Source organism: Serratia sp. EC4, assembly GCF_059652115.1.
Map to the genome: position 1 here is coordinate 1 of NZ_JBNIDE010000003.1, position 113,471 is coordinate 113,471.

Genomic DNA, 113,471 nt, shown 5'->3' on the forward strand with positions numbered 1-113,471 from the left:
TATTAGCCAAACTCATCCTCACCGGCGAATCATGAATAACAATGTTATCAATCTGTTGTAAATTGACAGTCTGATGAAGAATATTCATTATCACCCCACTTCCCCTTTTCGCGAGACCGCCATGGCCTACCCACGCAACGCTGATATTCTGATGACACCTGCGTTGCTCGTTGGCGGTTTGGCGGCGGTTACATCGAAGAAACAGACGCTCATTTGACCGGGGCGCGCTGTCCCGTCAGATGAGCTGACTGGATGGCACGCAACGCCCCGCCTTCAATTTTCTCATCTGGCTTCTCTGTCGGTCACACAGAAGGAATATTTTATGGCCTCATTTTCGGGTATTTGGGTGGCGATGGTTACCCCTTTCAATCACGACGCCGTCGACCTGCCGGCGGTGCAACGCCTGGCGCGGCACCTGCTCGACGCCGGCATCGATGGTCTGGTGGTCTGCGGCTCCACCGGTGAAGCCGCCGCGCTGAGCAAAGAAGAACAGCTGGCGGTGCTCGACGCCGTATTGGAGGTGGCGCCTGCACGCCAGGTGGTGATGGGCCTTTCCGGCAATAACATGGCCGCCACGCTGCAAATGCAGCAGGCCATTCAGCTGCGCGACATCGCTGGCGTGCTGATCCCGGCGCCTTACTACATCCGCCCTTCGCAATGCGGCCTGATCGACTATTTTACCCAGTTGGCCGACGCCTCCGCCGTGCCGGTGATCCTGTACAACATTCCGCAGCGCACCGGCATCGCCATGGAGCTGGCCACGCTGCGCCGGCTCGCTCGCCATCCGCGCATCACCGCCATCAAAGACTGCGGCGGCAACCCTGACGCCACCATGGCGCTGATCGCCGATGGCGAAATCGATGTGATGACCGGGGAAGACAATCTGATCCTCACCACGCTGTGCCTCGGCGGCACCGGCGCCATCTCCGCCGCCGCGCATGTTCACCCGGAACGTTTCGTCCAGTTGGTGCAGCAGGTCGCCGCCGGCGATCTGGCCGCGGCGCGCAGCAACTTCTATGAGCTGCTGCCGATGATCCACCAGATGTTCAGCTTCCCGAATCCGGCGCCGGTCAAGACGGCGCTGGCCCAGCAGGGGCTGATCGCCAACGAATTGCGTTCGCCGATGCAGGTGGCGCCGCCGACGCTGCAGCAGCAGATCGCCGCGACGCTGGCGCAGCTGCAGCCCGCAGAGGCGATCGTCGGTTAAATTTGTTAGCTAAGCCGCTGTAATTTTGGCGCCACGGGACTACGATGAGAGGTTAAGCATGCCCGTCATTCGTCATCAACAAGGAGCTTCCGATGAAACTGTTCTATAAAGCCGGCGCCTGTTCGCTGTCCCCGCATATCGTGCTGCGTGAGGCAGGGCTGGATTTTACGGCGGAGAAGGTCGATCTGGCGCAGAAGAAAACCGAGAGCGGCGCCGATTACCTCGCCATCAACCCCAAGGGACAGGTCCCGGCGCTGCTGCTGGATGACGGCAGCCTGCTGACCGAAGGCGTGGCGATCGTGCAATATCTGGCGGACCGCGTGCCGGATCGCAACCTGATCCCGGCGGCGGGCACCCTGTCGCGCTACCACGCGATCGAATGGCTGAACTACATTGCCACCGAGCTGCACAAAGGATTCAGCCCGCTGTTCAACCCGAAAACGCCCGAGGAATACAAAACCATCGCGCGCGCCAAGCTGGAGCAGCAGTTCAGCTATCTGGATTCGGTGCTGGCGAAGCAGCACTTCCTGTTGGGGAGCCGTTTCAGTGTGGCTGACGCCTACCTGTTCACCGTGCTGCGCTGGGCATTCGCCCTGCAGTTTGACGTGCGCAAGCACGCCCATCTGGCGGCCTGGTTCGATCGCGTTGCGGCGCGCCCGGCGGTGGATGCGGCGCTGAACGCCGAAGGATTGAAGTAAACATTCGGCCCCGGTGGCTATCGCCGGGGCCCGTTGCACTTACAGTTTTACCGCTTTGAACTCGCTGCGCGGCTGCACGATCCGATCCTGCGCCGCCACTACCTGCAGCTCGTATTCCCCCATCTCCTGAGTCGTCAGCATCACCTCATACACGGCGGCGGTCACGTGCTCCAGCGCTTTATCCAGCGCCTCACCCTTCAGCAGATCCACCAGCAGCAGACCGCTGGTCAAATCGCCGACGCCGACCGGTTGACGCGCGCCGAAATCCACCAGCGGCCGGCTGATGTGCCAAGCCTCGTCCGCCGTCACCAGCAGCATTTCGAAGCAGTCGGCGTGATAGCCGGCGCGGGCCAGGTGCTTGACCAGCACCAGCCGCGGCCCTTTGGCGATCAGCGCGCGGGCGGCCTGCACCGCATCGGCCACGTTGGCGACGGCCATCTGGCTCAGCATCTCCAACTCCAGCAGGTTCGGCGCCATCATGTCGCTGCACGGCAACGCCTGGCGACAGTGAAACTCGGCCACGCCCGGCGCCACGATGCAGCCTTTTTCCGGATGTCCCATCACCGGATCGCAGAAATACCAGGCATTCGGGTTCGCCTGCTTAACCTGGCGCACGATCTCCAAAATATGGTCGCCCTGCTCCGGCGAACCGATATAGCCACTCAACACCGCATCACAGCGCTTCAGCTGATCGATATTGGCGATGCCCTGCGCGATCTCGGTCAGGTGATTGGCCGGCATGACGCAGCCGGTCCACTGGCCGTATTGCGTATGGTTGGAGAACTGTACCGTGTTCAGCGGCCAGACGTTGACGCCCATGCGGCGCATCGGAAATTCAGCCGCACTGTTGCCGGCGTGACCAAACACCACGTGCGACTGGATAGAAAGAATGTTTTTCATCGGAACAACTGACCTCGCCATGCCGTGTGCATCAGCCCGCGGCGAAATGATAATGGGTGCACAACGCGAAAACGTCATGCCGGCGCTGTTAAAAACAAGAAATGAGAGGAATTTTTATGCTTTCGACGGCGGCATATTGTAGCGAAAAGTCCGATCCAAAAAAAGCCGAGAACCGACCGACAAGGCAGTGACAGTTGGAAAAATCAGGCCATCCTCAGACTGGCCTAACATTGCATTTCGGCCCTTATGAACTGTAATTGTCTATTCATTCACTATCACTTCAGCGTATCCAGAGGATATATTTCATGAGCTTACTGAAACTTCAATGGGGAAAGAAGGCCGATGCCAACACCTTGACTTATTTAGCTAAACAGCTTGATAAAAGCGCTGATAGCCAAAGTGAGTCAGGTGCCTTCGCCGACGCGGCCGCTCTCGATACCTTTGGCCGTTCGCTCGCCAGCGGGACACCTTCCGTCGAGCAGTTTAAGCTGCTGGCCAGCGCCCGCCACTTCCTGCGGGCTGACAACAACGAAAAAATCTACGCTTCGCTGTATCACGAAAATCTGAGCCAGGACGTCTCCCTGGCCGTGCTACAGAACGCTGGCCACGATCGATACCAAACCAGCATCGCGTCATTCTACAAGGGGATGCTCCCACTCGACGGCGCTCGTGAGCCTCATTCGACGGGTGTCGCCGCCTATCAACTCAAGATCGCTCAACCGCTGAATTACACGCCTATCGCCGAATTGTCGCTCTCCGCCGACGGCATATTGAGCGGCTCAGTGAACACCGGCAGTCAGCATCCGTTGAGTCCTGAGGAATTGGCCGCTCTGACGCACGTCTTTCTTAATGTGAATGCCTCGGCCGCCGTTGATTTCAGCCATTCGCCCCAGTTGAAAGAGGTGACCTTGCAAGGGAGTGCGCCAACCGATACCACCGCCCTGAACTCGCTAAAAAATAAGGGATTCGCTTTGCGGCTTAATCTGGATGATAACCCTTACTTCAAAACGGTAGACAAGATTACATTTGGTACCGAACGGGATGTCGTGGTGATTTCCGATAAGTTCGATCTCGCCAATGCCAAAATGGAAATTCTTTTTGGCATCGGTGGTGCCAGTCTGTTTTGGAGTGGCAATGGCGTGAATCATAGCGCCAATATTGTCAGCACGACGTTCACCGCACAGAACTATTTTGATGCGGATGGCGTTATTTCCGCCAACCTGATCTTAAAGGATATCTATCTGACCACAACGGCAAGCGGCAGTATTGAAGGAATAATCAAAACCAATGTTAACCAGTTCCAATTCTTTCCTCAGATCGATTTGGCAGGTTATCGCGGTACCGGAAACATTTATCTGGATGGCAAATTGATCGCGACAGAAGGCGCCAACGTATTCGATTATGGCGTAATCAATCAAACGGCCAGTATTTATAACGACCATTATACAGACGTCACCCACTTACAGCAGGCGCCCCATGCTGTAAAAAGTGGTGACGGTTATTACTGGACGGGAAGTCAAGGGCTTACGCTTTCCGGTTTCGCCGATAATGTACATATCATCAATCTTCCCATCTTCGACACACTGCCTTTTCTCACCATCAACGGCGATGCCGGTGCGCAGAGCAAGCTTCACCTGGAACTGGCGCCGGTTACGCCTCCCTCGACGTTATTTGGCCCTTGGGGGGTAAGCATCGGAAATAGCGCCATCGAACGCCTGGACGCAGGAACGCTCAGTTTCGCCAGCCATTTCATTGGCGCACGGCCGCAAGAAGAGCTGCGGCTGTATGCCAATGGTTCGAAACTCGCCTCGGTGGCGCTGGAAGGCGCCGGCAACAATATTTCCAAGATCAACATCAGCGGCATAGGAAAGCTGGAAGTGACGGTAAAAGCTGACTTTAGCGACAGCTTGAAACATATTGTTATTGAACCCATTTTCGATCCCATGAATGAAGGGATCCCGCGCGTTGAAACCGATCTGAAGCTGGATAAGGCTGGGAGCGGCGGCGGCGAGTTTTATAAACTGCTATCCGCGCTGAACGACCCGAGCGCCTATGGCGGTATTATCGGCGCACTGACCGGCGAACAGATCAACATCCAGTACACCAATACTCAGACCCTGACTATCAAAGGTAATACCACGCTGAATAACCTGGCGATGGCCAATCAATACGCGCACCACAACAAAATCAACTTTGAACAAAGCACGATCGACAGCATGGTCACGATTAACACTCTCACGCCGACCGACACGCTTACCGTTGGTGTTCAGGGTCAACAGTGGCTGTTCGACAGCGAAAAATCCGGCAATATCGTGCCTTATGGCAGCCTGACGCAAATGGCCGACATCAATACCCTGTTTGATTCATTAACCGTCGCAGACGACAGCACGGCGCAAGATATATTTGCTCAGGCGCTATCAAAAATAACCCATGGCGGCAGTGAAAATAATCTGCAAAGCGTAGGCGTGTTCAAGTTGGCAACCAATGCATACATTATCATTGATAATAATCACAATAAGCAATTTGACGCTGAGGACATTGTATTCTCCTTGGGAGATAAAGATATTTATGAGATTGCAGCAAACCTTCATTATCGGGCGCCGACTATTGATCTTGCCGGCACTCCCACCCCATCCGTCACAGAGCTAAGTTTGGTCTAACTCTCTGCGGGTGCGGTCGTCTCAAACGGCGGCCGCATTCGCGAAAAATACAGAATTTCCTTAGGCTCAACCGCATTGCAATCATGTGGATTTGGACTGTACTTGTTGATGCTTATTTTTTGTCAACACAGGGGTTAACATGAGTTTATTATCGTCACAACAGGATGTAGCCATCCTTTTTTATGCCACACTCGGTAAAAAAGCCGATAGCGCCGCATTAAACTTCTTTGCCCGCCAGTTGGAATCGGGGCAGTACAGCAGAGATCAGCTGGCCGAAAAATTCATCCAGTCTCAGGATGGGCATCATCGCTATGACGGCCTGACAACGTCGCAAAAAATTCAATACATCTATAAAAATACGACAGGCGCCGATCCAGCACCCGATTTGCTGGCCACGCTGGTCGCGCAAGCCAATGCAGGAAAAACGCTGGGGCTGATTACCAAGGATCTTATCGCCGGCGTGAAGAGCTATATGGGTGATGCTGCGGCACCGGTCGCACAGCAACAGCATTTGTTTGATATTATTGATACAACCTTACACCCCGCTTTGTCCCCCTATCCCGCGAATGCTGAAGCGGCAGCCGATATTCAAGCCCTGTTTTACATCGTAGGCAGCCTCGCGGTGGCGGAAGGCGTCAATTATTGGAGCCAGGTGCTGGCGACAGGAAAAGCTGACGCCAGCTATATCGCCGGCCGTTTCGTCGATACGCGTAGCGCGTTGACCACGTTAAGTAATGAAGACTTCGTCAAAACCGTCTATAAAAATACTTTCGGCGTTGATGCTGGCGCAAGCGAGCTCGCCAATTATGTCACCGGGTTGAATAATCACACCGAAACGCGAGGCGACGTCATCATGCGTCTGATCGCCGATATTCGCAACGACACAGCACATGCCGCCGCCAAACAGGCTTTTCTTAATGCTACCCATGTCTACGCTGCGGGTGAGATGGCTGCGGCCAACTATCAGGAAAGCGTGGCGCTGCTCTTTCTGCAACTGGGGAAAAAAGCCACGCTGGAATCAACCGGACTGGACAGTTACAGCAAATTCCTCGCCGCGGGGAACTCCGAGCTCGATCTGCTGACCATTCTGGCTAAATCCTCCCCCTTCAAAGATGCCGCAGACTTCGCCAGGATTTATCACGAACTGTATTACGGCCCGGCGCTGAGCGAACTGCAAAAACAGGCAATTTTGCTCAAAGCCGGCAATAATCCGCTGCAGGCGACGCTGAATATTTTGCATGCGTTCCGCAACGGGGAAGCGCCGCTGGAGGGCGGAGTCAGCCCAAGTCACGAGCAACTCGTCAATCTCGAATACAAAATTGGCAGCGAGCTGGGATACCAGATCCGCGGCAACGTCACGATGTCGAATGCCGACGGCGCCCTCAACGGCAGCCTGAATACCGGTAAGCAACACGCGTTAAGCCATGCGGAAATCAGCCAGCTGCGCGAGATCACCCTTAACGCCGAGATCGGCTCCGCGGTCGATCTCAGCTTTGCCAAATCGTTGCAAAAAGTCACGCTGCAGGGCGACTTCGCCACCAGTGAAGCAATGCTTCAATCGCTGAGAAACCTGAATGTCACCCTTTTTCTTAGCGAGGGCAACCTGCTGAACGCCCCCGAAGGGATTAACTTTTCCAACGTGAAGAACAGCACCGTCGTCGCCGACCGGCTCGATATGACGACGGCAGCCGCGCAAATCAATCTGGCCGCCGGGAAGCATCAGCTTGTCTGGCAAGGCAATGCCACCGCCGACAGCGGCAATAGGGTCAGCCGTGATTTCAAAGCGACGGCGCTTAATAGCGATCCCGAGACATCTTACTATAGTGTCTCAGCCAATTTTTTCACCAAGGTCGTCCACCTGACGGCCAGCGCCGGCGGCGGCTATGACGCTGAAATTACAAATAACGTTAATCAGTTCCTATATTTCAACTATGTAGATTTGACCCACTATCGCGGTACCGGAGAGATTTATCTTAACGGGCAGCGGGTCGCTACCGAAGGCAACAAGGTATTTGACTTTGGGTTGTTCACGCAAGAAGCCACCGTCTCCCACCCGATTTACGGTAACATCAACTCGCTAAAACAAGGCGAAATGGCGCAACCCAATGCTTCGCAAAACGCTACGGGGTCGGCTGGAGGGGTAATTACGGCCTACTCCGGAGATTTAACGCTGCTCAACGTCAGCAGCGGACAGTTTACCCTCGGCGGCGACTTGACCCCGAAAAGCCGTATCCACATCAGCGATACGGCGCATAGCGACGACAGTTTTAAATTGTTCTTTACCGATACGGCTAGCCATACGGTAACCAACCTCAATATGGGTACTTTCAGCTTTACATCGAACCATAAAGAAACGCTCGAAATCCGTATGGGCAGCAATCTCGACATTGTGCAAAATCGCACGTTGACCCTGAGCGGCGGGGACAACTCGATTAGCACGTTGATGCTGAGCGGCTATATGTACACAGGCGATAAGCCGCTGGTGCTTAATCTGACCGTTGCCGCAGATTTTAGTGATAACCTGAAAACCATCATAGGCAGCGAATTTACCGATGAACGCCGTTATTACTCCGACATGAAGCTGTTCCTCGTCGCAGAAAAAGGCGGCACCGGCGGCGGCGCTTTCTACAACACGCTAAACACGCTGGCCAATAAAGACGATTTCGCCCATGTCATTGCCGAACTTGCCGGCGACCAGTTAACGGTCGACCGCACCGGGTTGACCGTCTATAAAGCCGACGTTAAGGGCAACACGACGTTGGATAGCGCCGGTACGTTACATTTTACCGATAGCAAAATAGACAATATGGTCACGCTCAATACCGGCTATGCCAACAGCGTCATCTCCGTGGGAGAAACCGACAACCCGTGGGTTTTCTCCAAGACAGGAGACAAGACCGCAACCTTGTACGGCAGCGTCACCACCCAAGCTGAGTTACAAAATGCGTTCAGTGGCCTGAATGCGACGGACAATGCCCAAGCGCTGTTCTCACAGGTACTGGCGAAAATAACGAACGGCGCCAGCACCAATAACCTGGCGGAAGTCGGATTGCTAAAGTTGGACAAATCGCTCTATGTCATCGTGGATAGCAATCATAATCACAGCTTTGACGCCGATGATGTGGTGTTCTCGATCGGCAATCAGGATCCCTATCTGGCTGCCGTCTCTCTGCACTACCACTCGCCCGCCGTCACCGTGAACGGTGTTGCGGCCGAAAACTCGCTGCCGGAGGCGTTTGCCTAATCGTCATCCGCGCCATGCGATAAAAAAAGCCCGGGGAGCTCCCCGGGCTTTTCATGTCATATAGACTGGCTGACGCTTACTGCCAATCCACCAGGCAGTAATGCTTTTTGCCGCGACGCAACAGCGTGTAGCGGCCGAACAGACGGTCTGAATCGCTGAAGCGGTATTCGGCATCGGACTGCTTCTCGCCGTTGATGGTTACCGCGTTGGAGCCGATCATGGTGCGCGCCTGGCCGCGTGACGGCACCAGTTCGGCATTCACCAGCGCCTGCTGCAGATCGGCGTCGCGGTCCAGTTTGATGGTCGGCATGCCGTCCTGCGCCAGTTGGGCGAAGTCCGCTTCGGTCATGTCGTGCAGCGCACCGGAGAACAGACTCTGGGTGATGCGCTTGGCGGCCGCCAGGCCTTCCGCACCGTGCACCATGCCGGTCACTTCTTCCGCCAGCACGTACTGGGCGCGAGGCGCCTTACCGCTGTTCTTATCTTCTTCTTCCAGCGCGTTGATGTCTTCCAGGCTCATGAAGGTGAAGAACTTCAGGAAGCGGTAGACGTCGGCGTCGGCGGTATTGATCCAGAACTGGTAGAACTTGTACGGGCTGGTTTTTTCCGGCGCCAGCCAGACCGCGCCGCCCTCGGTTTTACCGAACTTGGTGCCGTCGGCTTTGGTGATCAACGGCACGGTCAGGCCGAACACCTGCTTCTGGTGCTGACGGCGCGTCAGATCGATACCCGAGGTGATGTTGCCCCACTGATCGGAACCGCCGATCTGCAGCTCCACCTGGTGGCGGTTATACAGCTCGGAGAAATCGTAGCCCTGCAGCAGGTTATAAGAGAACTCGGTGAAGGAGATGCCGGAGTCGTCGCGATTCAGACGCTGCTTGACCGCTTCCTTGTTGATCATCTGGTTGACGGAGAAGTGCTTGCCGATGTCACGCAGGAAGGTCAGCACGTTCATGCCGCCGAACCAGTCGTAGTTATTGGCCGCGATAGCGCTGTTGCCGCCGCAGTCGAAATCGAGGAACGGGGAAACCTGTTTGCGGATCTTCTCGACCCACTCGTTCACCGTATCGGTGGTGTTCAGCTTGCGCTCCGCCGCTTTGAAGCTCGGATCGCCGATGAGGCCAGTGGCGCCGCCCACCAACGCTACCGGCTTGTGGCCGGCCAGTTGGAAGCGCTTCAGGCACAACAGAGGAACCAGATGGCCCAAATGCAAGCTGTCAGCGGTCGGATCGAAACCGCAATACAGTGCAATTGGCCCTTGCGCCAGTCGCTCCGCTAACGCTTCCTCATCCGTAACCTGGGCAACGAGGCCCCGCTCTTGCAGTTGTTTAATCAAGTTGCTGCTTGCCATCAATGACTCCATGTATAAACGAATGCACCTTTGCCGGTACACGGCCTTTCGCCCAGTGGCGAAATAAAAATTCAGGGTAGCGCATAGAATAAAGCGCCGGCGGCATCAGCACCAGCGCTTAGAGAGGATTTTCCGCCTTCAGGGTGCCAGTCGGTCAATTTTCCAGTCATTCCCGTCCCGCTGATACAGGAAACGGTCATGCAGGCGATGGGCGCCGCCTTGCCAGAACTCGACAGAGTCAAATTTCACGCGGAATCCGCCCCAGAAACTCGGCAACGGCACCTCGCCCTGCTGGAACTTCTGCTTCAGCTCGAGGAATTTGCTTTCCAGCACGCCGCGCGCGGAAATGCGCGACGATTGTTGCGAGACCCAGGCACCGATCTGGCTGTCCTTCGGCCGGCTGTTGAAATACTTCAGCACGTCGAGCGTCGACAGGCGCTCCGCCTGACCGAGGAAAATCACCTGGCGATCGAGCATGTGCCAGGGGAACAGCAGGCTGATATGCGGGTTGTGCGCCAGCTGTTGCGCCTTGCGGCTGCCGAGGTTGGTGTAGAACACCAGCCCCTGCTCATCGAAATGCTTCAGCAGCACGATGCGTTGATAAGGCTGGCCGTGTTCGTCGACGGTCGCGACGCACATGGCGGTGGGATCTGCCAGGCGCGCGTCGCAGGCCTGTTTCAACCAACGCTCGAACAGTTCGAGCGGGCTGGCGGTCAGATCGTTGCGGCGCAGGCCGCCCCGGGTGTATTCACGGCGCAGGTCCGCAACATCAAACTCATTCTTTTCAATCATCTGGGTTATCGACCAACTGAAAAAATCCGTCGTTACATTCTGCGCCTGCGGCGTCAGGAACTCAATCGCTCCGACGCCGCCGTCAACCCTCACTCCGTCAACACGCAGTCGCTCATGACTACCTTGCCGTTGCGCTCAAGATAGGCGTTACGGTCTTTCGACCAAAAAGTGTATTTACCGTCGCTGTATTTGGCGCCGGTCAGCGCCAGCACCTGCTTAAGATGCAGTTGCTCGCCATCCATCAGCAGGCTGACTTCACTCGCCTTGCCGTCGAGCGCCACCGTCAGCGGCGTAGTGCCACACTGATAGTGCATCGTCTGGCTGCTCTGCGGCAGGATGTAACTGCAACCGGACAGCGCCAGCGCGCCGGCGACGAAAAAGACTTTTTTCATGCTGTTGCTCCTTAGAAAAATCCTTCACAGGCTATCCTAACAGAGCTAACGGCCCCCCAATGGCAAAACCGGATAAATCCCACCCAGCACCGTTTCACGGCTGGCGCCGGTTACCGAAGGCAGATTGCCGGCCTGGCCGGACAGCGTACGGAAGGCCAGCCAGGCAAAGGCCAACGCCTCCATGTCGTCACCGCTGACGCCGAAATCGTCGGTCAGCCCAACTTCCGTGCCCGGCAGCAGCGCCGACAAACGCGTCATCAGCAGCGTGTTGCGCGCCCCGCCGCCGCACACCAACAGACGCTCGCACCCGCCGGCCAGCTGCACCTGTTCGCTGATGCTGACGGCGGTCAGTTCCGTGAGCGTGGCCTGTACGTCGACCGGCGCAATCGCCGGCAATCCGGCCAGCTGCCGTTCCAGCCAAGCGATATTGAAATACTCGCGGCCGGTGCTTTTCGGCGCCGGCTGCGCGAAGTACGGATCCGCCAGCATCTGCTGCAACAACGGCAAGCAGACCCGCCCCTGCATCGCCCAGCCGCCGTCCTGATCATAAGGCTGCGCGCGGTGGCGCCACACCCAGGCGTCCATCAGCATGTTGCCCGGCCCGGTATCGAAACCGCGCACCGCCGTACCGGGCAACAGCAGAGAAAGGTTGGCGATGCCGCCGACGTTTAGCACCATGCGCCGCTCGACGGGATGCCCCAGCAGCGCCTGATGAAATGCCGGCACCAGCGGGGCGCCCTGCCCACCGTACGCCATGTCACGCCGGCGGAAATCGCCGACGGTGGTGATATTGGTCAGCGCGGCGATGCGGTTGTTATCGCCGAGCTGCATCGAGAAACGCGCGTCGCCTTCCGGCTCGTGCCATACCGTCTGGCCGTGGCAACCGATGGCGGTGACCTGCTCCGCGTCGATGCCGGTTTGCTTCAGCAGGCCGAGCACCGCCTCGCCGAACAGCGAGCCCAACTGCGCGTCCAGCCGGCCGACGGCGGCCAACGTAGTTTGCTGCCCCTGGCACATCCCCAGGATCTCTTTTTTCAACGCCATCGGCATCGGATGGCTATAGCTGGCCTGCTGCGCCACCATGCGATCGTCGATCGCGGCCAATACCACATCGATTCCGTCCAGACTGGTGCCGGACATGACGCCTATATAGCGGCCTGACTTCATAGCAACATCCTCTAACCCGCGCGGTAAGCAAAATTTATCCTGACAAATAAACCAGAATTGCCGGATTAACGCCATGAATTATGATGCTTTTTTTACGCACCGTGAGCCAGATGCCCCCTGGCGCCGCTGTGGCACGGGCTATGTGTTAAACCGTGCCATAACAGGCGACGGAATGTCGCCAAGGCTGTCATAAAGGTAAACCGCGGTTTATTATTGGTTGAACAGAGAAAAGTTAAGCTGCATGCAGCGATGAAGCATGGCGGTGTGTCAACTTTCAGCCATACTTTGTCTATCATTTTCACTGAATCTTGCCTGGTGAGCATTGCCAGGTTATGGACTACTACCATCAGGAGTTTTATATGATCAAGCGTCTTCTCGTCGTTGCCGTCGCCGCCGTTACGCTGGCCGGCTGTGCCAATGAATCCATGTCCGGCGATGTCTACTCGTCCTCGCAGGCCAAGCAGGTACAGACCGTCACCTACGGGACGCTGGTTTCCGTGCGTCCGGTTAAAATTCAGGGCGGCGAAGGCTCCAACGCCATGGGGATGATCGGCGGCGCGGTGATTGGCGGGCTGTTGGGCAACACCGTTGGCGGCGGCACCGGTCGTACGCTGGCTACCGCGGCGGGCGCTATTGCCGGCGGCGCGGCGGGTAACAGCATCGGTGAAGTGGCCGGTCGGACCTCCGGCTACGAGCTGGAAATCAAGACCGACCAGAAAGAGAACATCGTGGTGGTACAGAAAGCGGGCGACACCAAGTTCAGCCCTGGCCAGCGTGTGCGCATGGCGCGCATGGGCGACACCATCACCGTTTCCCCGCTGTAAGTCAGTCGGCGACAAACGGCAAACCGGAGGCAATCGCCTCCGGTTTTATTTCTGATGCTGTGAAACTGTAATCGTAGAAAATAAGAATATTATTATTTGTTCTGCAGTTCGGTGATATTTTGTTCTAACTTGCCAATCAGCCCTACCAACAGATGCACTTCGTCGGCGGTAATGCCGCTTAAAATCTCACTGCGTGTAGACGTGATCACGCTGTCCACTTCCCTGATGATCGGATCGGCCGCTTCGGTCAGCTTGATGCGCTTCGCGCGGCGATCGTTGGCACAGGTGTGACGCGTGATCAGCCCCTTCTCCTCCAATTGGTCCAGCGTGCGAACCAGTGACGGTTGCTCGATACCGATCGCCTTGGCCAACTGGATTTGCGACTGCTCCGGCGGCAAACGATTGATATTGTGCAAAGTGACCCAGTGCGTTTGGGTCAGCTCCAACGGCTTGAGCCGATGATCGATGAGCGCGCGCCAAACACGAACTAATCGTGCTAAATCTGAACCTAATGTTGACTCCACTTCCCCCTCCTTATAATTAGCATGCTAACATTACCTCCCAGAGTTTAGACTATTTTGGGTAACTCACATTAAAAACACAAATGTATATAATGTATATTGTGGAAATAGCCACTATTTTTAGCCGTTATTGTTTAATCGTTATGCAAATATTCAACATATTCACCCTTAGGGATTGTTAATGTGAATACATCATGGTTACACACCTCATCCCCCTTACCCGATTTGGTCCTGGGGGCATCGCTTTATTTTCCGCCTATATTTAAAGCTTTTTTACTAGGACTGGTCTTATGGCTGCTGATTCATCAACTGCTGAGAGACTGGATGTATTCCGGTGAAATCTGGCATCCCATGTTGATGGACCTGTCCATTTTCGTTCTGACCGTCAGCGGTTCCTTATGGATTTTAGCGAGTTGGTAACCCATGCAGCATAAAACATTAAAATACTTCTCTACGGTGATCGTCTGCGCCATTGCCGTCTGCGCCGGTTGGTGGCTCTGGAATTATTATATGCAATCCCCATGGACCCGTGATGGAAAAGTGCGCGCCGAACTCGTCAATATCACCCCTGAAGTCTCTGGAAGATTAGAGAAAATAAGCGCGAATGACAATCAGTTCGTACCTGCGGGAAGTCTGATTTTTACCCTCGACCCGGTGCCCTACCAGATTGCGCTGGACAATGCCGAGGCCGCGGTGGCAAAAGCGCAATCCGATCTGGCCAAAGCGGACCACGAGGCTGCCCGTCGCCGCGGTTTGCCACGTAACGTTATTTCCGCTGAAGACTTGGACGAGTCCAATTTAGCCGCTCAGGCAATGAAGGCCGCCTATAAAGCCGCGCTGGCCAACCTGGAACAGGCCAAATGGAATTTGAGCAAAACCAAAATTTATGCGCCAACCGACGGTTATATCACCAACCTGCAGGCACGCGTCGGAAACTACGCCAACGCCGGCACGCCCCTGGTGGCGTTGGTGGATGTGCATTCGTTTTATGTGCTCGGTTATTTCGAAGAAACCAAGTTGAAGCATATAAAGGAAGGCAATAAAGCGGACATCGTTTTATATAACGGCAACACGCCGCTGCAGGGGGAAGTAGAGAGCATCGGACGCGCCATTTACGATCAGAGCGTCGACAGCAGCAATGATCTATTAATGGACGTCAAGCCTAATGTGCCTTGGGTGCGTTTGGCCCAGCGCGTGCCGGTGCGGATAAAATTGCTCAACGTGCCCGCCGATTTGACGCTGGTCGCCGGCACCACCTGCACCATCTCGATTCATCAGCGGAACTAAAGTGTGAATCTGCCTTTTCTGGAGTGGAGCCGGACCCCCTGGGGTAAGGCGACCGGCGGACAATGGCGCTATGCCCTGCGCAACTCGCTGGCGATGTGTCTGGCGCTGTGGGTGGCGTTCGTGCTCGAACTCGACGAACCCTATTGGGCACTCACCTCCGCCGCGGTGGTGAGCTTCCCCACCATCGGCGGCGTGATCAGCAAAAGCATCGGCCGCATCTTCGGCAGCCTGGTGGGCGCCGCAGCCTCGGTAGCGATCGCCGGCCACTGCCTGAACGATCCCTGGCTGTTTACACTGTTCATCGCCGCCTGGATCGGGCTGTGCACCTACGTCTCGAATCATTACCAAAACAACGTCTCTTACGCCTTCGCGCTGGCGGGCTATACCGCCGCCATCATCGCCTTCGGCACGGTCAACGTCACCGACACCCAGCAGATCTTCGACATCGCTCAGGCGCGAGTTTGCGAAGTGATCACCGGCATTCTGTGCGGCGGGTTGATGATGATGATCCTGCCCAGCACCTCCGACGGCGAAGCCCTGCTGACCTCGCTGCGGCGCATGCAGCTGCGCCTGCTGGAGCACGCCGCCATGCTGTGGCAGCCGGAGGTCACCGCGCAGATGCGCACCTCGCACGAAGGGGTCATCGGCCAGATCCTGACCATGAACCTGCTGCGCATTCAGGCATTCTGGAGCCACTACCGGCTGCGGCGGCAAAATAACCTGCTCAACTATCTGCTGCATCAACAGCTGCGCATTACCAGCGTCATCTCCAGCCTGCGCCGCATGCTGCTGAACTGGCCGGATCGCCCCGCCAATCTGATGCCGGTGCTGACGCAACTGCTGGACGAACTGCGCGATCCCGCCACCGATAAATATCGCTTGGCGCGTCTGCTCCAGCAGATCGCCCCGCAAGATGCGACGGACTACCGCCATCGCGCCTTCTGGCTGCGGTTGCGCGATTTCTGTTGGCTCTACCTGCGCTGCAACCGCTGGCTGCGGCGGTTGGAAAGCGCCACGGCGGTCAGCGATCTCCAGCCGCCGCGCGTCACCCCACTGGCGCGTCATACCGACAGCTACGAAGCCGCCTATAACGGCCTGCGCACCTTTTTATGCATCGTGATCGGCTGCGCCTACTGGATCAACACGCAATGGGACGCCGGCAGCGCGGCGCTGACGCTCACCGCCATCAGTTGCGTGCTCTACTCTTCCACGCCTTCGCCGATCAACAGCGTCAGCACCTTGCTCAAGGCGGTGCTGCTGCTCTCGGTCGCCTGCTTCGTGGTGAAATTCGGTTTGATGATCCAGATTGACGATTTCTGGGTGTTTTGCGCCTTCCTGTTCCCGATCCTGGTGACCATACAGATGCTCAAGCTGCAGAACCCGCCTTATGCCGCGCTTTGGGGGCAACTGATCGTCTTTATGGGCTCGTTTCTGACCGTCAGCAATCCGCCAAGCTATGACTACCAGTCCTTTATCAATGACAACATCGCTAAAGTCGTCGGTGTATTGCTAGCCGGGTTGGCGTTTCAGATCCTGCGCCCCAGCTCGGACAAACGCAAAAGCCGCCGCATTATCCGCGCGCTGCGGCGCGACTTTATCGATCAGTTGAGCAAACGGCCGCAGCAGAGCGAAAGTCAGTTCGAATCGCTGATCTACCATCGCATCAGCCAACTCAATCAAAGTCAGGATCAGGAAGCGCGCACCTGGCTGCTGCGTTGGGGCGTGGTGCTGCTCAACTGCAGCCATATCGTCTGGCAGCTGCGCGACTGGCAGACCCGTTCCGATCCACTGTCGGCGGTGCGCAACGTCTGTATCCACTGCCTGCGCGGCATCATGACGGAGAAAGGCGTGCAGCACAGTTCGCTGGACGCTACGCTGCAGGAGCTGCTGCGCATGAGCAACGCGTTGGCGCATCACCCGGAACAGGCGGCGCGCGATCTGGCCGGCCTGATCTGGCGGCTTTACTGCTCACTGCAGCAGCTGCAACAGGCGATGGGCCAGCCCGCCGCCGCACCGGCCGTTAGCGGCGGGTGATCACTTGATCACGCCGCAGGCGAAGCGTTCGCCGCCGCCGCCGAGCGGCTGTGGATGATCCGAATGGTTATCGCCGCCGGCGTGCACCATCAGCGCCTTGCCCTCAATTTCGCTGATTTTTTTCAGCCGCGGCGCCAACACCGGGTAATTCGCCATGCCGTCGGCGGTCACATAGATGGCCGGCAAATCACCCAGGTGCCCGTCGGCGTACGGCCCGAGGTGTTTCCCAGTTTTTTGCGGATCAAAATGCCCGCCGGCCGCCAGCGCCGCCACCGCTTTTCCGTCCTTCATGCCCGGCTCGCAGCTGCCTTTTTCATGCACGTGGAAACCGTGTACTCCGGCCGACAACGCTTTCAGGCTCGGCGTGAACAGTAAGCCGTACGGCGTTTCGCTGATGACCACGTTGCCGACGTCCTGACCGATACCCTGCCCGGTCACCAGATGCATCTCGACGTCGGTTGCCGCCGCCTGAGCCGCGCCACACGCCATCAGGCCGAGCGCCGCATACCAATAACGTTTCATCAATCAGTCTCCTTAATGACTATATCGAGCTATCAGTATAGGAGAGCCTGCGCCGGCACTGTTAACCAACGCACAATCTCGCCAATTTGATTCGCAGACCTAATATTTGGCACTAATAATAATTCTACCGATGTTGGTCCTCCGACCAGCTGTCGTTCGGCTAACGTTGTTTCCCTGTTTCCACCGCCGGCGCATGAGAGTTCGCTTCCAGGCCAGGCGGCATACTTCATAAGGAACTGATATGGGCATCTTTAGCTATAAGGATCTGGACGAAAACGCGTCGAAGGCGCTGTTTTCCGACGCCTTGGCCATCTCTACCTACGCTTACCACAATATCGATAACGGCTTCGATGAAGGCTATCACCAGACCGGTTTCGGGCTGGGTCTGCCGCTGACGCTGGTCACTGCGCTCATCGGCAGCACCCAGTCGCAGGGCGGCCTGCCGGGCCTCCCCTGGAATCCCGACTCCGAACAGGCCGCGCAGGAGGCGGTAAACAATGCCGGCTGGTCAGTGATCAGCGCCGCGCAGCTCGGTTACGCCGGCAAAACCGATGCGCGCGGCACCTACTACGGCGAGACCGCCGGTTACACCACCGCACAGGCCGAGGTGCTGGGCAAATATGACAGCGAAGGCAATCTCACCGCCATTGGCATCTCATTTCGCGGCACCAGCGGCCCGCGCGAGTCGTTGATCGGCGATACCATCGGCGATGTGATTAACGATCTGCTGGCCGGGTTCGGGCCGAAAGGCTACGCCGACGGCTACACGCTGAAGGCCTTCGGCAACTTGCTGGGCGACGTGGCGAAATTCGCGCAGGCCCACGGGCTGAGCGGCGAGGACGTGGTGGTCAGCGGCCACAGCCTCGGCGGGCTGGCAGTCAACAGCATGGCGGCGCAAAGCGACGCCAGTTGGAGCGGCTTCTACGCGCAGTCCAACTATGTCGCCTTCGCCTCGCCGACCCAGTACGAAACCGGCGGCAAGGTGCTCAACATCGGCTACGAGAACGATCCGGTGTTCCGCGCGCTCGACGGCACCACGCTGACCGGGGCGTCGTTGGGCGTTCACGATGCGCCCCATACCTCCGCCACCAACAATATCGTCAACTTCAACGATCACTACGCCTCGGACGCCTGGAACCTGCTGCCGTTCTCCATTCTCAACATTCCGACCTGGCTATCCCACCTGCCGTTCTTCTATCAGGATGGTCTGATGCGGGTGCTGAACTCCGAGTTTTATTCGCTGACCGACAAAGACTCGACCCTCATCGTCTCCAACCTGTCGAACGTCACGCGCGGCAGTACCTGGGTGGAAGATCTGAACCGCAACGCGGAAACGCACAGCGGGCCGACGTTTATCATCGGCAGCGACGGCAATGATTTGATCAAGGGCGGCAAAGGCAACGACTATCTCGAGGGCCGCGACGGCGACGATATCTTCCGCGACGCCGGCGGCTATAACCTGATCGCCGGCGGCAAAGGCCACAATATCTTCGATACCCAGCAGGCGTTGAAAAATACCGAAGTCGCCTACGACGGCAACACGCTTTACCTGCGCGACGCCAAGGGCGGCATTACGCTGGCGGACGACATCAGCACCCTGCGCAGCAAAGAAACCTCCTGGCTTATTTTCAACAAAGAAGTGGATCATCAGGTAACCGCCGCCGGATTGAAATCGGACTCAGGCCTCAAAGCCTATGCCGCCGCCGCCACCGGCGGTGACGGCGATGACGTCCTGCAGGCTCGCAGCCACGACGCCTGGCTGTTCGGCAACGCCGGCAACGACACGCTGATCGGCCACGCCGGCGGCAACCTGACCTTCGTCGGCGGCAGCGGCGATGACATCCTGAAGGGCGTCGGCAACGGCAACACCTTCCTGTTCAGCGGCGATTTCGGCCGCGATCAGCTGTATGGCTTCAACGCCAGCGATAAACTGGTGTTTATCGGCACCGAAGGCGCCAGCGGCAATATCCGCGATTACGCCACGCAGCAAAACGACGATCTGGTGCTGGCCTTCGGCCACAGCCAGGTCACGCTGATCGGCGTCTCGCTCGATCACTTCAGCACCGATCAGGTGGTGTTGGCCTAAGCATCGGCATAAAAAAAGCCGGGCGCTTTCGCCGCCCGGCTTTCCTCTTTCTGCCCGCCTTAAGGCACGTCATACCCCAGCGCCGCCTTGCGAATGCGGAACCACTGCTGGCGGCTCAGCACCAGTTTCTGCGCCTTGAGCGCCGAACGCACCCGCTCAATCTTGCCGGAGCCGATGATTGGCAACGGTGACGACGGCAGGCGCATCACCCAGGCGTACACCACCTGCTCGATGGTCTCCGCGCCGATCTCTTGCGCCACCCGCTGCAGCTCGTCGCGCAGCGGCTGGAACTCAGCATCGTTGAACAAGCGGCCGCCGCCCAGGCAGGACCAGGCCATCGGCTTGATGCGCAGTTGCTGGCACTGGTCAAGCGTGCCGTCGAGAATGGCCGGTTGGTGAATCGGCGAGATCTCCACCTGATTGGTGACCAGCGAGAACGGCAGGCGCGACTGCAGCAGTTGGAACTGCGCAGGCGTAAAGTTGGAGACGCCGAAATGGCGCACCTTGCCGCTTTTGTGCAACGCAACGAAGGCTTCGGCTACGTCGTCAGCGTCCATCAACGGATCCGGGCGGTGGATCAGCAGCAGATCGAGGTAATCGGTATGCAGATGGCGCAGCGACTGTTCCGCGCTCTGTACGATATGATCGCGGTCGGTGATGTAGTGGCCGATCGGGTTGCCGGGCTTGGCGGTGGTGGCGATGCCGCACTTGGTCACCAATTCCAGCGACTGACGCAGCGCCGGCTTCAGGCGCAGCGCGTCGCCGAACGCCTGTTCGCAGGCATAGCCGCCGTAGATATCGGCGTGATCGGCGGTGGTGACGCCCAGTTCGACATGCTGTTCGATGAACGTCAGCAGCTGCTGCGGCGACATGCCCCACTCCATCAACCGCCAGTAACCGCAAATCATGCGGGAAAATTCAGGCCCCTGCGGCGCGAGACGAATACGTTCTACCATTGCGAAAACCTCATGACATTAGTTGTCAGCCAGCATACACAAGCCGGTGAGGCACAGGGAAGCGGTAAGCCACACGAACGTGCGGCAGATCAGGAAAGGTTAAAACAGCGACGGCTGCTCCGGCAGCGGCTCGTCGGGCGCTTTATTGGCGCGCTGCAGCCGCAGGAAGCGTTGACGGCACAGGCGCAGCACCTCGCGCTTTTGCGCATCGCTCATGTTCATCCAGCCGAAACGCTCCTCGCGGCTGCGCAGGCAGCCACGGCAGAATCCACGATCGTCGGCCTGGCAAATGCCGCGACACGGGCTGGGGATGTCGAAAAACTCAAGCTGCTGCGCCACGAGGCTCCTCCTGCGTTCTCTTGCTAATTGAAGACGCCATCGCCGCCGCTGGCAAGTCCCTTTTCGCCATTGCGGCGAAAATAGTCGCGCAAATAGCGCAGCGCCTGGCGGCTTTTTTCCGGCACATTGCGCTCGAGCGTCAGCGCATGCAGCCGCAGCGCCGCCGGCCGCCACTCCGGCAACAGCAGCAACAGCTCGCCGCGCTGCAGTTCGTCGCCAATTTCATACAGCGGCTGAGCGGAAATGCCCAGCCCGGCGCGGGTAAAAGCGCGCATCACGTTCATGCTCTCGCTGACGATCTGTCCTTCCGCCAGCCGCAGCTTGACCTGCTGGCCGGACTGGTGCAGCAAATCCAGATGCGCCCCGCTGTAGCCGCTGGAAATCCAACGGTGCTGTACCAAATCCTGCGGTTTTTCCGGCACCCCATGCTGGCTGAGGTAGCGCGGTGCGGCGCACAGCACCATCGGCCACGCCGTCAGCGGATGCGCGATCATATTGGCGTCAGCCAGCTGACGGTTGGCCCGCAGCGCAATGTCGACCCGCTGTTCTATCATATCGACGATGCGATCGTCCGCCAGCACGCGCAGCGTGAGCTTGGGATGCGCCTGCAACAGCGGCGACAGCGCCTCCGCTAACGAGCGGCCGCCGATGCCCACCGGGGTGGCGATACGCAGCTCACCCACCAGCGTATCCCGCAGCTCAGCCAACCGCTGCTCCGCCTGCAGCGCCTGTTGCAGCATCGCCTCGCAGCCGGGATAGAACGCCGCTCCCGCCTCGGTCAGCGCCAGACGGCGGGTGGAACGATGCAGCAACGGCACCCCAAGCGCCTTCTCCAGCGAGCGCATGTGCTGGCTGACCGCCGACGGCGTCATGCCCAGACGCCGCGCCGCACCGGCCAGCGAGCCCTCCGCCACCACGGTGGCGAATACCGCCATTCGATTGAGTTTATCCACGATTATGAAGTTTTACTTAATCAAGAAAGCATGAATATGGCACTAATCACGGCTATTGTTAAGGACTAGAGTAGAAACCACGCGGCAGGCACATCGGCCTGCCTCACGATACTGAACCTATCCCCGAAGGAGCATACAGATGAAAGTAGCCATTATTGGAGCAACCGGTTTTGTTGGCCGCCGCGTGGTGGATGAAGCGCTGGCTCGCGGTATTCAGGTGACGGCAATCGCGCGCCAGAAAAAAGATTTGCCGGAGCACGCCAATCTGACCGTCGCACTGGGCGACGTCGCCGACACCGCCTGGCTGGCGGGACAATTGCGCGGCCAGGACGCGGTGATCAGCGCCTACAACCCAGGCTGGGGCGAAGACAACCTGTATGAGAAAACCACCCGCGGCGCCCAGCAGATCCTCACCGCGGTCGAGCAGGCCGGCGTCAAACGCCTGTTGGTGGTCGGCGGAGCCGGCAGCCTGGAAGTGGCGCCGGGCGTTGAACTGGTGGATACGCCGCAGTTCCCGGAAAATATCCGCCCCGGCGCGCAGGCGGTGCGCGATCTGCGCAACAAACTGCGTAACGAGTCGGCACTCGACTGGACCTATCTTTCGCCGGCCGCCCTGCTGGAGCCGGGCAAACGCACTGGCCAGTTCCGTCTCGGCACCACGCAACTGCTGATGAACGGCGACGCGCCGGCCAGCATTTCGGTGGAAGATCTGGCAGTCGCTATCGTTGATGAGATTGAAAAACCTCAGTTTATTCGCGCGCAATTCACCGCCGCCTACTAAACTGCCCTGCCGCCAGGCCACTCGGCCTGGCGGTTTTCACGTATTCTCCGTCGCCAGTATTCTGAATTTCTAAGGTTTTCTTAAGTTTCATCCGGTAGATTTCACGACATTATCTACTTTCAGGATCCCGACATTGGCAATGTGGTTACGTCAACGCTTACAGTGCAACAGCCTCGGTTTTACCCTCGCCGCCGCCCTGTTCTTCACTCTGTTTCAAAACGCGTTATTCCTGCATCGCGCCTGGTCGTATATCACCTTCGATAGCGTCCACAGCGTGATTTTCGCGGCCAGCATGCCGGTGGTGATCTTCTGTGCGCTGAATATTATCTTCAGCGTGTTGACCGTGCCCTACCTGCGCAAGCCGTTGATCATCTTTTTCTTGCTCGGCAGCGCCGCAGCCAACTATTTCATGTTCAGCTATGGTGTGGTGATCGATGGCAACATGATGCAAAACGCCTTCGAAACCAACCCCCAGGAGGCGACCGCGCTGCTGACGCCGCGCATGGGATTGTGGCTGGCTCTGCTCGGCATTCTGCCGGCGGTGGCGGTCTGCTTCACCCAAATTCGCCAGACTCGCCCCTGGTGGTACATGGTCGGGCTGCGCGCCGCCAACGTCATGCTGTCGTTGGTAGTGATCCTGATCGTCGCCGCGCTGTTCTACAAAGACTACGCTTCGCTGATCCGCAACAATAAAAGCGTGGTGAAGATGTTGACGCCTTCCAACTTCGTGGCCGGCACCATCAAGTTTACCGAACAGCGTTACTTCACCCGCAATCTGCCGCTGGTCAAGATCGGCGAAGATGCGCGTAAAGGGCCGCTGATCGCCAGGCAGACCAAGAAAACGCTGGTGATCCTGGTCGTGGGCGAAACCGCCCGCGCCGAAAACTTCTCCCTCGGCGGTTACGGGCGCGAAACCAACCCGCGCCTGAAGCAGGACGACGTGGTCTACTTCAAAAACGCCAGTTCCTGCGGCACCGAAACGGCGATCTCCGTGCCCTGCATGTTCTCCAACATGCCACGCAAGGAGTACGACGCGACTCAGGCGACGCACCAGGAAGGCATGCTCGACGTGCTGGCGCATGCCGGCGTCAATGTGCTGTGGCGCGATAACGACGGCGGCTGCAAAGGCGCCTGCGACCGGGTGCCGCACATCGACATGACCAAGCTGAAACTGCCGCAGGACTGTGACGGCGAGGTTTGCATGGACAACGTGCTGCTGTACAAGCTGAACGACTACATCAATAGCCTGAAAGACGATGGTGTGATCGTGCTGCACCAGATGGGCAGCCACGGCCCGGCTTACTATCGCCGCAGCACGCCAGAGTTCCAGGCGTTTTCACCGACCTGCAACAGTAATCAGATCCAGGATTGCAGCCATGAACAGTTGGTGAACACCTACGACAACTCAATCCTGTATACCGACGCGATGCTCGATGCCACCATCAAGCTGCTGCGGCAGTATGACGATCGGTTCAATACCGCGCTGGTCTATTTGTCCGATCACGGCGAATCGCTGGGGGAGAACGGCATGTATCTGCACGGCACGCCTTATGTCTTCGCGCCGAGCCAACAAACGCACGTGCCTTTCCTGATGTGGATGTCGGCCGACTATCAGCGCAATTTCGACATCGATCGCCAGTGTCTGAATACGTTGGCGGAAAAGGACGAGGTTTCACAGGACAACCTGTTCCACACCCTGTTGGGCATGCTGAACGTACAGACCCGCGAATATCAATCCCAGTTGGATATCCTGCAGCGTTGCCGCAACGCGGCGTAGCGCTTAACTTCCGCGTGCCGCTGGGGCACAATGTCGTGCAGACAAACCGGCGTTTTGTGCGCCGGTTTTTTTATTCCCATTGACCTAGACCAATCGGTCTATTATGCTCGGCACCATGATGACCAAATCAACGCATTGCAACGTGGATACACGTGAACATCTGCTCGCCACCGGCGAAACCCTCAGCCTGCGCCTGGGCTTTACCGGCATGGGGCTGAGCGAACTGCTGGCCACCGCGGGCGTGCCGAAAGGCTCGTTCTACCACTATTTTCGCTCGAAGGAAGCCTTCGGCGAAGCGATGCTGCAGCGCTATTTCGCGCATTATGATGCAGAAATGCAGGCGCTGTTTGCCGACAGACGCGGCGATGCCCGCCACCAGCTGCTCGGCTATTACGCCCAGGCTATCAGCTACCACTGCCGCAGCGAATGCCACAACGCCTGCCTGGCGGTGAAACTTTCCGCCGAGGTGAGCGATCTGTCGGAACCGATGCGCCATGCGCTGGAAACGGGCACCGCTCGCGTGATCGGCCATCTGCAGGAGGCCATCGAGCGCGGTATCACCGAGGGCTCGCTGTCGGTGGCCATGAGCCCGGCGGCGACCGCGGAAACGCTGTATTCACTGTGGCTCGGTGCCTCGCTGCGCGCCAAGATCCGTCATTCGCTGGCGCCGTTAACCAGCGCGCTGGAAAGCATCGAGTTGCTGCTGCGCCCGCCGCAACGGTAACGACAACCGTCTTTTTTCGTGAAAAATGCAGTTCGTGTTTTTTTATCGCCCATCACTAGACGACCGGTCTATTAAATACAGGATGCACTATGAAGACTGAAAAATTGCTCTCTCCGCTGAAGGTTGGCGCCGTCACCCTGCCCAACCGCGTGTTTATGGCTCCGCTGACGCGTCTGCGCAGCATCGAACCGGGCGATATTCCTACGCCACTGATGGCGGAATACTATGCGCAGCGCGCCGGCGCCGGCCTGATCGTGACCGAAGCGACGCAGATCTCCTTCCAGGCGAAAGGCTACGCCGGCGCGCCGGGCCTGCATACCCCGGAACAGATCGCCGCGTGGAAACACATCACGCAGGCGGTACACGACAAAAACGGCCACATCGCCGTACAGCTGTGGCATGTAGGCCGCATCTCCCACGCCAGCCTGCAGCCGGGCGGACAAGCGCCGGTCGCGCCTTCGGCAATCAACGCCGAAACCCGCACCACCGTGCGAGATGAAACCGGCGCCTGGGTGCGCGTACCGACCTCCACACCGCGCGCGCTGGAAACCAGCGAGATCCCGGGCATCATCAACGATTTCCGCCAGGCAACCGCTAACGCGCGCGAAGCCGGCTTCGACTTCATCGAGCTGCATGCTGCCCACGGCTATCTGCTGCACCAGTTCATGTCACCGGCTTCCAACCAACGCACCGATCAATACGGCGGCAGCATCGAGAATCGCACCCGCCTGACGTTGGAAGTGGTCGACGCCACCATCGCCGAATGGGGTTCCGAACACATCGGTATCCGCATCTCGCCGCTGGGGCCGTTCAACGGGCTGGACAACGGTGAAGATCAGGAAGAAGCGGCGCTGTATCTGGTGGAAGAGCTGAATAAGCGCAACATCGCTTACCTGCACATCTCCGAACCGGACTGGGCCGGCGGCAAACCGTATTCCGACGCCTTCCGCGACTCGGTGCGCGCCCACTTTAAAGGGGTGATCGTCGGCGCCGGCGCCTACACCGCTGAAAAAGCCGAAGCGTTGATCGAAAAAGGTTTTATCGACGCGGTGGCCTTCGGCCGCAGCTACATCGCCAACCCGGATCTGGTAGAGCGTTTCCGTCAGCACGCCCCGCTGAACGAACCTAAGCCGGAAACCTTCTACGGCGGCGGCGCCGAAGGCTATACCGACTATCCGTTTCTGGCGAAGTAACCCGTCCTGACTCCAACGGCCACGCAATCGCATGGCCGTTTTTTTTATGCGTCGCGCGCAAAAAGGCCCGCTCGAGGCGGGCCGGTGTTCCCTGGTGTTGATCTTTATTGCCGTTCGATTTTTACACGATCGCCGCTGGAATAGATAATTGATTGTGCAGATCAATTACTCTGTATCGATCGGTACGCTCGATCAATATTTAGACACCCGCGACGCGAGACCATGAAGTGACATTGTCACCAACTCGTTACGTTGAATTCCCTTGCGGGACAAGGCTATACTCGCTTGTGCTTCAATCCACCCGCCGTCTGCCACGGCACAGTCAATTCAGAGGAATTATGCGCTTACTCCATACCATGATCCGCGTCGGTGACCTGCAACGCGCCATCGACTTCTACACCAAGGTATTAGGCATGCGCCTGCTGCGCACCAGCGAAAACCCGGAGTACAAATACTCCCTGGCTTTCGTCGGCTATACGGAAGAGAGCGAAGGCGCGGTTATCGAACTGACCTATAACTGGGGCACCGACAGCTACGACATGGGCACCGCCTTCGGCCACCTGGCGCTGGGCGTGGACGACGTTGCCGCCACCTGCGACAGCATCCGTCGCGCAGGCGGCAAAGTCACCCGCGAAGCCGGCCCGGTGAAGGGCGGCACCACGGTCATCGCCTTCGTCGAAGATCCGGACGGCTACAAAATTGAGCTGATCGAAAACAAACACGCCGGTCAGGGCCTCGGCCACTAAGCCTCCCCTTCAGGGCGCGCTGGCGCCCTGCTGATTCTCCGCGCGATAGCGCCTGCAACCAGGCGCAAAATTTGCCATAATGCGCGCTGCATTCGATGAAGATAAGAAACTGATGGCCGAAAAAAGTGATCTTAACGCCCTGAGTGGTCGTTTTCGTGGGTTTTATCCCGTAGTAATAGATGTTGAAACCGCCGGCTTCAACGCCAATACCGATGCGTTGCTGGAGATCGCCGCCGTCACGCTGAAAATGGATGAAGATGGCTGGCTGCAGCGGGACGAGACCCTGCACTTCCACGTGGAGCCTTTCGAGGGCGCCAACCTGCAGCCGGAAGCGCTGGCGTTTAACGGCATCGATCCGCACAACCCGTTGCGCGGCGCGGTCAGCGAATACGACGCGCTGCACGCCATTTTCAAAGCGGTGCGCAAAGGGCTCAAGGATCGCGGGTGCAACCGGGCCATTATCGTGGCGCACAACGCCAACTTCGATCACAGCTTCCTGATGGCCGCGGCCGAACGTGCCGGCCTGAAGCGCAACCCGTTCCATCCGTTCGCCACCTTCGACACCGCCGCGCTGAGCGGCCTGGTGCTGGGCCAAACGGTGTTGGCGAAAGCCTGTATCGCGGCCGGTATGCCGTTCGACAGCAGCCAGGCGCACTCTGCGCTGTACGACACCGAGCAAACCGCCCTGCTGTTTTGCGAGCTGGTTAACCGCTGGAAACGTCTCGGCGGCTGGCCGCTGCCCGCCGGCGATCTCGCCGAATAAAATCAACAAAAAAGGCGGCCCAGTTTGCACTGGCGCCGCCCGTTACGCGATAATCGCAAGCCCGTCGATTAAGACTGCTGGTCTTCTTGCGCTTTATATTTTTCTGCCGTTTCTTTGATCAGTTGCTGCAGTTCGCCGCGCTGATACATCTCGATGATGATATCGCAACCGCCGACCAGCTCACCATCTACCCACAGCTGCGGGAACGTCGGCCAGTTGGCGTATTTTGGCAGCTCGGCGCGGATGTCCGGGTTCTGCAAAATGTCCACGTAGGCGAAACGCTCGCCGCAGGCGGACAGCGCTTGCACAGCCTGCGCGGAAAAGCCGCAGCTCGGCAGCTTTGGCGAACCTTTCATGTACAGCAGAATCGGGTTTTCAGCGATCTGGTGCTGAATTTTTTCAAGTGTCGTCGTCATTTATTGCTTCCTCAAGCCACATTTCATGGCTACAACATGCATCACGCGGGCTATTGTAGCGGCTGGAACAGTCGCAAGAAAACGCCATCTTTTGCAAGGATATTCGCCCGCCGCCGATCGCGTTTCACCGGCCACGTCATTCCGGTCAAAACATACGTTGAGAATAACATTTTTAATCCGACCATTTCACTAATATATTGCGCCGCGATGACGGCGCGGCTTAATTATATCCGCCACCGTCGCCTGGCGCTTTTTTATACATCAACAGGCTGATTTTAAACCAAAAAAAATGTCATTAACGTTTTCTCACAATATGGATTATTATTTATGAGTTCTTCGCTGTTTTATATGGCGAAGTTCGGGAATACTGTAACTCTTTCGATATCCGTTTCGGGGCCAAGGTTGGTGACGTCGACATGCGTTTAATTCTTACGCTCTTTGCGCTGCTGTTTACGCAGCTCTTCTTCAATCTGGCGCACGCTGCGCCACAGGCGCGCGTTGCCGCCGAGCAGCGTAAAAGCCATGTTAATGAAGCGCGGCCCGATGACCGCAGAAAAAAGAAAGCGGATAAAGCCGCCAAAAAAGCCAAAGTGACGGCCCCCGAGAAAAAAACCAGGACCGCCAAGGTCAAAAGCGAGAAAAGCGCGAAAAAGATCGTCAGCGCCAAACCCAAGGCCAAAGCGCAGAAAATCGCCAAGATTAAAGTCACCCCGCCGAAAAAGGGCTATAAAAAAGGCTACGGCCGCCACCGCGACGCCGGCATGGCTATCGCCAAGCTGGCGCGTGATGAAAAACCGTTGAAACTCAGCCCGGCGCACAAAAAGCGTTACCAGCACGCCAAGCAGACCGCGATGGCCAAGCTGATGGATCAGATGGGCAAACCTTACCGCTGGGGCGGCAGCTCGCCGCGCACCGGCTTCGACTGCAGCGGCCTCATCTATTACGCCTATAAAGACGTGGTGAAAATCAAGATGCCGCGCACCGCCAACGAAATGTATCATCTGCGCGACGCGGCGCCGATCAAGAAAAGCGAACTGGAAAGCGGCGATTTGGTGTTCTTCCGCATCAACAACCGCGGCGTGGCGGATCATGTCGGCGTCTATCTCGGCAACGGCAAATTCATCCAGTCGCCGCGCACCGGCGAAGAGATCCGCATCAGCCAGCTCGACAACGACTATTGGCAGAACCACTACATCGGCGCACGCCGCGTAGTGACGCCGAAAACCATCCGTTAATTCCCTGTTCTGCGCGGTTGCGGCCCCGGTCGCAACCGCCTGCTCAAGCTATCGCCCATCGCACTCTCCCTCGCGCATTTCTCGCTTTTCCTCCTGTTTTTTATGATGAAAATTGTTAAGATTGAATGACCACAATAAAAAACGGCCCATCTGGCTCCCGCCTCGGCGGGAAAAAAGTGGCGCTGTAAAGGAGGAAGCAATGTCGTTTGAATTACCTGCATTACCGTATGAGAAAAACGCGCTCGAGCCGCACATCTCCGCCGAGACCCTGGAATACCACTACGGCAAACACCACAATACCTACGTAGTTAACCTGAACAACCTGGTGAAAGGCAGCGAGTTCGAGGGCAAATCGCTCGAAGAGATCATCAAGACCTCCAACGGCGGCGTGTTCAACAACGCTGCGCAGGTGTGGAACCACACCTTCTACTGGCACTGCCTGTCGCCACAGGGCGGCGGTGAACCGCAGGGCGAACTGGCGGCCGCGATCGTCAAATCCTTCGGCTCTTTCGCTGCGTTCAAAGAACAGTTCACCGATGCCGCCGTGAAAAACTTCGGCGCCGGCTGGACCTGGCTGGTGAAAAAACCGGACGGCGCGCTGGCGATCGTCAACACCTCCAACGCGGCAACTCCGCTGACCGGTGAAGATAAACCGCTGCTGACCGTTGACGTGTGGGAACACGCGTATTACATCGATTACCGCAATGCGCGTCCAAAATACCTGGAAAACTTCTGGGCGTTGGTCAACTGGACATTTGCGGCGGAAAACCTGGCGTAAACGCAGGCCTTGCCTAAGTAACGAGGCGCAGCCAGAGGCTGCGCCTTTTTTAAAACCGGCGGGAGATCAGTTCAACGCGGCGACAAAGCTGAAAGCGATGATCATCGCCAACGCGCCGACGGTAGTGAACAGAGACATCTTCAGATCGGTATCCATGACAACTCCTTTAAAATGGGCTTTCCTAAGGATAAAAGGCGCACAATTAGTACGTCAAATCATTTTCCCACAGTTCGCCGATAAAATCTTGTTATCATTTCCCGGTTTATAATCTCGATTACCTCTTCCACTTTTGTTCAATATGCGACAAAATTCGCAGTTCACAACTGCGTACCGGCATCCATGCCCCTCCTGATTAAGCGCTGAAGACTTCAACACACTAAAAACTCAGTTTTCGCTTCTCTGGAGAAGGATCTACGTAGGCAAACGATTAACATCACACTTACATGCTGTAAACATGTGAGTTCAGGAGTCATTCCTTACATGGCAACGATTAAAGATGTGGCCAAACGCGCGGGCGTTTCCACCACCACCGTTTCGCACGTCATCAATAAGACTCGTTTCGTCGCCGAAGAGACCAAAGCGGCCGTGTGGGCCGCCATCAAAGAGCTGCACTACTCGCCGAGCGCCGTGGCGCGCAGCCTGAAAGTCAATCACACCAAGTCGATCGGCCTGCTGGCCACCTCGAGCGAAGCGCCCTATTTTGCCGAAGTGATCGAGGCGGTGGAAAACAGCTGCTACAGCAAAGGTTACACCCTGATCCTGTGCAACTCGCACAACAATCTGGACAAGCAGCGCGCCTACCTGGCGATGCTGGCGCAAAAGCGCGTCGACGGCCTGCTGGTCATGTGTTCCGAATACCCGGATCAACTGCTGGGCATGCTGGAGGACTACCGTAATATCCCGATGGTGGTGATGGACTGGGGCGCCGCGCGCGGCGACTTCACCGACACCATCATCGATAACGCGTTCGAAGGCGGCTATCTGGCCGGCCGTTACCTGATCGAGCGCGGCCACCGCGATATCGGCGCCATCCCGGGCCAGCTGTCGCGCAACACCGGCGGCGGCCGTCATCAGGGCTTTATGAAGGCGCTGCAGGAAGCGCATATCGACATTCGCGAAGAGTGGATCGTCCAGGGTGACTTCGAGCCGGAGTCCGGCTACAAGGCGATGCACCAAATCCTGTCGCAAAAACAGCGGCCGACCGCGGTATTTTGCGGCGGCGACATCATGGCGATGGGCGCCATCTGCGCCGCTGACGAGCTGGGGCTGCGAGTGCCGCAGGATATTTCCGTGATCGGCTATGACAACGTGCGCAACGCCCGCTACTTCACCCCTGCGCTGACCACCATTCACCAGCCGAAAGAACGCCTGGGAGAAATGGCCTTCACCATGCTGCTGGATCGCATCATCAGCAAACGCGAAGAATCGCAGGTGATCGAAGTGCATCCGAAGCTGGTCGAACGCCGTTCGGTCGCCGATGGTCCGTTCATCGACTACCGCCGCTGATCATCTTCCCTGCCGGAGGCCTGCGCGGCTTCCGGTGCCGCCTCACTCAGCCACTCCTGATTCAGCGTCTCGCCATCGCCCAAGTACGCCAGCAGCCAGCTCATCGCCGGTGACGGTTTATCCTGTTGCCAGGTCAGGCAGCAGGGGCTGGCGGGAAACGGCTGCTGCAACTGCAACGCCTTCAGCTCACCGCGCTGCACCCGCGGCAGCGCCAGATGCGCCGGCATCATGCCGACGCACAATCCGGCGCACAAACAGTCGAGCGCCGAGGTCCAGTCCGGCACCACCAGCCGCCGCTGGTTATCCAGCGTCCAGGTGACGCGCTTGGGCAGATTGCGCGAGGTGTCTTCCAGACAAAGCGCAGGGTATGGCCTCAACCGATCGTCATTCAATGGCCCTGCCAGCTGCGCCAACGGATGCTGTGGGCTGACTACGCACAGCCAGTTCATATCCCCCATGTCGCGGAAAGCGAAGCCGCCGCCGACCGGCACCGCGCGCGTGGCGCCGATCGCCATGTCCACCCTGCCGTCCACCAACGCATCCCACACGCCGTTGAACACCTCGGGTTGCAGCATCAGTTCAACGTCGGGGAAATGGCGGTAGAAATCCAGCACCAGCTGGCGGCTGCGCTGCGGTTTGACGATGATGTCGACTGCGATATTCAGCTGGCCGCGCCACCCGTTGGCCACCTGTTGACAGTGGCGGCGGGTGTCGAGCATTTTTTTGATAACAACTCGCGCATCCTTGATAAACAGCGCGCCGGCCGGCGTCAACTCCACATCACGGTGACGCCGCTCAAACAGCGGCACCGCCAGCCATTGTTCCAGTTGCCGCACGGTATAGCTCACCGCCGACGGTACCCGGTGCAGCTCCTGCGCCGCCGCGCTGAAACTGCCGGTGCGCGCCACCGCGTCAACAACTTCAAGAGAATATTCAGACCACATCGCTTTGCCTTCAATTTTTTTAACAGCACTTTGCAAATATTACCGTTTCACAAGCAGAGATCCAGCCGGATACACTGGCCGGCGCTAAAAACCTGCGACACTAAAATATTAACGAGAAATACCATGCGAAACTCCTTTGGTTTTATGTTCTACCTCGCCGGCCTGAGCATGCTGGGTTATCTGGCGACCGATATGTACCTGCCCGCCTTCGGCGCCATGCGGGAGGAACTGCAAATTTCCGCCGGCGCGGTCAGCGCCAGCCTGAGCATCTTTCTGGCCGGCTTCGCCTTCGCGCAGTTGCTGTGGGGGCCGCTCTCCGACCGACTGGGCCGCAAACCGGTATTATTGATTGGCCTGTCGCTGTTCGCGCTCGGCTGCCTGGGCATGCTGTGGGTGGAAAATGCCGTGCAGCTCTGGATACTGCGCTTTATTCAGGCCGTCGGCGTCTGTTCCGCCGCCGCCATCTGGCAAGCGCTGGTGGTCGACCGCTATCGCGAAGGCCAGGCCAACCGCGTATTCGCCACCATCATGCCGCTGGTGGCGCTGTCGCCGGCGTTGGCGCCGCTGCTTGGCGCCTGGCTGCTGAACCACGCCAGTTGGCGCGCGATCTTCGCCGTGCTGTTGGCCATCACCGCCCTGCTGCTGCTGCCGACGTTGCTGCTCAAAGATCGCGCCAAAACGCAACCCGCCGCCGATGCGCCAAAAAGCGGCGTCAGTTTTTGGCAATTATTGAAATCCCCGGTGTTCAGCGGCAACGTCGCTATGTACGCCGCCTGCTCGGCCGGCTTCTTTGCCTGGCTGACCGGCTCGCCGTTCATCCTCGGTGATATGGGCTACGGCCCGAGCGACATCGGTCTGAGCTATGTGCCGCAGACGCTGGCTTTCCTGTTGGGGGGCTATGGCTGCCGCGCCGCGCTCAAGCGCATCAATGGCAAAACCCTGCTGCCGTGGCTGCTGGTAGCTTATGCTGTCAGCATGGTGGCCCTGTATCTGGTGGCGACCCTGACCAATCCGACGCTCACCACGCTGCTGATCCCGTTCTGCGTCATGGCGCTGGTCAACGGCGCCGGCTACCCGATCATGGTGGCGAATGCGCTGATGCCATTCCCGGAAAGCAGCGGTAAAGCCGCCGCGCTGCAAAATACGCTGCAATTGGGGCTGTGTTTTGTGGCGAGCATGCTGGTGTCGGCGTTTATTGCCCAGCCGCTGTTGGCAACGGTGACGGTGATGGTATCTACGGTAGTCCTGGCCGCGCTGGGTTATTTCCTGCAGCGGGGAAAAGCGGCCGATGCGCAGCAAAAGGCACAGCGGGAACATGCTAACTCAGCGTCATAATTACCAAGATTAATAATCACTTAAAGAATATGCGTGCCGAGTGCGATTTACAGTTGAGTCAACGCCTCGGCACGCCTATACTCAAAAACAACCCTGTAAAGTAACACCTTATAATCTCTATATCTCAATCAGCTATTGTGTACGCGCCTTGCGTCACACTCTTTTTTTAAAGAGGCGTTTATCCTGCGCCGTTTGCGTCGGGCCGTTTCTTTAAATTTCCTCTGTTCATAGTCGGATATCAGACGCCGCGGGCTTATTTCCCGTTGGTATACGTATGCACCCGCAGAAATTGTCTAAGCTGTTTCCTAACGGGTCATCAGTCAGAAGAAGGTGATGGAGAAGCTATGAGTTCATCGTGTATAGAAGATCTGAGCATCCAGGATAACCAGTGGTACCGTATCGCGCACGAAATGCTCGGTCTGGCCGGTATCGAAATCAACGGATCGCGCCCTTTCGATATTCAGGTTAAAAATCCCGAATTCTTTAAACGCGTTTTGCAGCAAGGGTCACTGGGCCTGGGCGAAAGCTATATGGACGGTTGGTGGGAGTGCGAGCGGCTGGATATGTTCTTTCAGCGAGTGGTCAGCGCCGGGCTGGAGAAGAAACTCCCCCACCACCTGAAAGATACCCTGCGTATCGCCGCCGCGCGCCTGACCAATCTGCAATCGAAAAAGCGCGCCTGGATCGTCGGCAAAGAGCATTACGATCTTGGCAACGATCTGTTTACCCTGATGCTCGATCCTTACATGCAATATTCCTGCGGCTACTGGAAAGACGCCACCACGCTGGAGGAAGCGCAGGAAGCCAAGCTGCGGATGATCTGCGAGAAACTGCAGCTGCAGCCGGGCATGCGTTTGCTGGACATCGGCTGCGGCTGGGGCGGCCTTTCCGCCTATGCGGCGAAAAATTACGGCGTGTCGGTGGTCGGCGTGACCATTTCCGCCGAACAGCAGAAGCTGGCTCAGGCGCGCTGCGCCGGGCTGGATGTGCAGATCCTGTTGCAGGATTATCGCGATCTGCATCAGCAGTTCGATCGCATCGTGTCCGTTGGCATGTTCGAGCATGTCGGGCCGAAAAACTACCGCACCTATTTCGACGTGGTGGAGCGCAATCTGGCGCCGCACGGCCTGTTCCTGCTGCACACCATCGGCTCCAACAAGACCGACATGAACGTCGATCCCTGGATCAACAAATATATCTTCCCGAACGGCTGCCTGCCCTCCGTAAGACATATCGCCGAGGCCAGCGAAGGCCATTTCGTGATGGAAGACTGGCACAACATCGGCGCCGACTACGATCGCACGCTGATGGCCTGGTTCGAGCGCTTCAAACAGGCGTGGCCGCAGCTCGCCGAGCGCTATTCCGAGCGCTTCGAACGGATGTTCAGCTATTATCTGAACGCCTGCGCCGGCGCGTTCCGGGCGCGCGATCTGCAGCTATGGCAGGTGGTGTTCAGCCCGAAAGGCGTGGAAGGCGGCATCCGCGTCGCACGCTGAACGCTCCCCTAATAAAAAAAGCCCCGGCAACCTCATCGCCGGGGCTTTTTTTGCTCTTTCGAACCAGGCGGCTTAGCCGCAGTAAACGCGGATGATTTTATCGTCGCTGTCGCCAAGGAAGTTCAGGCGGCGCAGGTTGAAATCCATGGTGACGGCAGAGTTGTACGGAATGGCTCGCACCTTGGCGTCGATCCGCACGCCTTCCAACGAGGTCATCGGTTTGCCGACGAAGTTTTGATACTGCGATGCGCCACAGGTATCGTCCGCATCGGCCATTTGTGCGCCAGCGCCCTGCTCAGGCGAACTGCTGCAGGCGCTCAGCGCCAGCAACGCGGTTAACAACAACGTTTTCCCATAAAACTTCACGCGTTTCTCCTCTCTGCTTATGATTCGATGCCGGCGGTCACGCCAGAATCGCTGTCAGTCTTTGTGCGCCGGCGCCATCGCCGCGGCCAACGTCGCTTCCCGATTGGCCAGCACGCGCTCGACGGTGTCCACCACCGCCTGCGTTTGCGGATCGATCTCGATATTCACCTTGTCGCCGAGGCGTTTCTTACCCAGCGTGGTGCGATCCAGCGTTTCCGGGATAAGGTGCACGCAGAAACGGTTATTCACCACTTCACCGATGGTCAGGCTAATGCCGTCGATGCCGATGAAACCTTTGTGCAGCACATATTTCATCAATTCCGCATTCGGCATGCGCAGCCATACCTGGCGGTTATTTTCCGAGGTATAAATTTTGGCCACTTCCGCCGTGCAGATAATATGGCCGGACATCAAATGACCGCCAATTTCATCATTGAATTTCGCCGCGCGCTCGATATTGACGATGTCGCCCAGCGCCAGATCGCCGAGGTTGGTCAGGCGCAGCGTTTCCTTGATCAAATCAAAGCTGACGCGGTTGCCTTCCACCGCGGTGACGGTCAGGCAACAGCCGTTATGCGCCACCGACGCGCCCAGCTCCAGCCCCGGCAGCAGCTCGGCAGGCATTTCGATCACGTGGGTGCGGAAATTGGGTTTCTCATCAATGGCGACCAACGGCGCGGTGCCCTGTACGATACCGGTGAACATATGTGCCTCTTCTTGCTAAATAGGTTAAAACGCTACCGGCAGTTTGCCCCAGTTGGCGCTGAAAACCAAATCCGCGACGGCAAAAAACGAATGGCTGCGCATTTAATAACTCTTTATCTGCGGCGTTTGCTTAACGGCGCCGAGCAGGTACAATCTTTTTGACAAAATTCCACTATTTTAATTGTTGTCCTCTCGCGGCAGCCCTCCCTCCCACATATATAAATAGAAAAGGTGTATGCGTGCAGAAGTACTTAATTGAAGCGCGTAGTTTATTGGCTCTCGCTATCCCGGTCATCATCGCGCAAATATCGCAAACCGCCATGGGCGTGGTGGATACCATCATGGCCGGCGCTTACAGCGCCACCGACATGGCGGCGGTGGCGGTCGGCACCTCGATCTGGCTGCCGGCCATTTTGTTCGGCCACGGCCTGCTGCTGGCGCTGACCCCGGTGATCGCCCAGCTCAACGGCGCCGGCCGTCGCGATCGCATCGCCCATCAGGTGCGTCAGGGCTTCTGGCTGGCCTCCGGCGTGTCCGTGCTGCTGATCGTCGTGCTGTATAACTGCAAGTTCGTCATCGACATGATGCACAACATCGATCCGCAGTTGGCGGATAAAGCCGTCGGTTATCTGCACGCCATCATGTGGGGGGCGCCGGGTTACCTGTTCTTCCAGGTGATGCGCAACCAGTGTGAAGGGCTGTCCAAAACCAAGCCCGGCATGGTGATCGGCTTCCTCGGCCTGCTGGTGAATATCCCGATCAACTACATCTTTATCTACGGCAAGTTCGGCATGCCGGAGTTGGGCGGCGTCGGCTGCGGCGTCGCCACCGGCAGCGTCTACTGGATCATGTTCCTGATGATGCGCTGGTACGTGAAGCGCGCGCCGTCGCAGCGCGACATCAAGCGACAGGCAGGCGATCTCGGCAGCCCGGACTGGGCGGCGCTGAAGCGCCTGATCGGCATCGGCATGCCGGTGGCGCTGGCGCTGTTCTTCGAAGTCACGCTGTTCGCCGTGGTGGCGCTGCTGGTTTCGCCGCTGGGGATCGTCGCGGTCGCCGGCCACCAGATCGCGCTTAACTTCAGCGCGCTGATGTTCGTGCTGCCGCTGTCGCTGGGCGTCGGCGCCACCATCCGCGTCGGTTATCGTCTGGGGGAAGGTTCGGTCGAAGGCGCGCGCGTCGCCGCTTACTCCGCCATCGGCGTCGGTATCACCATGGCCGTTTGCACCGCGCTGTTTACCGCCACTTTCCGCGAACCGATCGCCCTGCTGTACAACGACAGCCCGGCGGTGGTGGCGATGGCCTCGCAGTTGATGCTGCTGGCGGCGCTGTACCAGATCTCGGATTCGGTCCAGGTGATCGGCAGCGGCGTGCTGCGCGGTTATAAAGATACCCGCGCGATCTTCTTCATCACCTTTATCGCTTATTGGGTGTTGGGCCTGCCGAGCGGCTATCTGCTGGCGTTAACCGATGCGGTGGTGCCGGCGATGGGGCCAAGCGGTTTCTGGATCGGCTTTATCATCGGCCTGACCTTCGCCGCCATCATGATGGCGCTGCGCATGCGCTGGCTGCAGAAACAGCCGACCGCCGTCATTCTGCAGCGATCCACGCGCTGAACCCGCGCCCGGCCGGTTTCCTCCCCGGCCGGGTCGCGGTTTGCGGAAAAAAACGCCGGACTGCGCACAACCTCAGCAATCGCGTGAAATACCGAATAAAATTGCGCTTTTCCCCTTGCCAGCACGCAGGTAGCTCGTTAATATTCGTCCCCGCTGTCAGCCATGACAGACAGGAAAAGATGCGTCCGTAGCTCAGTTGGTTAGAGCACCACCTTGACATGGTGGGGGTCGGTGGTTCGAGTCCACTCGGACGCACCAAATTCCAGAAGCAGTATAGTGCGTCCGTAGCTCAGTTGGTTAGAGCACCACCTTGACATGGTGGGGGTCGGTGGTTCGAGTCCACTCGGACGCACCAAATTTCAGAAGCAGCGCAGTGCGTCCGTAGCTCAGTTGGTTAGAGCACCACCTTGACATGGTGGGGGTCGGTGGTTCGAGTCCACTCGGACGCACCATATTGCTGATTCATCTCTCCCCCTATCGCGTTATACTTCCCGTTGTTTCGTCTCTGCCCGACCGTTCGATTTTTCATGTCGATTGCGCCGAACTACCGCCATCAGCCATCAGGAACGCCACATGACCACCTTCACCGCCAAAACCGCCTTTTTACCGCTCGACAATGGCCTTGCCCGCCGTGAAGGCGTGATGAGCGACGGTTCGCCGGCGGCGGAAGTGCGTTTCGAGGCCGGCGCCTTCGGCCAGCTGCAAAAGCCCGCGCACGCGCGACAAACCCGGGTGATATCCGGCGAATTCGAGTTCACCCTCGGCGGCGACACCCGGATAGTACGTGCCGGCGAGAGCCTGACCCTGCCGGCCAACGTCGCCAGCGGCTGCTTCTGCCTGAGCGCCGGCGTGCTGCTGGAAATCCCGCAAACGCGCTAAGCCATATTTACAGCAAGGTTATTTGCGCAACAAGCGGTGCGCAACGCGTTGCATTTGCGCCACATTTGCCCCTGTTTTGACATATCCGCCACACCGCCGCGGTTTTTTATTTTGTTTCCCGCCGCTTAGCCTTTATAATGCGCAACGTCTATCAGTTGAATGGTTTCAGCCCTTGATCTGCGAAAACGCAATAACAACACGATGTGATCTCACCCCGTTGCGCAGCATCTCCGCGCCCCCGCGCGGGCTGAATTTTTCCGCCCCACTTCAACTGTCGTCACCTATCCTTAACTATGTTTTTCACCACCAGGCACGGCTCAAATTCCCTATCGGCGTAAACAACGCCGGTCAAATTCGTTTTTTTATCCATCACAACTTGTAGAAAACTCCGCCATGAAAAAGACCAAAATTGTTTGTACCATCGGTCCAAAAACCGAATCGGAAGAAATGCTGACCAACCTGCTTAATGCGGGCATGAACGTGATGCGTCTCAACTTCTCTCACGGCGACTATGAAGAGCACGGCAACCGCATCAAGAACATGCGCGCCGTGATGGCGAAAACCGGTATCAACGCCGGCATCCTGCTGGATACCAAAGGCCCGGAAATTCGCACCATGAAACTGGAAGGCGGTAAAGACGCCTCGCTGGTCGCCGGCCAAACCTTCACCTTCACCACCGACCAGAGCGTGATCGGCAACAGCGATCGCGTAGCGGTCACCTACGCCGGCTTCGCCGCCGACCTGAAGATCGGCAACACCGTGCTGGTTGACGACGGCCTGATCGGCATGGAAGTCACCAACGTGACCGAGAACGAAGTCATTTGCAAGGTGCTGAACAACGGCGACCTGGGCGAGAACAAGGGCGTCAACCTGCCGGGCGTGTCCATCCAGCTGCCTGCGCTGGCCGAAAAAGACAAACGCGACCTGATCTTCGGCTGCGAGCAAGGCGTCGACTTCGTGGCGGCGTCCTTCATCCGCAAACGCTCCGACGTGCTGGAGATCCGCGAGCACCTGAAAGCCCACGGCGGCGAGCAGATCCAGATCATCTCCAAGATCGAAAACCAGGAAGGCCTGAACAACTTCGACGAAATCCTCGAAGCGTCCGATGGCATCATGGTTGCCCGTGGCGATCTGGGCGTCGAGATCCCGGTAGAAGAAGTGATCTTCGCCCAGAAGATGATGATCGAAAAATGCAACCGCGCGCGTAAAGTGGTCATCACCGCCACCCAGATGCTCGATTCCATGATCAAAAACCCGCGCCCTACCCGCGCGGAAGCCGGCGACGTCGCCAACGCCATCCTGGACGGCACCGATGCCGTCATGCTGTCCGGCGAGAGCGCCAAGGGCAAATACCCGCTGGAAGCGGTCAACATCATGGCGACCATCTGCGAGCGCACCGATCGCGTGATGCCTAGCCGCATCGACTCCCTGAACGATCGCCGCAAGCTGCGCATCACCGAAGCGGTGTGCCGCGGCGCGGTTGAAACCGCCGAGAAACTGGACGCGCCGCTGATCGTGGTCGCCACCAGCGGCGGCAAATCGGCGAAATCCGTGCGTAAATACTTCCCGAACGCGGTGATCCTGGCGCTGACCACCAATGAAACTACCGCGCATCAGCTGGTGCTGAGCAAAGGCGTCATTCCGCAGATGGTCAAGGAAATCGCCTCTACCGACGACTTCTACCGCATCGGTAAAGAAGCCGCCCTGGCCAGCGGCCTGGCGCAGAAAGGCGACGTCGTGGTGATGGTTTCCGGCGCGCTGGTGCCGAGCGGCACCACCAACACGGCCTCGGTACACGTGCTGTAATATAAAACGTGACATAATTGTCTTGATCAAAACGCCGCTTTGCGGCGTTTTTTTTATCAGCAGTAAACTATTTTTCTCAAAACGCAACCGCGATCCGCTCATTATTTAGCTAATAAAGAATCGGAGTAGTCCCATGGAAGCCGGCTGTTTTCCCTCGTTTTTTTAACTAATTTGTAAAACCAGATGCAAGTTTGAGCGAACGATCAAAATAAAGCACCTCAACACTAAAAAATTATTCTCTTTCGAAAAAAGTTTGTGTAATACTTGTAACGCTACATGGAGATTAACTCAATCTAGAGGGTGTTATAATGAATCGTACTAAACTGGTACTGGGCGCGGTAATCCTGGGTTCCACTCTGCTGGCTGGCTGCTCTAGCAACGCTAAAATCGATCAACTGTCTTCTGACGTTCAGACTCTGAACGCTAAAGTTGATCAGCTGAGCAACGACGTGAACGCAATGCGTTCTGACGTTCAAGCTGCTAAAGACGACGCAGCACGCGCTAACCAGCGTCTGGACAACCAAGCTCACGCTTACAAAAAGTAAGATAGCTTTGGTTATTGAAAACGGCGCACATTGTGCGCCGTTTTTTTTTGTCTGTCCGTCAGCACTGGATGTTGCCTGCACGGCAGGCAAAAAAAAGAGGTTCAGCACGCACGCTGAACCCCTCTTCGACCGCTCAATCCTGCAAACTTAGTTCACCGAACTGATTGGCGCTGCCTTGAATGGGCTCTTATTCGCCGCAGGAGCCGCTGCAGGCGTCAAACTCACCGCCGACGGGCTCTCCCCTACGTTGACCAGCACCGGCATGCCAGAACGGCGTACAACCGCGCTATCGAATACGGCGCGATCGGTTTGCCCATCGGCCGCAAAGGCTTTCTCCGCTTTAGACAACGCGATCGGCATGGTCTGCGGATCATCACTTTCTACCCGCGACAGCGGCTGGTGCACTTCCACATAGCGTTTGCCGTCCGGCTCGACGGAAATCTTCACCGGATCGTTGATCACTTGCACCCGCGTGCCGCGCGGCACCATGTTGAACAGCGCCTCGATGTCCGTCGGACGCAGACGAATGCAGCCGGAGCTGACGCGCATGCCGATACCGAAGTTGGCGTTGGTGCCGTGGATCAGGTATTCACCGCGCCCCATCGCCAGACGCAGGGCGAACAGCCCCATCGGGTTTTCAGGGCCGGCCGGCACCACTGCAGGCAACGTCACGCCCTGGGATTGATAGCGCTTGCGGATGTTGGCGGTGGGCGTCCAGGTCGGATTAGGGATCTTCTGGCTGATGGAGGTCACCTCCAGCGGCGTGTGCATCCCGGTCTGGCCGATGCCGATCGGATAGACGATCACTTTGTTCTCGCCTTTCGGGTAGTAATAAAGGCGCAGCTCGGCCAGGTTGACGATGATCCCTTCACGCTTGGTGTCAGGCAGCAGCATTTGGGTCGGAATGGTCAGCACCGTACCCGGCTTGGGCAGGAACGGGTCAGTGCCCGGGTTGGCTTCCAGCATGCCCAGCAGACCGATCTTGTAGTCAGCGGCGATGGCTTCCAGCGGGCGGCCGTCGTTTGGCACGGTATAAGTGGTGTTTTCGCCGATCAGACGGCTGTCCGGCGGCGGCAGCGGGTACTCGGTCGCACTGGCGGCCTGCGTGCCGGCCAATACGGTGGCGAAGACCATGCCCATTAAACTCAACGCACGTTTCATTATCATCCCTATATTTTTTATGACGGTTCGCCCACAAGGCTAACGAGCGCCTGGTGGTGGGTAAATCAGACAATACCTGATTAATACTAGCAACGCTGGTATCAAAGGCAATAAGTCCTCTAAAAATCAACACGTTATAACGTAATCGCCGTCATTGATTGTCAACGAAACGTCAACAGATAAGCTGCTGAAATATCACTGAATTGGGCGCGTTGTTCGGGGGAAAACCGTGAATTGTAAAGACTCATTGACAAAGCGAAGATATCAATGAGTCTTGAGGATGAGGGCGTTATAGGTCAGGCCAGCTGCGCCGCTTTACTGCGAATGGCGCGGATCATCGCCTCCAGCCCCTGTGAGCGCGAAGGCGTCAGATGTTGGCTGAGCGCCAGCTCGGTGAAAAACGGCCGCACATCGAGATCGACGATCTGCTGCGGCGTCAATTGACGATAAAGAATGAACACCACCGCCAGCAGCCCTTTGACGATCGCCGCGTCGCTGTCGCCGTGAAACTCGACCTGCCCCTGCTCATCGCGGCGCATCACGATCCACACCTGGCTCTGACAGCCGGAGATCAGGTTGCCAGCCTGCCGCTCGGCCTCGTCCAGCGGCGGCAATTTGGCGCCGAGTTCAATCACGTACAGGTATTTCTCCTCCCAGTTCAGACAGCGGGAGAAATTACGCACCAATTTATCTTTGTCCGGCAAATTCGCCATGGGGATCCTTTTGTACGCCGGGGACGCGCCCCGGCCTAGCCTAATAGCTGATGAATGCGTTGCAGCCCGGCCACCAGCCGGTCCACCTCTTCGCGGGTATTATATAACGCCAGCGAAGCGCGGCACATGCTCGGCACCTGATAAAACGCCATCAGCGGCATCGCGCAGTGATGGCCGGTGCGAATGGCGATACCGTACTGATCGAGGAAGCTGCCGACGTCATAGGCGTGGTGTTCCCCCAAATTAAAGGCGATCACCCCAGCGCGATGCGCCGGACCATAGATTTTCAGCGTTGGCACCTGCTTGAGCGCCTCGAGCGCGTAATGCATCAGCGACTGTTCATAATCGTGGATCGCATTCAGGCTCAAAGCTTCGACGTAATCAAACGCCGCGCCCAGCCCCATGATGCCGGCGGTGTTCGGCGAACCGGCCTCGAAGCGCCACGGCGGATCGGCGAAGGTGGTGCCCGCCGTCAGGCTGACCTGCCGGATCATCGAGCCGCCCCCTTCCCACGGCGGCATCTGCTGCAACAACGCCTGGCGGCCATACAGCATGCCGATGCCGGAAGGGCCATACAGCTTATGGCCGGAAAACACGTAGAAATCGCAGTCCAGCGCCTGGACATCGACGCGCTGGTGCATCACCGCCTGCGCGCCGTCCACCAGCACCGTCAGATCCGGCGCCAGGGTTCTGGCGCGGGCGATGATGTCGCGCACCGGGTTGACGGTGCCCAGCACGTTGGAGACCTCGGTCAGCGCCAGCAGTTTGCAGGACGCGTCGACCAGTTCCGGCAACCGCGCCAGATCCAGCGTGCCGTCCGGCTGCAGCGGCCACACCCGCAGCTGCAACCCACGCTCTTGCGCCAGCATCTGCCACGGCACGATGTTGGCGTGGTGCTCCATCTCGGTGATGATAATCGCATCGCCCGGCTGCAGCAGGTGGCGGCCAAAGCTGTTGGCCACCAGGTTGATGCCTTCGGTGGTGCCCTTGACGAACACCATCTCTTCCGCCGAGGCGGCATTGATAAAGCGCGCCGCCTGTTCCCGCACCGCTTCCATCTGCTGAGTCGCCTCGGCGCTCAGGGTGTGGATGCCGCGATGCACCGCCGCATAACCGTGGCGGTAGAACTCCAGCTCACGGTCGATCACCGCCTGCGGTTTCTGCGCGCTGGCGGCGCTGTCGAGATAGGCCAGCGGTTGGCCGTTCACCTCACGCGCCAACAGCGGGAAATCGCCGCGTACGCGTTCAATCGGATAACTCATGCAGCCTCCCCCGGCAGGCGCTGGGCGATGCGAGCCAGCACCCGTTCCCGGATGGTGTCGTTGGCGATGCCTTCGGTCAGCTCGGCGGCGAAGGCGAAGATGATCATCTGCTGCGCCGCGAGCTTGTCGATGCCGCGCGACTGCAGATAGAACAGCTGCTCTTCATCGATGCGCCCCACGGTGGCGCCGTGGCTGCACTTGACGTCGTCTGCGTAGATCTCCAGCTGCGGCTTGGTATCCACTTCTGCCACCTTGCCCAACAGCAGGTTATGGTTGGTCATCTGGCCGTCGGTTTTGATCGCGTGCTTGGCCACTTTGATCATGCCGTTGAACACCGCCTTGCCTCGATCGCTGACCACGGTTTTATGCAGCTGCCGGCTTTCGCAATAGCCCTTATTGTGCTCCAGATAGGTGCGGGTGTCGCAGATCTCTTTGCCCACCGGCAGCACCAGGCTGTTGATCACCAGATTCGCGCCTTCGCCGTTCAACTGCGCGCTGGTATTGTGCCGCGTCAGGCCGGCGCCCAGCAGGAAGCTGTCGCTTTTCACCCGCGCGTCGCGGCCGATAACCAGATCGTTGTGGGCAAAGTGGTAGCTTGGCTGGCTCTCAAACGCCAGCTTGCAGTGCAACAGCCCGGCGTTGTCCGCCACATTGGCGGTCAGGCGCGCGCCGGTGAAGTGCGCGGCCTCGCCCAGGCTGACGTAGTGTTCGATCACTTCCGCCTCAGCCCCGCGCCCGATCTCCAGATGATGGCGGTGATGCACGGTGTTCACTTCCCCGGCTGCGCCGCGTCCGCTGCTGATGTGCAGCAGATACAGCGGGCGTGCAGGGATCTTGCCGGCCGGCAAGCGAATCAGGCTGGTTTCCTGCGCCAGGCTTTCGGTCAGGTGCAGAAAAATCTCCGGCTGGATCGGCTCCGGCAACGCCTGAGGCGTGCCATAGGCGGTCAACTCGAACTGGTAATCGCTCAAGTCGCCATCGCTCAGCGCGGCGCTGTAGCGGCCGTCGATAAACACCAGCCGACAGGCATCGATGCCGAGCGCCAGCGCATCGAGCTGCTCTGCGCTCACCGGGGCGGGCTGCGGTTCGAGGAATTGCTGCTCCAGCAGGCTCTCCAGCGGCGTGTATTTCCAGTTTTCATGCTTGCGCGTCGGCCAGCCGAGGCGCAGCGCCTGCTGCCAGTGCGCCAGCGCATGCGGCGAACGCTCGCCGCCGCGGCCTTCGAACAGGCGATATAGCTGCTGCAGCGCGTTTGAATTACTGTTGGTCGGTAAGCCAGCCATAGCCCTGCTCCTCCAACTGTTTCACCAGCGAGAAATCACCGGATTTGACGATGCGCCCCTGCGACAGTACGTGTACGTAATCCGGCTGGATATAGTCCAGAATGCGCTGGTAGTGGGTAACGATGATAAAGGCGCGCTTGCCGTCCCGCAGCGAGTTGACGCCGTTGGCGACGATCTTGAGCGCATCGATGTCCAGGCCGGAGTCGGTTTCATCGAGAATGCACAAATCCGGTTCCAGCGCCGCCATCTGCAGAATGTCGTTGCGTTTTTTCTCGCCGCCGGAGAAGCCGACGTTGACCGAACGGGTCAACAGATCGGCCGGCATGTCCAGCAGCGCGATTTTCTCTTCGATGAAATCGGCGAAGTCAAAGCGATCCAGTGGCTCCTGTTCGCGGTATTTGCGCACCGCGTTGACCGATGTCTGCAGGAAGAAGTGGTTGCTGACGCCGGGGATCTCCACCGGGTACTGGAAGGCCAGAAACACGCCCTCACCCGCGCGATCTTCCGGATCCAGCTCCAGCAGATCCTTACCTTTGAAGGTGACTTCCCCTTCGGTCACTTCATATTCTTCACGCCCGGCCAACGTGGCGGACAGCGTGCTCTTGCCCGAGCCGTTCGGCCCCATGATGGCGTGCACTTCGCCCGGTTTGATCTCCAGATCCAATCCCTTGAGGATCTCGTTGCCTTCCACGCTGACTTTCAAATTCTTGATGCTTAACATGCTGTGTCCTCAGATAGCGCCGACGGCGCTAAAAATGCGGCGATTAACCCACGCTGTGTTCCAGGCTGATGGCCAGAAGTTTTTGCGCCTCGACGGCGAACTCCAGCGGCAGCTCGGAGAAAACGTCCTTGCAGAAACCGTTGACGATCATCGAAATGGCGTCATCCTCGCTGATGCCGCGCTGCAGGCAGTAGAACAGCTGGTCATCGCCGATCTTCGAGGTGGTGGCTTCGTGCTCCAGCTGCGCGCTGTTGTTGCGCGCTTCAACGTAAGGGAACGTGTGGGCGCCGCTGTCCGGCCCGATCAGCATCGAGTCGCACTGGGTAAAATTACGGGCGTTTTCCGCCCCCGGCAGGATTTTCACCAGGCCGCGATAGGTGTTCTCGCTGTGGCCGGCGGAGATGCCTTTGGCGATGATGGTCGACTTGGTGTTTTTGCCGATGTGGATCATCTTGGTGCCGGTATCCGCCTGCTGATGGCCGCTGGTCAGCGCCACCGAGAAGAATTCGCCGATCGAGTTGTCGCCCTGCAAAATCACGCTCGGGTATTTCCAGGTGATGGCCGAGCCGGTTTCCGACTGGGTCCAGGACATTTTCGAACCGGCGCCTTCGCACAGCGCGCGCTTGGTGACGAAGTTAAGGATACCGCCCTTGCTCTCGCCGCCGGAGAACCAGTTCTGCACCGTCGAGTATTTCACTTCGGCGTCTTTATGCAGGATCACTTCCACCACCGCCGCATGCAGCTGGTAGCTGTCGCGCACCGGGGCGGAACAGCCTTCGATATAGCTGACGTAGCTGCCTTCGTCGGCGATCAGGATGGTGCGCTCGAACTGGCCGGTTTTGGCGGCGTTGATGCGGAAATAGGTCGACAGCTCCATCGGGCAGCGCACGCCTTTCGGCACATAGACGAAGGTGCCGTCGGAGGCCACCGCGGCGTTCAGCGCAGCGAAGAAGTTATCGTTGGACGGCACTACGCGCCCCAGGTACTGACGCACCAGATCCGGGTATTCCTGGATCGCTTCGCCGAACGAGCAGAAGATCACCCCGCTCTCCGCCAGTTTTTCACGGTAGGTGGTGGCGACCGAGACCGAGTCGAAGATGGCGTCCACCGCCACCTCGCTGCCCTCGCGCACCGGTACGCCGAGCTGGTTGAACGCCAGCTCCACTTCGCTGGTCAGGTAATCTTTTTCCGTCGCCGCGCCCGGTTGCTGCTCGGCGCCGGGTTGCGAACCGCAAGCATCGTCGCAGCTGCCGCAGGACGGCGCCGAATAGTAACTGTAGTCCTGGTAGTTCAGGCGTTCGTAATTGGCCTTCAGCCAGTGCGGCTCCTCCATCTGCAGCCAGGCGCGGTAGGCTTCGAGGCGGAATTCCAGCATCCACTCGGGTTCGTTGCGCTTGGCCGAGATGGCGCGCACCACCTCTTCGTTGATGCCTTTGGCCAACTCATCGGTTGCCAGCTGGGTGAAGAAACCTTCTTTGTAGCGACCTTCGCTGACCCAAGCCTGCACTTCATTAGGCATTTCTACATTGCTTCGTGTCATGTTGATTGCATCGCTCAAACGCCAAAGCTCTCGCCGCACCCGCAGGCATGCTGAGCTTTAGGGTTGTTGAATTTGAATATCTGATTCAGCCCTTCGCGGACGTAATCTACCGTGGTGCCATCGATGAACGGCATGGCCTTCAGCGGCACGTAGAGTTTGGCGCCGTCGCGCTCAAACAGCAGATCGTCATCGGCGGGTTCGCGGGTCAGATCCAGCACATAGGCAAAGCCGGCGCAGCCGGATTGTTTCACCCCTAGCTGCAGCCCTTTCACCTGCGGATCCTGCTGCATCAGTTTGGTTATTTGTCGTACGGCGCTGTCGCTGAGCGAAATGCCTTGCCAGACATTTTCATCCAGAGAAAAAGTGCCGACATTTTCCGTTTGCATAGGGTCTACCTCACACTCGTGTTTGGCCACAGCCAATCTGGGTTGCTTATATGTTAGTGATAACGATTATCACTTCAACCGTTTGTTTTGCGGGGGTATCCGCCGCGAGCGCGGTTTTTCGCTGCGGCGTGCGGCAAGCCAGCGGGACATCCGTGGCGGCTTGCGGCGTCCGGCGGCAAGGTGTGCATGCTATCCCTATGAATTTGTTCTTTATCCTGCATCACCGTACCGCACTCCCCGGTGGCCCGTCAGCGTTACAGCGCCGCGGTGCATTGCCGATCTAAACATTCATAGAAAATACCTATTTCTGCATTCTGTCTGTCGTAAATGTGCGTTTATCGGCATTTCGTGGCGCAGCGCAAGCGCGCGCCCTCAGGTTAAAGTTTAGTCGCTCAGGCTCAAGTTGGGTCGTCGGCAGCCTTTTACACCTCACGCGATGAAAAAACGCCACGCCGGGGATTGATCGGCAACGCGGCAGTTTATATGATAATGATTATCATTCAATTGTAATTTGAGCGCGAAGCCAATGACTCTTTCGATCAACGCATGGTTGCTGGGCAAGATTGATGACTACAAATTCAGCGTGCGCGACGCCACGGTGGACTTTTACATGGCCGAAGCGGCGCTACGGCGCCCGGAATGCAATATCGACCACCTGAAGCGGTACAACAGCGTCAGCCTTACCATGGCCAATCTGTGTCTGGAGAACGGCGACGACGACAGCTACCTGCACGCGCTCAGCAAGCTGCACAACCGGCTGATCGTCGAGATCAACAATCCGCAGCGTTGCCAGCTGTTTCGGGTGCAAAGTTACCACTTCGCGCGCCATACGCTGACGCTGATCTGCCAAAAATACGCAATGGAAGGCACCTGGGAGAAGGCGAACGCGTTTCAGAAGGACTTCGTCAAACGCGTGCCGTTTCAGCTGTAAAGCGAAAGGCTCCGCAGGCCGAGCGCCTGCGGAAACCGGCGGGGATCAGTCGATGACCGCCGTGGTCAGACGCGAAGTGCAGCACAGCCGATCGCGCGCGTCGAAGATCTCGATTTGCCATACCTGATGACGGCGGCCAACGTGCAGCGCGCGGCACACCCCGCGCACCTGGCCATCGAACACCGCGCGCAGGTGGTTGGCGTTGATCTCCAGCCCCACCACTTTCTGCTCGCCCTCACTGCACAGGTAACCGGCCATCGATCCCATCGATTCCGCCAGCACCACCGACGCCCCGCCGTGCAACAGCCCGAACGGCTGCCGGGTGCGGCCATCGACCGGCATGGTGGCCTCGAGGAAATCCTCGCCCAGCTGGGTAAACTCGATGCCCACATGGCTGACCATGCAGCCGTCACCGGCGCGGTTCAGCTGCTCCAGCGACGTTTCACGTTTCCACAATTTCACTCAATCATCTCCAGAAGTGCCTGTAATGGGTGGCGCACGCCATTGCCCTCGATGCGTTTCACCTGGCTGCGGCAGGAATAGCCGGTCGCCAGGCAGCGCTGCCGCGGCAAACGCTGTAGCGTCGGATGCCATGATAGCTCATAAATGCCGAGCGAGTTTTGCAGGTTCTTGGCTTCATGGCCGTAAGTGCCCGCCATGCCGCAGCAGCCGACGCTGACGTTCTCCAGTTTGGCGCCGAAGCGGGCGAAGATCGCCGCCCACTGTTGGCCGCTGGCCGGCAGCGCGGTGGTTTCGGTACAGTGGCCGAACAGATACCACGGCTCACCGGTCGCCGGCTGTTCGGCGCGATCCGCGATCCGCTGCTGCAGCCATTCATGCACCAGCTGCACCTGGAAATCGCCGCGCTCGGCGCCGAGGATCTCGCGGTATTCGTCGCGGTAACACAGCACCAGCGCCGGATCGACGCCCACCAGCGGCATGCCAAGCTGCGCCACGCGGTTGAGGAAATCGGCGGTTTTGCGCGCGGTGCGGGCGAACCGCGTCAGGAAACCTTTCACATGTTGCGCCTTGCCGTTCGGCGAGAACGGCAGCAGCACCGGTTTATAGCCGAGCTTCTCCACCAGCCGGACAAAGTCCGCCACCACTTTGGCGTCGTAATAGCTGGTGAACGGATCCTGGACGATCAACACGTGTTCTGCGCGCTGCTCGGCGCTCAGCCCTTCCAACTGCTCCAGCGTCAGCGTGGTCGCGCGGTGGCCGGACAGCTGTTGACGCAGTGTCGGGCTGGACAACAGCGGCAGATCGACCATGCCGATGGCGTTGCGGCTCACCTCTCGCAGCCACGGCTGGCGGAAGAAGAAGTTGAACACCTTCGGCGCGCGGGCCATCAACGGGGTGTAGCTCTCCACGCCGGCGACCATGTAGTCACTCACCGGGCGCAGATAGCGGGTGTGGTAGAGCTGCAGGAAGCGCGAACGGAACCCCGGCACGTCAATCTTGATGGGACACTGGGTGGAACAGGCCTTGCAGGCCAGACAGCCGGACATCGCCTCTTTCACTTCGTGTGAGAAGTCATACTCGCCCTTGCCGGCATGCCAGCTGTTGCGGGTTTTCTCGATCAGGCCACGCAAGCTGAGGCGCTGCTGCGGCAGCTGTTTCTCCAGCGCCAACGGATCGACGCCCTGCTCGGCCAACAGACGCAGCCACTCGCGCACCAGCGTCGCCCGCCCTTTTGGCGAATGAATGCGGTTGCTGCTGATCTTCATCGATGGGCACATCGGGCTGCGCACGTCGAAGTTGAAGCACAGGCCGTTGCCGTTACACTCCAGTGCGCCGCGGAACGAGGTGCGCACCTCGACCGGGATCTGGCGATCGAAGGTGCCGCGTTTGACCGCGTCCACCTGCATCATCGGCGCATCGACCGCCAGCGGCGAACAGATCTTGCCTGGGTTCAGGCGATTATCCGGATCGAACGCCGCCTTGATGCGGCGCAGCTCTTCATACAGCGTTTCCCCGAAGAATTCAGGGCTGTATTCCGCGCGGAACCCCTTGCCGTGCTCTCCCCACAGCAGGCCGCCGTATTTGGCGGTCAGCGCCACCACCCGATCGGAGATCTGCTTCATCAGCACTTCCTGCTGCGGGTCGCACATGTCAAGCGCCGGGCGCACGTGCAGCACCCCGGCGTCGACGTGGCCAAACATACCATAGCTCAGATTGTGGTCATCGAGCAGTTGCCGAAATTCGACGATATAGTCCGCCAGATGTTGCGGCGGCACGCAGGTGTCCTCGGCGAACGGAATCGGCTTGGCGCGCCCTTTGGCGTTGCCCAGCAGCCCGACCGCCTTCTTGCGCATGTTGTAAATGCGCTCGATGCCAGCCAGATCGCCGCAGATCTGGTAGCCGATCACGCCGCCCTGCCGCTGCGCGATCAATTCGTCCAGCCGTTGGCACAGGGCTTCCATCTGGCCGTCGATCAGCGCCCGATCGTCGCCGGCGAACTCGACGATGTTCAGCCCGAGCATCTCTTTATCCGGCACGTCGGCGATCAGTTCGTTCACCGAGTGCCAAACAATGTCTTCACGCGCCAGGTTCAGCACCTTGGAATCGATGGTTTCCACCGACAGCGCCTTGGCCTCGACCATAAAGGGCGCATTGCGCAGCGCAGAGTCAAAGGAGTCGTACTTCACGTTGACCAGGCGGCGCACTTTCGGCAGCGGCGTGATGTCCAGCCGCGCCTCGGTGATAAACGCCAGCGTGCCCTCGGCGCCGGTCAGAATACGCGTCAAATCGAAGGTTTGCAGATCGTCGCTCAGCACGTGGCGCAGATCGTAACCGGTGAGGAAGCGGTTGAGCTTGGGGAATTTCTCCAGGATCAGCGCGCGCTGCTCGCGGCAGCGGTTGAGCACCGTGCGGTAGATGCGCCCTTCGGCGGTCTCTTCCTGAGCAATCGTTTCCGCCAGCGCTGTCGGCATGGCGCGGGTATCGATCATCTCGCCGCCCAGCAGCACCGCCCGCAGGCCCAACACGTGATCGGAGGTTTTGCCGTACACCAGCGAGCCCTGGCCGGAAGCATCGGTGTTGATCATGCCGCCCAGCGTGGCGCGGTTGCTGGTGGACAGTTCCGGCGAGAAGAAGTAGCCGAACGGCCGCAGGTATTGATTCAGCTGATCCTTGATCACGCCGGCTTCGACTTTCACCCAGCCTTGTTCGACGTTGATCTCCAGAATGCGGTTCATGTGGCGCGACATATCGACCACGATGCCGGTATTGAGCGACTGGCCGTTGGTGCCGGTGCCGCCGCCGCGCGGGCTGAAGGTCAGCGTATTGAAGCGCTCTTCTCCGGCCAGACGGGCGATCAGCGCCACATCGGCAGTGGAACGGGGGAACACCACCGCATCGGGCAGCAGCTGATAGATACTGTTGTCGGTGGCCATCGTCAGCCGGTCGGCATAGCTGGTGGCGGTATCGCCGTTGAATCCGTTTTGCTTCAGTGCTTCCAAAAAGTCGAGCACCCGTTGAACGAGGCCGGGCGCCTGAGAAATCTGTGGGATCATTCGCTTTTTTGACCCTGTCCGTCTATTTTTTATGCGCTGATGTACGCTGAATCGGGCCTTTAATTCAGACCCACCCTATTTTTTAGTGACACTAAAAACTAACATACTCGTTTAGTGAAGGCATTCACATTATTACCGCCCTGCGAGCGGCGCCACAGGCGGCCGCCCGGCGGTGATAAACCGACCGACAGGCACCCCGATTCGCCGGTGCCAGGGATTTAATTGACCAGGATGAGAACCCACTGATGCCACTCCCGCAATCGCGTTACGACTTACCGCGAATTATTTTCGGCGTGCTGTTTATCGCCATCATGATCGTTGCCTGTTTTTGGGTGATCCAACCGTTTATTCTCGGCTTCGCCTGGGCGGGCATGGTGGTGATCGCCACCTGGCCGTTGCTGCTCAAACTGCAAAAGCTGCTGTGGGGCCGCCGCTCGCTGGCGGTGTTGGTCATGACCCTGCTGCTGATCCTGCTGTTCATTCTGCCTATTTCCCTGCTGATCAGCAGCGTGGTGGATAACAGCGCGCCGCTGATCGCCTGGGCCAGTTCGCCCGGCAAGCTGCACATTCCCGATCTCGCCTGGCTGCAGTCCGTGCCGATGATCGGCGACAGGCTCTATACCAGCTACCACACATTGGTTAACGCCGGCGGCGCTGCGCTGCTGGCGAAGGTGCAGCCGTACTTCGGCCAAACCGCCACCTGGTTCGTGGCGCAGGCGGCGCATATCGGTCGTCTGCTGCTGCACTGCGCGCTGATGCTGCTGTTCAGCGCCTTGTTGTATGCGCGCGGCGAGCAGGTGGCGCTGGGTATCCGTCACTTTGCGGTGCGCCTCGGTTCCAAACGCGGCGATGCGGCGGTGCTGCTGGGCGGCCAGGCGATCCGCGCCGTCGCGCTGGGCGTGGTGGTGACGGCGTTGGTGCAGTCGGTGCTGGGCGGCATCGGTCTGGCGGTAAGCGGCATTCCTGCCGCCACTCTGCTGACGATGCTGATCTTTATCTGCTGCGTGGCGCAATTGGGGCCGCTGTTGGTGCTGGTGCCGGCCATCATCTGGCTGTACTGGCACGGCGACACCACCTGGGGCACCGTGCTGCTGGTCTGGAGCTGCGTGGTGGCCACGCTGGATAACGTGCTGCGCCCGGTGCTGATCCGCATGGGCGCAGACCTGCCGCTGCTGCTGATCCTGTCCGGCGTTATCGGCGGTTTGCTGGCCTTCGGCATGATTGGCCTGTTCATCGGCCCGGTGGTGTTGGCGGTATCTTATCGCCTGTTGACCGCCTGGATGGATGAAGCGCCGGAGCCGACCTCCGCACCGGAGCAAGTCATCGAAGATCTGGAAAAACGCTAATTCCCCCCTTCCGCCCGCATCGTCGGGCGGAACTTTTCACGCCTGCCATTATTCCTACCTCATTCGAGTAATATCTCCGCCCAATATAATGCCGCCCTATATTGATTTCAGTACGGCGAATGAAAGGTGCAATGTAAATCCCTGTTTGTTGCAAACGGAAAAAAGAGATAACTACGCAAATAAAATGTGATGCCGCTATCGATTAGGATGATTCTTAATGACTAGTCGCGTTCAAAAATCTAGTATTATGGCCATCTATTGCTTCAAATCACTGATTTTAAAGCAACCTTTCTGAACAATGTAATGCCATACATGTGAATTGCTGTGTGTAGTCTTTGCCCATCTCCTACGGTGGGCTTTTTTTTATTCTTTTTTCGTCGAATTGATTATTTTACGCGCCGTTATTTACATTCAGAAATAAAAAGGCCGCAGCGTTAACTGCGGCCTGACGTTAATGCCTCAGCGAGGCCGAGACATTATTTCTTTTTCGACAAATTGATCCAAGTCTGCACCACAGTGTCCGGGTTAAGCGACAAGCTGTCGATGCCCTGCTCCATCAGCCACTCGGCGAAGTCTTCATGGTCAGACGGGCCCTGGCCGCAGATGCCGACGTATTTGCCGTGGCGCTTGGCCGCCTGAATCGCCATCGACAGCAGCGCTTTCACCGCCTCGTTGCGCTCGTCGAACAGTTCCGACACCACGCCAGAATCGCGATCCAGCCCCAGCGCCAGCTGAGTCATGTCGTTGGAGCCGATGGAGAAGCCGTCGAAGTGCTCGAGGAACTGATCCGCCAACAGCGCATTGGACGGGATCTCGCACATCATGATCACTTTCAGCCCGTTTTCGCCGCGCTTCAGCCCCTGACGCGCCAACTCGGCCACCACCGCTTCCGCCTGCGCCACGGTTCGCACGAACGGCACCATGATTTCGACGTTGGTCAGCCCCATGTCGTTACGCACGCGTTTCACCGCCTCGCACTCCAGCGCGAAGCAATCGCGGAAGCTGTCGGCCACGTAACGGCCGGCGCCGCGGAAGCCCAGCATCGGGTTCTCTTCGTGCGGTTCATACTTATCGCCACCCACCAGGTTGGCGTACTCGTTGGATTTGAAGTCGGACAGCCGCACGATCACACGCTTCGGCCAGAAGGCGGCGCCCAGCGTCGCGATCCCTTCTGTCAGGCGGCCAACGTAGAACTCGACCGGGTGGTCGTAACCCTGCATCAACGCGCGAATTTCGTTTTGCAGCGCCGGCGTCTGCTGATCGAACTCCAGCAGCGCGCGCGGGTGCACGCCAATCATGCGGTTGATGATAAATTCCAGCCGCGCCAGGCCCACGCCTTCATTCGGCAAACGCGCAAAGTCGAAAGCGCGATCCGGGTTGCCGACATTCATCATGATCTTCAGCGGCAGATCCGGCAGTTCGGTCACTTCGGAGCTCTGCACGCTGAAATCCAGCATGTCGCTGTAAACGAAGCCGGTGTCGCCTTCCGCACAGGATACGGTGACTTTCTGGCCGTCTTTCAGCACGTCGGTGGCGTGGCCGCAGCCCACCACCGCCGGGATGCCCAGCTCACGGGCGATGATCGCCGCGTGACAGGTGCGCCCGCCGCGGTTGGTGACGATCGCGGCGGCTTTCTTCATGATCGGTTCCCAATCTGGGTCGGTCATGTCGGTGACCAGCACGTCGCCCGGCTGGATGCGATCCATTTCGCTGATGTCGTGGATCACTTTCACCGGACCGGCGCCGATGCGGTGGCCGATGGCGCGGCCTTCCACCAGCACCGGACTGGTGCCGTTCAGCTGGTAGCGCTCCATGGTTTGTTCGTTGGAGCGTACGGTCTCCGGGCGCGCCTGCACGATCAGCAGCTTGCCGGTATGGCCGTCTTTCGCCCACTCGATATCCATCGGGCGGCCGTAATGTTTTTCGATCAGGATCGCCTGCTGCGCCAGCGCCTGCACTTCGTCATCCGTCAGCGAGAAACGGCTGCGCTGCGCTTCCGGCACGTCTTCAATGCGCACCTGCTTGCCGTGATCCTGCGACGGCGCGTATACCATGCGGATCTTTTTCGAACCCAGGTTGCGGCGCACGATCGCCGGCTTGCCGTTTTGCAGCGTCGGTTTGTGCACGTAGAACTCATCCGGGTTCACCGCGCCCTGCACCACCATTTCACCCAAGCCGAAAGCGGAGGTGATGAATACCACCTGATCAAAGCCGGACTCGGTGTCGATGGTGAACATGACGCCCGAGGAGGCCAGATCCGAGCGCACCATGCGCTGTACGCCGGCCGACAGCGCCACGCCGCGGTGATCGTAGCCCTGGTGCACGCGATAAGAGATGGCGCGGTCGTTGAACAGCGATGCGAACACGTGCTTGATCGCCACCATTACGGCGTCGATGCCCTGCACGTTGAGGAAGGTTTCCTGCTGGCCGGCGAAGGAGGCGTCCGGCATGTCTTCCGCCGTGGCGGAGGAGCGCACCGCAAAGGAAGCTTCCGGTTCGCCGTCGGCGAGCTGTTGGTAAGCCTGATGAATTTCACGCTCGAACTCGGCGTGGAACGGCGTGTCGATCACCCATTGGCGGATCTGGGCGCCGGCCTTGGCCAGTTGGGCAACGTCGTCAACGTCGGTCTGATCCAGTAGCTGATAGATGCGCTGGTTAACACCGCTTTGTTCGAGGAAATCGTTAAACGCCTGTGCGGTGGTGGCAAAACCGTTAGGCACGGCCACGCCCAAATCGGAAAGATTGGTGATCATTTCACCGAGGGAGGCATTTTTGCCGCCGACACGGTCAACGTCGTGCATGCCAAGCTGGTTGTACCAAAGCACATTACGCAAGTCTGGGCCATTGTTGGACATCGAGACAATCCTTATTGCTATCAGTAGGGTAAAGACGGATTTAATTCGCTTGCTTTACGGCGCCGCTAACACGGAGCCGAATCAGACTAGCACACTGATCCGGGGAAAATGGAAAGGTGAATCGATCAACCCACTGAAGAAAGTGGTTTTTAAGAGAATGTCCTAACCGGCTGATTTGCCTGGGAACCGTTCCCAATCGCACGAAAAGCTTAGTTCTCAACAAATTACGCTCTTTTTAAAATTCTGTTTTAATGACCACGCAAACGCTATCGTTTTTGGTGAAAATAGCGGCAAATTTACGTTTCGGCTCGAAAAGCGGCGCTGCGCCGCGATTTCTATCGCCGCCAACGCGCGCTTTTTTTCGCGCGCCGCCGCAGACGCTTTACCGCCCCGCCGTCACAATTTTTTCCCTCGCCCCTTTACCCGCGGATCGTCTGCGGCTCATGATATTGGCAGTGATGACAGCAGGAACACCGTTTTCAGGTAAGGAGCCTCGGGTGGAAAGAAGCGTTTTTTATATTTCGGATGGTACGGCGATCACCGCCGAAGTGCTGGGGCACGCGGTGCTGTCGCAGTTCCCGGTCACGGCGACCACTTACACCTTGCCGTTTGTCGAAACCGAGGCGCGCGCACGCGCAGTTCGCCAACAAATCGATGATATCTATAATGAAACCGGTGTACGGCCGCTGGTGTTTTACTCCATCATCTCGCCAGAAGTGCGCGATGTGATCGTGCAAAGCCAAGGCTTCTGTCAGGATATCGTGCAGGCGCTGGTCGGCCCGCTGCAGGGTGAGCTGGACGTGGAGCCAACGCCGGTGCCGAACCGCACCCACGGTCTGACCGCCAGCAACCTCGGCAAGTACGACGCGCGCATTGCCGCCATCGACTATACCCTGGCGCATGACGACGGCATTTCGCTGCGCAATCTCGATCAGGCGCAGGTGATCCTGCTCGGCGTGTCGCGCTGCGGCAAAACCCCCACCAGCCTTTATCTGGCGATGCAGTTCGGCATCCGCGCCGCCAACTATCCGTTTATCGCCGACGATATGGACAATTTGCACCTGCCGGCCTCGCTGAAACCGTTTCAGCATAAATTATTCGGCCTGACCATCGATCCGGAACGCCTGGCGGCGATCCGCGAAGAACGGCGCGAAAACAGCCGTTACGCCTCACTGCGCCAGTGCCGCATGGAGCTCGCCGAGGTCGAGGCGCTGTTCCGCAAAAATCAGATCCGCTACCTCAATACCACCAACTATTCGGTCGAAGAGATCTCCACCAAAATCCTCGACATCCTTGGCATGAGCCGCCGCATGTTCTGATCTTTCCCTCGCGGGGCCCCGTGCCCCGCCGCCTGCCGTTTATTTCAGCAGCAGCTGATTTTTTTGTGCTTTTTTTCGCGGCTTTGATCAACAGAACACAATCTCTACGGTTGAATTCAGCGCTTTTTGCGTTATTGTGATCGCCATCACTTCCCGGCACTCCTGCCGCAGAGAAGAAAAGTTTCCAGGGAACAACATGCACAAAACAGATGAACTGCGGACCGCGCGCATCGACAGCCTCGTCACGCCGCAAGCGTTGGCGGACAAGCTGCCGATCTCGGCGGCCATCGCCGATAATGTGACAGCGTCACGTAAACGCATTGAAAAAATCCTCACCGGTGAAGACCGCCGCCTGCTGGTGGTGATCGGCCCCTGCTCGATCCACGATCTCGACGCCGCCGTCGATTACGCCGGCCGGCTGAACGCCCTGCGCGAGCGCTACCAGGATCGCCTGGAGATCGTAATGCGCACCTATTTCGAAAAACCGCGCACCGTCGTCGGCTGGAAAGGCCTGATCTCCGATCCGGCGCTGGATGGCACCTTCCAGGTCAACCGCGGCATCGAAATGGCACGCCGCCTGCTGCTGGAAGTGAACCAGCTCGGCCTGCCGACCGCCACCGAATTCCTGGACATGGTCGTCGGCCAATACATCGCCGATCTGATCAGCTGGGGCGCCATCGGCGCACGCACCACCGAAAGCCAGATCCACCGTGAAATGGCCTCGGCGCTCTCCTGCCCGGTCGGCTTCAAAAACGGCACCGACGGCAACACCCGCATCGCCATCGACGCCATTCGCGCGGCGCGCGCCGGGCACATGTTCCTGTCGCCGGACAAACATGGCCAGATGACCATCTACCAGACCAGCGGCAACCCGTACGGCCACATCATCATGCGCGGCGGCAAAACGCCGAACTACCACGCCAGCGATATCGCCGCCGCCTGTGACAGCCTGCGTGAATTCGATCTGCCGGAGCACCTGGTGATCGACTTCAGCCACGGCAACTGCCAGAAAATGCACCGCCGCCAGTTGGAAGTGGCCGACAACGTCTGCCAGCAGATCCGCGCCGGCTCTGCCGCCATCACCGGCGTGATGGCGGAAAGCTTCCTGGTGGAAGGCACGCAGAAGATCGTCGCCGGCCAACCGTTGACCTATGGTCAGTCGATCACCGATCCTTGCCTGAGCTGGTCCGACAGCGAACAGTTGCTGGCGATGCTGGCGGATGCGGTCGATAGCCGTTTCTGACGCAACATAGACCGGGGCCTCGCCCCGGCTTTCTCCCTTCTGTCCCGCTCATCTATACTGATTGCAACGCTTTAGCACCCGCCGAAACGCACTGGGAGCCCCGGCATGATTCACTCTCTGTTATCCATTCCCTGCGTCACGCTGCAGGGCGAGCAAAAAACGCTGGGCGATTTCCCGGCGCGCGCTTACCTGGTGGTCAACACCGCCAGCAAGTGCGGCTTCACCCCACAATACCGCGGGCTGGAAAATTTGTGGCGATACTATCGCGAGCGCGGCCTGATGGTGCTCGGCTTCCCCTGCAACCAGTTTGGTTCTCAGGAGCCGGGCAGTCCGCTGGAGATCGCCAATTTTTGCAGCCTCAACTACGGCGTCAGTTTCCCGCTGTTCAGCAAGATCGACGTTAACGGCCCCGGCGCCCACCCGCTGTTCAATGAGCTGAAACGTCTGGCGCCCGGCATTCTGGGCAGCCGCCGCATCAAATGGAATTTCACCAAGTTCCTGCTCACCGCCGACGGCCAGCGCGTGACGCGCTTTGCGCCGATCACCAAGCCCGAACGCCTGTTTGACCGCATCGAAACCCTGCTGAAATAACGCCCCTTTTTTACGGGCCGAGTGCGCTCGGCCCGCCGCCGGATGTCCGTTCGACAAAAAGGTTCCATCGGTAAGAAAATTTTCCTTGATGTAACCTTTCCTTCACATGATAATGATTCTCAGTTTGATATTAATTACCATTTAATGATCTGTTTTATAAGCACAATGATGATGGATACTGCCAACACGCCAACCCCCGCCGCCACGGCCCCGACCGAGCACAGCGCAAACGCGCCGCCCAGCTACGACAGCGCACAGCTGCTCGGCGCCGACGGCATCGCGTTCATTACCCATCAGGGCCAGCGCTATCAGCTGCGGCAGACCAAAGCCGGGAAATTGATCCTGACCAAATAACCACAGAACCCTCAAACGCCAGCCACCCCGATCGTTTGATCCAGGCAGCCAGCAAATCTATTGATATGTTTTATTACATACGGAGAGTTGCACCATGCCTCTGACATTTTCCACCCGGCTGCGTTTTTCCGCGTTGAGTCTGGCGATTGCCTGCGCTCTGCCTACGGTGGCCTTGGCACAAAACACCAGCACAACACCCTCTTCCAACGCGGCGCCGGCTAAAAAAGCCAAAGCCGCCGACGAGACTATGACCGTGGTCGCCACCGGTAACCAACGCAGCAGCTTTGAAGCGCCGATGATGGTCACGGTCATCGAAGGCAACTCGCCGGAAAGCCAAACTGCAGGCACCGCCGCCGATATGCTGCGCCGCGTGCCGGGCATTACCGTCACGGGTTCCGGGCGCAGCAATGGGCAGGATCTCATGATGCGCGGTTACGACCGACGCGGCGTGCTGACGTTGGTTGACGGCATCCGCCAGGGGACCGATACCGGCCATATTAACGGCACTTTTTTGGATCCTGCGTTAGTGAAACGCATTGAAATCGTGCGCGGCCCCTCCGCGTTGCTGTACGGCAGCGGCGCGTTGGGTGGCGTAGTGTCTTATGAGACCGTCGATGCCGCCGATCTGCTGCTGCCGGGCCAGGATAGCGGGTTCCGCGTCTACGGCACCGCCGGCAGCGGCGACCACAGCCTGGGCATGGGCGCCAGCGCCTACGGCAAGACCGATAACTTCGACGGCCTGCTGTCGTTCGGCACCCGCGACGTCGGCGATCTTCGTCAGGGCAACGGCTTCGATGCGCCTAACGACGAAACCATCAGCAACGTGCTGGCTAAAGGCACCTGGAAGATCGACGATAGCCAGTCGCTAAGCGGCAACCTGCGCTACTACAACAACAGCGCCCAGGAGCCGAAAAACCCGCAAACCCCAGCCAGCTCCAGTGGAAACTTAATGACCGATCGTTCGACGATTCAACGCGACGCGGCATTGAGTTACAAACTGAAGCCGATCGGCCAGGATTGGCTGGATGCGGAAGCGAAAGTGTATTATTCAGACGTGAAAATTAACGCTCACGCCAATGGCAGCGAGGATGAAGCGCGTAAACAAACCACGAAAGGCGCCAAACTCGAAAACCGCACGCGCCTGTTTGCGGATACTTTCGCTTCACATCTGCTGACCTACGGCACCGAGGCTTACAAACAGGAGCAAACGCCGGGCGGCGCTACCGAAAGTTTCCCGCACGCAAAAATCAACTTCGCTTCAGGCTGGCTGCAGGACGAAATCACGCTGCGCGATCTGCCCGTCACCCTGCTCGCCGGCACCCGCTATGACAATTACAAGGGCTCAAGCGACGGCTATGCCGATGTGGATGCGGACAAATGGTCCTCTCGCGGCGCAGTCAGCATTACGCCTACCGACTGGCTGATGCTGTTCGGCTCCTATTCTCAGGCGTTCCGCGCGCCGACGATGGGTGAGATGTACAACGACTCCAAGCACTTCTCAATTCCAATGGGACCAACCACCATCACCAACTATTGGGTGCCTAACCCGAATTTGAAGCCGGAAACCAACGAGACCCAAGAGTACGGGTTTGGTCTGCGTTTCGATGACTTGATGCTGGCCGATGATAGCCTGCAGTTCAAAGCCAGCTATTTCGATACCAAAGCCAAGGACTACATCACCACCGATGTCACGATGGAACTGGGACGCGGTCCGCGCGGCCCTTACTGCATCAGTTGCACCACCTTCTCGACCAATGTCGATCGCGCCAAAATCTGGGGATGGGACGCTACGCTCAGCTATAAAACCCCCTGGTTCGGCTGGGATTTGGCTTACAACCGCACCCGTGGCAAAAATGAAGCGACCGGTGACTGGCTAAGCAGCATCAATCCGGACACCGTCACCAGCTCGCTGGACGTGCCGCTGGGCGAAACCGGTCTGTCTGCCGGCTGGGTCGCCACCTTCGCCGAACGCGCGACGCGCGTGGAGACAGGCACGGCCGAACAAGCCGGCTATGGCGTCAACGACTTCTATCTGAGCTACAAGGGCCGCGATCGGCTGCAGGGCATGACCACCACCGTGGTACTGGGCAACGCCTTCGACAAAGAATATTACTCGCCGCAGGGCGTCCCGCAGGATGGCCGCAACGCCAAACTGCTGGTCAGCTACCAGTGGTAATCATTTGACTATCTGGCGGACAACCCGATTGTCCGCCGTTCGCATTACAGCGCAGGAGAATCCGGCATGAGCAACACCCTATACGAACGCTACCAACAGGCTAAAATCGATCACCCCGGCAAATACGCCCGCGATCTGGCGGCGATCCTTGGCGTCAGCGAAGCGGAGCTGACGCACGCCCGCGTCGGCCACGACGCCCGCCGCCTGCAGGCCGACGCGCGCACCCTGCTGACCGAGCTTGAGCAAGTGGGCGTCACCAAATCCATCACCCGCAACAGCTATGCGGTGCATGAGCAGATGGGCCGCTACCGCAACCAGCACCTCAACGGCCACGCCGGGCTGATCCTCAACCCGCGCGAGCTGGATCTGCGCCTGTTCCTCAACCACTGGACCAGCGTTTTCGCCATGAGCGAAACCAACAAACGCGGCGTGCGCCACAGCATCCAGTTCTTCGACCAACAGGGCGATGCGCTGCACAAGGTCTACACCACCGAGGAAACCGATCTGCCGGCCTGGATGGCGCTGGTGGAACGCCATCTGAGCGAAGAAAACCCGGCGCTGACGCTGCAGCCCGTCGAGGCGAATACCGTTGATGAAACAACGCAAGATCATGCCAAAATCGACGCTGAATGGCGCGCGATGACCGACGTTCACCAGTTCTTCCAGCTGCTGAGCCGCAATAAACTCACGCGCCAGCAGGCGTTCCGCGCCGTCGGCGACGATCTGGCCTATCAGGTGGACAACAGCGCGCTGTCGCAGCTGCTGGAAGCGGCGCAGCAGCAGCAAAACGAGATCATGATATTCGTCGGCAACCGCGGCTGCGTACAGATCTTCACCGGCCAGATCGAACGTTTGATGCCGCAGGAAGGCTGGATCAACGTGTTCAACCGCCGCTTCACGCTGCACCTGATCGAAGACGCCATCGCCGAAAGCTGGATCACCCGCAAACCGACCAAGGACGGCATCGTCACCAGCCTGGAGCTGTTCGCCGCCGACGGCACGCAGATCGCGCAGCTGTATGGCCAACGCACCGAAGGCCAGCCGGAGCAAACCCAGTGGCGCGAGCAAGTTGCCGCGCTCGCCGCCAAGGATATCGCCGCATGAAATCTTCCTTGATCCGCCGCCTGGCGCTGATGATGACGCTGGCGCTGCCGCTCACCGCGGCGGCGGCGCAGCGCATCGTCTCGATCGGCGGCGACGTGACGGAAATCGCCTTCGCGCTCGGCGCCGGCGACGACGTGATCGCCCGTGACAGCACCAGCTTGCACCCGGCGGCGGTGAAAACGCTGCCGGACGTCGGCTACATGCGCCAGCTGAATGCCGAAGGCATTTTGGCGCTCAAACCGACGCTGGTGCTGACGACCGAGCTGGCGCAACCGGCGCTGGTGCTCAAACAGCTGGCGGACAGCGGCGTCAAAGTGGTCAGCGTGCCGGGTGACACCACCCTGCAGGCGGTGCCGCAGAAAATCGCTACGATCGCCGCCGCGCTGCAACGCGTTGAGCAAGGCAAACAGCTGAGCGAGCGCTATCAACAGCAGCTGGCGGCGGTCGACACCTCTCCGCTGCCGGTCAAGGTGCTGTTTGTGATGAGCCACGGCGGCATTACGCCGATGGCCGCCGGGCAACACACCGCCGCCGACGCGGTGATCGCCGCCGCCGGACTGAAAAACGCCATGCAGGGCTTTGACCGCTACCGTCCGCTGTCGCAGGAAGGCGTCATCGCCAGCGCGCCGGATCTGTTGCTGGTCACCACCGACGGCGTGCGCACCCTCGGCGGCGAACAGCAGCTGTGGACGCTGCCGGGCCTGGCGTTGACGCCGGCAGGCAAGCAGCGCCGCGTACTGATCGTCGATGACATGGCGCTGCTGGGCTTCGGTCTGGAAACGCCGGCGGCGCTGGCCAAGCTGCGCCACGCGGCGGAGCAAAAGTAATGCGCTGTCGCACCTCGCCTCAGTTGGCCATCATCGGTCTGCTGGTGCTGCTGACGCTGCTGGCGCTGGTCGCCGCCAACCTGGGCGCGCTGACGCTGTCGTTTCGCACCCTGTGGCGCGAACCTTTCAGCGACGCCGCCTGGCACATCTGGTTGAACATCCGCCTGCCGCGCGTGCTGCTGGCGGTGGTGATCGGCTGCGCGCTGGCGGTATCCGGCGCCGTGATGCAGGGACTGTTCCGCAACCCGCTGGCGGATCCTAGCCTGCTGGGTATCAGCAGCGGCGGCGCGCTGTTTGTCGCGCTGTTCATCGTGATGCCGCTGGCATTGCCGGTGACGATCGCGCTGTACGGCCATATGCTGGCGGCGTTCCTCGGCAGCCTGCTGGTATCGTTGTTGATCTACGGCATCAGCCGCAGCGGGCACGGCAATCTGTCGCGGCTGCTGCTGGCGGGCATCGCCATCAACGCCCTGTGCATGGCGGCCATCGGCGTGCTCTCCTACGTCAGCAGCGATCAACAGCTGCGCCAGTTCTCGCTGTGGATGATGGGCAGCCTCAGCCAGTCGCAGTGGCCGACGCTGGCGGTTTCGGCCTCGCTGATCCTGCCTACGGCGCTGCTGACGCTACTGCAGGCGCGCCGGCTGAACCTGTTGCAGTTGGGGGATGAAGAGGCCCACTATCTCGGGGTGAACGTCCAGCGCGCCAAGCTGCAGTTGCTGTTGCTGAGCGCCCTGCTGATCGGTGCGGCGGTGGCGATGAGCGGCGTGATCGGTTTCGTCGGTCTGGTGGTGCCCCATCTGGTGCGCATGCGTCTCGGCGGCGATCACCGCTGGCTGCTGCCCTGCTCCGCGCTGGGCGGCGCCTGCCTGTTGCTGGTCAGCGATACGCTGGCGCGCACGCTGGTGGCGCCGGCCGAAATGCCGGTGGGGTTGATGACCAGCCTGATCGGCGGTCCTTACTTCTTGTGGCTGGTGATGCGCCAGCGGGAGCGAACCGGTGGATAACGCCGCCTGCCTGACGGCCCGAGAGCTGCGCTACAGCCTCGGTACGCGCCGCCTGATCAACGACGTTTCACTCAGCCTCGCCAGCGGTGAGATGGTGGCGATTATCGGCCCTAACGGCGCCGGAAAATCGACGCTGTTGCGCTTGCTGACCGGCTATCTGACGCCGGACTGCGGCGAATGCCGGCTGCTCGACCGCCCGCTGGAACACTGGGCGCCGCAGCAGTTGGCCAAAGTCCGGGCCGTGATGCGCCAGTACAGCGATCTGGCGTTTCCCTTCAGCGTGGAAGAAGTGGTCAGCATGGGGCGGGCGCCGCACGGCAAACGCGACGAGCATCAGGCGCTCCAACAGGTGATGGAACAAACCGACTGCCTGGCGCTGGCGCAGCGCGACTACCGTCAGCTTTCCGGCGGCGAACAACAACGGGTGCAGCTGGCGCGGGTGTTGGCGCAGCTGTGGCAGCCGCAACCGTCCCCCGCCTGGCTGTTCCTCGACGAGCCGACCTCGGCGCTGGACCTGTATCACCAGCAGCACACCCTGCGCCTGCTGCGCTCGCTGACGCGCCAACAGCCGCTGGGCGTCTGCTGCGTGCTGCACGATCTCAATCTGGCCGCGCTGTACGCCGATCGGATCCTGCTGTTGCATCAGGGCCGCCTGGTGGCGAGCGGCACGCCGCAGGAAGTGCTGCAGGCCGACATTCTCACCCGCTGGTATCAGGCCGATCTCGGCGTGGTGCATCATCCCGAAGCGTCGCTGCCGCAGGTCTATCTACGTCAATAACATCAAGGGCGCCATGAGGCGCCCTTTTTCATCTCAGCTGGAACAGGAAATCTCCAGATGTTTGCCCCAGTCCGGCGGCAGCGCGGCGAGATCGTCATACTCCGGCGCCTCGTCGAACGGCCTGAGCAGGGCCTGATGCAACCGCTGCAAACGGCCCACGTCGTCTTTCTCTGCATCCTCAATCGCCTGCTGCGCCAGATAGTTGCGCAGGATCAGGCGCGGGTTCACCGCCTTCATCGCCCGTTGCCGTTCCGCATCGCTGACCTGTTCCTGTTGCAAACGCTGACGATACTGCTGATACCAGGCGTCGAACGCCGCACGGTCGATAAACTCGTCGCGCAGCGGCGACTGCGCCTGCTGCTGTTCGGTCTCACTCAACAAGCGGAACGTGCGGGTATAGTCCCGCCCTTCCTGCGCCATCAGGCTCAACAAACCGGTGAGCACGTCATTATCCTGCGCCGTCGGCGTGAAGAAGCCGAGTTTGGCGCGCATCTGTTCACCGTAGGCGCGCATCAGCGCCGGCTCATACGCCGCCAGCGCCTGCTGCAGTTGCTCGGTGGTCATCAACCCAGACAGGGTTTGCGCCAGGCGATGCAGGTTCCACAGCGCCACCGCCGGCTGATTGTCGAAGGCGTAACGCCCCTGGTGATCGGAGTGGTTGCAGATATAGCCGGGCTGGTAGTCGTCCAGGAAGCCATAAGGGCCGTAATCGATGGTGATGCCGAGAATCGACATATTGTCGGTGTTCATCACGCCGTGGGCGAAACCGACGGTTTGCCAATGGGCGATCAAACGCGCCGTGCGTTCGACCACGTCGGTAAACCACAGCTGGTAACGCTCAGCCTGATCCTGCAGCTGTGGCCAGTGATGGGCGATGACGAAATCCGCCAGTTGCCGCACTTGCTCCGGCTGTTTACGGTAATAAAAGTGTTCGAAGTGGCCGAAGCGCACATGGCTTTCCGCCACCCGCATCAGCATGGCGCCGCGTTCCGGCTGCTCGCGATATACCGGTTGTTGGCTGGTGACGATGGTCAACGCTCGGGTGGTGGGGATCCCCAGATGGTGCAGCGCCTCAGAGGCCAGAAACTCGCGGATCACCGAACGCAGCACCGCGCGGCCATCACCCATGCGCGAATACGGCGTCAGCCCGGCGCCCTTCAGGTGCCAGTCGCGGTGGCTGCCGTCCGCCATGACCTGTTCGCCCAGCAAAATGCCGCGGCCATCCCCCAGTTGCCCGGCCCACACGCCGAACTGGTGGCCACTGTACACCTGCGCCAGCGGCTGCATGCCCGGCAGCAGCGTTTCTCCCGCCCAAATCGGGGTTTTATCCTGAGTAAACCAGCTTTCATCCAGCCCCAGTTCACGCGCCAGCGGCTCGCTATGGTACAGCAGGCGCGCATCCTTAAGCGGCGTTGGATTCAGAGCGGTGTAGAAACCAGGTAACTGTTGGTAGTAAGCGTTATCGAACTGCGGCATAGGCCCTCCGTTTCAGCGTAGTGTAGAGCGTGAACGGGCGGATTAACACCGAAGGAATGCAGGGAGAACGCATCCGCCTGCCGTCAGGACGGATGCAGGGAGTTTGGCGCTTCCGCCTGGCGGGGGGAACGCGGTTTAACGCTGGCGGACAAACGCGGTTATCAGCCCAAAACGAGGTGAATAACGACGGCGGGATCACGGTAACCTCACTCCGCGCATTATTGACCTCATAGGGTGTAGTTTTTTATATCACTTCTTAATTATTGAACTCGCTGGGCATCGTCAGCAAAGCCTGCAGATTATCCACACCAACGCTGGGCCATAAAAAACCTTGCAGGCCTAAAACACCGGCGTATCTGAGTTTATTAAAATACTCTTTTTTCTCTATTCCTCCGACGATCACGCCTTTACATAACAGGTTGATATTCTTTAACAACGAGTCAATGACCACGTCATACCCCTGATGGGTAAACAACTGCCAGTAAAAACGTTTGTCTATCTTCACGTAGTCAAACAAACCGTCGTACAACGCAGTCAACGTGGCCTTACCGGAACCGAAATCATCAAGCCACAGCGTAAACATTTCGCTTAATCGCCGCACGCTCGGGTTGTTCTTGCCGGCCGAAAGATTCGGAAAACTCTCACTGATTTCAAATGCAATAAAAGGATATTGCCCGATCCTTTGGCACAACGCCGAATCGGAAAGAATAAGCTCAACGATGGTTTCTTCGATATTGATGGTCAACTGCACGTTGTTATCGGTAAACCAAGCCGCATGCTGCTCCGCAAGTTTCAGTTGCTCATTAAATAACTCAATCCTTTGTTCAGGCGCCAATAAATTAATCCCAATTTCGGCCGGCATGGCTAAATCACCATCTAGACTGTTGAAACGGCTCAACATTTCCACCGCCAACAGCCCGCCCTCCATTGAGTAAACAGGTTGAAAAACATAGCTACTAATAAAGTCAGCTTCGAGTTGGATGTTCATTTTAATGCCACAGGATGAATGGCTAGCGTATCATCGTATATCAATATATTTTATCGATCAATCCCTCTGGGATTAATCGGAAATATCAATGTAAATACCCATGAAATATCATTTAATTGATAGATTAAAGCTATACGACAATCGTGAAAGGCGCAAAGAAAAGCAGCCGGACTTATGCCATGGCGGGCGCCAAACGCGTTATGCGAAATGGTATTTGACTTAAGTTGAATGGATTTATGGCTAAATTTGACTTATCTCCTTTGTTTTATTTAAGAAAAATCCTAAATAAAGTAAAATAATCTTTCCTCCTTAACGCCAATTTTTCCTGCCGTTAACGACGACTGATTAAATTTAATAACGCATCAATTCCGCCCGTTATTCGCGGCATTGAAAACGTAAAAAAATGCCCACCTTGATTTTCAGAAAATCTGCGCTACCGCCATGAAAAACGTCGATTTCAGCGATAAAAAAAGGGATGAGCACGCTCATCCCTTCATCACCTGGCCTGCGCGCGCTAGCGGATCGTTTCGCTCAGCCATTGCCGCAGCTCGGCTAATTCGGCCGCCTGCTGAGGATAGTCCGCCATCAGTCGGTCACAGCAAGCGGCAACGGGCTCGCTTCGATACGCGCAGCCCACCAGCATTTCCGCCAACCGCTGCAGCGGGGCGGGATTCAGGCTGTCGGTGAATACCTGCGCGCGAACGATCGCCCCCTTCTCCACATCGAAGAACAGGTCTACGCCGCCCCAGACAAAGCGCTCGTTGAGCAAGTGGCTGAACGCCGGCGCCTTGCCAAAATTCCATTCCCAGCTGCTCTGTTTGGCGAACTGCGCGGCAAAATCGGGCAGTTCGGGGAATACATCCGGCGAAATGATCTCCGGCTCGGCCGTCTCGCCATAGTGGGCGAAGAAGGCCTGAACGATCGCCTCACACACCAGCTCATGGCTGATGCCCGGCAAAAACTCCGCCAGATTGGCGACGCGCGAACGCACCGAGGTGATGCCCTTGGCCTGCAGTTTTTTGGGATCCGGATTGAGGTAGTCCGCCAGCCGTTCCAGATCGGCATTCAGCAGCAGCGTGCCATGGTGGAAACCGCGATCCTGCGTTTCTCGATAGGCCGAGCCGGATATTTTTCGCGGCCCGTCGGCGGTTTCCATCACCAGATCGTTGCGCCCCGACGCGCCGGCTGTGACGCCCAACTGCCGCAGCGCTTGCAGAATGATGTCGGTCGAGACGCTCTTGTCGTAGCCCGGTTTGCCGGCCATAAAGGTGAAGCAGGTATTGCCCAGATCGTGAAATACCGCCCCGCCGCCGCTGCTGCGCCGCGCCAACCGAATGCCGTCCTGCTCCATACGCCGGGTATTGCACTCTTTCCAGGGGTTTTGCGACTGGCCAATCACCACCGTTTCGGCATTGCGCCACAGGAAGAGAATCTTTTGCGTGGTCATTTCGCGGAAGATGCACTCTTCCACCGCCAGGTTGAACCAGGGATCGTAAGAGTCGGAGATCAGTAAACGCAGGCTGTTCATGGCAGGCACCGTTCAAAACACGAGATGCCGCCATGATACACCAAATCAACGGGTTAAGGCTAAATGCGTCGCGCCTGCCAGTACACCCGCTTCCAGTAGACGTTATCGAGCGAGGAGCGGATCACCCCGCGGCTGGTCGACGCGTGGATAAATTGGTCGTTGGTATCGTAAATGCCGACGTGCAGGCCGTTCTCACCGCCGCCGGTTTTGAAAAACACCAGATCGCCCGGCATCAGCTCATCGCGTGAAACCTTGGTGCCCAGGGAGGTCTGTTCTTCGGTCGAACGCGGCAGTTGCATGTCGAAACGATCGCGGAACGTGCGGTAAACAAAGCCGGAACAATCTACGCCGCCGCGATCCAGACCACCGTAACGGTATGGCGTGCCGTACCACTGGCGCAACTGTTCGTTGAGCTGGGCCACCACCACGATAGAGTCCGCCAGGCGGCCGCTGGGCGGCGGCGCATGGCTGCTACACCCGGCGAGGATCAAACTGGCTAATAAAAACCACACACGCATCCGCATAATATCCCTTCATTGAACACGTCGCCGCATTATGCCATCCGGTACACCACCGCCTGCGAGGCAAAGTCGGCATCACGTAAGGAGAGCGCCATTTGGCGTTAATTTATCTCCCGCACGATGAAAAAGGCAAGCGCCATAAGGGAGATAATGGCGGGATCGCCGGTTTTGGCGCTATTCCGGCGATTTTGTCTCGGGTTTGCTGTTAATCAGCCAGACGCCGAACAGAATAAACAGCGTGCCCAACGTTTTCAGCAGCGTAGCGGACTCGTTAAACCACGGCAGGATCACCGCTGCCAGGTAAACCAGCGCATAGCTGACGCTCAGCAGAGGATAAGCGCGGTTTAACGGCAGATGGCGCAGAGCAAAGAACCAACACAGCATCGACAGCGCATAACCGAAGATGCCGCCGCCCACCGCCAGCAGCGGCAACCCGTTGTCGCCGATCAGCGCCAACGAGACGTCGGCGAACGACATCAGCGGGATCTGCACCATGCCCCACTTCATCAGCAACTGCGCCAGCGTCACCAGCAGTACGCTGGCGGCGCCCCAGGCATAGCCCTTCATGAATGCACGCTCATCAGCAGGATCCCCAGCATAATCGACGCCACGCCGCACCAGTGGCGAACGGTCGTCGGCTCATGAAACAGCCAGCGCGCCGCCAGCGTCACCATCACGAAGTTCAGGCTGAGCATCGGGTAAGCCAGGCTGAGCGGCAGGCGTTGCAACACATTGAGCCACACCGCCATGCCCAGCCCCAACAGCAACACCGCCAGCGCCAACCAGCGCAGCGTCTGTTTCAGCCGCGTCTCGTCTGCCCGTTCCCAACAGTGCGCCGCCTGTTTCTGGCACAGCTGCCCACCACAGGTGAGCAGGCTGACCACTATCACCAACAAAAAACCGATCATGGTTGCTGTTTATACCACATCAGCACCAGGCGGTTCATACGATCCACCTTGTCTGCGACCGGCAGCTCCTGCGGCAGCGTTTCATCACGGGACAGCTGCAACACCAGCGACACATTGCCCTGCTTGCGCGCCTGCGCCAGCCACTGCGGGAAGTCGGCATCGCTGATCAGGTGCCCCCTGGCGTCCGGGTACTCAAGACCATAGGCCACCTCGCCTTTCTGGCTGTACATCAGCACGTCGCTGCGCTTCAGTTCCCAGGCCAGGCCGGCCGCCAATCCGACGCTGTCGCTCAACACATAGCGGCTGTCGCTCAGTTCAGCCATCGTGGCGCGGACGAAGTTTTGCGGCAGTTTGGAATCGGTCACCTGTTGCGGAATGGCGTAACCGATCACCAGGCACAGCAGCACCGGGCAAGCCGCCGCCCAGCGCCATTGGCGGCCGTTATCGCGCGCAGAAACCAATGCGAACAGCAGCCAGCCGCCGAAGGCGATCAGGCCGAGCACCACTTTCGGCCACTCCTGGGGAGTAAACAGATGCGCTTTCGGCAGCAGACCGGAGCTCAACACCACCAGCGCCACGATGCCAATCAGCCCGAACAGGCCGTTCAACCAGGCATTGGCCTTGAACAGCTTGGCGCGCAGCGTGGCGGCATAGTCTTCCGCATAGGCGGTCATCAGCAGCGCCAGCGGCGCCATGCACGGCAGAATGTAGGTCGGCAGCTTGCCTTTGGCGATGCTGAAGAAGATCAGCGGCATCAGCGCCCAGCTCAGCAGGAAGAACAGCTCCGGACGCTGTACGCGCTCGCGCCAACCTTTGAGCAGCGCGCCGGGCAGCAGCGCCAGCCAAGGCAGCACCGCCGCCAGCAGAACCGGCAGGTAATACCAGAACGGCGCCTTGTGTTGAGCATTATCTTCGGCGAAACGCTGAATATGTTCGACCCAGAAGAAATAATTCCAGAAATCGGGTTCGCGTTGCGCGATAGCCAGCGCCCACGGCAGGCTGAGCAGCGTAGCGGTCACGATCGCCACCGGGCCATAGCACAGCAGATCCTTGATGCGGCGTTGCTGAATGACGATCGGGATCACCGCGATCACCGGCACCGCCAGCGCCAGGAAGCCCTTGGTCATAAAGCCCATGCCACAGGCCAGGCCCAGCAATGCGTAAGCGCCCAGCTTGCCCTTGACCGAGGAGGCCTTCAGCGTCAGGTAATAGCTGACCATCGCCGCCGCCAGCCACAGCGAAATCATCGGATCCAACACGCTGTAAGTGCCGATGCTGAACACCAGCACCATCGACAGGAACATCAACATCGCCAGGCTGGCGCGGCGCGCATTGCGCCACATCAGCATCGCCAGCGCGAACACCAGCAATGCGGTCATACCGGTGCTGAACACCGAGCCGAAGCGCACCGCAAAGTTGTTTTCGCCAAACAGCCACTGGCTGATGTTATTGAACCAGTAACCCGCTACCGGCTTCTCGAAATAACGCAGCCCCAGCAGATGCGGCACCACCCAATCGCCGCGTTGCAGCATTTCACGGCTGATCTCGGCATAACGCGTTTCATCCGGCTGCCACAGCAGGCGGCCGTTAAGCGGGATCAGGTAAACCAGAGCAAAAAAAACGGCCAGCAGAATGGCCCAGGATCCTTTTAGCGCCTTCATGTAACGTCCTTCACATCGGTTTGACAGCCCAGCCAACCTTCGCGGCCGGGGAAAGGAGCGCGCTTGATGCGGCCCAACGGCAGTGACGCCAAATCTTGCGGTAACAGCGCGCTCAGCGGACAGAATTCGATGCCCTGCCGCTGTGCGCGTTGCAATAACTGTTCGAACATCGCCGCTTGCGACATGCCTTCCACTTCGGTGTGAATGGTGTACACCGGCACGCCGCGATCGTTCTCGATGGCGCGCAGAATGTAGTCGTTGAAGTCGGCCATGCTGACTTCGCTGCCGATCACTTCGTCAAAGGTCGGCAACGTGACCGGGATCTGCACCGTACCGTGACGCCCATCGCTCAGCACCGGACGAAACGGATGGGTGCCGCGGCAATCGCTGTTGTAATGGAAGCCGAAGCGCTGCTTGACCTCCAGCACGCGCGTATCGGCGCGCCAGCCCGCCACGGCGGAGCATTTCACCGGCTGGCCGGTGCAGGCGCTCAGGGCGTCGACGCCCCGCTGCACCTGCTCGGTCAGCTGCGCCTCGCTCCACTTGCCGACCTTGGCCTGCCAGCCCTGGTGATCCCAGGCGTGCAGCCCGACTTCATGGCCGGCTTCGGCGGTGCGCTTCATCAGCGGCCCCAACGCGCGCGAAATATTGCGCCCCGGCCAGGCGGTGCCGGCCAGCAGAATATCCAGGCCGTACAGCGAGGCGGCGTTCGAACGCAGCATTTTCCACAGAAATTTCGGACGCAAAAGGCGCCAAAGATGGCGCCCCATGTTGTCCGGTCCCACGCTGAAGAAGAAGCTGGCCTGAATGTCGTACTTTTCGAACAAGTCCAGCAACTGCGGCACCCCTTCACGGGTGCCGCTGAAGGTATCTACATCAACCCGCAGACCGACTTTCTTCATGCACCGTTCCCTTCCTGAACGGTAGTGCGCAGGAAGTAGTCCAGCGTATCGGCGACGGTTTGCTTCATCTCGATGGTCGGCTGCCAGCCCAGCAAGCGGTGAGCGTTTTTGATGCTCGGCGTGCGGTGCTCGACGTCCTGGTAACCTTTGCCGTAGTAGCTGCTGCTCTCTACGTCCTTGAAGCCGGCAAACGGCGGGAAGCGGTCGCGCAACGGGTGGTTGTTGAAGCTTTCCAGCAGCATTTCCGCCAGCTCGCGAATGCTCGCTTCGTTGGTCGGGTTGCCGATGTTGACGATCTGGCCGTCGCACAGGCCGTCGCGGTTCTCGATGATGCGGAACAGCGCTTCGATGCCGTCGTTGATGTCAGTGAAGCAACGTTTCTGCGCGCCGCCGTCCATCAGTTTGATCGGCGAACCTTCCACCAGATTGAGGATCAGCTGAGTGATGGCGCGGGAAGAACCGATGCGCGCAGCGTCCAGGTTATCCAGACGCGGCCCCATCCAGTTGAACGGACGGAACAGCGTGAACTTCAGGCCTTCTTTGGCGCCGTAAGCCCAGATCACCCGATCCAGCAGCTGTTTGGAGACCGAATAGATCCAGCGCTGCTTGTTGATTGGCCCGACGATCAGACGCGAATGGTCTTCGTCGAACTCTTTATCGTCGCACATGCCATACACTTCTGAGGTGGACGGGAAGATGATGCGCTTGTTGTATTTCACGCAGTCGCGAACGATCTTCAGGTTCTCTTCGAAGTCCAGCTCGAACACGCGCAGCGGGTTACGGGTGTATTCGATCGGCGTCGCGATCGCCACCAGCGGCAGCACCACGTCGCATTTCTTGATGTGGTACTCGATCCACTCGGAGTGGATGCTGATGTCGCCTTCCACAAAGTGGAAACGCGGGTTGTCGAGGAAGCGGCTGATGGCGTCAGAACCGATATCCAGACCGTAGATGTCGTAGCGGTCGTCGCGCAGCAGGCGCTCGGTCAGGTGGTTGCCGATGAAGCCGTTAACCCCGAGGATCAGCACGCGGGTGCGGCGTTTCATTACGGCGTTCGGCTTGGCGGCCAAACGCACGTCGGTGACGATGCCCATTTCCTGCGCCAGGCGGCTGCCCTGCACGTACAGACCGCTGTCGTTCTGACCGGCGACGATCTCCAGCGCGCCTTCGCCACAGGCGATGACCAGCGGCGAGGTGCTCAGCACGGTGCCCGGCTGTTTATCGTGTTGGGTGTCCAGCACGCGAGAGCGCCAGACAATCAGTTTGCGCTGGCCGAGGTAGCTGAACGCGCCCGGGTACGGCTCCGTGACGGCGCGCACCAGGTTATTGATCTCTTTAGCGGATTTGTGCCACAGGATCTCGCCGTCCGCCGCAGTGCGACGGCCGAAGTAGCTGGCCTGAGACTCATCCTGCCGGGTGAAGGTGGCGGTGCCGTTCTTCAGTTTCGGCAGTTGCTCTTTCAACACGACCTGCGCGGCTTCCAGCACTTTTTTGTGCAGCGTCAGCGCAGTGTCGTTGTCTGCGATGGTCACTTTCTGCTGACCGACGATGTCGCCGGCGTCCGGGCGTTTCACCATTTTGTGCAGCGTGGCGCCGGTTTCGGTTTCGCCATTCACCAGCGCCCAGTTCACCGGCGCGCGGCCGCGGTAACGCGGCAGCAGCGAGCCGTGCAGGTTGAAACCGCCCTGCGGCGCCAGCGACAAGATCTCGTCGCTCAGCATGTGACGGTAATAGAACGAGAAGATCACGTCCGGCTGCAGTGCGCGAATGCGGTCAACCCACAGCGGGTGATTTACGTCTTCCGGCGCATAGACCGGCAGATCCAATTCGGCGCCCAAACGGGCCACAGAGGAGAAGAAGTTGTTCTCACCAGGGTCGTCGGTGTGCGTGAACACGGCCTGCACGTCATAACCCGCCTCAGTCAGCGCTTTCAGACCTGCGCAGCCAATATCATGGTAAGCAAATACAATAGCTTTCATCATTCTTCTTCCTGAGTATTGTGGTCATGCTGTGCACCGACCACTTTCTGAACAAAATAGCGAGGACGCGCACGCACGTCGGTATAGATGCGGCCGATGTATTCACCCAACAGCCCCATGCCGACAAACTGGGCGCCGATAAAGGTGAACAGGACGGCGAAAAGGGTGAACACGCCGCCGGCGGCCCATTCAGGGCCGAGCAGCAGACGCAGTGCAATCAGCACCAGCGCCAGCACAAACCCGGACAGCGCCACGATGCTGCCGACCACGCTGAGCAAACGCAGCGGCGTGGTGGTCAGGCAGGTGATCAGGTCATACATCAGGTTGATCAGCTTCATCAGGCTGTACTTGGAGTCGCCAAACTCGCGTTCGGCGTGACGCACGTCGATCTCGGTCGTGCGGCGGGCGAAGGTGTTCGCCAGAATCGGGATAAAGGTGCTGCGCTCATGGCAGTGCAGCATCGCCTCAACGATATGACGACGGTAGGCGCGCAGCATGCAGCCGTAGTCCCCCATCGACTTGCCGGTGGCGCGTTGAATCATCATGTTGATCACGCGCGAGGCGCTTTTGCGGAACCAGGAGTCCTGACGGTTGGCGCGCACGGTGCCCACCACGTCATAGCCCTCTTCCGCCACGCTGACCAAACGAGGGATCTCCTCCGGCGGGTTCTGCAGATCGGCGTCCAGCGTAATCACCAGATCGCCGGTCACCTGGTTGAAACCGGCCATGATCGCCGAGTGCTGGCCGTAGTTGCGGTTCAGCAAAACGGCGATCACGTGGCTGTCCGGCTTTTCCGCCGCCGCGGTCAGCATGTCAGCGGAGTTGTCGCTGCTGCCATCGTCGACGAGGATGATTTCATAAGGTTGAGATAACTGCTTACAGGCGGCAGTAGTACGCTCCAGCAACGCCGGCAGGCTTTCCTGCTCGTTGTATACCGGGATGACTACCGACACTTTTTTAATCGGTTCAACGCGAGACACGTAAAGACTCCACAACAGAAGACAAGGCATTGACCACGCGATCCACGTCGGCGTCGGTCATGTCAGGGAATAGCGGTAAGGTGCACAGCCGCGCCGAGTTCCATTCGGTATTCGGCAAAGAAAGCTGTGGATAGCGCTCACGGTAGAATTTCTGGGTGTGCGCGGCGCGGAAATGCAGCCCGGTGCCGACGCCAACCTCTTTCAGGCGCTCCATCAGCTGGTCGCGATCGATGCCGCAACGCGCCGGATCGACGCGGACCATGAACAAGTGCCAGGCGTGGTCATGCGGATAATCCGGCACGCCCAACGGTTGGAACGGCGAGCCTTCCAACGCGCTCAGGTAGCGCTGTGCCAGCGCCTTACGCCGTGCGTTCAGATCAGCGAAGCGTGACAGCTGCACCACGGCGATCGCCGCGTGAATGTCGGACAGGTTGTACTTGTAACCCGGCTCCACCACTTCGGCCTGCGGTTTGCGGCCTAGCTGCTGGCGATCGAAGGCATCGACGGCCAGACCATGGAACTTCAGACAACGCAGGCGATCCGCCAGCGCATCGTCATCGGTGGCTATCAGGCCGCCTTCGGCGCAGGTCACGTTTTTAATCGCATGGAAAGAGAAAATCGCCGTGCCGCGTGCGCCGACCCATTCGCCGTTGTAGCGCGTGCCGACCGCATGGGCGGCGTCTTCGATCAGCGGTAAGCGGTGGCGTTCGGCCACGGCGCGCAACGCATCCATCTGCAGGGGAGCACCGGCATAATGCACCGGAACAATCGCTTTGGTATTGGGGGTGATGGCAGCCTCGACATCGGCGGCGCTGACCATCAGCGTATCACGGTCAACGTCGATCATCACCGGCGTGGCGCCCAGCAGCTCAATCATGTTGAGGGTGGAAACCCAGGTTTGCGAAGGGGTGATGACTTCGTCGCCGGGGCCGATGCCCAGCGCCATCAGCGTGATGTGCATGCCCGCCGTGGCGGAACTGACGGCGATGGCGTGCTTACAGCCGAAAGTGGAACAGAAGTCATTTTCCAGTTGCTGGTTTTGCGGCCCGGTGGTGATCCAGCCGGAACGCAGCACTTTCTCTACCGCGGCGATTTCTTCGTCGCCGATGGCCGGACGAGAGAAAGGCAAAAATTGATCCATAGTTAACCCCAAACGTATCGAACTGCTTTTGATGACACTGTAAATCCCTTTCGTTTAACGAATATTAAACGCCAGAGAAGAATCGTTTCCGTGGATTAACTGCCAATGTAAGGCCGCAAGCTTAACTAAACCTTAAGACGAGGATTGTCATCAGTAGGAGAACTGATGGATAGGCGCCGTCATCATTAATTTAATTTTATTATGTAAATCAAGTAATTATATTTATTAATAATTATTTACTTATTTTATTTTTGCCGAATCAAGCGTAGCACGTCATTGGCGTTTTTCAAGAAAACTCACGAGAAAATGAGAGGCAGCACAATAATAGCCGATGATTACCCGGCTATTTATATTCACTACGTTTAGTTTTCGTTTACATTTATGCCGCGGGACGAATTAAGCCGTGCGGGTCATGATCCAACGCTGGTTCCCCACCCATTGCAGGTGGAAATCCACTTCATAGATCTGCGACAACAGTGCGGGTGCCATCACCTCACGGGTGATGCCCTGCGCGACCAACTGCCCAGCCTGCAACAACCAAACCCGATCGGCCTGCTGCAGGGTATGATTCAGATCGTGCGCGCACACCAGCGCGCTTCGCCCACTTTGGCAAAATTCGCGCAGCAGGCGATCCAGCGCGACCTTTTGCGCCACATCCAGGCTATTGGTCGGTTCATCCAGCAGCAACAATCGGCTGTGCGGGTTGACGCTGGGCCATACCTGCAGCAATACCGCCGCCAGCCGCACCCGTTGCCATTCGCCACCGGAAAGCTGTGTCAGCATGCGTGACAGTTTATCCACCAGCTTCAACCGCTGGCACAGATAGAGGATGGTGTGCTCCACTTCGGTTTGCGCCGCGCCGGCAGGCCGGTGCAACGCCAAATACTGAAACACCGGCATCAGCGACACCGGCGGCTGTTGCTGGCTGAGATAACCGCGTCGGCGCGCCAGCTCGCTCCCCGGATAATCGGCTAACGCGCGTCCGTCCAGGCAGACTTCGCCCAGCCCTGGCAGCATGCCCGCCACCCGCGCCAGCAGGGTACTCTTCCCTGCGCCATTTGGGCCGATCAGGTGAACCTGCAACCCGCCGTCAATCTGTGCCGAAAAAGGCGCCAGGCGCCCCGCCACCCCAACCTCAACGAGTTGCAGCATCCGTATTATCCTGCCAGCGCTTGTTTCACCGCCGCCACCAGCGCCGGATCCTCAGGTGTGGTGTCAGGCGAGAAGCGCTGGATCACCGTGCCGTCGCGCGCGATAAGGAATTTCTCGAAGTTCCACAGAATATCGCCGGGGTGCTTCGGCGCACGCCCCTTGCTGGTCATCCGCGCCAGGAACTCGCTGCCTTCCGGCGCGACAGCCTCCGGCTGTGCGGCAATCAACGCTTGATACAGCGGATGACGGTGTTCGCCGTTCACCTCAATCTTGGCAAACATGGGGAATTGCACGCCGAAGGTTCCGCGGCAAAACGCCAGGATCTCTTCGTTGCTGCCCGGCTCCTGGCCCAGGAATTCATTGGACGGGAACCCCAGGACTTCCAGCCCTCGTTCGCGATAGGTTTCGTACAGCGCTTCCAGCCCTTCGTACTGCTTGGTCAGGCCGCACTCCGAGGCCACGTTGACCACCAGCAGCACCTTGTCCTGATAGGCACCCAGCGTGGTCGTCTGATTTTCGATGGTTTGTAACGGCAGGTTGTCGATTGGCTTGCTCATCGGTTGTCATCCTGTGGTTTTTTAATGGCAGGTGAATGAAGAAAACTACCTTACGCCTTTTGTCCGGGTCAGTAACCAGATAAATAGCGGCGCCCCCAGCGTGGCGGTCACCACGCCGATCGGCAGCTCGGCCGCCAGCAGCGCAACGCGAGCGATCACATCGGCCACCAGCAACACCCCGGCCCCCGCCAGCGCGCAGGCCGGCAGCAGATAGCGCTGGTCTGTCAGGCCAGTGAGCCGCAAAATATGCGGGATCACCAGCCCAACGAAGCCGATCACCCCGGCGAGCGCCACGCTGACGCCAACCAGCCAGCCGATCGCCAGCACCAGCAGGTTACGCCACAAATGCAGCGACAGCCCGAGCTGGCGCGCCTGCACCTCGCCCAGCGCCATCAGATTGAGCGCTCGGCCCTGGCCACACAGCCACAGCAACACCGGCAGCAGCGCCAGCACCAGCCACTTTTGGCGCCAGTCGACGCCGCCGAAACCGCCCATCATCCAGTACATCAGCTGTCGCAGATCGAGGCTGGTGCTGAAATAGACCGCCCAAGTCATCAGCGCGCTGCACACGATGCCCAGCGCCACGCCGACCAGCAACAGCCTTGCATTGGTCAGACGTCGCCGGCGAGCGAAACCCAGCAGCAAGAAGGTCATCGCCAGCGCACCGGCTATCGCGGCGGCGCTCATCAGCGCCACCGGCAACAAACCGTGCCCCAACAACACCGTCAGCACCAACGCGACACCGGCGCCGTTAGCGACGCCCAGCAGACCTGGCTCCGCCAGCGGGTTTTCAAACAGCGCCTGCATCACCGCGCCCGCCACCGCCAGGGCGGCGCCGACCAGCATCACCGCCAGCGCGCGCGGCAAACGCAGTTGCCAAACGAACAGTTGCGCTCGATCGCTGAACCACGCTGACGGCCATATCCATTGGTCGCCGGCGCAAAGGCTGACCAGCAACGCCACCGCCACGCCCAGCGCCAACAGACTGAGCTGGCGTTTATCGCGGTAGCGTTGATGTTGCAACAGTAAGGTGAAGGTACGGCTGGTTGGCATGGCGCGGCGGTTCCCTGCCGGCCGCTGTCGTGGCCGGATAATTGACGTTTGAGTCGAATATTAGGGGGTTAACGCCGTAAGGGGAAGTCTTGCGTGGATCGTGGCTCAGGAAAGCAGCGGCTGGCCTTGCCCGTCATCGCAGCAATGATGGCAAAACCAGCCGCCGATAAACTCAGGGATTAACGATGCGGGCCGGCGTTGCCCGGCGGATAAGGTTGGCCGCGGCCGTCATCGCGGCGGTCATGGTCACCGCGATCGTCATGACGGCGGTCGTGGTCGCGACTATCGCGATCGCCGTGGAATGGATTGCCGCTGCGTTCCGGTTCACGATGCGCATAGCCACGCGGCGGCGAAGGTTGCCAGCGTCCGCCGTCCCAGTACATACCGCGCGCATTGCGCTCACCCAGGCCGCGGCCCTGGTGCGCATGCCACCACTGCGGAGGACGCCAGTCATAGCCATCCCAGTAGTAACCACGGCGGTCCTGATCCCCCAAATGCAGGGAAACGCCCGGCACGTTGATATCGACGGAGACATCGGCCTGTGCCGCCAGCGGCAGCAACAACGGGAAACACACCAGCAACAGGATCTTTTTCATTTTGCCTTCTCACTCTATTTTTCTTGCTGCAGTGGTTATATCAGTGCGCTTATTTAGCGACTATCTCACCGGCGCCTATTTTCAGATCGTTTTCGACGGCCTTACACAATCCCGACACTGTTTGCCGCCGCCTTTAATTATTATTGCCTCTGCCAAGGCTTAACGAATAACTGACATCGCTTAAGCGGCGCGACAATGATAATTAAACGGATCCCCACTGGAGGATAATAAGATGATTAAACGTATCGGTATGCTGCTGGCCGTGGTCGCCCTCGCCTCAACCCTTAGCGCCTGCTGCTGGGGCCCGCACGGGGGCGGCGGCCACCGCGGCGACGGCCCTGGCCATTATTACGGCCGTTATTGAAGCGGGCAATAAAAGCCACGCATTACATGAAATAAGATATGAGAATATTCTGCAATTAAGGGAGATGATTTTCGCCGTGCCGACTTAACGGCTCAATGAAGTCTTGTCTTATCGATTAGGAATAAACTGAATTTTGTCTCAGAAAAGAAAAAGGCCGCGCAAGCGGCCTTTTTTGATGTCACGTCACTCACCCTTTCGGGCTGGCGTTTTCTACCCGGCTTTTCAGCTTCTGCCCCGGACGGAAGGTCACCACGCGGCGCGCCGTAATCGGAATGTCTTCGCCGGTCTTCGGGTTACGCCCCGGACGTTGGTTCTTGTCACGCAGATCAAAGTTGCCAAAACCCGACAGTTTTACCTGTTCGCCATTCTCAAGGGCCCGACGGACCTCTTCAAAGAACAGTTCCACCAGGTCTTTGGCGTCCCGTTTGCTAAGCCCAAGCTTCTCAAACAGGTGTTCTGACATTTCAGCTTTAGTAAGCGCCATAGGTTCAATCCCTCAAGGATGCTTGGAATCGCTGTTTTAGAGCCTCTACGCATTTTGCAACGGTAGCGGCTATCTCCTCTTCTTCCAGTGTACGAGCGGTATCCTGCAATACCAGACTGATAGCCAGGCTCTTGTCACCTTCTGCCACGCCCTTGCCACGGTACACGTCAAACAAGTTTACGCCAACTACCTGATTTGCGCCAACTTTCTTACACTCGGCCAAAATATCTTCTGCGGGGACGTTTTCAGCCACCACAATGGCGATATCACGGCGGTTTGCCGGGAAGCGCGAAATCTCCCGCGCCTGAGGCACGGCGCGGCTCGCAAGCTTGTTCCACTCCAGTTCAAACACCACGGTGCGGCCGTTAAGATCCAGTTTACGTTCAAGTTCCGGGTGAACCACACCGATGAAACCAACGCGTTCGCCATGCAAATAAATCGCCGCACTTTGCCCTGGATGCAGGGCCGGATTGGCTTCCGCCCGGAACTGAATTTCGGATAATTTACCGGTCAGCTCGAGGACAGACTCCAGATCCCCTTTTAAATCATAGAAGTCGACGGGCTTGCGCGCCAGATCCCAATGTTCATCGTGCGTATGGCCGGCGATCACGCCCGCCAGCATGACATCCTGACGGATACCCAGATCTGCCGCACTATCAGGCACAAAGCGCAGACCGCTTTCGAACAGACGCAGACGCGTCTGCTGGCGGTTCTGGTTATACACCACCGCAGACAGCAGGCCGGTCCACAGCGACAGACGCATCGCCGACATTTCTACCGAAATCGGGCTTGGCAGGATCAGCGCTTCTTCATTCGGGTGCAACAACGCCTGCACCTTCGGATCGACGAAGCTGTAGGTGATCGCTTCCTGATAACCGTGATCGACCAGCATGGTCTTCACGCGCTTCAGCGTCAGATCGGCTTCGCGATGCTGGGTCATCACCAGATCGGCGCGGACCGGCACATCCGGGATGTTGTCGTAGCCGTAAACGCGCGCCACTTCTTCCACCAGATCCTCTTCGATCTCCATATCGAAACGCCAGCTCGGCGCGACCGCTTGCCAGCTGTCGCCCTGCTCGGTCACCTGGCAACCCAGACGGCGCAGAATGTCGCTGACCTGCTCGCTCGGCACCACGTGGCCGATCAGGCGATCCAGTTTCTCGCGGCGCAGCGTGATGGTGGCGCGCTTCGGCAGTTCGTTCTCGTGGGTCACGTCGATTATCGGGCCGGCCTGGCCGCCGCAGATGTCGAGCAGCAGGCGCGTGGCGCGCTCCATCGCTTTGTACTGCAGCGCCGGATCGACGCCGCGCTCATAGCGGTGAGAAGCGTCGGTGTGCAGGCCGTGACGACGCGCGCGGCCGGTGATCGACAGCGGGCTGAAGAAAGCGCACTCAAGCAGCACGTCCTGAGTTTCCCCGTTGACGCCGGAATGCTCGCCGCCGAAGATGCCGCCCATCGCCAACGCTTTTTGATGATCGGCGATCACTAAGGTGTCGGCGTTCAGTTTGGCTTCGTTACCGTCCAGCAGCGTCAAGGTTTCCCCTTCTTCCGCCATGCGCACCACGATGCCGCCGTCGATGCGGCTCAGATCGAAGGCGTGCATCGGCTGGCCAAGTTCCAACAGCACATAGTTGGTGACGTCGACGACGGCATCGATAGAACGGATACCGCAACGACGCAGTTTTTCACGCATCCACAGCGGGCTTGGCGCCTTGACGTCGATGCCTTTCACCACGCGGCCCAGATAACGCGGGCACGCCTGCGGCGCGTCAACGCGGATCGGCAGCGTGGCGTCGATAGTGGCAGCCACCGGGCTCATATCCGGCTCGGTCAGCGCCACCTGGTTCAGTACGCCCACGTCGCGCGCAACGCCGATGATGCCCAGGCAGTCGGCGCGGTTCGGGGTAACGCTGATCTCGATGGTGTTGTCGTTCAGTTTCAGGTAGTCACGGATGTCGGTGCCGATCGGCGCATCCAGCGGCAGCTCGATGATGCCGTCATGATCGTCGGAAATGCCCAGCTCGGAGAATGAGCACAGCATGCCTTCCGAAGGCTCGCCGCGCAGCTTGGCGGCCTTGATTTTGAAATCGCCCGGCAGCACCGCGCCCACGGTGGCGACCGCCACTTTCAGGCCGGTACGGCAGTTCGGCGCGCCGCAGACGATGTCGAGCAAGCGATCGCCGCCGACGTTGACCTTGGTGACGCGCAGTTTGTCGGCATTCGGGTGCTGACCGCACTCGACCACTTCACCCACCACAACGCCGTTAAACGCGCCGGCGACAGGATCCACGCCGTCCACTTCCAGGCCGGCCATGGTGATTTGATCGGATAATGCTTCGCTGCTGATGGCCGGGTTTACCCACTCGCGCAACCAGAGTTCACTGAATTTCATGTGATATTCCCGCCTTACTTAAACTGTTTGAGGAAACGCAGATCGTTTTCGAAGAATGCGCGCAGATCGGTGACGCCGTAACGCAGCATCGTCAGGCGCTCCATGCCCATGCCGAAGGCGAAGCCGGAGTAGACTTCCGGATCGATGCCCACGTTGCGCAGCACGTTTGGATGCACCATGCCGCAGCCCAGCACTTCCAGCCACTTGCCGTTCTTGCCCATCACGTCCACTTCAGCGGACGGCTCGGTGAACGGGAAGTAGGACGGACGGAAACGAACCTGCAGGTCTTCTTCAAAGAAGTTGTTCAGGAAATCGTGCAGCGTGCCCTTCAGGTTGGTGAAGCTGATGTCTTTATCGACGATCAGCCCTTCCATCTGGTGGAACATCGGGGTGTGAGTCTGATCGTAGTCGTTACGGTAAACGCGGCCCGGCGCAATGATGCGGATCGGCGGTTGTTGGTTCTTCATGGTGCGGATCTGCACGCCGGAAGTCTGGGTGCGCAGCAGGCGCGTGGCGTCAAACCAGAAAGTATCGTGGTCGGCGCGCGCCGGATGATGCCCTGGAATGTTCAGCGCGTCGAAGTTATGGTAATCGTCTTCAATCTCCGGGCCCGTGGCAACGGAAAAGCCCAACTCGCCGAAGAAGGTTTCGATACGGTCGATGGTGCGGGTCACCGGATGCAAACCGCCGTTCTCCATGCGACGGCCCGGCAGGGAGACGTCGATGGTTTCAGCCGCCAGGCGCGCGTTCAGCGCGGCGCTTTCCAGCGCGTTCTTACGCGCGTTCAGGGCGTCCTGCACTTCTTGCTTGGCCTGGTTGATCACCGCGCCGGCCGCCGGACGGTCTTCCGCCGGTACGTCACGCAGAGACTGCATCTGCAAGGTGAAATGACCTTTCTTGCCAAAATATTCGACGCGCACCAAATCTAACGCGGCAACATCCTGGGCATCTTCTACGGCTGCCTTGGCATTGGCAACCAGCTCTGCGAGATGTGGCATTGCTTTCCTCTTCCTCTGGCCGGGATGGCCCTAAGTAATTGTTATCTATTATTCGAACACGCCTTTGAGCAATCTTCAAAGACTTTTCAATGCGTTGTCGACCAGGTGACTCACCTGCGCGGCACAGGGCCGGCTGAGTGTCTGCCCCCTCGCCGCAGCAATGTGCAAGGCGAGGCGATGGCCAAAAACAAAAAAGCCTCCACGAGGGAGGCTTAGGCGCTACTTTTCGTTTCTTTTCTTACGCGCGAAGCCTCCTGAAATCAGGCGCTAAAGTAAAAAAAGAAACGAAAAATAGCTGCGTGCATGATTGCGGTACCTTGTCGATGATTGTCCACCAGTGATATAGCGGCGGGCAATAAAAGTCAATATTTGTCGCTGAAAACAAAGATTAAAAGAGGGAGCAAGCTCCCTCTTCAACTGACTTACGCCAGAGCTGCTTTCGCTTTCTCAACCAGTGCGCCGAAGGCCACTTTGTCGAAGACTGCGATGTCAGCCAGGATCTTACGGTCAATTTCGATCGACGCTTTTTTCAAGCCGTTGATGAACTTGCTGTAAGACAGACCGTTCTGACGAGCAGCTGCGTTGATACGTGCAATCCACAGCTGACGGAACTGACGCTTACGTTGACGACGGTCACGGTAAGCGTACTGACCTGCTTTGATTACTGCCTGGAAGGCAACACGATATACGCGCGAACGGGCACCGTAGTAACCTTTCGCCTGCTTCATGATTTTCTTGTGACGTGCGCGTGCAATTACACCACGTTTTACGCGAGCCATATGCTCTCTCCTAAAGTCTTATTCTAAATTCAAAAAAAAATGGCTTATGCGTACGGCAGGCACGCGGTAACCAGGACCAGATCGTTTTTAGACACCATGCCTTTCGGACGCAGGTGACGTTTACGCTTGGTTGCTTTTTTGGTCAGAATATGACGCAGGTTGGCATGTTTACGCTTAAAACCACCGCTGCCGGTTTTTTTGAAGCGCTTGGCTGCACCACGTACAGTTTTAATCTTTGGCATTTTAATTAAATCCACTTCGCATTGTTAAACAACGAATCAGTTGGGCGAATAAAACCCACACAGCGCAAGCGCCGCGCGGGTTCCATTACTTGTAAGCCTTACTGTTTCTTCTTAGGAGCGAGCACCATAATCATCTGGCGGCCTTCGATCTTCGTAGGGAAGGATTCGACCACTGCCAGATCCATATCTTCGCACAGGTCTTTACGGACGCGGTTAAGCACTTCCATACCGATCTGCTGGTGCGCCATCTCACGCCCGCGGAAACGCAGGGTGATTTTGGCTTTATCGCCATCTTCCAGAAAGCGAATCAGGTTGCGTAGTTTGACCTGATAGTCGCCATCATCGGTGCCAGGACGGAATTTGATTTCCTTGACCTGAATAACTTTTTGCTTCTTCTTCTGTTCTTTCGTCGACTTGCTCTTCTCGTAGAGGAATTTGCCGTAATCCATGATTCGGCAAACTGGCGGTTCGGCATTTGGGCTGATTTCTACTAAATCAACGCCCGCTTCCTCAGCTTTTTCAAGAGCTTCATTCAGACTGACAATACCAATCTGCTCGCCATCGACGCCGGTTAGGCGAACTTCTTGCGCGCGAATTTCTCTGTTAATGCGATTAGGACGCGCCGGTTGAACTCGTTTTCCGCCTTTAATACTTTATTCCTCCAGTTGATGAAGACTACGGCTGCGAATCTCTTTCAGCAGCTTGTCTACGACTTCGTTTACGTCCAGGCTTCCCAGGTCTTTGCCACGGCGGGTACGAACGGCAACTTTGCCTGCTTCGACCTCTTTGTCGCCGCACACCAACATGTAAGGGACTCGACGTAAAGTATGTTCGCGAATTTTAAAGCCAATCTTCTCATTTCTCAAGTCCGCTTTCACGCGAATGCCTGCATCCTGCAGTTTTTTGGTCAATTGCTGGACATAATCAGACTGGCTGTCGGTGATATTCATCACCACCACCTGCACCGGAGCGATCCAGGTCGGGTAGAACCCGGCGTATTCTTCGGTCAGGATACCGATGAAGCGTTCCATGGAGCCCAAAATGGCGCGGTGAATCATTACCGGCACGACGCGATCGTTGTTTTCGCCAACGTACGATGCGCCCAAACGGCCCGGCAAGAAGAAATCGAGCTGCACGGTACCACATTGCCATGCGCGATCCAAACAATCATGCAGGGTAAATTCAATTTTCGGTCCGTAGAAGGCGCCCTCGCCCGGCTGGTATTCGAACGGAATGCCGTTCTCGGTCAGCGCGGCGGCCAGGTCTTCTTCCGCCCGGGTCCACATGTCGTCGGTGCCGATGCGTTTTTCCGGGCGAGTCGACAGCTTGACGGCGATCTTGTCGAAACCGAAAGTGCCGTACACGTCATACACCATGCGGATGCATTCGTTCACTTCGGCGCGCACCTGCTCTTCGGTACAGAAGATGTGGGCGTCATCCTGCGTGAAGCCGCGCACGCGCATCAGGCCGTGCAGGGAACCCGACGGCTCGTTGCGGTGGCAGCTGCCGAATTCGCCCATGCGCAGCGGCAAATCGCGGTACGACTTCAGACCCTGGTTGAAGATCTGCACGTGGCCCGGGCAGTTCATCGGCTTGATGCAGTATTCGCGGTTTTCCGACGCGGTGGTGAACATGGCGTCTTTGTAGTTTTCCCAGTGGCCGGTTTTTTCCCACAGCACGCGGTCCATCATGAACGGACCTTTCACTTCCTGGTACTGGTACTCTTTGAGCTTCATGCGCACGAAGGCTTCCAGCTCGCGGAAGATAGTCCAACCGTCGTTGTGCCAGAACACCATGCCCGGCGCTTCTTCCTGCATGTGATACAGGTCGAGCTGTTTGCCGATCTTGCGGTGATCGCGCTTGGCCGCTTCTTCCAGACGTTGCAGGTAGGCGTTCAGCTGCTTCTTGTCTGCCCAGGCGGTACCGTAGATACGCTGCAGCATTTTGTTTTTGCTGTCGCCGCGCCAGTAAGCGCCGGAGGTTTTCTGCAGCTTGAAATGGTGGCAGAAACGCATGTTCGGCACGTGCGGACCGCGGCACATGTCGACGTATTCTTCGTGGTGATACAGGCCAGGACGATCGTCATGGCTGATGTTCTCATCCAGGATCGCCACTTTGTAGATTTCGCCGCGCTCGGCGAAGGTGTCGCGGGCTTCTTGCCAGCTGACCTTCTTCTTGATGACGTCGTAATCCTTATCGGCCAACTCATGCATCCGCTTTTCCAGCAGATCCAGGTCTTCCTGCGTCAGAGTGCGGTCGATATCCACGTCATAATAGAAACCGTTGTCGATCACCGGACCGATCGCCATTTTGGTATCCGGCCACAGCTGCTTGATCGCATGACCCAGCAGGTGCGCGCAGGAGTGGCGCATGATTTCCAGACCGTCTTCGTCTTTGATAGTGATGATGGCCAGCTGCGCATCCGATTCGATCAGATCGCCGGCATCAACCAGTTCGCCGTTGACGCGGCCGGCGATACAGGCTTTCGCCAGGCCAGGGCCGATATCGCGCGCGACATCCATCGGGGAAACGGGGTGGTCGAAATGACGCTGACTACCGTCAGGAAGAGTAATAACAGGCATTAATAATTCCTTATCTACAGTGGTGACCCACACGACAGATCACATGCAGTACGAAAATTGGGTTTTGGGTTTGGTCAGCCAGGTTTCAGATCTCGCCCACAATTGCCAGATTGAAACCTCACTGGGTATACAGAATGGAACGCATACCTTCTCAGCCGCATTCGGCTAAGCGAATAGTATCACTAAAATTGTTCCGGATAAATAAAGCGCCGCCGCCGTCACACTTTCGCTTCATCCGGCGCAAAAACGCCTCTCATGTAGCTGAGAGTGGCCAACAGGCACAGGCCATAGCCCAGCAGTTCGCAGCCCTCTTCCACCATGTTTTTCACCACCCGGTTGTAGCCGTCCAGCATCAGCGTTTGCCACAGCGCGCTCATGCCGAACAGGCGTGAAAACACCAGAATGCACAGCAGGCCGGCGCACATCATGCCGTAGCCGGGATGCGTCGCGAAATAGGCCAGGCCGCGCACCGTATCCGCAATATGCCGTGCCGCATGCCACAGGCAGGCCAAGGCGACCGCCAGCGCGAACCACACCCAGGCGCCGTGCCACAACGCATCGAAAGCGAAGTCCATCTCGCGGATCAGCATGCAGAGAAAGAAACCGCCGACCAGCATCCAGGCGGAGCGGCGTTCCACCTGCCGCCGGGCCGCGGCGAAAAAACTGCCGGAGATGGCGAGCAGCAACAGTTCCTGCGCCGCTTCGGTCAGCGAGGTTTCATGCACGAAGTTATGCAACCAGTGCACATCGATAAACACCAGGCCGACCAATGCCGCCATGAAGGCGGCGGAAAGCGCGAATGCGCTGATTTTCCCCAGTAAAAATTTCAGTTCGTCTTGCATAATCAATCTCGTTATCGTTTTAAAGCGCGCCTATGGTAGGCAGCTGAGCCTGTGGGGTGTAGCAATTGGTGCGCAACGTCGGCCTTTACCGGTCAACTGCGGCGAAAAAGGCCATAAAACACAAAAACTGCGCATTTCTTCTGAGCGCAGGCCATTTTGTCGCCGTTGTCGGTGATGCCGCCGCCTCGCGTGGCGCGCTCTGCCGCCAGCCGCTATCCTGAAAGCTGTCCGTTCCAATCGAGACTTATGCAGAACATGAACCGGTTACTTGCGGTCCTCGTCGTGGCATGCGCGGTATTGGCGATGCTGCATGGGCTGATGCATTTTGGCGTGCGTTCGGCGCCGCGGGCGATTGCGGTCAACGAAGCGCCGTTGGGATGTGAGGATGAACCTGAGCTCGCCGGCGAGTGCAACGGCAATGATGAAACGCCGGCCGACGGTTAATTAACGTTACGAGCTATCCCCATTGCCGCCAGGCACGCGGCAGGCTAGGCTGTTTAGCTCATGGGCCGCCGCTTGGCGGCCTGAACGTTGCACAGGGAGTCTACTTTATGACGGGTATTTTGCAGTTATTCCAGGCCATCGGACTGGGTTTGGTGCTGCTGTTGCCGCTGGCCAACCCGCTGACCACGGTGGCGTTGCTGCTCGGCTTGTCCGGCAATATGACGCGCGAAGAGCGCAATCAGCAGTCGCTGATGGCCTCGGTTTATGTGTTCTGCATCATGACGGTGGCGTTTTACGCCGGCCAGGTGGTGATGAACACCTTCGGCATTTCGATCCCCGGCCTGCGCATCGCCGGCGGCCTGATCGTCGCCTTCATCGGTTTTCGCATGCTGTTCCCGCAGCAGAGCCCCGAAGACGCGCCGGAGGTGGAGAGCAAGTCGCACGAGCTGCGCCACAAGACATCGGCCAACATCGCCTTCGTGCCGTTGGCCATGCCGAGCACCGCCGGGCCGGGCACCATCGCGATGATCATCAGCTCGGCGTCGAGCGTCAAAGCGAACTCGCTGGGTTTTGAACCCTGGGTGTTGGCCGTGGCGCCGGTCGCCATCTTCCTGACGGTCGCGGTGATCCTGTGGGCCTGCCTGCTCAGTTCCGGCGCCATCATGCGGTTGGTGGGGAAAAGCGGCATCGAGGCGATCTCGCGCCTGATGGGGTTCCTGCTGGTGTGCATGGGCGTACAGTTCATCATCAACGGCGTGCTGGAGATCATCTCCACCTATACGCCGGCCGCCTGATCATACAAAACGGGCGCGATCGTCGCGCCCGTTGCCGTTATTTCCCCGCCGGCGCCTGCGCGCCCAAAATGCCCTTGCCTTCCGGCACTTCGGTAAAGCGACTGAGGATCTCGCTGTAGGTCTTGGCCGGCTCCAGATCCGGGAACTGCGCCGGATAGATAAACTTCGCCAGATACTCCAGCCCCACGATGTTGTACGGGTGGTTGTAGAAGTTATGGTAGATGCCGTAGAACCGCCCTTCCTTCACCGCCGACACCTGCGAGAACCCCGGGCGCTGTTTCATGCGGTTGAAGGCCTCATCCACCTGTTGCTGCGTCACGCCATAGCCGAACGGCACCGCGGCATTGGTCTTGCTGGCCCACTGTGAGCCGGAAACGATGTAGGCGTCCGGTTTCATGGCGATCACTTTTTCCAGCGCCACGTCGCCGGTCGCGCCCGGCAACAGCGCAGAGCCGATGTTGCGCGCGCCGACCGCCTCGACCAACGCGCCCCAGCCGACGTGCGCATGGGTGAAGCAGCAGGATTCCAGACCATTCAGACCTGCCTTGGCTTCGAAGAACACCAACGGCTTGGGCTCCACCGCCTGCGTTTTGGCCAGAATGGCCTGATAATGCTGCTGATAAAAATCGGTATATTGCTTGGCTTCGCTTTCGCGGTTGAGGGTTTCCCCCAACAGCGTCACGCTTTTCGGCGTGTTTTCCACCGGCTTGAGCATGGTATCGATAAACAACACCGGCACGTTCAGCGCCTTCAGCTTATCCAGCACGCCGGTTTGGCTCAGCGAAGGCTTGGAGCGCAGCTGGGCGATCATCAGATCGGGGCGCTTGGCGATCACGCTCTCCAGATTCACTTCGCCTTTATCGCTGAATCCCATGTCGATGATGTTTTTCGCCGCCGGCCATTTGCTCTGCAAGATATCCCAGGTCGCCGCGTCGCTTTTCTTCAGCAGGTTATTCCAGGCCACCAGCCGGCCGAACGGGTTGGCGCGATCGAGCAGCGCCAGCGTGAGAATGTCGCGCCCGTCCTGCACCACGATGCGTTTCGGCTCCTGCTGGAGGGTGACCGTCTGGCCGGAGGTGTCGGTCAGGGTCAACGGATAGGTAGTGGCCATCGCCGGAGAGGCGAGCAAGGCGGCGCAAACCAGCGCCGGCAAAGTGATTCGACGGTGCACGAAAAACTCCTTGGTCATGAATACATTCAGAAAATACTAATGAGAATGGCTTGCATTATCAAAGGTAACGCCCGGCATGTCGGCGATTAATTGCAAAGGGATGTGTAAAGGAAGGATAAGAGGCGCGCCGGAAGCGGCGCGCCCAGAGGATCACATCAGGCCGTAGATCAGCGCCGACAGCGCAATCAGGCCCATCACCAGCACGAAGACGTTGCTCGCCGCGCGGTACTGGCGCATGGCCGGCACCGCACGCACGGCGTACATCGGCAGGATAAACAGGATCGCCGCAATCAGCGGGCCGCTGATGGTTTCGATGATGTGCAGCGCGCTGGGGTTCCACACCGTCGCCGCCCAGGTGAGCAGGAACAGCGACGCCGCCGAGATGCGGTGCGTCATGCGCGAGGTGAGCGGCTTGCCGACCGCGCGCGTGACGCCGTCGATCAGGCTGGTCGCCCCTTCCGTCACCCCCAGCGAAGTGCCGAGATAGGACTTGGCCATCGCCAGCATCGCCATCACCGGGCCAAGGTAGGCGATCAGCGGGTTGGAGAACTTGTTGGCCAGCGTAGTCAGCACCGTGATGTTCTGCTCTTTCGCCTGCAGCATGTCTTCATGAGACAGGCTCAGCACGCAGCTGAACACGAAGAACAGCACGGTAACGCAGATCAGCACATAGCTATAGCGCATGATGCGCGCGCAGCGGCGTTCCGCCTTGTCGCCGTACAGGCTCTTCTGGGTCGAGGCGAAGGAAGAGATGATCGGCGCATGGCTGAAGGAGAACACCATCACCGGCACGGCCAGCCACAGCGAATGCCACAGCCCCGGCGTGTCGAAGCGGGTGGCGGCCAGGCCGTGCACGAAGTTGGCGGTATTCCAGCTCGGCATCAGATAGAGCGAAATGCCCATCAGGAACACCAGCAGTGGGAACACCAGCATGCCCATCGCCGCCACGATGCTGTCTTTGCCGCGCAGCAGCACCAGATTGAGCACCACCACCACCGCCAGGCTCAGCCAGATGCGCGGCAGCGGGGCCACGTGGAACTGATGGATCAGGAAGCTGTCCAGCGCGTTGGTGATCGAAATGCTGTACACCAGCACGATCGGGAAGAACGCCATCAGATACAGCATCATGATGATTTTGCCGGCCAGCACGCCGAAGTGTTCCACCACCACATCGTGAATGTTGCCATCGCGGCTGGAGCCTGAAAGCACGAAGCGGCTGAGCGCGCGGTGCGGCAAATAGGTCAGCGGGAAAGCGAACAGCGCCATCAACAGCAGCACCAGCGGGCCGTTCAGGCCGGCGTTGATCGGCAAGAACAGCGTACCGGCGCCCACCGCAGTCGCATAGAGACCGAACATCCAGACGGTGTCGGTTTTGTTCCATTTGGCAGTCTGAGCGGCCGTCAGCGTGCCTGAATCGGGAGAAATCGTACTCATGAGACAGTCTACCTTAATCTGCGGCGACAACGATTGCGCCTAACGGGATATCCTTCTCCGCGAGTTTTTTAATAATAATCAGTGAATTAAAGCGATATTTCATACTTACGCCTGATGAAAGGACGGCAAAGGATAATGAAAAATCCGCTGCGGGTCTATGTTTTATCGGCTGAATGAACGATTTGCGAACACATTGTGCTGAAAAAAACGGCGCGCTCAGTAAAAACTAAGGGCCCCTTGCGGAGCCCTTAAGCGGTTTATTTCTTCGCGTCCGGATGGTCCGGCACCTCGGCGCTGCCCATCTCCTTCTCGTCGCGGATCATCGAGCGATCTTTACGCACGTCGGCTACGTCGGAAGCGCTCACCGGTTTGGCGCTGTTACCCCAGCTGGAGCGGATGAAGTTCACCACGTCCGCCACCTGCTGATCGTTCAGACGCCAGCCAAACGGCGGCATGGTGATGTTGGATACCGCCCCCTGCACCGCCGGCGTAGTGTTGCCGGTCAGCACGATGTGGATCAGCGAGGTCGCGTCCTCGGTCTGCACCACCGGATTGCCCTTCAGCGACGGGAAGGCGCGCTTGTAGCCCACGCCGTCGGTGCGGTGGCAGGCCGCGCAGTTATCGACATACAGCGCCGCGCCGGGCTTGCTGTCGTCGCCGCGCCACAGATCCTTGGCCACGCTGTCTTCGACCGGCGCCGCCTGCTGCTTGCCGTCTTTCGGCGGCAGCGATTTCAGGTAGCGCGCGATGGCGGTCAGATCGTCGTCGCTCAGGTATTGCAGGCTATGCTCCACAACGTCGCTCATGCCGCCGAACACGATCGCCTTGTCGTTACGGCCGGTTTTCAGGAACTCGGTCAGCTCGGCTTCGCTCCAGCTGCCCAGGCCATCCTTGCGGTCGCCGCGCAGGCTGGAAGCCACCCAACCATCGATCGGCGCGTTGCTGCCGGACAGGTAGTCGTCGCTTTCGCTGTTGCTCAACGCTTTTTCCTGCATGGTGATGCTGCGCGGGGTATGGCAAGCGCCGCAGTGGCCCAGGCCTTCCACCAGGTAGCGGCCGCGTTCAATCACCGGATCGGCCTTGGCGTCGGCAACGAAGTCCGCCGGCGACGGCGCAAACATGCCGCGCCAGATGCTCAGCGGCCAGCGCATCGACAGCGGCCACGGGATGTCGGAGTCCTTGTTGGCCTGTTCCACCGGCTGCACACCGTGCATGAAATAGGCATACATGGCGCGCATGTCGTCCTCTTTCACCAGCGCGAACGACGGGTACGGCATCGCCGGGTACAGGGTGCTGCCGTTTTTGGCTACGCCCTTACGCACCGCGTTGTCGAAATCCTCGAAGCTGTAATCGCCGATGCCGGTTTTCTTGTCCGGCGTGATGTTGGTCGAGTAGATGGTGCCGATCGGCGTCTCCATCGCCAGACCGCCGGCGAAGGTTTTGCCACTCTTGCCATCGGTATGGCAGGCCACGCAGTCACCGGCGCGCGCCAGGTACTCGCCGCGCTTGATCAGCTCGCTGCTGACGGTGGCGTCCTGCGCCCAAACGGAAAAACTCACTGCACTGAGAACCAGTGCCGGTACAAATGCTTTCATCGTTCGCCGTCCTTATGCCTGCACCAATGGGCCTGGGTTTTTCAGATACTGCTCGCGAATGGCGCGGGCAGACCAGTAAGCCAGCGCCGCCACGGTGCCGGTCGGGTTGTAGCCCAGCCCTTGCGGGAAGGCCGATGCGCCGATCGAGAACACGTTGTGCACGTCCCAGCTCTGCAGATAGCGGTTGACCGCGCTGGTCTTCGGATCTTCCCCCATGACCGCACCGCCGTTCATGTGGGTAGTCTGGTAGCTGGTGGTGTCGAAGTGGCTGTTGGCGTTTTTCGGGCTGCCGGCGATCAGTTTCGGGTTCATCGCCTTGGCGATCGGCGCCATCTTGTCGTACATGAACTGCGCCATCTTGATGTCGTTTTCCTGCCAGTCGAACGTCATGCGCAGCAGCGGCTGGCCGAACACGTTCTTGTAGTTGGGATCGAGATCCAGATAGTTGTTGCGGTACGACTGGTGCGCGCCGTGGGCGTCCATCGAGACGTGATGGGTATAGGCATCCGCCACCGCCGCTTTCCACTTGCTGCCCCAGGCCGGGGTGCCCGGTGGGGTCGGCAGGCCGGAGATCGGCTTGGTGCCCGCCTGGTTGACCCAGAACGGCGAACCGCCGACGAAGCCTTCTTTGGCGTGATCGAAGTTATCGGCGTTGAAGTCATCCACGCCCACGCCGTTGCCGCCGGCGCCGATGAACGGGTTGGTGAACACGTCTTTATCGAAGAACGCCTTGATGGTGGTCATGTTCTGGTAAGCGAAGTTGCGCCCGACCACGCCTTCGCCGGTTACCGGATCGTAAGGCTTGCCGATGCCGGACAGCAGCATCAGGTGCACGTTGTGGAACTGGAACGCGCCCAGGATCACCAGATCGGCCGGCTGTTCAATTTCGCGGCCCTGCGCATCGACGTAGTTCACGCCGGTGGCGCGGGATTTGTCGTCGGTCAGGTTGACCTTCAGCACGTTGGCGTTGGTGCGCAGCTCGAAGCGTTTCTCCATGCGCAACGCCGGCAAGATGTTGACGTTCGGCGAGGCCTTGGAATACATGTAGCAGGCGTAGCCGCTGCAGAAACCGCAGAAGTTGCACGGGCCCATCTGCGCGCCGTACGGGTTGGTGTAAGAATCCGAGGTGTTGGCGGACGGCAGGTTGTAGGGGTGGTAACCCACCTCCAGCGCCGCTTTCTCGAACAGCTGAGCGGAGTAGGTATTTTTCTGCGCCGGCAGCGGGAAGTCGTCGGAGCGATCCGGCGCAAAGCGGTTACCGCCCTTCTGCGCCACTTTCTGCCCTTTGATGGTCCAGGCGGTGCCGGAAGTGCCGAACACTTTCTCCGCCTTGTCGAAGAACGGCTCCAGCTCGTCGTAAGTCACGCCGAAGTCCTGGATGGTCATGTCCTTCGGAATGAAGTTTTTGCCGTAACGCTCTTCATAATGGCTGCGCATGCGCAGTTCGATCGGATCGACGCGGAAATGCACGCCCGACCAGTGCAGGCCGGCGCCGCCGACGCCGGTGCCCGGCAGGAACGCCGCCAGCTGGCGGTAAGGCACCGCGGTCTGGCTGCTGTTATGGCGAATGGTGACGGTGCTTTTCGACAGATCCTGGAACAGCTTGCGGCGGATGTTATAGGTCAGCTCGTCGATCACCTGCGGGTAAGAACCGTCCGGATAGGTGTCGCGCATCGGGCCGCGCTCCAGCGCCACCACGTTGAGGCCGGCCTCGGTCAGCTCTTTGGCCATGATCGCGCCCACCCAGCCGAAGCCGACGATCACCGCGTCTACTTTTTTCATTACCGTTGCCATGGTTAGCCCCTCTCCCCACGAATCGAGACCGGCGGGAAGGGATAACGCTCCCCTCGCTCAACCCAGTCCATAAAATCGGCGCGCGCGCCCGGAAAATTAATCAGCTTCCAACCCACCATGTCTTTGTTGCCGCCATGGATAGGATCGCTGAAGAAACCTTCACGGGTGTTTTGCAGCAGATAGGAGAAGAACAGTTTCGACGGCAGTTGCTGGAACTCCGCTTCGCCGGACTCGAACTTTTGCAGCAGGGCGTCCTGCTGCGCGCCATCCAGTTCGGCGAAGGGCTTGCCGGCGTTTTTCTTGCTGTAGGCGTCGGCGTCTGCGATGCCGAGGTTGTAGATTTGTTTGGGCACCAGCGGCAGCTGATAGCCCATTTCCTTCGGCACATCGGGGTTGAACGGCCCCTGCATGTACCAGATGGAACCGGTGGCGTACGGGGTATTCATCTGGCGATCGATAAACTCCGGCACGCCGGCTTCCAGCGCGCCGGGGCCGCGTTCGTCGGCCGGGATCAGGCGCGCGACGGCAGCCTTGATGAAGGCCCACTCTTCCGGGGTGAAAAAGGTCGGTTGGTAATCGTTCTGCGTTGAGGTGTTCGAGGCCGCGACCGCCGGTGTCGGTGCCGTCAGCGCGCCAACGCCGCTGCCACCAATTACCGCCGCAGGAATTAAGGTCATCGATTTCAACAAGAAATCGCGCCGCGAATTGTTGGTTTTATGATTCGACATGTCACATTCCATCCAAAGATAGTCACAACTATTTAACCGCAACCTTGCGATCGATACGGGTTTTTAAAATAATTTGTTACTTATTTGTATATTTATTGAAGGTCAGAATGCGCACAAAAGCAAAAATGTTACCGGTAACTTATTGAATGAACGTAAAGATTTATCTGCTAACGTAAATTTAACTTTTTGTGCGGTTTTTCCGATAAGCGGTGAGGAAATAACGAAAAATGAGAGGTGGGTCGCGCACTGGAACGGTGCCGAAAACAAAATCGGCCGCGTTAAGCGGCCGACTCGACAAAAAAGAGGATTACTGCGACATCGCCTGATAGGCGGTGGTCACCTTCCACAAATAGCGCGGCGCCTGCGGTGCCGGGTGCTTTTTCTGGATGTGCTGATAAAACTCATCCGGGCTCATCTGATTGATGCGATTGACCGCCACGCGCTTGTCCGAGGAGAAGGTGCGCAACATGGCGCCTGCCCCGTTCACGTACGAAACGATAGTGGCGTAACGTAAAGTCTGTGGGTTGTTGATCCCGGCTAGCTGCTGGCTTTGAAGAATATTGATATAGGCCGTTCCCAGATCAATATTGACCGCCGGATCCTTCAGCTCACGCGAGCTGGGTTGCCCGCTTCGTCCCTTCATGCGATAGGCGTCGCGGCCGGCGGTAGAAGCCTTAAGCTGCATCAATCCCACTGCGTTCGAGGTGCTGACCACGTTCGGGTTAAACCCGGACTCCACCTGAATAATCGCTTTAATCAGCGTTTCGTCAACGCCATAGTTGCTGGCCGCCTGACGAATGTAATCGTTATAAGCAACCGGGGTGCCCGTGCGGTTTACCGGTGCCTGCGGAGGGGGTTTTAACCAACCGCCGCGCGTTGTGCCACTGCCTGAAATATTGCTTGCCGTTTGCGGGTCTTTGGCGCACCCCGACAAAAGTAAAATTGCCGTAAGGCAACCTATTTTTGTTTTCACAGAATCCCTCACTCCTTTCAATGAGTTGCGTAGCATATACAACTTGTAAGGACACCTGCAGTAATTTTTTGGGCTAATCTCAAGCTATCCATATACCAAGAGGTGATTTATGAGTCAATCTGCAACAAGCTGCTTTGTGGTGACTTTTCGCTATCAGGAAGCGGGATTAACCGACCTGGCGAAGCTGACCGGGCAATTGACGCGCGAAGGTTTTGTCACGTCGGTGACAGACGAAAATGGCGTTCACCACGAACTCGGCAGCAACAGTTTTGCGTTCATAACCGTGTTGGATCAAGAGGATGTACTGCGCCTGGCGCAGGGATTCGGGCAGTTGGCATTGGGAAAACAGCCGGAGGTGGCGATATGCAGCTGTGAGGACTACCTTCAGCGGTTACATACTGATACATAAAATGCTATAACTCCCCGGACGGTATTATTTTTTCAGTTGGAGAAATACCCCGCCGGCGGTGGGCAAGTGACGCTTGACTTCGCTTCAATTGATATTGATAATCATTTTCATTTGAACCAGGAGACGTCATCATGCCATTGATAAGTTGCGCTTTTCATCGCAGTCGCCCTTCCCGCGCTGCCGCACTGTTACGCCCTTTTACGCTCGCCTGCCTGCTGCTCGGCACCGCCTTGGTCAGCCAAAACGCGCTGGCGGAAAAAAAGCTGCGCGTGGTGACCACCTTCACCATCATTCAGGATATCGCCCAGAACGTGGCCGGTGACGCCGCCGTGGTGGAATCCATCACCAAGCCGGGCGCCGAGATCCACGACTATCAACCGACCCCGCGCGACATCGTCAAGGCGCAGCACGCCGACCTGATCCTGTGGAACGGCATGAACCTGGAGCGCTGGTTCCAGCGTTTCTTCGAAAACATCAAGCAGGTGCCGGCGGCGGTAGTCACCGAAGGCATTACCCCGCTGCCGATCCGCGAAGGGCCCTATAACGGCAACCCGAACCCGCATGCCTGGATGTCGCCAAGCAACGCGCTGGTGTATATCGAGAACATTCGCAAGGCGCTGGTGGAGCACGATCCGGCCCATGCGGAAACCTATAACCGCAATGCCAAGGCCTACGCAGAGAAAATCGGCGCGCTGGACGCCCCGCTGCGCGAACGCCTGGCGCGCATTCCGGCCGCACAGCGTTGGCTGGTGACCAGTGAAGGCGCTTTCAGCTACCTGGCGCAGGACTATCAGTTGAAAGAGGTTTATTTGTGGCCGATCAACGCCGATGAGCAAGGCTCGCCGCAGCAGGTGCGCCGGGTGATCGACGCCGTGCGCGTCCACCATATTCCGGTGGTGTTCAGCGAGAGCACCATTTCCGACAAGCCGGCCAAGCAGGTGGCGAAAGAAACCGGCGCCAAATACGGCGGCGTGCTGTACGTAGACTCGCTGTCCACTCGCGATGGCCCAGTGCCAACCTACATCGACCTGCTCAACACCACCGTGCAAACCATCGCCAAAGGATTCGATCAATGACCCATGAACCGTTTGCCCGCCCGGAGTTGAACGTGGACGACGTCACCGTGACCTACAACAACGGACACACCGCCATTCACAACGCCAGCTTTACCCTGAGCGGCGGTTCGATCTGCGCGCTGGTCGGCGTCAACGGCAGCGGTAAATCGACGTTGTTCAAAAGCATCATGGGCCTGGTCAGACCCACCGCCGGCCGGGTGTCGCTGAGCGACAAACCGGTGGCGGACGCGCTGAAAAAGAATCTGATCGCCTACGTGCCGCAGACCGAAGACGTCGACTGGAACTTCCCGGTGCTGGTGGAAGACGTGGTGATGATGGGCCGCTACGGCAAGATGAATTTCCTGCGCATTCCGTCGCGCGAGGACAGGTTGCGGGTCGACAAGGCGCTGGAGCGCGTCGGCCTCAGCGAGCTGCGCGGCCGGCAGATCGGCGAGCTGTCCGGCGGCCAGAAAAAGCGCGTGTTTCTGGCGCGCGCGCTGGCGCAACAGGGCACCGTGCTGCTGCTGGATGAGCCATTCACCGGCGTGGATGTGAAAACCGAGAATGCCATTATCGAGCTGCTTCGCGCATTGCGCGACGAGGGGCATCTGATCCTGGTCTCCACCCACAACCTCGGCAGCGTGCCGGAGTTTTGCGATCGGGTGATCCTCATCAACCGCACGGTGCTGGCCGCCGGCCCGACCGAAACCACCTTCACGCAGAGCAACCTGGAGCAGGCGTTCGGCGGCGTGCTGCGCCATATCAACCTCTCCGGTCCGGATCTGCACGACGACAACGATCCGCGTACCGTTACGGTGTTGACCGACGATGAACGCCCGGCGGTGTTCTACGGCCACACCAAGAGCGATCCGCCGGCCAACAGCCAGGCCAGGGAGAAACAATCCTGATGCTGGATCTTCTGCTGCAACCTTTCAGTTATAACTACATGGTGAAAGCCATCTGGGTCAGCGCCATCGTCGGCGCCGCCTGCGCGTTCCTGTCCGCCTATCTGATGCTGAAAGGGTGGTCGCTGATGGGCGATGCGCTGTCGCACTCGGTGGTGCCCGGCGTGGCCGGCGCCTATGCCCTCGGCCTGCCCTACGCCGCCGGCGCCTTCTTCACCGGCATGCTGGCGGCGCTGGCGATGACGCTGGTGCGCCACATCACCCGGCTGCGCGAAGACGCCATCATCGGCTTTATCTTCTCCACCTTCTTCGCCGTCGGCCTGCTGATCGTTTCGCTCAATCCCACCTCGGTCAACGTACAGTCGATCATCTTCGGCAATATCCTCGGCATCGCCGACGAAGACGTGCTGCAGGTGGAAATCATCATCGGCGTTTCGCTGCTGATCCTGTGCCTGGTGTGGAAAGACCTGCTGGCGGTGTTCTTCGACGAAAGCCACGCGGTGTCGATCGGCCTGTCGCCGCTAAAGCTGAAGATCCTGTTCTTCACCCTGCTCAGCGCCTGCACCGTCGCCGCGCTGCAAACCGTCGGCGCCATTCTGGTGATCGCCATGGTGATCACCCCGGGCGCCACCGCCTACCTGCTGACCGACCGCTTCAGCCGGCTGGTGATCATCGCCATCATCATCGGCGCATTGACCAGCGGTATCGGCGCCTATCTGAGTTTCTTCCTCGACGGCGCCACCGGCGGCGTGATCGTCACCCTGCAAACGCTGGTGTTCCTGGCGGCGTTCTTCTTCGCGCCGAAACACGGCCTGCTGGCGGCAAAACGTCGCGTGGCGCATTCGCAAACCGGAGGCCGCTGATGGACACGCTCTACCAACTGCTCAGCGAACCCTTCGCCTACCCGTTCATGCAGCGAGCGATCGTCGCCGCCATCGTTACCGGCGTGGTGTGCGCCGTGCTCTCCTGCTATCTGGTGCTCAAAGGCTGGTCGCTGATGGGCGATGCCATCTCGCACGCGGTGCTGCCCGGCATCGTGGTGGCGTTCGTGGTCGGCATTCCGCTGGCGATCGGCGCCTTCCTTTCCGGCATCTTCTGCGCGGTGGCCACTGGCTACCTGAAAGAGAACAGCCGGGTGAAAGAAGACACGGTGATGGGCATCGTTTTCTCCGGCATGTTCGCCTTCGGACTGGTGTTGTTCTCGCGCATCGACACCGACCAGCACCTGAGCCACATTCTGTTCGGCAACATGCTGGGCATCACCGACGGCGAGCTGAAGCAAACCCTGCTGATTGCCGGCATCACCCTCGCGGTGGTGTTGCTCAAGCGCAAAGACTTCATGCTGTACTGTTTCGACCCGCACCACGCCCGGGTGATTGGCCTGCCGGTCAAGCTGCTGCACTACGGGCTGCTGTGCCTGCTGGCGATGACCATCGTCGCCTCGCTGCAGGCCGTGGGGGTGATTTTGGTGATCGCCATGCTGATCGCCCCCGGCATCATCGCCTTTATGCTGTGCCGCCGGTTTGATCGCATGCTGATGGCGGCGACGGTGGTGTCGGTGTTCTCCTGCGTGCTCGGCACCCTGATCAGCTTCCACATCGACGGCGCCACCGGGCCCTGCATCGTCATCGTGCAGGCCGTGCTGTTCGTTGTCGCCTTGTTGTACAGCAAGCTGCGTCCGTTACAGGGTAACAAAAACGCCCCGATGGGCAGTTAAACGCCCCTCTGATGCGGCGGGGTTCCCCGCCGCATCCTATCTTTCCCTCGCTTATCCGTTGTCATCAAGTTGCAACCGGTATTGCGCTTAAATTAATCAATAGGGTATATACTTTGAGCTGGCGAGCCGTTGAAAAAATCGCCGCCTTTGACGCCGGCTGTGCGCCGCGTCGTGTTTTCACCACGGGAAAGACGCTAACCTAATGAATTATCAGGCAGCACAGAGGGGGAGATACCATGTGGCAAGCCGTTAGCCGTCTGTTAAGTGAACATCTTGGCAGCGCAGAGATACGCGAAAGGATTGAACTGCCCGGGGGCGACATTCACCCGGCGTGGCGCGTGAGTTACGGTGATAACGAGGTGTTCGTGAAATGCGACGCCCGGGAACAACTGCCGATATTCACCGCCGAAGCCGATCAGCTGGCGTTGCTGGCGCGCAGCAAAAGCGTGCGGGTGCCGGAAGTGTACGGCGTCGGCAGCGATCGCGACTACAGCTTCCTGCTGCTGGAGTATCAGCAGCTGAAACCCCTCGATGCTCACGGCGCCTACTGCCTGGGCCAGCAGCTGGCGCATTTGCACCAGTGGAGCGAGCAACCGCAGTTCGGTCTCGACTTCGACAGCGATCTGACCACCACCCCGCAACCCAACGCCTGGCAGCGCCGCTGGTCGGAATTCTTCGCCGAGCAGCGCATCGGCTGGCAGCTGCAGCTGGCCGCGGAGAAAGGCATGACCTTCGGCGATATCGACGACATTGTCGATCGGGTGTATCTGCGCTTGCAGCACCACCAGCCGCAACCGTCCCTGTTGCACGGCAACCTGTGGCCGGGCAACTGCGCGATGACCGCCCACGGGCCGATTCTGTTCGACCCGGCCAGTTACTGGGGCGATCGAGAGTGCGATTTGGCGATGCTGCCGCTGTATCCGGAGCTGCCGCCGCAGATCTACGACGGCTATCAGAGCGTGTGGCCGCTGGGGGCCGGGTTTATCGAGCGCCAGCCGCTGTATCAACTGTACTACCTGCTCAACCGCAGCAACCTGTTCGGCGGCCAGCATCTGGTGGCGGCACAACGCGCGGTGGAGGCGCTGTTGCAGCCGGAAGCGTCATAACGTTCCGGGGCGCCGAGCGGCGCCCCGTTGATGGCTCAGGCCGCGCCGGCCAATTGCCCTAACAAGCGGATCACGAACCAGGCGATCACCGCAATCACGATCGGCAGGATGTACAGCGGGAAGTACTGCAGGAAGATGGTGTGGTGCGGCAGCGTGATACGCTCCTCCAACTGCTGGCGCGTGTGCCCTTCGCTGCCCTTGGCCTGCTCCAGGATCATCTGATCTTCCAGCCCTTCGCGAATGAACTTGACCTGACGTGACATGCGCGCGCCGGAAGCCTGCAAGGCCAGCCCGACGAAGATCAATATATAGATGATGATGAACATCAGATTGGCGCCGCTGAACAGGCTTTTATCCACGTCAGGCACCGGCGAGTTGTACCAGAAAAGGTTCAGGAACGGCGTATTGAAACGCACCATATCCACCATCACGTGGACAAAATCCAGCATCACTGCGTTGATGCCTTTGGTTTTTTCACTGTGCTGATAGATAAAGCCCAGCACGGAAATCAGCGTCGACAGCAACGCCGGGATAAAAACCACCCATCCGAGAATGCGTTTCAAAATGGCGATACGCCCGGCCTGTTGATACGTCATGTGTTCCCCTTGTTAGCGACGTAACCGAATCGGCTAAGTCTACCTGCAGTTGGCGAAACTCGCCCACCGTTTTCTTCATTCCCGCTGTGCTACAAGCTTAGCCGAATTCGACAAAATCAACTGCTTAACGATATCCGGGCACTATCATTGAAGAGATAACGTTATCCATTCGGGCAGAGGCCGCCATGATTCGACTGATTATCTTATTGCTGGGCGCGCAGGCGCTGCACGGCCAGCACCGCCTGCTGGTGCTGTTCGGTTGGCTGTGGATAGCCGCAGGGGCGCTGATGCTGTTCGACATACTGCAGGATGGCCGGTCCATGCTGGCGCTGGATGCGCTGGCGATCATCCTGGCGCTGGAGGGACTGGTGGCGATATCCGCCGCGCTGGTGATCGGCTCTTCGGCCAGCAGGCCGGTGCTGCTGAAGGGGCTGGGCTTCGTGTTTATGGCCTTTTTAACGTTGGACGTGCCCGCAGACGATAACATCGTCGCCACCGTGGTGTTTGGCAGCGCGCTGCTGCTTGACGGCGCCGTGCGCATCGCCTCCTCCACGGTGATTCAACACAGTCGATGGAAAGGCGTGGCGCTGGCGGGCGGCGGCGAGATCCTGCTTTCATTGATGATTTTTGTCGGCTGGCCAGCGCCGCATCGGATGACGGTGCCCTTTTGCCTCGGCGTGATGATGGTGCTTTCCGGCTGGGCCTTATTGCGTATCGCCCGCAGACTGACAAGCTTCTCTCTGAATCAGCACCCCGCGCGGCAGCCACCGCCCCCGGAGGATGAGACTGCGCCGCTCACGGTGTATGTCTGGACACCGATTGGTGCGGCTAAAGATCCGCGCCGGCGTTACATCGTCGACCGATACATCGCGGCGGTCGACGGCGGCGGCAATATCTCCACCGGTCACGCCGCTCTGGCGCTCGCGCCGGATGTATATATCAGCCACTACCCGCTCAACGACATCAGCCATTCCGTTCAGGATTTCCGCCAGTTGTTGCATGCCGGCGAACAGAACAACGTCGACGGGCGTTTCCTGCCCGACCTGCCGGGCGAGATCGCCGCCTGGTGCCCACCGGACAAGAAAATTCAATTCTACCGCTATAACCCGGCGGCGCTGCGCGCATTCTGGCTGCGTTATCGGCAGGACGCCACCTACAACCTGACTCGGCGCAACTGCTCCACCACGGTCATCGGCGCGCTCGACAGCGCGTTGGAAGGCGTGCTGGGCGATAAACATCTGTGGCGCCGTTTTCTGCTGCTGGTGCTGGATCCCAACCTGTGGATGCTGGCGGTACTGCGCAGCCGTGGCGAAAGCATGACCTGGACGCCAGGCTTGGTGCTGGACTATGCGCGCATGTTGCAACAGGTTACCGAGCGCCAGCACCAACGTTGGTGGCTAAAGCTGCGCGAAATGTGGACTATCCTTCGCTTTGGCAAAAGCCACACGCGCAGGCAAAGATTTTAGTCTCGCCGCCGGCGATGATAGAGTGTCGGCACATTCACCCACCCGCGCCGACAGGAGTTAACCGCTAATGGCTTATTCGCAACGCATTGAAACCGCAATTTTTGATATGGACGGCTTGTTGATCGACTCGGAACCGCTGTGGCTGCAGGCCGAGCTGGATATCTTCGGTGCGCTGGGTTTGGATCTGTCCGATCGTCACAAGCTGCCGGACACGCTGGGGCTGCGCATCGATCTGGTGGTGAAGATGTGGTACCAGGCGATGCCGTGGCAAGGGGTTTCGCTCGATGAGGTGTCGGCGCGGATTATCGAGCGCGCCATCGAGCTGGTGCACGAGACGCGCCCGCTGCTGCCGGGCGTCCAGCAGGCGCTGGAGCTGTGCCGCAGTCAGGGGCTGAACATCGGCCTCGCCTCCGCCTCGCCGCTGCACATGCAACGGCAGGTGCTGAAGATGTTCGATCTTGAAGGTTACTTCGATCAGCTGGTTTCCGCCGAATACCTGCCATACAGCAAGCCGCACCCGGAGGTCTACCTGATCGCCGCCGAACGCCTGGGCAGCGATCCGCTGCGCTGCATCACGCTGGAAGACTCCTTTAACGGCATGATCGCCACCAAGGCCGCGCGCATGCGTTCCATCGTCATCCCGGCGGCCGAATACCGTCACGATCCGCGCTGGGCGCTGGCAGACCACAAGCTGGAGACCCTGGAACAGCTCACTGCCGCTCACTTTGCCTGACCAGCGGCGCCGGCCGCCGGCGCCCTGCTTTTGCCGCTCTGCGTTATAAAAGGGATCCGTACCGCAAAATAAACAAAACAGCGTTTCATTATTATTGAATTGGCATGTTGTTATTATTATGCTGGGCGGCAGGAAAGCGACGGTCCGCGGAGCGTTGTCACTGCCACGCAGCGCTGTTCAGGGCCGCCGCTTCCTCCCGCCACACGCCAAGCCACCGTCCTTTTTTCTCATCTTAATGCATCACCCATTGCCCGCTTTTTATTCTCGCCCGTCAAAATCGATGCTTTGTTACGCATTGCCGTAACAAGCCGTTGTAAAACAGGGAAAAATAAACAATTGGTTACAGGGTAACTGCTTCCACTACTGGGAATTTTCCCATATACTGGATAAATTAACAGTTTACCAGCCGGAATCGCAACAGCATGACCGCGGAAGGACACCTTATATTCTCTGTCGCTTGCGCGATCTTCGCCAAGAAGGCGGAAGTGACGCCAGAGCTGGCTACCGGCGACTGGTGGCACATCATACCCGCCGCGCTGCTGACCTCGCTGCTGCCGGACATCGATCACCCCAAGTCGGTGCTGGGCCAGCGCCTGCGCTGGATCGCCTTGCCCATCGCCCGCGCCTTCGGCCACCGCGGTTTCACCCACAGCCTGCTGGCGATCGCCGGCGGCATGGCGCTGTTCCAGCTGGACGTGCCGCGCAGCTGGCCGATCCCTGCCGACGCGCTGCACGCCATGATCATCGGTTACTTCAGCCATCTGCTGGCCGATATGCTCACCCCCGCCGGCGTGCCGCTGCTGTGGCCATGCCGCTGGCGTTTTCGCCTGCCGCTGCTCAACTCGCAAAAAGGCAACCAGCTGGAGCGGGTGCTGTGTCTGTGCCTGGTGGCGTTTGCCATCTGCTGGCAAGGTGATTTCACCCTGCCGGTGCAATCCTATGTCGAGCAAATCAGAAATATCAGACTCTGATCACAAAAAAACGCTTAACCCATCACCTTGATGTATATAAAACGAACAAAAACACACAAAAAGCTATATCAAATTCCATTTGGATATAAGTGGGCCACTCGGCAAACTGTTACGATATTTACATCGCGACATACGTGATGCGTTGTCGTTTTTATAAGAAAGATTATTGGAGACATTGGGGATGAATCTTCCGCTCGTGATTAACGTGCTGGTGTTTGTCGCGCTCCTTTTGCTGCTGGCGCAAACCCGCCACAAGCAATGGAGCCTGGCGAAAAAAGTGCTGGTCGGCCTGGTGGTCGGCGTGGTGTTCGGTCTGGGCCTGCAGCTGGTGTACGGCTCCGACAACCCGGTACTGAAAGAATCCATCAGCTGGTTCAACATCGTCGGCAACGGCTATGTGCAACTGCTGCAAATGATCGTCATGCCGCTGGTGTTCGCCTCGATCCTGAGCGCGGTGGCCAAGCTGCATAACGCCTCTGCTCTGGGCAAAATCAGCGTACTGACTATCGGCACGCTGCTGTTCACCACGCTGATCTCCGCGCTGGTGGGCGTGCTGGTCACCAACCTGTTCGGCCTGACCGCCGAAGGCCTGGTGCAGGGCGCGCAGGAAAGCGCGCGCCTGACGGCGATCCAGACCAACTACGTGGGCAAACTGGCCGACCTGACCGTGCCGCAGATGGTGCTGTCGTTCATCCCGAAAAACCCGTTCGCCGATCTGACCGGCGCCAGCCCGACGTCGATCATTAGCGTGGTGATTTTCGCCACCTTCCTCGGCGTGGCGTCGCTGCAGCTGCTGAAAGACGACAAGCCGAAAGGCGAGCGCGTGTTGGTGGCTATCGACACCCTGCAGGCCTGGGTGATGAAGCTGGTGCGTCTGGTCATGAAGCTGACGCCGTATGGCGTGCTGGCGCTGATGACCAAAGTGGTCGCCGGTTCCAACATTCACGACATCGTCAAGCTCGGCAGCTTCGTGGTGGCCTCCTACATCGGCCTGGCCATCATGTTCGTGGTACATGCCATCCTGCTGGCCTTCACCGGCGTGAACCCGATGAAGTTCTTCCGCAAGGTGTGGCCGGTGATCACCTTCGCCTTCACCAGCCGCTCCAGCGCCGCCAGCATTCCATTGAACGTGGAAGCGCAGACCCGTCGTCTGGGCGTGCCGGAATCCATCGCCAGCTTCTCGGCGTCGTTCGGCGCCACCATTGGCCAGAATGGCTGTGCGGGCCTCTACCCGGCGATGCTGGCGGTGATGGTTGCGCCGACCGTCGGCATCAACCCGCTGGATCCGGTGTGGATCGCCACCCTGGTCGGCATCGTCACCATCAGCTCCGCCGGTGTGGCGGGCGTGGGCGGCGGCGCCACCTTCGCCGCGCTGATCGTGCTGCCGGCGATGGGCCTGCCGGTGACGCTGGTCGCGCTGCTGATCTCGGTCGAACCGTTGATCGACATGGGCCGCACCGCGCTGAATGTCAACGGCTCCATGGCGGCAGGCACCATCACCAGCCAGCTGATGAAGCAAACCGACAAAGCCGTGATGGACAGCGAAGACGAAGTCGAACTGGCTCACCGCTAACGCCGTCTCAGAACAAAAAAACCGGGGATTATCCCCGGTTTTTTTATGCCCCGCTTTCGGTCGTTACGGCCGCTCGCCGTTCGCCAGCCGCCGGTTGATATCGGCGATCACATCCGGTAATTGCGCCAGCGTGTCTATCACATAATGCGCGCCCGCCGCGTACAGCTTATCGGCGGCCGCCGTGCGGCGCTGCGCTATTTCCCCCGCCGCCATTTGACGGTACTCCGACCAGGTAGCGCCGAACTCGTTGCCGGACAGCGCCAGCCCGACGCTCCACATCCCGGCGTTCAGCCCTTCGGCAATGCCCGGCACCGCGTCATCCACCTTCACGCAGTGCGCCACCGCATCGATGCCCAGCACGATGACGTTCTGCAACGCCATCCACGGCCCCGGCCGCCCGCCGGCCGCGAGATCGTCAGTGGCGACCCAGTAATCCGGCGCGTAACCGCGCTGCGCGGCGGCCGGCGCCAGCACCTCCATCACCGCGCGCGGATAACCGGAGCAGGAGCCGATTTTAATGCCCTGTTCGCGCAGCCCGGCAATCACCTGCGGCACGCCCTCAATGGGATCGGCGAAGTCGATCACTTTGGCGATTTGCAGCGGCATAAACGCCTGATAAAGCGCGTCGATGTCTTGATGGCTCATCGAGCGGCCCAGCTTCTGTCGCCAACGCGCGTCGACCGCCGGCAGTTTGCCCAGCGCCTCGATGTGCTGCCATTTGCCGAGGCCCATCGGAATGCGCGCTTCCGCCAGGCTAATGTCGATATCGAAGGTGTGTTTGAACGCCTCGACGAAAATCTGCGTCGGCGCAAAGGAGCCAAAGTCCACCGTGGTGCCGGCCCAGTCGAGGATCACTGCGTTGATCTGTTTCATGGTCAATCCTTATTGATTCCAGTACATCGCCTGCCCGACGGCCGCCAGCAAACGTTCGATATCCTGCGGATAAATTTCCCCGATGTTGCCGATGCGGAAGCAGTCGCTCTGCGACACTTTGCCGGGATAAATCACGAAACCTTGCTGCTTCAGGCGCTGATAAAACTCGGCGAAGCGGTAAGTGTCGACCTTCGGCGAATAGAACGCGGTGATGATCGGCGAATGCAGCGCATCGTCCAGCAGGGTTTCAAAGCCCAGCTCGCGCATGCCCGCCACCAGCCGACGCTGATTAGTCTGATAGCGGTGGTGTCGCGCGGCAATGCCGCCCTCTTGTTCCAGCTCTTTCAGCGCCTGCGCGAAGGCCAGCACGGTGTGGGTCGGCGACGTAAAGCGCCATTTGCCGGCCTGATCCTCCATACAACGCCACTGGGCATACAGATCCAGCGACAGCGAGCGTGAACGGCCGGCGCATTTCTCCAGCTCGCTGCGGCGGGCGATGACAAAAGCGAAGCCCGGCACGCCTTGAATGCATTTGTTGGCGGAGCTGATCAGAAAATCGATGCCCAGCGCGTCCACATCCAACGGAATGCCGCCGAAGCTGCTCATGGCGTCGACGATAAAAGTCTTGCCGTTGCGCGCCGCCAGACCGGCAACCTTCTGCAGCGGGTTGAGCATGCCGGTGGTGGTTTCACAGTGCACCATGGCGATATGGCTGATGCGCGCATCGCTTTTCAGCACCGCCTCCATCGCCGTCACATCCGGTTCATTCACCTCACCGCAGTCGAAAGCGTGGTGGTCGATATCCATCAGCCGCGCCATTTCGATCATCCGCGCCCCGTAGGCGCCGTTATTGACGATCAGCAGCTTGTCCTGCGGGCCGATGACCGTGCCCAGCACGCCCTCTACCGCGAAGCTGCCGCTGCCTTGCAGCAGCACCGAGGTATAACCGGCGGACGGCGTCGCCAGCGCCACCAACCGTTGGCGAATGCGCTGCACCACGCCGAGGTTGTAATCTTCATCCCAGGTGCAGCTGTCATACAGCATCGCCTCTTTCACCGTTTTCGACGTGGTCAACGGGCCGGGGGTCAACAGCAGGTAGTTACGATCGGACATGTTATTCACCTATTGGTCTATACCAGATTGCGCGCATTGTGGCGGCAAATTCCTGCCCCGGTCAAACGACAAAGCGCGGTGAAACAAAAAATTCATCTGGCTATGTATAATAAGCGCGTGCCGGAATGTCGGGCCGATGCCATAGCGAGATGAAATGAAAGAACATCAGGGCGATATGCCTCACTACCTGCAGATCAAGGATCAGCTTCAGGCGCGCATCACCCGCGGCGCGCTACAGGCCGGCGATAAGCTGCCTTCGGAGCGCGAGCTGTGCGCCATCTTCTCCACCACCCGCGTCACCATTCGCGAAAGCCTGGCGCAATTGGAAGCCACCGGCGCCATCTACCGCGCCGATCGCCGCGGCTGGTTCGTCACACCGGAACGGCTGTGGCTGGATCCGACGCAGAACACCAACTTCCACCGTCTCTGTCAGGAGCAAGGGCGCACGCCGCGCACCGCACTGCTGTCCGGCGAAAAAACCACGGTGCCGCTCGACGTGATGCAGTCGCTGGCGCTCGAACCGTTCGATCAGGTGTATCTGCTGCGCCGCGTGCGGTATGCCGACGGCCGCGCCATCTGCTATTGCGAGAACCACTGCCTGCCGCAGCGGGTGCCGGCACTGCTCAGTCACGATCTCAACGGCAGCCTGACCGAGGTTTATCAACAGCATTACGATTTGATTTACAGCAACATGCACCTGTCGTTCTACCCGACCGCCCTGCCTTATCGCGCCGCCAACGCGCTCGGCGCCATGGTCGGCCTGCCCGCGTTGCTGCTGCGCCGGTTGAATTACGATCAGCACGGCCGCATTCTCGATTTCGATATCGAATACTGGCGCCACGACAGCCTGCGCATCGAAGTCGATACGCTTTAACCCCCTGCATGACGGGGCTGCGCCTGCCGCTCCGCCTTTCTCTCCCACGCCTAATCCCCGTCTCCGGCAACTATATTTTGCCGCTTTCATTTGTTTGTCATATTTTCCGATTAGCTTGGCCGCATATCTGGTGTATACCAGTTTCGCATAAACCCGCACAGTGAGGCTGAAGCTATGAAATTCTCTCGTCTGGTCGTGATGACCGCCATCGCACTCGGCGCCGCGCCGGCCTGGGCCGCCGACGCGGTGGTGACCGTCTACTCCGCCGATGGTCTGCACGACGGCGATCACAGCTGGTATCAAACCCAGTTCGACGCCTTCACCAAGGCGACCGGCGTCAAGGTGCAGTACGTCGAAGGCGGCTCCGGC

At 58.8% G+C, this 113,471-nt stretch carries 108 protein-coding genes, 3 tRNA genes, 1 other RNA gene and 1 other annotated feature (1 of these 113 running past the window's edge); of the genes, 54 read left to right on the forward strand and 58 right to left on the reverse strand.

Annotation, left to right across the window (positions count from 1 at the left end):
• Positions 1 to 322 precede the first annotated feature (322 nt).
• The gene (dapA, locus tag ACP39K_RS10080) at positions 323 to 1,207 is read left to right on the forward strand and encodes a 4-hydroxy-tetrahydrodipicolinate synthase (protein ID WP_261280468.1); all 885 of its coding nucleotides are present in this window, start codon (positions 323 to 325) and stop codon (positions 1,205 to 1,207) included.
• A 92-nt stretch (positions 1,208 to 1,299) separates the two neighbouring features.
• Positions 1,300 to 1,905 carry a glutathione transferase GstA gene (gstA, locus tag ACP39K_RS10085; RefSeq protein WP_016927904.1) on the forward strand — a complete coding sequence of 202 codons (606 nt, stop codon included), beginning with the start codon at positions 1,300 to 1,302 and terminating at the stop codon, positions 1,903 to 1,905.
• A gap of 39 nt (positions 1,906 to 1,944) precedes the next feature.
• On the opposite strand, the gene pdxY is transcribed toward gstA, so the two are convergent.
• Positions 1,945 to 2,805, reverse strand: a complete 861-nt coding sequence (pdxY, locus tag ACP39K_RS10090) for a pyridoxal kinase PdxY (RefSeq protein WP_033640488.1) — start codon at positions 2,803 to 2,805, stop codon at positions 1,945 to 1,947.
• Positions 2,806 to 3,110: 305 nt separating this feature from the next.
• Between pdxY and ACP39K_RS10095 the strand changes: the two genes are divergently transcribed.
• Together ACP39K_RS10095 and ACP39K_RS10100 are read left to right on the forward strand one after the other, a co-directional pair.
• Positions 3,111 to 5,465, forward strand: a complete 2,355-nt coding sequence (locus tag ACP39K_RS10095; RefSeq protein WP_243811340.1) for a hypothetical protein — start codon at positions 3,111 to 3,113, stop codon at positions 5,463 to 5,465.
• Positions 5,466 to 5,604: 139 nt separating this feature from the next.
• Positions 5,605 to 8,709, forward strand: a complete 3,105-nt coding sequence (locus tag ACP39K_RS10100; RefSeq protein WP_497008467.1) for a DUF4214 domain-containing protein — start codon at positions 5,605 to 5,607, stop codon at positions 8,707 to 8,709.
• A 76-nt stretch (positions 8,710 to 8,785) separates the two neighbouring features.
• On the opposite strand, the gene tyrS is transcribed toward ACP39K_RS10100, so the two are convergent.
• The 4 genes from tyrS to anmK all read right to left on the reverse strand — a co-directional run bounded on the left by tyrS (position 8,786) and on the right by anmK (position 12,411).
• Positions 8,786 to 10,060 carry a tyrosine--tRNA ligase gene (tyrS, locus tag ACP39K_RS10105; protein WP_033640489.1) on the reverse strand — a complete coding sequence of 425 codons (1,275 nt, stop codon included), beginning with the start codon at positions 10,058 to 10,060 and terminating at the stop codon, positions 8,786 to 8,788.
• Positions 10,061 to 10,198: 138 nt separating this feature from the next.
• Positions 10,199 to 10,852: a pyridoxamine 5'-phosphate oxidase gene (gene pdxH, locus ACP39K_RS10110; protein WP_004931292.1), complete on the reverse strand. Its 654-nt coding sequence runs from the start codon at positions 10,850 to 10,852 to the stop codon at positions 10,199 to 10,201.
• Positions 10,853 to 10,941: 89 nt separating this feature from the next.
• Positions 10,942 to 11,244 (reverse strand): MliC family protein, encoded by a 303-nt coding sequence (locus ACP39K_RS10115; protein WP_016927910.1) that lies wholly within the window; start codon positions 11,242 to 11,244, stop codon positions 10,942 to 10,944.
• A 45-nt stretch (positions 11,245 to 11,289) separates the two neighbouring features.
• On the reverse strand, positions 11,290 to 12,411 hold the full coding sequence (anmK, locus tag ACP39K_RS10120; RefSeq protein WP_251684182.1) for an anhydro-N-acetylmuramic acid kinase: 1,122 nt from the start codon (positions 12,409 to 12,411) through the stop codon (positions 11,290 to 11,292).
• 359 nt (positions 12,412 to 12,770) lie between these two features.
• Between anmK and ACP39K_RS10125 the strand changes: the two genes are divergently transcribed.
• The gene (locus ACP39K_RS10125; RefSeq protein ID WP_028128178.1) at positions 12,771 to 13,235 is read left to right on the forward strand and encodes an outer membrane lipoprotein; all 465 of its coding nucleotides are present in this window, start codon (positions 12,771 to 12,773) and stop codon (positions 13,233 to 13,235) included.
• 92 nt (positions 13,236 to 13,327) lie between these two features.
• On the opposite strand, the gene slyA is transcribed toward ACP39K_RS10125, so the two are convergent.
• Positions 13,328 to 13,759, reverse strand: coding sequence for a transcriptional regulator SlyA (gene slyA, locus ACP39K_RS10130; protein WP_004931301.1), 432 nt, complete (start codon positions 13,757 to 13,759; stop codon positions 13,328 to 13,330).
• A gap of 180 nt (positions 13,760 to 13,939) precedes the next feature.
• On the opposite strand from slyA, the gene ACP39K_RS10135 reads away from it, so the two are divergent.
• Genes ACP39K_RS10135 through ACP39K_RS10145 form a run of 3 tightly spaced genes read left to right on the forward strand, consistent with a single transcriptional unit; the run spans position 13,940 to position 17,077 of the window.
• Entirely contained in the window at positions 13,940 to 14,176 is a 237-nt protein-coding gene (locus ACP39K_RS10135; protein ID WP_004931303.1) for a DUF1656 domain-containing protein, read from the forward strand.
• 3 nt (positions 14,177 to 14,179) lie between these two features.
• Positions 14,180 to 15,043, forward strand: coding sequence for an efflux RND transporter periplasmic adaptor subunit (locus tag ACP39K_RS10140; protein WP_004931305.1), 864 nt, complete (start codon positions 14,180 to 14,182; stop codon positions 15,041 to 15,043).
• 3 nt (positions 15,044 to 15,046) lie between these two features.
• Positions 15,047 to 17,077: an FUSC family protein gene (locus tag ACP39K_RS10145; protein WP_497008468.1), complete on the forward strand. Its 2,031-nt coding sequence runs from the start codon at positions 15,047 to 15,049 to the stop codon at positions 17,075 to 17,077.
• Here ACP39K_RS10145 and sodC read toward each other — a convergent pair whose 3' ends face one another.
• Positions 17,078 to 17,599, reverse strand: coding sequence for a superoxide dismutase [Cu-Zn] SodC (gene sodC, locus ACP39K_RS10150; RefSeq protein ID WP_497008469.1), 522 nt, complete (start codon positions 17,597 to 17,599; stop codon positions 17,078 to 17,080).
• 241 nt (positions 17,600 to 17,840) lie between these two features.
• Between sodC and ACP39K_RS10155 the strand changes: the two genes are divergently transcribed.
• Positions 17,841 to 19,685 (forward strand): polyurethane esterase, encoded by a 1,845-nt coding sequence (locus ACP39K_RS10155; protein ID WP_089184542.1) that lies wholly within the window; start codon positions 17,841 to 17,843, stop codon positions 19,683 to 19,685.
• Between the two features lie 59 nt (positions 19,686 to 19,744).
• Here ACP39K_RS10155 and ACP39K_RS10160 read toward each other — a convergent pair whose 3' ends face one another.
• The 3 genes from ACP39K_RS10160 to ACP39K_RS10170 form a co-directional block, all read right to left on the reverse strand.
• Positions 19,745 to 20,641 (reverse strand): aldo/keto reductase, encoded by an 897-nt coding sequence (locus ACP39K_RS10160; protein ID WP_060445344.1) that lies wholly within the window; start codon positions 20,639 to 20,641, stop codon positions 19,745 to 19,747.
• A gap of 99 nt (positions 20,642 to 20,740) precedes the next feature.
• Positions 20,741 to 20,980 (reverse strand): DUF1289 domain-containing protein, encoded by a 240-nt coding sequence (locus ACP39K_RS10165; RefSeq protein ID WP_015377731.1) that lies wholly within the window; start codon positions 20,978 to 20,980, stop codon positions 20,741 to 20,743.
• 23 nt (positions 20,981 to 21,003) lie between these two features.
• Complete coding sequence (locus ACP39K_RS10170) at positions 21,004 to 21,933, reverse strand: LysR substrate-binding domain-containing protein (RefSeq protein ID WP_187178368.1); 930 nt, start codon at positions 21,931 to 21,933, stop codon at positions 21,004 to 21,006.
• Between the two features lie 139 nt (positions 21,934 to 22,072).
• Between ACP39K_RS10170 and ACP39K_RS10175 the strand changes: the two genes are divergently transcribed.
• The 6 genes from ACP39K_RS10175 to rnt all read left to right on the forward strand — a co-directional run bounded on the left by ACP39K_RS10175 (position 22,073) and on the right by rnt (position 27,917).
• Complete coding sequence (locus ACP39K_RS10175) at positions 22,073 to 22,714, forward strand: NAD(P)-dependent oxidoreductase (RefSeq protein ID WP_147827405.1); 642 nt, start codon at positions 22,073 to 22,075, stop codon at positions 22,712 to 22,714.
• Positions 22,715 to 22,853: 139 nt separating this feature from the next.
• Positions 22,854 to 24,491 carry a phosphoethanolamine transferase EptA gene (eptA, locus tag ACP39K_RS10180; RefSeq protein WP_016927921.1) on the forward strand — a complete coding sequence of 546 codons (1,638 nt, stop codon included), beginning with the start codon at positions 22,854 to 22,856 and terminating at the stop codon, positions 24,489 to 24,491.
• A 103-nt stretch (positions 24,492 to 24,594) separates the two neighbouring features.
• On the forward strand, positions 24,595 to 25,215 hold the full coding sequence (locus ACP39K_RS10185) for a TetR/AcrR family transcriptional regulator (RefSeq protein WP_391570548.1): 621 nt from the start codon (positions 24,595 to 24,597) through the stop codon (positions 25,213 to 25,215).
• Positions 25,216 to 25,304: 89 nt separating this feature from the next.
• Positions 25,305 to 26,408 (forward strand): alkene reductase, encoded by a 1,104-nt coding sequence (locus tag ACP39K_RS10190; protein ID WP_016927923.1) that lies wholly within the window; start codon positions 25,305 to 25,307, stop codon positions 26,406 to 26,408.
• Between the two features lie 338 nt (positions 26,409 to 26,746).
• Entirely contained in the window at positions 26,747 to 27,154 is a 408-nt protein-coding gene (gloA, locus tag ACP39K_RS10195; protein ID WP_004931325.1) for a lactoylglutathione lyase, read from the forward strand.
• Between the two features lie 79 nt (positions 27,155 to 27,233).
• Positions 27,234 to 27,917 carry a ribonuclease T gene (gene rnt, locus ACP39K_RS10200; protein WP_016927925.1) on the forward strand — a complete coding sequence of 228 codons (684 nt, stop codon included), beginning with the start codon at positions 27,234 to 27,236 and terminating at the stop codon, positions 27,915 to 27,917.
• A 68-nt stretch (positions 27,918 to 27,985) separates the two neighbouring features.
• On the opposite strand, the gene ACP39K_RS10205 is transcribed toward rnt, so the two are convergent.
• Entirely contained in the window at positions 27,986 to 28,333 is a 348-nt protein-coding gene (locus ACP39K_RS10205; RefSeq protein ID WP_004931329.1) for a Grx4 family monothiol glutaredoxin, read from the reverse strand.
• A gap of 416 nt (positions 28,334 to 28,749) precedes the next feature.
• Here ACP39K_RS10205 and ACP39K_RS10210 point away from each other — a divergent pair, with 416 nt between their 5' ends.
• Both ACP39K_RS10210 and sodB read left to right on the forward strand, forming a co-directional pair.
• Complete coding sequence (locus tag ACP39K_RS10210; protein WP_497008470.1) at positions 28,750 to 29,568, forward strand: C40 family peptidase; 819 nt, start codon at positions 28,750 to 28,752, stop codon at positions 29,566 to 29,568.
• A gap of 199 nt (positions 29,569 to 29,767) precedes the next feature.
• On the forward strand, positions 29,768 to 30,346 hold the full coding sequence (gene sodB / locus ACP39K_RS10215) for a superoxide dismutase [Fe] (RefSeq protein ID WP_004931333.1): 579 nt from the start codon (positions 29,768 to 29,770) through the stop codon (positions 30,344 to 30,346).
• 66 nt (positions 30,347 to 30,412) lie between these two features.
• Here the strand turns inward: sodB and cydH are convergent, their stop codons facing one another.
• Positions 30,413 to 30,502, reverse strand: a complete 90-nt coding sequence (gene cydH / locus ACP39K_RS10220) for a cytochrome bd-I oxidase subunit CydH (RefSeq protein WP_004931335.1) — start codon at positions 30,500 to 30,502, stop codon at positions 30,413 to 30,415.
• Between the two features lie 324 nt (positions 30,503 to 30,826).
• Between cydH and purR the strand changes: the two genes are divergently transcribed.
• The gene (gene purR / locus ACP39K_RS10225; RefSeq protein ID WP_004931336.1) at positions 30,827 to 31,852 is read left to right on the forward strand and encodes an HTH-type transcriptional repressor PurR; all 1,026 of its coding nucleotides are present in this window, start codon (positions 30,827 to 30,829) and stop codon (positions 31,850 to 31,852) included.
• Here purR and punR read toward each other — a convergent pair.
• Positions 31,840 to 32,796: a DNA-binding transcriptional activator PunR gene (gene punR, locus ACP39K_RS10230; protein ID WP_060445343.1), complete on the reverse strand. Its 957-nt coding sequence runs from the start codon at positions 32,794 to 32,796 to the stop codon at positions 31,840 to 31,842. The genes purR and punR overlap by 13 nt on opposite strands.
• Positions 32,797 to 32,919: 123 nt before the next feature.
• Here punR and punC point away from each other — a divergent pair, with 123 nt between their 5' ends.
• Both punC and cfa read left to right on the forward strand, forming a co-directional pair.
• On the forward strand, positions 32,920 to 34,131 hold the full coding sequence (punC, locus tag ACP39K_RS10235) for a purine nucleoside transporter PunC (protein ID WP_028128175.1): 1,212 nt from the start codon (positions 32,920 to 32,922) through the stop codon (positions 34,129 to 34,131).
• 344 nt (positions 34,132 to 34,475) lie between these two features.
• Positions 34,476 to 35,627 (forward strand): cyclopropane fatty acyl phospholipid synthase, encoded by a 1,152-nt coding sequence (gene cfa, locus ACP39K_RS10240; protein ID WP_004931341.1) that lies wholly within the window; start codon positions 34,476 to 34,478, stop codon positions 35,625 to 35,627.
• Between the two features lie 72 nt (positions 35,628 to 35,699).
• Here the strand turns inward: cfa and ACP39K_RS10245 are convergent, their stop codons facing one another.
• Positions 35,700 to 35,993: an I78 family peptidase inhibitor gene (locus ACP39K_RS10245; RefSeq protein ID WP_016927929.1), complete on the reverse strand. Its 294-nt coding sequence runs from the start codon at positions 35,991 to 35,993 to the stop codon at positions 35,700 to 35,702.
• A 54-nt stretch (positions 35,994 to 36,047) separates the two neighbouring features.
• Positions 36,048 to 36,698, reverse strand: a complete 651-nt coding sequence (locus tag ACP39K_RS10250; protein ID WP_016927930.1) for a riboflavin synthase — start codon at positions 36,696 to 36,698, stop codon at positions 36,048 to 36,050.
• 239 nt (positions 36,699 to 36,937) lie between these two features.
• Here ACP39K_RS10250 and ACP39K_RS10255 point away from each other — a divergent pair, with 239 nt between their 5' ends.
• The 7 genes from ACP39K_RS10255 to ACP39K_RS10285 all read left to right on the forward strand — a co-directional run bounded on the left by ACP39K_RS10255 (position 36,938) and on the right by ACP39K_RS10285 (position 41,544).
• Positions 36,938 to 38,314 carry an MATE family efflux transporter gene (locus tag ACP39K_RS10255; protein WP_028128174.1) on the forward strand — a complete coding sequence of 459 codons (1,377 nt, stop codon included), beginning with the start codon at positions 36,938 to 36,940 and terminating at the stop codon, positions 38,312 to 38,314.
• Between the two features lie 181 nt (positions 38,315 to 38,495).
• Positions 38,496 to 38,572, forward strand: a tRNA-Val gene (locus ACP39K_RS10260).
• A 20-nt stretch (positions 38,573 to 38,592) separates the two neighbouring features.
• Positions 38,593 to 38,669, forward strand: a tRNA-Val gene (locus ACP39K_RS10265).
• 20 nt (positions 38,670 to 38,689) lie between these two features.
• Positions 38,690 to 38,766: transfer RNA gene (locus tag ACP39K_RS10270), tRNA-Val, on the forward strand.
• A 121-nt stretch (positions 38,767 to 38,887) separates the two neighbouring features.
• Entirely contained in the window at positions 38,888 to 39,193 is a 306-nt protein-coding gene (locus ACP39K_RS10275; RefSeq protein WP_016927932.1) for a cupin domain-containing protein, read from the forward strand.
• Between the two features lie 393 nt (positions 39,194 to 39,586).
• Positions 39,587 to 40,999 carry a pyruvate kinase PykF gene (gene pykF / locus ACP39K_RS10280; RefSeq protein ID WP_016927933.1) on the forward strand — a complete coding sequence of 471 codons (1,413 nt, stop codon included), beginning with the start codon at positions 39,587 to 39,589 and terminating at the stop codon, positions 40,997 to 40,999.
• A 308-nt stretch (positions 41,000 to 41,307) separates the two neighbouring features.
• Positions 41,308 to 41,544, forward strand: coding sequence for a major outer membrane lipoprotein (locus ACP39K_RS10285; protein ID WP_004931354.1), 237 nt, complete (start codon positions 41,308 to 41,310; stop codon positions 41,542 to 41,544).
• A gap of 147 nt (positions 41,545 to 41,691) precedes the next feature.
• Here the strand turns inward: ACP39K_RS10285 and ACP39K_RS10290 are convergent, their stop codons facing one another.
• The 7 genes from ACP39K_RS10290 to sufA form a co-directional block, all read right to left on the reverse strand.
• On the reverse strand, positions 41,692 to 42,705 hold the full coding sequence (locus ACP39K_RS10290) for a L,D-transpeptidase family protein (protein ID WP_004931356.1): 1,014 nt from the start codon (positions 42,703 to 42,705) through the stop codon (positions 41,692 to 41,694).
• Positions 42,706 to 43,001: 296 nt separating this feature from the next.
• A complete protein-coding gene (gene sufE, locus ACP39K_RS10295; protein WP_004931358.1) occupies positions 43,002 to 43,418 on the reverse strand; it encodes a cysteine desulfuration protein SufE in 417 nt (138 codons plus the stop codon).
• 35 nt (positions 43,419 to 43,453) lie between these two features.
• Entirely contained in the window at positions 43,454 to 44,680 is a 1,227-nt protein-coding gene (gene sufS / locus ACP39K_RS10300; RefSeq protein ID WP_147827410.1) for a cysteine desulfurase SufS, read from the reverse strand.
• Positions 44,677 to 45,963, reverse strand: coding sequence for a Fe-S cluster assembly protein SufD (gene sufD, locus ACP39K_RS10305; RefSeq protein ID WP_115115854.1), 1,287 nt, complete (start codon positions 45,961 to 45,963; stop codon positions 44,677 to 44,679). Before sufD ends, sufS begins: the two co-directional genes overlap by 4 nt.
• Positions 45,938 to 46,684, reverse strand: a complete 747-nt coding sequence (sufC, locus tag ACP39K_RS10310; protein WP_016927936.1) for a Fe-S cluster assembly ATPase SufC — start codon at positions 46,682 to 46,684, stop codon at positions 45,938 to 45,940. Before sufC ends, sufD begins: the two co-directional genes overlap by 26 nt.
• Positions 46,685 to 46,727: 43 nt before the next feature.
• Complete coding sequence (sufB, locus tag ACP39K_RS10315; RefSeq protein ID WP_025302644.1) at positions 46,728 to 48,224, reverse strand: Fe-S cluster assembly protein SufB; 1,497 nt, start codon at positions 48,222 to 48,224, stop codon at positions 46,728 to 46,730.
• A gap of 14 nt (positions 48,225 to 48,238) precedes the next feature.
• Positions 48,239 to 48,610, reverse strand: a complete 372-nt coding sequence (gene sufA, locus ACP39K_RS10320; RefSeq protein WP_004931368.1) for a Fe-S cluster assembly scaffold SufA — start codon at positions 48,608 to 48,610, stop codon at positions 48,239 to 48,241.
• Positions 48,611 to 49,136: 526 nt separating this feature from the next.
• Between sufA and ACP39K_RS10325 the strand changes: the two genes are divergently transcribed.
• Positions 49,137 to 49,541, forward strand: coding sequence for a hypothetical protein (locus tag ACP39K_RS10325; protein ID WP_004931369.1), 405 nt, complete (start codon positions 49,137 to 49,139; stop codon positions 49,539 to 49,541).
• Positions 49,542 to 49,586: 45 nt separating this feature from the next.
• Here the strand turns inward: ACP39K_RS10325 and menI are convergent, their stop codons facing one another.
• Complete coding sequence (menI, locus tag ACP39K_RS10330; protein WP_016927938.1) at positions 49,587 to 50,003, reverse strand: 1,4-dihydroxy-2-naphthoyl-CoA hydrolase; 417 nt, start codon at positions 50,001 to 50,003, stop codon at positions 49,587 to 49,589.
• Complete coding sequence (gene ydiJ, locus ACP39K_RS10335) at positions 50,000 to 53,056, reverse strand: D-2-hydroxyglutarate dehydrogenase YdiJ (RefSeq protein ID WP_089184534.1); 3,057 nt, start codon at positions 53,054 to 53,056, stop codon at positions 50,000 to 50,002. The genes menI and ydiJ overlap by 4 nt, the downstream gene beginning before the upstream one ends.
• Positions 53,057 to 53,301: 245 nt before the next feature.
• Between ydiJ and ydiK the strand changes: the two genes are divergently transcribed.
• Positions 53,302 to 54,402, forward strand: a complete 1,101-nt coding sequence (gene ydiK, locus ACP39K_RS10340) for an AI-2E family transporter YdiK (RefSeq protein WP_049191420.1) — start codon at positions 53,302 to 53,304, stop codon at positions 54,400 to 54,402.
• A 257-nt stretch (positions 54,403 to 54,659) separates the two neighbouring features.
• Positions 54,660 to 54,769, forward strand: an RNA gene (gene rprA, locus ACP39K_RS10345) — antisense sRNA RprA.
• Between the two features lie 109 nt (positions 54,770 to 54,878).
• Here the strand turns inward: rprA and ppsA are convergent.
• Entirely contained in the window at positions 54,879 to 57,257 is a 2,379-nt protein-coding gene (gene ppsA, locus ACP39K_RS10350) for a phosphoenolpyruvate synthase (RefSeq protein WP_028128172.1), read from the reverse strand.
• A 458-nt stretch (positions 57,258 to 57,715) separates the two neighbouring features.
• Here ppsA and ppsR point away from each other — a divergent pair, with 458 nt between their 5' ends.
• The 9 genes from ppsR to ACP39K_RS10395 all read left to right on the forward strand — a co-directional run bounded on the left by ppsR (position 57,716) and on the right by ACP39K_RS10395 (position 66,653).
• The gene (ppsR, locus tag ACP39K_RS10355) at positions 57,716 to 58,576 is read left to right on the forward strand and encodes a posphoenolpyruvate synthetase regulatory kinase/phosphorylase PpsR (RefSeq protein ID WP_161544659.1); all 861 of its coding nucleotides are present in this window, start codon (positions 57,716 to 57,718) and stop codon (positions 58,574 to 58,576) included.
• A gap of 196 nt (positions 58,577 to 58,772) precedes the next feature.
• Positions 58,773 to 59,819 (forward strand): 3-deoxy-7-phosphoheptulonate synthase, encoded by a 1,047-nt coding sequence (locus ACP39K_RS10360; protein ID WP_015377715.1) that lies wholly within the window; start codon positions 58,773 to 58,775, stop codon positions 59,817 to 59,819.
• 105 nt (positions 59,820 to 59,924) lie between these two features.
• Entirely contained in the window at positions 59,925 to 60,410 is a 486-nt protein-coding gene (locus ACP39K_RS10365) for a glutathione peroxidase (protein WP_015377714.1), read from the forward strand.
• 171 nt (positions 60,411 to 60,581) lie between these two features.
• The gene (hemP, locus tag ACP39K_RS10370) at positions 60,582 to 60,764 is read left to right on the forward strand and encodes a hemin uptake protein HemP (RefSeq protein WP_086579728.1); all 183 of its coding nucleotides are present in this window, start codon (positions 60,582 to 60,584) and stop codon (positions 60,762 to 60,764) included.
• A gap of 94 nt (positions 60,765 to 60,858) precedes the next feature.
• On the forward strand, positions 60,859 to 62,940 hold the full coding sequence (locus ACP39K_RS10375) for a TonB-dependent hemoglobin/transferrin/lactoferrin family receptor (RefSeq protein WP_115115855.1): 2,082 nt from the start codon (positions 60,859 to 60,861) through the stop codon (positions 62,938 to 62,940).
• Between the two features lie 66 nt (positions 62,941 to 63,006).
• A complete protein-coding gene (locus ACP39K_RS10380) occupies positions 63,007 to 64,044 on the forward strand; it encodes a hemin-degrading factor (protein ID WP_049300239.1) in 1,038 nt (345 codons plus the stop codon).
• Positions 64,041 to 64,871: a heme/hemin ABC transporter substrate-binding protein gene (locus ACP39K_RS10385; RefSeq protein ID WP_097102156.1), complete on the forward strand. Its 831-nt coding sequence runs from the start codon at positions 64,041 to 64,043 to the stop codon at positions 64,869 to 64,871. Before ACP39K_RS10380 ends, ACP39K_RS10385 begins: the two co-directional genes overlap by 4 nt.
• On the forward strand, positions 64,871 to 65,875 hold the full coding sequence (locus ACP39K_RS10390; protein ID WP_016927948.1) for a FecCD family ABC transporter permease: 1,005 nt from the start codon (positions 64,871 to 64,873) through the stop codon (positions 65,873 to 65,875). The genes ACP39K_RS10385 and ACP39K_RS10390 overlap by 1 nt, the downstream gene beginning before the upstream one ends.
• Entirely contained in the window at positions 65,868 to 66,653 is a 786-nt protein-coding gene (locus ACP39K_RS10395) for a heme ABC transporter ATP-binding protein (protein ID WP_016927949.1), read from the forward strand. Before ACP39K_RS10390 ends, ACP39K_RS10395 begins: the two co-directional genes overlap by 8 nt.
• 33 nt (positions 66,654 to 66,686) lie before the next feature.
• Here the strand turns inward: ACP39K_RS10395 and ACP39K_RS10400 are convergent, their stop codons facing one another.
• The 15 genes from ACP39K_RS10400 to ACP39K_RS10470 form a co-directional block, all read right to left on the reverse strand.
• A complete protein-coding gene (locus tag ACP39K_RS10400) occupies positions 66,687 to 68,129 on the reverse strand; it encodes a protein adenylyltransferase SelO (RefSeq protein WP_115115856.1) in 1,443 nt (480 codons plus the stop codon).
• A gap of 256 nt (positions 68,130 to 68,385) precedes the next feature.
• Positions 68,386 to 69,117, reverse strand: a complete 732-nt coding sequence (locus ACP39K_RS10405; protein ID WP_497008471.1) for an EAL domain-containing protein — start codon at positions 69,115 to 69,117, stop codon at positions 68,386 to 68,388.
• 514 nt (positions 69,118 to 69,631) lie between these two features.
• Positions 69,632 to 70,645 carry a lipoate--protein ligase gene (gene lplA / locus ACP39K_RS10410; protein WP_033640505.1) on the reverse strand — a complete coding sequence of 338 codons (1,014 nt, stop codon included), beginning with the start codon at positions 70,643 to 70,645 and terminating at the stop codon, positions 69,632 to 69,634.
• 59 nt (positions 70,646 to 70,704) lie between these two features.
• On the reverse strand, positions 70,705 to 71,169 hold the full coding sequence (locus ACP39K_RS10415; RefSeq protein ID WP_016927954.1) for an NlpC/P60 family protein: 465 nt from the start codon (positions 71,167 to 71,169) through the stop codon (positions 70,705 to 70,707).
• Between the two features lie 171 nt (positions 71,170 to 71,340).
• Positions 71,341 to 71,733 (reverse strand): 4-amino-4-deoxy-L-arabinose-phosphoundecaprenol flippase subunit ArnF, encoded by a 393-nt coding sequence (gene arnF, locus ACP39K_RS10420; protein WP_016927955.1) that lies wholly within the window; start codon positions 71,731 to 71,733, stop codon positions 71,341 to 71,343.
• Positions 71,730 to 72,074, reverse strand: coding sequence for a 4-amino-4-deoxy-L-arabinose-phosphoundecaprenol flippase subunit ArnE (gene arnE, locus ACP39K_RS10425; protein ID WP_033640506.1), 345 nt, complete (start codon positions 72,072 to 72,074; stop codon positions 71,730 to 71,732). Before arnE ends, arnF begins: the two co-directional genes overlap by 4 nt.
• Positions 72,071 to 73,735 (reverse strand): lipid IV(A) 4-amino-4-deoxy-L-arabinosyltransferase, encoded by a 1,665-nt coding sequence (arnT, locus tag ACP39K_RS10430; RefSeq protein WP_033640507.1) that lies wholly within the window; start codon positions 73,733 to 73,735, stop codon positions 72,071 to 72,073. Before arnT ends, arnE begins: the two co-directional genes overlap by 4 nt.
• Entirely contained in the window at positions 73,732 to 74,637 is a 906-nt protein-coding gene (gene arnD / locus ACP39K_RS10435) for a 4-deoxy-4-formamido-L-arabinose-phosphoundecaprenol deformylase (RefSeq protein WP_016927957.1), read from the reverse strand. Before arnD ends, arnT begins: the two co-directional genes overlap by 4 nt.
• Entirely contained in the window at positions 74,634 to 76,616 is a 1,983-nt protein-coding gene (gene arnA, locus ACP39K_RS10440; RefSeq protein WP_033641428.1) for a bifunctional UDP-4-amino-4-deoxy-L-arabinose formyltransferase/UDP-glucuronic acid oxidase ArnA, read from the reverse strand. Before arnA ends, arnD begins: the two co-directional genes overlap by 4 nt.
• A complete protein-coding gene (gene arnC / locus ACP39K_RS10445) occupies positions 76,616 to 77,596 on the reverse strand; it encodes an undecaprenyl-phosphate 4-deoxy-4-formamido-L-arabinose transferase (RefSeq protein WP_015377702.1) in 981 nt (326 codons plus the stop codon). Before arnC ends, arnA begins: the two co-directional genes overlap by 1 nt.
• Positions 77,583 to 78,737 (reverse strand): UDP-4-amino-4-deoxy-L-arabinose aminotransferase, encoded by a 1,155-nt coding sequence (arnB, locus tag ACP39K_RS10450; protein WP_048796587.1) that lies wholly within the window; start codon positions 78,735 to 78,737, stop codon positions 77,583 to 77,585. Before arnB ends, arnC begins: the two co-directional genes overlap by 14 nt.
• A 396-nt stretch (positions 78,738 to 79,133) precedes the next feature.
• The gene (gene btuD / locus ACP39K_RS10455) at positions 79,134 to 79,889 is read right to left on the reverse strand and encodes a vitamin B12 ABC transporter ATP-binding protein BtuD (protein WP_089184529.1); all 756 of its coding nucleotides are present in this window, start codon (positions 79,887 to 79,889) and stop codon (positions 79,134 to 79,136) included.
• Between the two features lie 5 nt (positions 79,890 to 79,894).
• Positions 79,895 to 80,446 (reverse strand): glutathione peroxidase, encoded by a 552-nt coding sequence (locus ACP39K_RS10460; protein WP_273832736.1) that lies wholly within the window; start codon positions 80,444 to 80,446, stop codon positions 79,895 to 79,897.
• A gap of 45 nt (positions 80,447 to 80,491) precedes the next feature.
• Positions 80,492 to 81,499, reverse strand: coding sequence for a vitamin B12 ABC transporter permease BtuC (btuC, locus tag ACP39K_RS10465; RefSeq protein ID WP_089184528.1), 1,008 nt, complete (start codon positions 81,497 to 81,499; stop codon positions 80,492 to 80,494).
• A 179-nt stretch (positions 81,500 to 81,678) separates the two neighbouring features.
• The gene (locus ACP39K_RS10470; RefSeq protein WP_016927962.1) at positions 81,679 to 82,095 is read right to left on the reverse strand and encodes a DUF2502 domain-containing protein; all 417 of its coding nucleotides are present in this window, start codon (positions 82,093 to 82,095) and stop codon (positions 81,679 to 81,681) included.
• A gap of 232 nt (positions 82,096 to 82,327) precedes the next feature.
• On the opposite strand from ACP39K_RS10470, the gene ACP39K_RS10475 reads away from it, so the two are divergent.
• On the forward strand, positions 82,328 to 82,459 hold the full coding sequence (locus ACP39K_RS10475; RefSeq protein WP_016927963.1) for a hypothetical protein: 132 nt from the start codon (positions 82,328 to 82,330) through the stop codon (positions 82,457 to 82,459).
• Positions 82,460 to 82,646: 187 nt separating this feature from the next.
• On the opposite strand, the gene ihfA is transcribed toward ACP39K_RS10475, so the two are convergent.
• From ihfA to ACP39K_RS10520, 9 genes are all read right to left on the reverse strand, one after another.
• Entirely contained in the window at positions 82,647 to 82,943 is a 297-nt protein-coding gene (gene ihfA, locus ACP39K_RS10480; RefSeq protein WP_004931414.1) for an integration host factor subunit alpha, read from the reverse strand.
• A gap of 4 nt (positions 82,944 to 82,947) precedes the next feature.
• Positions 82,948 to 85,335, reverse strand: coding sequence for a phenylalanine--tRNA ligase subunit beta (pheT, locus tag ACP39K_RS10485; RefSeq protein WP_016927965.1), 2,388 nt, complete (start codon positions 85,333 to 85,335; stop codon positions 82,948 to 82,950).
• A 14-nt stretch (positions 85,336 to 85,349) separates the two neighbouring features.
• Entirely contained in the window at positions 85,350 to 86,333 is a 984-nt protein-coding gene (gene pheS / locus ACP39K_RS10490) for a phenylalanine--tRNA ligase subunit alpha (protein WP_004931416.1), read from the reverse strand.
• Between the two features lie 186 nt (positions 86,334 to 86,519).
• Positions 86,520 to 86,642 (reverse strand) — a sequence feature (Phe leader region).
• On the reverse strand, positions 86,594 to 86,638 hold the full coding sequence (pheM, locus tag ACP39K_RS10495; protein WP_121626058.1) for a pheST operon leader peptide PheM: 45 nt from the start codon (positions 86,636 to 86,638) through the stop codon (positions 86,594 to 86,596). It overlaps the preceding feature by 45 nt.
• A gap of 113 nt (positions 86,643 to 86,755) precedes the next feature.
• A complete protein-coding gene (gene rplT, locus ACP39K_RS10500) occupies positions 86,756 to 87,112 on the reverse strand; it encodes a 50S ribosomal protein L20 (RefSeq protein ID WP_004931417.1) in 357 nt (118 codons plus the stop codon).
• A gap of 44 nt (positions 87,113 to 87,156) precedes the next feature.
• Positions 87,157 to 87,354, reverse strand: a complete 198-nt coding sequence (gene rpmI, locus ACP39K_RS10505) for a 50S ribosomal protein L35 (RefSeq protein WP_004931418.1) — start codon at positions 87,352 to 87,354, stop codon at positions 87,157 to 87,159.
• A 98-nt stretch (positions 87,355 to 87,452) separates the two neighbouring features.
• The gene (infC, locus tag ACP39K_RS10510) at positions 87,453 to 88,004 is read right to left on the reverse strand and encodes a translation initiation factor IF-3 (protein ID WP_048233542.1); all 552 of its coding nucleotides are present in this window, start codon (positions 88,002 to 88,004) and stop codon (positions 87,453 to 87,455) included.
• Positions 88,005 to 88,007: 3 nt separating this feature from the next.
• A complete protein-coding gene (gene thrS, locus ACP39K_RS10515; protein WP_025159696.1) occupies positions 88,008 to 89,936 on the reverse strand; it encodes a threonine--tRNA ligase in 1,929 nt (642 codons plus the stop codon).
• 218 nt (positions 89,937 to 90,154) lie between these two features.
• Complete coding sequence (locus ACP39K_RS10520) at positions 90,155 to 90,778, reverse strand: hypothetical protein (RefSeq protein WP_497008472.1); 624 nt, start codon at positions 90,776 to 90,778, stop codon at positions 90,155 to 90,157.
• A gap of 246 nt (positions 90,779 to 91,024) precedes the next feature.
• Between ACP39K_RS10520 and ACP39K_RS10525 the strand changes: the two genes are divergently transcribed.
• Complete coding sequence (locus ACP39K_RS10525) at positions 91,025 to 91,222, forward strand: hypothetical protein (RefSeq protein WP_050072186.1); 198 nt, start codon at positions 91,025 to 91,027, stop codon at positions 91,220 to 91,222.
• Positions 91,223 to 91,329: 107 nt separating this feature from the next.
• The gene (locus ACP39K_RS10530) at positions 91,330 to 92,016 is read left to right on the forward strand and encodes a MarC family NAAT transporter (protein WP_016927970.1); all 687 of its coding nucleotides are present in this window, start codon (positions 91,330 to 91,332) and stop codon (positions 92,014 to 92,016) included.
• 37 nt (positions 92,017 to 92,053) lie between these two features.
• Here ACP39K_RS10530 and ACP39K_RS10535 read toward each other — a convergent pair whose 3' ends face one another.
• From ACP39K_RS10535 to ACP39K_RS10560, 6 genes are all read right to left on the reverse strand, one after another.
• Entirely contained in the window at positions 92,054 to 93,187 is a 1,134-nt protein-coding gene (locus ACP39K_RS10535) for an ABC transporter substrate-binding protein (RefSeq protein ID WP_115116604.1), read from the reverse strand.
• Positions 93,188 to 93,337: 150 nt separating this feature from the next.
• Complete coding sequence (locus ACP39K_RS10540; RefSeq protein ID WP_033640513.1) at positions 93,338 to 94,621, reverse strand: SLC5/6 family protein; 1,284 nt, start codon at positions 94,619 to 94,621, stop codon at positions 93,338 to 93,340.
• Positions 94,622 to 94,878: 257 nt separating this feature from the next.
• Entirely contained in the window at positions 94,879 to 96,216 is a 1,338-nt protein-coding gene (locus tag ACP39K_RS10545; protein WP_033640514.1) for a c-type cytochrome, read from the reverse strand.
• Positions 96,217 to 96,228: 12 nt separating this feature from the next.
• Complete coding sequence (locus ACP39K_RS10550; RefSeq protein WP_004931432.1) at positions 96,229 to 98,010, reverse strand: GMC family oxidoreductase; 1,782 nt, start codon at positions 98,008 to 98,010, stop codon at positions 96,229 to 96,231.
• Between the two features lie 2 nt (positions 98,011 to 98,012).
• Complete coding sequence (locus ACP39K_RS10555; protein ID WP_033640515.1) at positions 98,013 to 98,738, reverse strand: gluconate 2-dehydrogenase subunit 3 family protein; 726 nt, start codon at positions 98,736 to 98,738, stop codon at positions 98,013 to 98,015.
• Positions 98,739 to 99,045: 307 nt separating this feature from the next.
• On the reverse strand, positions 99,046 to 99,711 hold the full coding sequence (locus ACP39K_RS10560; protein ID WP_004931439.1) for a transglycosylase SLT domain-containing protein: 666 nt from the start codon (positions 99,709 to 99,711) through the stop codon (positions 99,046 to 99,048).
• 109 nt (positions 99,712 to 99,820) lie between these two features.
• Here ACP39K_RS10560 and ghoS point away from each other — a divergent pair, with 109 nt between their 5' ends.
• The 6 genes from ghoS to ACP39K_RS10590 all read left to right on the forward strand — a co-directional run bounded on the left by ghoS (position 99,821) and on the right by ACP39K_RS10590 (position 104,903).
• On the forward strand, positions 99,821 to 100,120 hold the full coding sequence (gene ghoS, locus ACP39K_RS10565) for a type V toxin-antitoxin system endoribonuclease antitoxin GhoS (RefSeq protein ID WP_016927977.1): 300 nt from the start codon (positions 99,821 to 99,823) through the stop codon (positions 100,118 to 100,120).
• Positions 100,121 to 100,251: 131 nt separating this feature from the next.
• Positions 100,252 to 101,196, forward strand: coding sequence for a metal ABC transporter substrate-binding protein (locus ACP39K_RS10570; RefSeq protein ID WP_497008473.1), 945 nt, complete (start codon positions 100,252 to 100,254; stop codon positions 101,194 to 101,196).
• Entirely contained in the window at positions 101,193 to 102,083 is an 891-nt protein-coding gene (locus ACP39K_RS10575) for a manganese/iron ABC transporter ATP-binding protein (protein ID WP_147827423.1), read from the forward strand. Before ACP39K_RS10570 ends, ACP39K_RS10575 begins: the two co-directional genes overlap by 4 nt.
• Positions 102,083 to 102,943, forward strand: coding sequence for an iron/manganese ABC transporter permease subunit YfeC (gene yfeC, locus ACP39K_RS10580; RefSeq protein WP_033640519.1), 861 nt, complete (start codon positions 102,083 to 102,085; stop codon positions 102,941 to 102,943). Before ACP39K_RS10575 ends, yfeC begins: the two co-directional genes overlap by 1 nt.
• Positions 102,943 to 103,797 carry a metal ABC transporter permease gene (locus ACP39K_RS10585; protein WP_033640520.1) on the forward strand — a complete coding sequence of 285 codons (855 nt, stop codon included), beginning with the start codon at positions 102,943 to 102,945 and terminating at the stop codon, positions 103,795 to 103,797. Before yfeC ends, ACP39K_RS10585 begins: the two co-directional genes overlap by 1 nt.
• A 236-nt stretch (positions 103,798 to 104,033) precedes the next feature.
• Positions 104,034 to 104,903, forward strand: coding sequence for a fructosamine kinase family protein (locus tag ACP39K_RS10590; protein ID WP_004931452.1), 870 nt, complete (start codon positions 104,034 to 104,036; stop codon positions 104,901 to 104,903).
• A 35-nt stretch (positions 104,904 to 104,938) separates the two neighbouring features.
• Here the strand turns inward: ACP39K_RS10590 and ACP39K_RS10595 are convergent, their stop codons facing one another.
• Positions 104,939 to 105,499 (reverse strand): YniB family protein, encoded by a 561-nt coding sequence (locus ACP39K_RS10595; RefSeq protein ID WP_004931453.1) that lies wholly within the window; start codon positions 105,497 to 105,499, stop codon positions 104,939 to 104,941.
• Between the two features lie 185 nt (positions 105,500 to 105,684).
• Between ACP39K_RS10595 and ACP39K_RS10600 the strand changes: the two genes are divergently transcribed.
• The 4 genes from ACP39K_RS10600 (at position 105,685) to ACP39K_RS10615 (ending at position 110,242) form a co-directional block, all read left to right on the forward strand.
• Positions 105,685 to 106,965, forward strand: coding sequence for an HdeD family acid-resistance protein (locus tag ACP39K_RS10600; protein WP_497008474.1), 1,281 nt, complete (start codon positions 105,685 to 105,687; stop codon positions 106,963 to 106,965).
• Positions 106,966 to 107,032: 67 nt separating this feature from the next.
• The gene (gene hxpB / locus ACP39K_RS10605; RefSeq protein WP_033640522.1) at positions 107,033 to 107,698 is read left to right on the forward strand and encodes a hexitol phosphatase HxpB; all 666 of its coding nucleotides are present in this window, start codon (positions 107,033 to 107,035) and stop codon (positions 107,696 to 107,698) included.
• Between the two features lie 422 nt (positions 107,699 to 108,120).
• Positions 108,121 to 108,669 carry a metal-dependent hydrolase gene (locus tag ACP39K_RS10610; RefSeq protein WP_004931456.1) on the forward strand — a complete coding sequence of 183 codons (549 nt, stop codon included), beginning with the start codon at positions 108,121 to 108,123 and terminating at the stop codon, positions 108,667 to 108,669.
• Positions 108,670 to 108,850: 181 nt separating this feature from the next.
• Positions 108,851 to 110,242: an L-cystine transporter gene (locus ACP39K_RS10615; protein ID WP_497008475.1), complete on the forward strand. Its 1,392-nt coding sequence runs from the start codon at positions 108,851 to 108,853 to the stop codon at positions 110,240 to 110,242.
• 63 nt (positions 110,243 to 110,305) lie between these two features.
• Here ACP39K_RS10615 and phnX read toward each other — a convergent pair whose 3' ends face one another.
• Both phnX and phnW read right to left on the reverse strand, forming a co-directional pair.
• A complete protein-coding gene (phnX, locus tag ACP39K_RS10620; RefSeq protein WP_033640524.1) occupies positions 110,306 to 111,115 on the reverse strand; it encodes a phosphonoacetaldehyde hydrolase in 810 nt (269 codons plus the stop codon).
• Positions 111,116 to 111,124: 9 nt separating this feature from the next.
• Entirely contained in the window at positions 111,125 to 112,228 is a 1,104-nt protein-coding gene (gene phnW, locus ACP39K_RS10625) for a 2-aminoethylphosphonate--pyruvate transaminase (RefSeq protein ID WP_060445325.1), read from the reverse strand.
• Positions 112,229 to 112,382: 154 nt separating this feature from the next.
• On the opposite strand from phnW, the gene phnR reads away from it, so the two are divergent.
• On the forward strand, positions 112,383 to 113,102 hold the full coding sequence (gene phnR / locus ACP39K_RS10630) for a phosphonate utilization transcriptional regulator PhnR (RefSeq protein WP_048795867.1): 720 nt from the start codon (positions 112,383 to 112,385) through the stop codon (positions 113,100 to 113,102).
• Between the two features lie 174 nt (positions 113,103 to 113,276).
• Positions 113,277 to 113,471: the beginning of a 2-aminoethylphosphonate ABC transporter substrate-binding protein gene (locus tag ACP39K_RS10635; RefSeq protein WP_497008476.1), read on the forward strand. The gene runs 816 nt beyond the window's last position; 195 of the gene's 1,011 nt are visible here — the first part of the coding sequence; its start codon is at positions 113,277 to 113,279; its stop codon lies off the right edge, out of view.

Excerpts from the sequence above, each read along its gene's own strand:
- phnR (WP_048795867.1), top strand. The coding sequence starts at position 112,383 with ATGAAAGAACATCAGGGCGATATGCCTCACTACCTGCAGATCAAGGAT.
- ACP39K_RS10405 (WP_497008471.1), bottom strand. The coding sequence starts at position 69,117 with ATGAACATCCAACTCGAAGCTGACTTTATTAGTAGCTATGTTTTTCAA.
- ACP39K_RS10380 (WP_049300239.1), top strand. The coding sequence starts at position 63,007 with ATGAGCAACACCCTATACGAACGCTACCAACAGGCTAAAATCGATCAC.
- ACP39K_RS10595 (WP_004931453.1), bottom strand. The coding sequence starts at position 105,499 with ATGACGTATCAACAGGCCGGGCGTATCGCCATTTTGAAACGCATTCTC.
- ACP39K_RS10600 (WP_497008474.1), top strand. The coding sequence starts at position 105,685 with ATGATTCGACTGATTATCTTATTGCTGGGCGCGCAGGCGCTGCACGGC.
- sodB (WP_004931333.1), top strand. The coding sequence starts at position 29,768 with ATGTCGTTTGAATTACCTGCATTACCGTATGAGAAAAACGCGCTCGAG.
- ACP39K_RS10095 (WP_243811340.1), top strand. The coding sequence starts at position 3,111 with ATGAGCTTACTGAAACTTCAATGGGGAAAGAAGGCCGATGCCAACACC.
- hxpB (WP_033640522.1), top strand. The coding sequence starts at position 107,033 with ATGGCTTATTCGCAACGCATTGAAACCGCAATTTTTGATATGGACGGC.
- ydiK (WP_049191420.1), top strand. The coding sequence starts at position 53,302 with ATGCCACTCCCGCAATCGCGTTACGACTTACCGCGAATTATTTTCGGC.
- ydiJ (WP_089184534.1), bottom strand. The coding sequence starts at position 53,056 with ATGATCCCACAGATTTCTCAGGCGCCCGGCCTCGTTCAACGGGTGCTC.
- yfeC (WP_033640519.1), top strand. The coding sequence starts at position 102,083 with ATGCTGGATCTTCTGCTGCAACCTTTCAGTTATAACTACATGGTGAAA.
- arnF (WP_016927955.1), bottom strand. The coding sequence starts at position 71,733 with ATGAAGGGCTATGCCTGGGGCGCCGCCAGCGTACTGCTGGTGACGCTG.
- ACP39K_RS10615 (WP_497008475.1), top strand. The coding sequence starts at position 108,851 with ATGAATCTTCCGCTCGTGATTAACGTGCTGGTGTTTGTCGCGCTCCTT.
- pheT (WP_016927965.1), bottom strand. The coding sequence starts at position 85,335 with ATGAAATTCAGTGAACTCTGGTTGCGCGAGTGGGTAAACCCGGCCATC.
- ACP39K_RS10610 (WP_004931456.1), top strand. The coding sequence starts at position 108,121 with ATGACCGCGGAAGGACACCTTATATTCTCTGTCGCTTGCGCGATCTTC.
- arnA (WP_033641428.1), bottom strand. The coding sequence starts at position 76,616 with ATGAAAGCTATTGTATTTGCTTACCATGATATTGGCTGCGCAGGTCTG.
- ACP39K_RS10205 (WP_004931329.1), bottom strand. The coding sequence starts at position 28,333 with ATGACGACGACACTTGAAAAAATTCAGCACCAGATCGCTGAAAACCCG.
- gstA (WP_016927904.1), top strand. The coding sequence starts at position 1,300 with ATGAAACTGTTCTATAAAGCCGGCGCCTGTTCGCTGTCCCCGCATATC.
- ACP39K_RS10125 (WP_028128178.1), top strand. The coding sequence starts at position 12,771 with ATGATCAAGCGTCTTCTCGTCGTTGCCGTCGCCGCCGTTACGCTGGCC.
- ACP39K_RS10575 (WP_147827423.1), top strand. The coding sequence starts at position 101,193 with ATGACCCATGAACCGTTTGCCCGCCCGGAGTTGAACGTGGACGACGTC.
- hemP (WP_086579728.1), top strand. The coding sequence starts at position 60,582 with ATGGATACTGCCAACACGCCAACCCCCGCCGCCACGGCCCCGACCGAG.
- ACP39K_RS10290 (WP_004931356.1), bottom strand. The coding sequence starts at position 42,705 with ATGAAACGTGCGTTGAGTTTAATGGGCATGGTCTTCGCCACCGTATTG.
- tyrS (WP_033640489.1), bottom strand. The coding sequence starts at position 10,060 with ATGGCAAGCAGCAACTTGATTAAACAACTGCAAGAGCGGGGCCTCGTT.
- ACP39K_RS10400 (WP_115115856.1), bottom strand. The coding sequence starts at position 68,129 with ATGCCGCAGTTCGATAACGCTTACTACCAACAGTTACCTGGTTTCTAC.
- sodC (WP_497008469.1), bottom strand. The coding sequence starts at position 17,599 with ATGAAACGTTATTGGTATGCGGCGCTCGGCCTGATGGCGTGTGGCGCG.
- arnD (WP_016927957.1), bottom strand. The coding sequence starts at position 74,637 with ATGAAGAAAGTCGGTCTGCGGGTTGATGTAGATACCTTCAGCGGCACC.
- ACP39K_RS10100 (WP_497008467.1), top strand. The coding sequence starts at position 5,605 with ATGAGTTTATTATCGTCACAACAGGATGTAGCCATCCTTTTTTATGCC.
- ghoS (WP_016927977.1), top strand. The coding sequence starts at position 99,821 with ATGAGTCAATCTGCAACAAGCTGCTTTGTGGTGACTTTTCGCTATCAG.
- rpmI (WP_004931418.1), bottom strand. The coding sequence starts at position 87,354 with ATGCCAAAGATTAAAACTGTACGTGGTGCAGCCAAGCGCTTCAAAAAA.
- ACP39K_RS10520 (WP_497008472.1), bottom strand. The coding sequence starts at position 90,778 with ATGCAAGACGAACTGAAATTTTTACTGGGGAAAATCAGCGCATTCGCG.
- ACP39K_RS10140 (WP_004931305.1), top strand. The coding sequence starts at position 14,180 with ATGCAGCATAAAACATTAAAATACTTCTCTACGGTGATCGTCTGCGCC.
- ACP39K_RS10325 (WP_004931369.1), top strand. The coding sequence starts at position 49,137 with ATGACTCTTTCGATCAACGCATGGTTGCTGGGCAAGATTGATGACTAC.
- cfa (WP_004931341.1), top strand. The coding sequence starts at position 34,476 with ATGAGTTCATCGTGTATAGAAGATCTGAGCATCCAGGATAACCAGTGG.
- ACP39K_RS10360 (WP_015377715.1), top strand. The coding sequence starts at position 58,773 with ATGCACAAAACAGATGAACTGCGGACCGCGCGCATCGACAGCCTCGTC.
- ACP39K_RS10115 (WP_016927910.1), bottom strand. The coding sequence starts at position 11,244 with ATGAAAAAAGTCTTTTTCGTCGCCGGCGCGCTGGCGCTGTCCGGTTGC.
- phnX (WP_033640524.1), bottom strand. The coding sequence starts at position 111,115 with ATGAAACAGATCAACGCAGTGATCCTCGACTGGGCCGGCACCACGGTG.
- pdxY (WP_033640488.1), bottom strand. The coding sequence starts at position 2,805 with ATGAAAAACATTCTTTCTATCCAGTCGCACGTGGTGTTTGGTCACGCC.
- ACP39K_RS10285 (WP_004931354.1), top strand. The coding sequence starts at position 41,308 with ATGAATCGTACTAAACTGGTACTGGGCGCGGTAATCCTGGGTTCCACT.
- sufA (WP_004931368.1), bottom strand. The coding sequence starts at position 48,610 with ATGCAAACGGAAAATGTCGGCACTTTTTCTCTGGATGAAAATGTCTGG.
- ACP39K_RS10550 (WP_004931432.1), bottom strand. The coding sequence starts at position 98,010 with ATGGCAACGGTAATGAAAAAAGTAGACGCGGTGATCGTCGGCTTCGGC.
- ACP39K_RS10570 (WP_497008473.1), top strand. The coding sequence starts at position 100,252 with ATGCCATTGATAAGTTGCGCTTTTCATCGCAGTCGCCCTTCCCGCGCT.
- phnW (WP_060445325.1), bottom strand. The coding sequence starts at position 112,228 with ATGTCCGATCGTAACTACCTGCTGTTGACCCCCGGCCCGTTGACCACG.
- purR (WP_004931336.1), top strand. The coding sequence starts at position 30,827 with ATGGCAACGATTAAAGATGTGGCCAAACGCGCGGGCGTTTCCACCACC.
- ACP39K_RS10185 (WP_391570548.1), top strand. The coding sequence starts at position 24,595 with ATGCTCGGCACCATGATGACCAAATCAACGCATTGCAACGTGGATACA.
- dapA (WP_261280468.1), top strand. The coding sequence starts at position 323 with ATGGCCTCATTTTCGGGTATTTGGGTGGCGATGGTTACCCCTTTCAAT.
- arnB (WP_048796587.1), bottom strand. The coding sequence starts at position 78,737 with ATGGATCAATTTTTGCCTTTCTCTCGTCCGGCCATCGGCGACGAAGAA.
- sufE (WP_004931358.1), bottom strand. The coding sequence starts at position 43,418 with ATGGCGAATTTGCCGGACAAAGATAAATTGGTGCGTAATTTCTCCCGC.
- ACP39K_RS10530 (WP_016927970.1), top strand. The coding sequence starts at position 91,330 with ATGACGGGTATTTTGCAGTTATTCCAGGCCATCGGACTGGGTTTGGTG.
- sufC (WP_016927936.1), bottom strand. The coding sequence starts at position 46,684 with ATGTTAAGCATCAAGAATTTGAAAGTCAGCGTGGAAGGCAACGAGATC.
- ACP39K_RS10175 (WP_147827405.1), top strand. The coding sequence starts at position 22,073 with ATGAAAGTAGCCATTATTGGAGCAACCGGTTTTGTTGGCCGCCGCGTG.
- ACP39K_RS10250 (WP_016927930.1), bottom strand. The coding sequence starts at position 36,698 with ATGTTCACCGGTATCGTACAGGGCACCGCGCCGTTGGTCGCCATTGAT.
- sufD (WP_115115854.1), bottom strand. The coding sequence starts at position 45,963 with ATGGCTGGCTTACCGACCAACAGTAATTCAAACGCGCTGCAGCAGCTA.
- punR (WP_060445343.1), bottom strand. The coding sequence starts at position 32,796 with ATGTGGTCTGAATATTCTCTTGAAGTTGTTGACGCGGTGGCGCGCACC.
- ACP39K_RS10590 (WP_004931452.1), top strand. The coding sequence starts at position 104,034 with ATGTGGCAAGCCGTTAGCCGTCTGTTAAGTGAACATCTTGGCAGCGCA.
- gloA (WP_004931325.1), top strand. The coding sequence starts at position 26,747 with ATGCGCTTACTCCATACCATGATCCGCGTCGGTGACCTGCAACGCGCC.
- ACP39K_RS10190 (WP_016927923.1), top strand. The coding sequence starts at position 25,305 with ATGAAGACTGAAAAATTGCTCTCTCCGCTGAAGGTTGGCGCCGTCACC.
- thrS (WP_025159696.1), bottom strand. The coding sequence starts at position 89,936 with ATGCCTGTTATTACTCTTCCTGACGGTAGTCAGCGTCATTTCGACCAC.
- punC (WP_028128175.1), top strand. The coding sequence starts at position 32,920 with ATGCGAAACTCCTTTGGTTTTATGTTCTACCTCGCCGGCCTGAGCATG.
- ACP39K_RS10475 (WP_016927963.1), top strand. The coding sequence starts at position 82,328 with ATGATTAAACGTATCGGTATGCTGCTGGCCGTGGTCGCCCTCGCCTCA.
- ACP39K_RS10390 (WP_016927948.1), top strand. The coding sequence starts at position 64,871 with ATGCGCTGTCGCACCTCGCCTCAGTTGGCCATCATCGGTCTGCTGGTG.
- ppsA (WP_028128172.1), bottom strand. The coding sequence starts at position 57,257 with ATGTCCAACAATGGCCCAGACTTGCGTAATGTGCTTTGGTACAACCAG.
- pheS (WP_004931416.1), bottom strand. The coding sequence starts at position 86,333 with ATGCCACATCTCGCAGAGCTGGTTGCCAATGCCAAGGCAGCCGTAGAA.
- ACP39K_RS10210 (WP_497008470.1), top strand. The coding sequence starts at position 28,750 with ATGCGTTTAATTCTTACGCTCTTTGCGCTGCTGTTTACGCAGCTCTTC.
- ACP39K_RS10555 (WP_033640515.1), bottom strand. The coding sequence starts at position 98,738 with ATGTCGAATCATAAAACCAACAATTCGCGGCGCGATTTCTTGTTGAAA.
- cydH (WP_004931335.1), bottom strand. The coding sequence starts at position 30,502 with ATGGATACCGATCTGAAGATGTCTCTGTTCACTACCGTCGGCGCGTTG.
- ACP39K_RS10160 (WP_060445344.1), bottom strand. The coding sequence starts at position 20,641 with ATGGTAGAACGTATTCGTCTCGCGCCGCAGGGGCCTGAATTTTCCCGC.
- lplA (WP_033640505.1), bottom strand. The coding sequence starts at position 70,645 with ATGAACAGCCTGCGTTTACTGATCTCCGACTCTTACGATCCCTGGTTC.
- btuD (WP_089184529.1), bottom strand. The coding sequence starts at position 79,889 with ATGCTGCAACTCGTTGAGGTTGGGGTGGCGGGGCGCCTGGCGCCTTTT.
- pdxH (WP_004931292.1), bottom strand. The coding sequence starts at position 10,852 with ATGATTGAAAAGAATGAGTTTGATGTTGCGGACCTGCGCCGTGAATAC.
- ACP39K_RS10460 (WP_273832736.1), bottom strand. The coding sequence starts at position 80,446 with ATGAGCAAGCCAATCGACAACCTGCCGTTACAAACCATCGAAAATCAG.
- pykF (WP_016927933.1), top strand. The coding sequence starts at position 39,587 with ATGAAAAAGACCAAAATTGTTTGTACCATCGGTCCAAAAACCGAATCG.
- ACP39K_RS10415 (WP_016927954.1), bottom strand. The coding sequence starts at position 71,169 with ATGCGGATGCGTGTGTGGTTTTTATTAGCCAGTTTGATCCTCGCCGGG.
- ACP39K_RS10375 (WP_115115855.1), top strand. The coding sequence starts at position 60,859 with ATGCCTCTGACATTTTCCACCCGGCTGCGTTTTTCCGCGTTGAGTCTG.
- arnE (WP_033640506.1), bottom strand. The coding sequence starts at position 72,074 with ATGATCGGTTTTTTGTTGGTGATAGTGGTCAGCCTGCTCACCTGTGGT.
- ACP39K_RS10585 (WP_033640520.1), top strand. The coding sequence starts at position 102,943 with ATGGACACGCTCTACCAACTGCTCAGCGAACCCTTCGCCTACCCGTTC.
- anmK (WP_251684182.1), bottom strand. The coding sequence starts at position 12,411 with ATGAAGTCAGGCCGCTATATAGGCGTCATGTCCGGCACCAGTCTGGAC.
- arnT (WP_033640507.1), bottom strand. The coding sequence starts at position 73,735 with ATGAAGGCGCTAAAAGGATCCTGGGCCATTCTGCTGGCCGTTTTTTTT.
- rnt (WP_016927925.1), top strand. The coding sequence starts at position 27,234 with ATGCGCGCTGCATTCGATGAAGATAAGAAACTGATGGCCGAAAAAAGT.
- ihfA (WP_004931414.1), bottom strand. The coding sequence starts at position 82,943 with ATGGCGCTTACTAAAGCTGAAATGTCAGAACACCTGTTTGAGAAGCTT.
- ACP39K_RS10155 (WP_089184542.1), top strand. The coding sequence starts at position 17,841 with ATGGGCATCTTTAGCTATAAGGATCTGGACGAAAACGCGTCGAAGGCG.
- btuC (WP_089184528.1), bottom strand. The coding sequence starts at position 81,499 with ATGCCAACCAGCCGTACCTTCACCTTACTGTTGCAACATCAACGCTAC.
- sufB (WP_025302644.1), bottom strand. The coding sequence starts at position 48,224 with ATGACACGAAGCAATGTAGAAATGCCTAATGAAGTGCAGGCTTGGGTC.
- ACP39K_RS10545 (WP_033640514.1), bottom strand. The coding sequence starts at position 96,216 with ATGAAAGCATTTGTACCGGCACTGGTTCTCAGTGCAGTGAGTTTTTCC.
- ACP39K_RS10525 (WP_050072186.1), top strand. The coding sequence starts at position 91,025 with ATGCAGAACATGAACCGGTTACTTGCGGTCCTCGTCGTGGCATGCGCG.
- ACP39K_RS10275 (WP_016927932.1), top strand. The coding sequence starts at position 38,888 with ATGACCACCTTCACCGCCAAAACCGCCTTTTTACCGCTCGACAATGGC.
- ACP39K_RS10470 (WP_016927962.1), bottom strand. The coding sequence starts at position 82,095 with ATGAAAAAGATCCTGTTGCTGGTGTGTTTCCCGTTGTTGCTGCCGCTG.
- rplT (WP_004931417.1), bottom strand. The coding sequence starts at position 87,112 with ATGGCTCGCGTAAAACGTGGTGTAATTGCACGCGCACGTCACAAGAAA.
- eptA (WP_016927921.1), top strand. The coding sequence starts at position 22,854 with ATGTGGTTACGTCAACGCTTACAGTGCAACAGCCTCGGTTTTACCCTC.
- ppsR (WP_161544659.1), top strand. The coding sequence starts at position 57,716 with ATGACAGCAGGAACACCGTTTTCAGGTAAGGAGCCTCGGGTGGAAAGA.
- ACP39K_RS10540 (WP_033640513.1), bottom strand. The coding sequence starts at position 94,621 with ATGAGTACGATTTCTCCCGATTCAGGCACGCTGACGGCCGCTCAGACT.
- ACP39K_RS10385 (WP_097102156.1), top strand. The coding sequence starts at position 64,041 with ATGAAATCTTCCTTGATCCGCCGCCTGGCGCTGATGATGACGCTGGCG.
- ACP39K_RS10365 (WP_015377714.1), top strand. The coding sequence starts at position 59,925 with ATGATTCACTCTCTGTTATCCATTCCCTGCGTCACGCTGCAGGGCGAG.
- sufS (WP_147827410.1), bottom strand. The coding sequence starts at position 44,680 with ATGAGTTATCCGATTGAACGCGTACGCGGCGATTTCCCGCTGTTGGCG.